Raw genomic sequence first — 115,343 nt, 5'->3', positions numbered from 1 at the left:
GCAAGGCGGCCCGTCGCGGACACAGGCCCCGGCGGGGGTCGCCTCAGGCCGGCAGGCCGTGCAGCCAGTCGATCAGGAGTCGGTTGACCTCGTCGGGGCGTTCCTGCTGGACCCAGTGGCCGCAGCCTTCGATGATGTGGGAGCCGGAGAGGGCCGGGAGGGTCACCGGGAAGGCCTTGATGGCGTCGGCCATCCAGTGGGTGGGGGCGTCGCGGTCGCCGCCGATGAAGAGGGCGGGCCGGGTGATCGGGGCGCCCTGCCAGGCGGCGAGGTCCGCCCAGTCCCGGTCGACGTTGCGGTAGCGGTTGAGGGCGCCGGTCAGTCCGGACCGCTCGAACTCGCCGGTGTAGTAGTCGAGGTCGGCCTCGGTGAGCCAGGACGGCAGCGTGGTGTCGGCCGGGAAGCGGTCGGAGAGTTTGCCGCCCCTGGGGACGGTCATCCGGGTGAGGCCGTTGCCGTCCTGGTCGTCGGCGGCGGGCTTCGCCTCGCCCGAGAGGCCGGCGTAGACGCCGGCCAGCCAGCCGCGGACGTCCGGTTCGATCTCCGCCTCGGCGCGGCCCGGCTGCTGGAAATAGCTGATGTAGAACTCCTCGTCGCCGCCGAGCCGCGCGAACGCCTCGGTGGGGCGGGTGGCGCCGTGGGGCGCGTACGGCACGCTCAGCAGGGCGACGGCGGTGAAGAGGTCGGGCCGGAGCAGCGCGCTGTGGGCGGCGATGGGCGCGCCCCAGTCGTGGCCCGCGATGATCGCGGTCTCCGCCCCCAGGGCGCGCAGCACGGCGACGTTGTCGGCCACATGGGCGAGCATGCGGTAGGCCGACACCTCGCTCGGCTTGGACGAACGCCCGTAGCCGCGCACGTCGATGGCGACCGCCCGATAGCCGGCGGCGGCCAGCGCGGCCAGTTGGTGGCGCCAGGAGTACCAGGACTCGGGGAAGCCGTGGACCAGGAGGACCACCGGGCCGGTGCCCTGCTCGACGAAGTGGATGCGGCCTTCGGGAATCTCGGCGAAGCGGTGGACCGGGCCGGCGGGGTGGTCGGCCGGTTCCGTGGTCTGCGGCATGCGTACTCCTAGGGGGCGGTCTCCTCCGCAGCACCGTCCCCGCCGGGTTCGGCCCCCGCGGTGAGCAGCCCTGCGGGGTTCGGCCCCGCAGGGTGCAGCAGTCCTGCAGCGGTCACCCTACAAACGCACCGTCTTCCGGGGCTGTTCCTTCGCCCCCGTCAGCAGGCCGTGCAGGCTGGCGAATTCGTCGACGCATTTGGCGGTGCCGTTGACGACGCAGTCCAGGGGCTGGTCGGCGACGCGTACGGGCACGCCCATCTCCTGGTGCAGCCGCCGGTCCAGGCCGCGCAGCAGGGCGCCGCCGCCGGTGAGGGCGATCCCGCGCTCGATGATGTCGCCGGAGAGCTCCGGCGGGCAGGCGTCGAGGGTCTGGTGGACGGCGCGGACGATCGCGTCGACCGGTTCGGCCAGCGCCCGGCGGATCTCCTCCTCGCCGATCTCCTGGAGGCGGGGCAGGCCGCTGATGTGGTCGCGGCCGCGGACCGTGTAGGAGGAGCGGCGGTCCGGCTCGCCGTCCTCGTCGACGTCGACGGGGGTCCACACCGCTGACCCGATGGCGATCTTGATGTCCTCGGCGGTGCGCTCACCAATGGCCAGGGAGTGCTTCTTCTTGACGTAGGCGGTGATGGCGGCGTCCAGGGCGTCACCGGCGACCCGTAGGGACTGGGCGGTGACCAGGCCGCCCATGGAGACCACGGCGACCTCGGTGGTGCCGCCGCCGATGTCCACCACCATGCAGCCGACCGGCTCGTCCACCGGGAGGCCGGCGCCGATCGCGGCGGCCATCGGCTCCTCTATCAGGTGCACCTCGCGGGCCCCGGCGCCGCGGGCGGAGTCGATGACCGCGCGCCGTTCGACGCCCGTGATGCCGGAGGGGACGCAGATGACCACCCGGGGGCGGGAGAAGCGGCGGCTGGGCAGGGCCTTCTTCATCAGGGCGCGCAGCATCTGCTCGGCGGCCTCGAAGTCGGCGATGACGCCCTCCTTCAGGGGGCGCATCGCGGTGATGCCGGAGGGCGTGCGGCCGATGGTCCGCTTGGCGTCCTCGCCCACGGCGATGACCTCGCCGGAGGCGTTGACGGCGACCACTGACGGCTCGTTCAGCACCACGCCCTTGCCGCGCGCGTACACCAGGGTGTTGGCGGTGCCGAGGTCGATGCCTATGTCGTACGTACCGGACGAAGTGCTGGACGCCATGGGGAGTGGGGTTGCTCTCTCGCGACGGGGACGGAACTGATGGGGACGGGGGGCGGCGGGCCGCAGATGACCCCATTGGTTACCAATGGGGTTCATTGCGGGCAATTAATAAGACTACTGGGAGCGTGGGATGGTTCCCCGTGCCCCCTCCTCGCGTGCTTCCGGGTCGCCGGACAGCGCCTCGGCCAGCTCGTCGAGGGCGTCGACCAGCAGTCCGGCGGCGCGCGGTGCGACGCCCTCGCTGCCCGTTTCTGCGTCCCATCTCTCCCATACGGTGCGCAGGGCGCTCCAGTTCAGCGGGCCGCGTTCCCGTACGGCCCCCGTGGCGCGCTCCAGGTCGGGGCGCAGTGCGGCGGCGAACGCGGCGGCGCCGGCGGAGGGTTCGGCGTCCTTGGCGGGCAGATGGGCCTCCAGGATCATGGTGACCCGGCCCATGGTGGCGAGCGCGGCGCCCGCCGCCTTCGCCGCGCCCGGCGACAGCCCGCGGTGGCGCACCGGCTCCTTCTCGGCGCGGTCCTCGCTCTTCTCCCAGGCGACACGGGCGGCCCGGGCGTCCAGCAGGGCCTCGCGGACCTGCCGCGGCCGGCGGGCGGCGGGCCGGGCGCAGGCCTCCCATACGGCGAGCGCGTAGCGGCCGTTGGCCTCCAGCCAGTCGGCGAGCCGGTCGCGCAGCCGGGGCGTCTCCCAGGCGGGGAACAGCGCGTAGGAGAGCATCGCCAGCAGCCCGCCGAAGAGGGTGAGCACGACGCGTTCCTGGACGGTCTGCTCCCAGCCGGCGCCGGCGATGCCGAGCAGGAAGACCACGTAGGCGGTCACGCAGGCCGAGGTCACCGAGAAGCCGGTGCGCATCAGCAGGTACATCAGCCAGACGCAGACCACGGCGAGCGCGGCGCTGACGTATGCGCCGGGGTGCACCAGGGCCATCACGGTGCCCGCGACGGCAACGCCGACGAGGGTGCCGCAGAAACGGGCCACGCCCCGGGAGTAGGTCTGCGCGAAGTCCGGACGCATCACCATGACGGAGGCCAGCGGCGCCCAGTAGCCGTGGCCGAACGGCAGCGCGGTGCCCAGCAGATAGCCGGCGGCGGCGACCGCGGCCACCCGCAGGGCGTGCCGGAAGATGTGCGAGGACCAGCGGGCCTCGCGGTGCAGGGAGCGCAGCGCGACCGGTACGAGCCGGGGGACGCTGGGGCGCAGCAGGTGGCTGCCTTGTTCCCGCCCGCCCTGCCCTCGTTCCGCCTCGGTGGTGGGGCGGGTGGCGCGTACCGGCTCGTCGGTGAGCTCGACGGCGTCGGCGAGCAGGGAGATCAGGCGGTACGCGGAACGCCGGGCGGGGCCGTGCAGCATCGGGCCGGTCGCCGGGACCTCCAGGGTGGCCATCGCCTCCGGCGGCAGCCGTACGGGCCGGGCGTGCCGTACGGCGTGGGCGACGGCGTCCAGGACGGTGGCCGCGGCGGCCAGCAGGTCGCGGGCGCGGTCGCGTTCGGGGCCCTCCAGGGGTGCGCCGACGACCGGGTCGGCCAGGGAGGCGAGGACCGGCCGGACGCGTTCGGCGAGGCCGCGCGGGCCGTGCAGCTGGACGGGGCGGCGGCGGGCCTGACGGGCGGTCACGGTGGCGGCGAGCCGGGCGTCCATCAGGGGCGCCGGGTCGAAGGCCGCGACCGGGTCGTGCCGCAGCCGGCGGGCGTAGTCGGCCTCGGCGGCCAGCGCGTCGGCGAGCGCGTCGCGCTGGGTGCCCCAGGGGCGGACCGGGAAGACGACGATCAGGGTGGCCTGGACGAGCCCGCCGAAGAAGATCAGGGCGGCGTGTTCCAGGGCGCCGAGGACGGAGGTCGGCAGGGTGACGGTGACCAGCATGATCGCCACGGTCTGGGTGCCGGCCAGCCCGGAGATCGGGCCGATCGCCCAGGCCATCCCGGCCATCAGGGTCCAGCCGGCGAGCAACAGGACGAACGCGGCGATATGGGCGGCGGCCAGATAGCCGAGGAAGGTGGAGACCGCCAGCGCGCCGGCGACGGCGAGCGCGAGCACCGGGCGCGGCCGCATGCTGCGCTGGAAGGTGACGATGCCGGAGGAGAACGCGCCGAAGGCGGAGGAGACCGCGAGGGTGGGGTTGCCGCGCCACAGGCACAGGCCGATGACGAGGGCGACACCGGCCGTGCCGCGGACCGCGATCAGCGGGGTGAGCTTGGTCCGCTCGATGGTCAGCCCGGAGCGGGCGGCGTCCTTCAGGGCACGCGACCAGGTCATAACGAGAGGATACGGGTCAGGTCGGGGCGTAACGGGGCGGCGGGCGGGCCGGCGTCCCGCGACGACCCGGCGGGTCCGCCCCCGCGCGCGGACCCGTCCCGAGCGCCCCACCCACCGGGAAAATCCTGGTAAACCGCCCTTCCGTCGGGCGTAAAACATCCCAGGTCAGGAAGGGGAAGGCCAGATTCCGGGCAGGGGTGCGAGCAACCCGACACCCACCGGGGGAAACCCGGGCGCGCCCCCGCGCCCTCTTGCTGGTCGGCCGGGACGCATCCCGGCAGGTTCGCCAAGGAGAAGGCCCGTGCGCAAAGCCCTGTTCCGTCCGGTGGTCGCGTTGATCGCCCTGACCGTCCTCGTCACCACCGCCGGCTGCGGCACCAGCTCCTCCCCACCCTCCCACGTGCGCTTCGGCGGCGGCCCCAAGACGGGCGCCGCGCTGCACACCTCGCCCCACGGGAAGCGCTCCCTGGTGCAGTGGCCCAGCAAGCCGATCACCTTCCAGGAGGAGAGCCGGGTCGGCGGCGCCGGCGGCAACACCCCGATCGGCGTGACCACCCTGCACGGCCCGAAGTCCGGCTTCACCGGCAAGGTGTGGGTCTGGGCGCCGCCGGAGTACTACGAGAAGCGCAATGCCGACAAGGGCTTCCCGGTGATGGAGGCGCTGCCCGGCTCGTACGGCTACCCCGTCAACTACTGGATCGGCTCCGACCTCAAGCTGGAGGAGAACCTCGCCCGCTGGTCGAAGAACGGCACCAGCCTGCCCTTCATCGTCGTCATGCCGGTCCTCAACCCCAACGACAAGCAGTACTACGACGGCAGCGACATACCCGGCCAGCCGAAGATCGGCACCTGGCTCAGCAAGGACGTGCCCGACCTCGTGCGGCAGAACTTCCGCACCCTCAGGACCCGTGACGCCTGGGCCATCATGGGCTCCTCCTCGGGCGGCTTCGCGGCCCTGAAGAACGTCCTGCAGAACCCGGGCACCTTCAAGGTGGCCATCCCCAACGGGCCGGACATCGTGCCCGATTCCCCGCTGTGGAACGGCCACGCCAGGGAGGAGCGGGAGAACAACCCCGAGGAGCTGGCCCGCCGCCTGACGGCACGCGGCGGACCGGAGGTCTACCTGGCCTTCCAGGACGGCTCGAAGGAGTACACCGTGCTGCCGAAGGTCCGGAAGTTCATCGCCCAGTACGGGCACGGCCCGGTGCGCACCCGGCTCCAGATAGTGCCGAACGGCACGCACAGCGCGGCCACCTACGTGCGGGGCCTGGGCGAGGGCACCATGCGCTGGGTCAGCGCGCACATGCAGGGGCCGACCGCCTGACCCGGCGGCCGGCCCCGGGACGCCGGCCGCGGGCGTGGTACCGGTCCGCGGGCCGGCGCCGGCCCGCGGACCGCGCCCCTACGACACCACGTCCTTGCGCGCGAACCCCCGGAACGCCAGCGCCACCAGCACCAGCGCGTACGCCACGGACACCGACGCGCCCTGCACCATCCCGGACCACTCCACCGTCGGCTGGAGGGCGTCCGCCCAGGCGTACTGCCAGTGGGCGGGCAGCACGTCCCGCCAGCCACCGAGGGCGGTGACCTGGTCCAGGACGTTGCCGACGATGGTCAGTCCGACGGCGCCGCCGACCGCGCCCAGCGGCGCGTCGGTGACCGTCGACAGCCAGAACGCCAGCGCCGCGGTGACCAGCTGGCTGACGAAGACATAGCCGACCACGACCGCCAGCCGCCCCACCGCGTCGCCCGCGGACAGCGCCCCGCCGGTGGGCAGTTGCAGCGGCCCCCAGCCGTACGCGGCGGTGCCCACGCCCAGCGCGACCAGCGGCAGCAGCACCATCGCGGCGGCGCTGAACAGCAGCGCCACGGTCAGCTTGGCCAGCAGCAGCCGGGCCCGCGGCACCGGCGCGGCCAGCAGGTAGCGCAGCGACGACCAGGACGCCTCCGAAGCGACCGTGTCACCGCAGAACAGCGCCACCGGCACCACCAGCAGGAACCCGGCGGACACGAACAGCACGGTCGCGGCGAAGTTCCCGCCGGAGGCGGTGGCGGCGGCCATCAGCGAGACCCGGCCGCCGCCGCTGCGGGTGGCCGGGTCGCCGCCGATCGCGAACGCCGCGACCAGCACGAACGGCAGCAGCACCAGCACCGCGGCGACGACGAGGGTGCGCCGGCGCAGCAGCTGCCGCCGGGCCTCCACGCGCAGCGGCAGGGTGCGGCGCGGCCGGTAGCCCGCCGCCCGCCCGTCCCCGGGCGGCGTCCCGGCCCGGTCGCCGTCGCGGTGCCGCTCCCGGTCGCGGTCGTGGCGCCCTCGGCGTCGGCGGTCATCGTCGGTCCCCTCCGGTCAGCGGTCATCGTGCGTCGCCTCCGATCAGGGTGAGGAAGGCGTCCTCCAGCCGGTGGTACGGGGCCACGCGGTCCACCGGGATGTCCAGCCGGACGAGTTCGGCCACCAGCCGCGGCGTGCCGGCGGCGTCCGCCAGCCGCACCAGCAGCCCGCCGTCGGCGCGGACCGCCGACGTCACGCCCGGCAGCGCGGCCACCTTCTCCACGACGGCGTCGGTGACCTCCCCGGCGACCCCGACCAGCAGGGTGTCGCCGGAGCCGGTGATCTCGGCGACCGGCCCGGCCTGCACCAGCCGCCCGCGGTCCATGACGACCAGATGCGTACAGCTCTGCTCGACCTCGGACAGCAGATGGCTGGAGACGATGACGGTGCGCCCGGCCGCGGCGTAACGGACCATCACCTCCCGCATCTCGCGGATCTGCGGCGGGTCCAGCCCGTTGGTCGGCTCGTCGAGGATCAGCAGGTCGGGCAGGCCGAGCATGGCCTGGGCGATCGCCAGCCGCTGCCGCATGCCCTGCGAGTACGTGCGGACGGCCCGCTGCAGGGCCTCCCCCAGGCCGGCGATCGCCAGCGCCTCGTCCAGGTGCGCGTCCCCGGCGGGCCGGCCGGTCGCCTGCCAGTACAGCTCCAGATTGGCCCGGCCGGACAGATGCGGCAGGAACCCGGCGCCCTCGACGAACGCGCCGACCCGCGACAGCACCGGCGCGCCCGGCCGCACCGCCTGCCCGAAGATCCTGATCTCGCCCTCGTCCGGCGCGATCAGGCCCATGAGCATCCGCAGCGTCGTCGTCTTCCCGGCACCGTTGGGCCCCAGCAGTCCCAGCACCTGTCCCCGCTCCACCCGGAACGACAACTCGCGTACGGCGTACCGGTCCTCGGACCCCGCGTACCGCTTGCTCAGGCCGCGGATCTCCAGCGGCACCCCGGCGAGCGCCGGCTCGGGCGGCGGCGCCGCGGTCCGGCGGCGGGCGGTGAAGAGCAGCAGGCCGGCCAGCACGGCGGCCGCGGCGGGCAGCGCCCAGGTCCAGGCCGGCAGCGGCGCGGCCGCGCTGCGCACCTGTGGCACGGTCGGCACGTCCAGCACCCCGCCGCCCTTCAGCGAGACGGTGTACGCGGTGGGTTCGGCCGGTGAGGCGTAGCCGAGGTCGGTGGCCGCCAGGACCAGCCGCAGCCGGTGCCCGGCCGCGAACTCGTGGTCCGCGGCGGGCAGTTGCAGCCGCACCGTGCGGCCGGCGCGGGCGTCCGCGATGCGGTACGGGGCGACGAGCTGCGCGGGCAGCACCTGGCGGCGGCCGTCCGGGGCGACGTCGTAGAGCTTGGCGAAGAGCACCGCGTCCCGGGAGCCGGACCGTACGTGCACGGTCACCTCGGGGCGGCCGGTCAGCCGGACCGCCGAGGACAGCGGCGCCGATTCGAACCGGGCGTACTGACCGGGGAAGTCCAGCGACAGCCCGCCGGAACCGAGCGAGGAGAGATCACCGAGCGCCCCGACGCCGGGCACCGCGGAGATCGCCGGCGGCCCGGAGCCCGCCGGATTGCTGAAGGTCTGGGTCCGGCCGGTGAGCCGGATCCGCCGCGGGTCGTGCGCGAGCCCGGCGTACCGGTCCGCGCTCGCCCCGCGCAGCCGCACCGCGCCGTCGGTGGAGTCCACTCCCCCGGTCCGGCTGATCCGGAACCCGGGCCCGGTGTCGGCGCCCTTGTCGCCCTTCAGATAGCGGTCGAACCATGCCGCCGTACGGCCTGTCAGGCGGGCGGTCTCCCGGTCGCCGCCGTCGTGGCCGCCGGCGATCCAGTCGACCGCGACCGGCGCCCCGTTGTGGCGGATCGCCCGCTGCGCGGCGTCGGCCTGGTCCAGGGTGAACAGCGAATCGGTCTGGCCCTGCATGATCAGCGTCGGCACCTTGATGCGGTCACCGACGGCGGACGGACTGCGGGCCGCCAGCAGCCGGCGGGCCTCCGCATCCGGTTTGCCCGAGACCGCGGTCCGCTCGTACATCCGGCACAGCGCCGGCTCGAACCGCCCGCAGCCGCCGGACGAGGCGGGCGGGGTGCGCGGCGCGCCGGTCGGGGCGCCGGACTGGCCGGTGGTGAAGAAGATCCCGGCCCACAGCTTCTTGAACACGTCGTGCGGGAAGAGCGCGTCGGCGAGGTTCCAGTACGTGATCTGCGGGGCGATCGCGTCCACCCGCCGGTCGTACCCGGCGGCCAGCAGCGAGGCCGCCCCGCCGTACGAGGCGCCGGCCACGCCCACCCGGGGGTCGCCGGGCCGGTCGAGCCGCACCTCGGGCCGCCGGGCCAGCCAGTCGATCAGCCGGCGGACGTCGGCGACCTCGCCGTCCGGGTCGTTCAGCCCGATCTTCCCGGTGGACTTCCCGAATCCGCGCGCGGACCAGGTCAGTACGGCGTAACCGTCCCTGGCCAGCCGCTCGGCCTCGGGACGGACATCGGCCTTGCTGCCGCCGAAGCCGTGGCCGAGCAGCACCGCGGGCCGCCGGCCGGACGCCGGGCCCGACGTGAAGAAGGAGGTGTCGATCCGCACCTCCTTCGCGCCGCCGGGACGTTCCGGCAGGGACAGCAGCCGGTCCTCGCGGTGCACGGCGGGCGCCGCGTCCGAGGAGGCGGCCGCCCAGGTGCCGCCTCCTATCAGTACGGCCAGCGCGCCGACGGCGGCGTAGCGGCGCCGCCCGCGCAGCGCCGCACGCGACCGTGCCCGCCGCCCGAAACCTCGCAGATCCATACCGCGATCCTAGGTACGGGGCGGTGCGGGCGGCCGGTACCCCGGGGTGAACCCGGGGGTCTCCAAGGGGAGTACGGTTCGCCCCCGGCTACCGCGGATGCGGTACGCGGGGCCGCGAATTTCCGACGGGTGCGGCCGCGGCGGGCTGCCGTCAGCGCGTGGGTTCCGTCCACCGGTACCGGGCCAGCTCGCCGTCGCCGCCGCAGTGCTCCAGCCCGGCCTTCTCCAGGACCCGGACGGACGCCGGGTTCGTCAGCTCGACGTTGGCGTACACCGTGTCCACGCCGGGCGCGGTGTGCGCGAACGCGGCGAGGGCGCGGACCGCTTCGGGGGCGTAGCCGCGTCCCCGGCGGGACGGCACCACGCCGTAGCCGAATTCCACCGCGCCGTCGGCCGGCGGCCAGAACAGTCCGATCGCGCCGACCACCAGGCCGCTGTCCCGCTCCAGGATCTGCCGCTGCCCGAACGCGCCGCGGGCGTCCGCGTTGCCGTCGATGAAACCGGCGATGACCCGGTCGCCCTCGTCGGGGAAGTCCGCCGCCCAGTGCGGCTGCCGGGTGCCGGCGAGCACCGCGGCGAGATCGGCCGCGGGCCAGGACCGCAGCACCAGCCGCTCGGTGACGATGGCATTGCCGGCGCCGCTGTCCTGGTCGTCCAACCTGTCGTTCGTCGTGTCGTTCGTCGTGTCGTGGGTCATAGAAGACGGACAGTGGCACCCGCACCGCCCGTTGGCCAGCGAATTACCCCGGCGGACGACGCATCAGTACGGGGCGGGGCCGAAACCGCCCGGCGGCTGCGGCGGGTTGCCCGGGGGCGGCAGCGGCGGGCCGCCGACCGGAGGGCCGGGCGGCACCGGAGGGCCGGGCGGCACCGGCGGCTGCCAGCCGGGCATCGGCGGCTGCGGCGGGCCGGCCGGCGGGACGTAGCCGGGCACCCCGAACTGCGGTGCCGGGGCCGGCGGATGCCAGCCGGGGGCCACCGGCTCGCCGCGCGCCATCAGCGCCAGCAGGGCGGCCGAACCCAACAGGTCCAGCAGCAGCTGCACATCGCCCAGCACGCTGAGGCCCGGCATCGACTCGTTCAGCGTGAACAGCGACCCGTTGGCGGCCAGCCCGATCAGCGTCAGCACGGCACCCGGCAGCGACACCACCGACAGCCCGATCGCCAGCCCGCGGGCCGCACCGCCCCGCATGAGGCTGTTGAGCGCGGCCAGCGCGGTCAGGATCAGGAACACCAGCCCCGACCAGCCCGGCGCCAGGCTCAGCAGCGACGGCAGCGCGCCCCGGCCGAGGTAGAGCATCTCGAAGGACCCGGTGCCGTTCTGCACCAGCATGTAGACGTGCCAGATGACCAGGCACAGCGCCATCGCACCGAGCACCAGCCCGGCCACCACACCGGCCTGCCCGGCGGGCCGCATCGGCGGCTCACTGGGCTTCGGGCGGGGCCAGGCCCGCATTCCGGCGAGCAGCACCACCCCGGCGACGATGGTCAGCAGGAACAGCAGACCGCTGCTGATGAACACCCCGTCGAAGGTCGAGGTGCCGGTCTCCGCGTGCTGGAACCACTTGTCGTCACTGGTGTGGTTGCCGACGCTGACGATCGCCTGCAGCGTCGTGGCGAAGGTCAGCGTCGTCGCCACCGCCAGCAGCCCGCCGGCCACCCGCTGTCCGGCGAACGCCGTGATCACCGCCGCCAACTGCAGCAGCGCCAGCCCCAGATGGAACGGCCCGGTGACCTGATTCAGGCCGGTGGGACGCTGGAAGGTCCAGTACCCCCACATCCCGTCGATGCCGAACTCGCCCAGATCGACGGCCAGCCAGTACGCCGTGAACAGGAAGAAGAGCAGGCAGAATGCCCCGCCCGTGATGCGGGCGCCCTTGGTGAGCGCCATGGATGACTGCATTCGTCCCCCGTTGTTCCCGGTGCCCCGCCAACCCGGCGCGCCGCTCGTCCGATCGGTGTGCGAGGGAGCACGTTAGCAAGGGCCCCGAACGCACCGGACCCCCCGCCGGGAACGGGCCGGCAGGGGGTCGGGGCATGCGGTTTTTGTCAGTGGTTGCTGGGGAAGCCCAGGTTGATGCCGCCGTCCGACGGGTCGGGCCAGCGGGTCGTGACGACCTTGCCGCGGGTGTAGAAGTGCACGCCGTCGTTGCCGTAGATGTGGTGGTCGCCGAAGAGCGAGTCCTTCCAGCCACCGAACGAGTGGTAGCCCACCGGCACCGGGATCGGCACGTTCACGCCGACCATGCCGGCCTCCACCTCCAGCTGGAAGCGGCGGGCCGCGCCGCCGTCCCGCGTGAAGATCGCGGTGCCGTTGCCCCACGGCGAGTTGTTCATCAGCGCGATCGCCTCGTCGTACGTCTCCACCCGCACGACCGACAGCACCGGGCCGAAGATCTCGTCACGGTAGGCGTCCATCTCCGGCGTGACGTTGTCCAGCAGCGAGACGCCGATCCAGTGGCCGTCCTCGTAGCCCTCGACGGTGTAGCCCGTGCCGTCGATGACCACGTCCGCGCCCTGTGCCGCGGCACCCGAGACGTAGGAGGCGACCTTGTCGCGGTGGACCTTGGTGATCAGCGGGCCCATCTCGGACGCCGGGTCGTCGCCGGGGCCGATGCGCAGCTTGTCGGCCCGCTCCTTGATCTTGCCGATCAGCGGGTCGGCGGTGTCGCCCACCGCGACGACGACGGAGATCGCCATGCAGCGCTCACCGGCCGAGCCGTACGCGGCGTTGATCGCCGAGTCCGCGGCCAGGTCCAGGTCGGCGTCCGGCAGCACCAGCATGTGGTTCTTCGCGCCGCCCAGCGCCTGCACCCGCTTGCCGTTCGCCGTACCGGTGGTGTGGATGTACCGGGCGATCGGCGTGGAACCGACGAACGAGACCGCGGCGATGTCCGGGTGCGCGAGGATGGCGTCCACCGCCACCTTGTCGCCGTTGACGACGTTCAGCACACCGTCCGGCAGACCCGCCTCGGCCGCCAGTTCCGCCAGCTTGAACGCCGCGCTCGGCACCTTCTCGCTCGGCTTCAGCACGAACGTGTTCCCGCAGGCGATCGCGATCGGGAACATCCACATCGGGACCATCGCCGGGAAGTTGAACGGCGTGATACCCGCGACCACACCCAGCGACTGGCGGATCGCCGCCACGTCCACCCGGGTGGACACCTGCGTGGACAGCTCGCCCTTCAGCTTCTCCGGAATGCCGCAGGCCAGCTCGATGATCTCCAGACCGCGGGCGACCTCACCGAGCGCGTCCGAATGCACCTTGCCGTGCTCGGCCGTGATCAGCCGGGCCAGCTCCTCACGGTGCGCGTCGACCAGCTCGCGGTACTTGAACAGCACCGACGTGCGCTTCGCCAGGGAGCTGGTGCCCCACGTCGCGAACGCCTCCTTCGCGGCGCGCACCGCCGCGTCCACCTCTCCGGCCGAGGCGAAGGCGACCTGCTTCTCCTGGGCGCCGGTGGCCGGGTTGTAGACCGGACCGAAGTTGCCGGAGACGCCCTCGACGGGCTTACCGCCGATCCAGTGGCTGAGGGTCTTCATGCGAGGGGCCTTTCTGGGGTGACGACTTCGCTGTGACGACTTCGCTGTGACGATGGGGAACGTGGGTCAGAGGTGGCGGCGGCGCCCGGCGGCCTGCCGGTCGTACGCCGCACGCGCGGCGACCGCCGCCGGACGCGTCGCGGTCTCGGCAACAGGAACATCCCACCAGGCCTGCGCCTCCGGCGCGCCCGGCACAGTGTCAGCCGTTTCGGTCTCGACATAGACACATGTGGGGCGGTTCGCGCCACGCGCCTCGGCCAGCGCCGCCCGCAGCTCACCGACCGACGCGGCCCGGATCACCCGCATCCCGAGCGAGGCGGCGTTCGCGGCCAGATCCACCGGCAGCGGCGCCCCCGTGTACGTACCGTCGCCGGCCCGGAAGCGGTACGCCGTCCCGAACCGCTCACCGCCGGTCGCCTCGGACAGCCCGCCGATCGAGGCGTACCCGTGGTTCTGGATCAGCACGATGGTGAAGTTGATGCCCTCCTGCACCGCGGTGACGATCTCGGTGGGATTCATCAGATACGTACCGTCGCCGACCAGCGCCCACACCGGACGGTCCGGCGCGGCCAGCCGCACCCCGATCGCCGCCGGGATCTCGTAGCCCATGCAGGAGTACCCGTACTCCAGGTGGTACTGCCGGCGGGACCGGGCCCGCCACAGCTTGTGCAGATCACCGGGGAGCGACCCGGCCGCGTTGATCACGATGTCGGAGTCGTCCACCAGCGCGTCCAGCGCCCCCAGCACCTGCGTCTGGGACGGCCGCGCCGACGCGTCCGCGGCACCGTACGCCGCGTCCACCCGCCGCTCCCACTCCTCCTTCGCCGCCCCGTACGCCGCCTCGTACTCCTTCTCCACCCGGTGCCCGGCCAGCGCGCCCGTCAGCGCCGCGAGGCCCGCCCGGGCATCGGCGACCAGCGACAGCGCGCCGAGCTTGTGCGCGTCGAAGGCGGCGATGTTGAGGTTGACGAACCGCACGCCCGGCTCCGCGAAGAGCGTCGCCGACGCGGTGGTGAAGTCCGTGTAGCGGGTGCCCACGCCGATCACCAGGTCCGCCTCGCGGGCCAGCGCGTTGGCCGTCGCCGTACCGGTGTGCCCGATCCCGCCCACGTCACAGGGGTGGTCATGGCGCAGCGAGCCCTTCCCGGCCTGGGTCGACGCCACCGGGATCCCCGTCGCGTCGGCGAACTCCCGCAGCGCCTCCTCCGCCTCCGAGTGGTGCACCCCGCCACCGGCGATCACCAACGGCCGGCGGGCACCGCGGACCGCCCACACCGCCTCCGCCAGCGCGGCGGCGTCCGGGGCCGGCCGGGGCACCCGCCACACCCGGTCGGCGAAGAACTCCTCCGGCCAGTCGTACGCCTCCGCCTGCACGTCCTGCGGCAGCGCCAGCGTGACCGCCCCGGTGTCCACCGGATCGGCCAGCACCCGCATCGCCTGCATCGCCGCCGGGATCAGCGCCTCCGGCCGGGTCACCCGGTCGAAATAGCGCGACACCGGACGCAGCGCGTCATTGACCGACACATCTCCGGCGTGCGGCACCTCCAGCTGCTGCAGCACCGGCTCGGCGGGCCGGGTGGCGAAGGTGTCACCCGGCAGCAGCAGCACCGGCAGACGGTTGACGGTGGCCAGCGCCGCGCCCGTGACCAGGTTGGTCGCGCCCGGACCGATGGACGTGGTGACGGCGTGCGCGGACAGCCGGTCGCACTGCCGGGCGTAACCGACCGCGGCATGCACCATCGCCTGCTCGTTGCGGCCCTGCAGATACGGCAGTGCCGTACCGGACTCCAGCAGCGCCTGGCCGATACCGGCGACGTTGCCGTGGCCGAAGATGCCCCAGCAGGCACCGATCAGCCGCTGCCGCCGGCCGTCCCGCTCGGTGTACTGGTGGGCGAGGAACTCGACCAGGGCCTGCGCGACGGTCAGGCGGCGGGTCGTCGGGGCGGCGTTCATCAGACGTCTCCTACGGGCGCGTCGTAGAGCGGAAGGCGGGGGTCGACGGGCTGGTCGGGCCAGGTGTCACGGATCCAGCCGTGCTCGGGGTGGTCGCAGATCAGCCACTCCCGCTCCTCCCCCGGGCCGGCCATGACGTTGAGGTAGTACATGGCATGGCCGGGCGTCGCGATCGACGGCCCGTGCCAGCCGTCCGGGATGAGCACCGCGTCGCCGCCCCGCACCTCGGCGAGCACGTCCGTGCCGCGGCCGTGCCCGGACGGGCTGACGCGCTGGTAACCGACGCCCTCCGTCCCGTGCGCGGACGCGATCTCGAAGTAGTAGATCTCCTCCAGCTCGGACTCCACGCCCGGGCGGCACTCGTCGTGCTTGTGCGGCGGGTAGGACGACCAGTTGCCGCCCGGGGTGAGCACCTCCACCGCGATCAGCCGGTCGCACTCGAACGTGCCGGCCGCGGCGAAGTTGTTCACCTGCCGCGAGCAGTTCCCGCGGCCGCGCAGCTCCACCGGCACCTCGGAGGCGGCGCCGTAGCGGCCGGCAGCGTCAGCTCACACCGGGCGCCGGTCAGCGCGAACCGGCCACCGGCCTCGCTGGCGATGCCCACGTGCGCGTCCCGCGGCACGTACGCGAAGTCCGTGACCCCGCTGAACACGTCGTCCCGGCCGAGCAGTTCGAACTCCGCACCGCTGTCCACCACGACCGTGCACCCGCCGGACAACGGCAGCACGATCCACTCGCTGTCCCCGGTGTCGAACGCGTGCTGCCCCCCGGGCGCCAGCTCCAGGACCCGCAACGAGGAATACCCCCAGCCGGCCCGCTCCGGGTCGATGTCCACGGCGTACGGACCGCGCGCGGCTCCGCCGGCTCTGAGGTGGAGATCGGCCGGCGGGCGGGGCGCGGCCCGGGAGGGGCGCCGGGCCCGGTGAGGAACCCCGTCTCGGGGTGGGGCCTGCCCTCGGGACCGGTCCCGGCCTCGGGATGGGGCCTGCCCTTCGGGGGGAATTCAGCACTCATGTCTCAAGTCTCCTGCGGTTATCGCGGCGTTTACAGCAGGCCGACGGCGGTGTCCACGGCGGCCGCGACATCGCCGTCGGCCGGATAGAGCAGCGACCGCCCGACGACCAGGCCCTGCACCGTCGGCAGCCGCAGCGCCTTGGCCCACTTCTCGTACGCGGCCTCCTGCTCCCGGACGGTCGAGCCGACGTCGCCGCCGAGCAGCACCGCGGGCAGCGTGGTGGTCTCGCAGACCCGCGCCATCGCCTCCGGGTCGTCGGTGACCGGCAGCTTCAGCCAGGTGTACGCGGAGGTGCCGCCGAGGCCGGAGGCGATGGCGACGGAGCGGATGACCGCCTCCGGGCTGAGGTCGTTGCGGACCCGGCCGTCTATTCGGGACGACAGGAACGGCTCGACGAAGACGGGCAGTTCCCGCTCGGCCATCGCGTCGATGGCGCGGGCGGTGGTCTCCATCGTGGTCAGCGACCCGGGATCGTCGTAGTCGATGCGGAGCAGCAGCTTCCCGGCGTCGAACCGGAGCCGGGCCAGGTCCTGCGGCCGGTGCCCGGTGAACCGGTCGTCCATCTCGAACGACGCGCCGGCGATCCCGCCGCGGTTCATCGAACCCATCACCACCTTGCCCTCCAGGGCACCGAGCAGCAGCAGGTCCTCCAGGATGTCGGCGGTGGCCAGCACCCCGTCCACCCCCGGCCGCGACAGCGCGAGCACCAGGCGTTCGAGCAGGTCCAGGCGGTTGGCCATGGCGAGCCGCCGGTCACCCACGGCGAGCGCACCGCGGGCCGGGTGGTCGGCGGCCACGATCATCAGCCGCCCGCTGTCGCCGATGAGCGGCCGGCGGGTACGCCGGGCGGCGGCCTCCGCCACCGCTCCGGGCTGCCGCGCCCGCAACGTCGCGAGATCACTGATCCGAGGGGACAAGGGTCAACTCACCTTCTGGGGGCGGGGCGGGGAGGAGCGGGGAGGGGACGGACGGCGGGCGGCGTAGCGGGGCGGGGAGAACGGGCGGGGAGTCACCGCCGGTTCACCGGGCGGCGAGGAACTCCTCGACCTCCTCCCGGGTGGGCATCGCGGAGGAGCAGGCGAGCCGGGAGGCGACGATCGCCCCGGCCGCGTTCGCGTACCGCGTCATCCGCTCCAGCTCCCAGCCGGAGAGCAGGCCGTGGCACAGCGCCCCGCCGAACGCGTCCCCGGCGCCGAGCCCGTTGACGACCTCGACGGGGGTGGGCGGCACCTCGGCGACCCGGCCGTCCCGGTGCACGGCCAGCACCCCCTTGGGCCCTGTTTGACGACGGCCAGCTCGACGCCCATGTCCAGCAGCGCCTGCGCACACGCCTTGGGGTCGCGCAGCCCGGTGGCCACCTCGGCCTCGTCCACGTTCCCGACCGCTACGGTGGCGTGCCGCAGGGCGGCCTCGTAATACGGCCGGGCGGTGGCCCGCGCCGCGGCGCCGGTCGCCCCGCCGTCCCCGGAGGCGCCCCCCTCGCCGCCCCAGAACATCGGCCGCCAGTCGAGGTCGAAGACGGTCGGTCCGGACTTGGCGCGGGCCTCCAGCGCGGCCAGGGTGGCACTGCGGCTCGGCTCCTCGCACAGCCCCGTACCGGTGACCCAGAAGATCCGCGCGGCCGCGATCGCCTCCCGGTCGAGCTCCTCCGGGTGGATGTCGAGGTCGGGGGCCTTGGGACGCCGGTAGAAATACAGCGGGAAGTCGTCCGGCGGGAAGATCTCGCAGAAGGTCACCGGCGTCGGGTGGGCCGCGACCGGCGTCACCCACCGGTCGTCCACCCCGAACCCCCGCAGCGCCTGATGCAGGAAGTCCCCGAACGGGTCCGCGCCGGTCCGGCTGATGACCGCGCTGCGCCGCCCGAGCCGGGCGGCCGCCACCGCGACGTTCGCGGCCGAGCCCCCCAGGAACTTCCCGAACGTCTCCACCTGCGCCAACGACACACCGGTCTGCAGGGGATACAGGTCCACCCCGATCCGGCCCATCGTGATCAGGTCGTACGACTCGGTCATACACGCCCCTTCGGCTCAGCGCGCCACATCCTGCTTCTCACGCGAAAGGATTCGCTTCGCTCAGCGGGTCTGCGCTCAGCGGGACCGGGGTTCCGTCCTCCCGTCCGAGGAAAGGTCTAACGGTGACCCTCAGACCCTGTCAACAGTTTGTCCTTACATTCTGACGTCAAAGCGAAACCCCGACCCGGCCGGCCACCCCCACCCGGCAGCCTCACCCGACCCACAAGTCCTTACGTCCTTATGTCAGGACGAAGTCTTGACACTCCCCGGGGCGGCAGAGAGGCTGTGCCCCACAACCCCACCCCGCGCCTTCCCGGTCACCGCCGACCGGCGAGAGGAGAGCCGCAGCATGCCCGCACGCCATGCCGCCCCGCCCGTCCTGGACCGTCTCCGCGTCGGTTCGGCCCCCGACTCGTGGGGAGTCTGGTTCCCCGACGACGACCAGCAAGTGCCCTGGCAGCGCTTCCTCGACGAGGTCGCCCGGGCCGGCTACGAGTGGATCGAACTCGGCCCGTACGGCTACCTGCCCACCGACCCCGCCGTGCTCCACGACGAGATCGCCCGCCGCGACCTCAAGGTCTCGGCCGGCACGATCTTCACTTCGCTGCACCACGGCCCGTCCGTATGGGACAAGACCTGGGCCCACGTCTCCGAGGTCGCCACCCTCACCCAGGCCATGGGCGCCCGGCACCTCGTCGTCATCCCGTCCTTCTGGCGGGACGACAAGACCGCCGAGGAGCTCGAACCCCGCGAGCTGACCGTCGAGCAGTGGAAGCACCTCACGACGGGCATGGAGCGCCTGGGCAAGCGGGTGCGCGACGAGTTCGGGCTCGACATCGTCGTCCACCCGCACGCCGACACCCACATCGACACCGAGGAGCACGTCGAGCGCTTCCTCCACGTCACCGACTCCGACCTGGTCAACCTGTGCCTGGACACCGGCCACTACGCCTACTGCGGCGGCGACAGCGTCAAGCTGATCCGCACCTACGGCGAACGGATCGGGTACCTGCACCTCAAGCAGGTCGACCCGGACATCCTCAGCGACGTCGTCGCCAAGGGCACGCCGTTCGGCCCGGCCGTCCAGCAGGGCGTGATGTGCGAACCGCCGCTCGGCGTGCCCGCGCTGCCGCCCGTCCTGGAAGCCGCGCAGGAGCTGGACGTCGACCTCTTCGCCATCGTCGAGCAGGACATGTACCCCTGCCCGCCCGACCGCCCGTTCCCCATCGCCGAACGCACCCGCCGCTTCCTGCGCTCCTGCGGCGCCTGAGCCAGGGTGTGAGGAGTGCGGGACGACATGGAGGACGGCATGGAGCACGGCAGCGGCATGGAGGACGGTATGAGTGAGCGCGGTGGCGCGGGTTCCCGCGGGACGCTCGGGGTGGCGGTCATCGGTACCGGGCGGATGGGGGCGGACCATGTGCGGCGGATCGACGAGGTGATCAGCGGGGCCCGGGTGGCGGCGGTGGCGGACATCGACGCGGCGCGGGTGAAGCATCTGGCGGACGGCATCGAGGGCTGCACCCCCTACACCGATCCCGCCGCCGCCATGGACGACCCGGCCGTCGAGGCGGTGCTGATCGCCTCACCCGGTCCCGCGCACGAGGCGGCGCTGCTGGAGGCGTTCGCGCGCGATCTGCCCGTGCTGTGCGAGAAGCCGCTGACGCCGGACGCCGCGTCCGCGCTGCGCGTGCTGGAGGCCGAGCAGGCGCTGGGCCACCGCCGCGTGCAGGTGGGCTTCATGCGCCGTTACGACGTGGATTACCGAAGCCTCAAGTCCCTTCTCTCACAAGGGACTTACGGTCGCCCGTTGATGTTGCACAACCGGCACCGGAACGCGGACACCCCGCCCGGCTTCACCAACGCGATGATGATCAACGACTCGGTGGTGCACGAGATCGACGTGACGCGCTGGCTGCTGGACGACGAGATCACCGCCGTCCGCGTGCTGCGCCCCGCCCCCACCGGGAACGCGCCCGAGGGGCTCAGCGACCCGCAGCTGGTCCTCTTCGAGACCGCCGGCGGCCAGGTCGTGGACACCGAGATCTTCGTCAACTGCGGTTTCGGCTACCAGGTCAGCTGCGAGGCGGTCTGCGAGGGCGGCACCGCCCGGATCGGTGACGACCGCGGCGTCTTCAGCAACACCGCCGGCCGTTGGGGCGGCGCCATTCCGCCCGGTTTCGTGGAGCGCTTCGAGGACGCGTACGACCGTCAGGTGCAGCTCTGGGTGAACGCGACCCGCCGCGGCGAGGTCGAGGGCCCCAGTTGCTGGGACGGCTATGCCGCGGCCGCGGTGTGCGAGGCCGGTGTGCGTGCCCAGGCCACCGGTGAGCGCGTCACGGTGGAGCTGGTCGAGCGCCCGGCGATGTATCGCTGAGCCGGCGGCCGCAGCCGTACCCGTACCCGCCGCGCCCGCCCCCGTGGGCCCGTACCCGCCGTACCCCTACCCGCATCCGGAGCTGTACCGAAAGGCCCTCGTTCCTATGTTTGTCGCGCGTGTCGTGCCCGTTCCGCATCAGCTCACAGCACCCGCTCAGGGGACGGATGCGGTCCCCGTCGCCGGTGCCGTGGCACGGCCGGGCCGCACGGCGCGGCGGGGCTGACGATGGGCGCTGCGACCAGCCAGGTGGCGTCCGCCGGTCAGCGTCCTGCCGCGCGGGACCGGAACGCCAAGCGCTTCATCGTCGGCATCGCTGCCATCGCCGCCCTCGGTGGCGCCCTGTTCGGCTACGACACCGGGGTGATCTCCGGCGCGCTGCCCTTCATGGAGAGCCACTTCGGCCTGACGTCGCTGGGTGAGGGCGTCATCACCAGTGCCCTGCTGATCGGCGCCGCGTTCGGTTCGCTGATCGGCGGGCGGATGTCCGACGCGCTGGGCCGGCGCGATGCGCTGCTGTGGGCCGGTGCCGTGTTCATCGGGGGTGCGGTGGCCGTCGCGCTCTCCCCCACCGTGCCGTTCATGACGATGGCGCGGTTCGTGCTCGGGCTGGCCGTCGGCAGCGCCTCCGTGATCACCCCGCTGTATCTGTCCGAGATCGCGCCCCCGCACATCCGGGGCCGGCTGGTCTCCTTCAACTCCCTCATGATCGTCAGCGGGCAGTTGCTCGCGTATCTCCTCAACGCGGTCCTGGCGCAGTGGGCGGCCTGGCGCTGGATGCTGGGGCTCGCCGCGCTGCCCGCGGTGGCGCTGTTCGCCGGGCTGTTCTTCCTGCCCGACACCCCGCGCTGGTACATCAGCAAGGGGCGGCGGGCGGACGCGGCGCGGGTGCTCGGCCGTACGCTGCCGGCCGACGACGTGCCCGCCGAGCTGGCCCGGATCGACCACGCCCGCAGCCTGGAGGCGGACGCCCGGCGCGGCGCCTGGCGGGAGCTGCGTACGCCGTGGGTGCGGCGGCTGCTGCTGGTCGGCATCGGGCTGGCGGCGGTGCAGCAGATCACCGGCGTCAACGCGGTGGTGTACTTCGCGCCCAAGATCCTCGCGTCGACCGGTCTGGGCACCGGCGCCGCCATCACGGCCACGATCGCCGTCGGGGCGGTCTCTGTCGTGGCCACGGCGATCGGGATGTCACTGATCGACCGGGTCGGCCGGCGTCCCCTGCTGCTCTGCGGGCTGGCGGGGATGACGGTGGCGCTCGCGCTGCTGGGGGCGGCCTTCCACCTCCCGCACTCGCCGGCCGTCAGCGTGCTGGTGCTGGGCCTGATGGTGCTGTACATGGCGTTCATGCAGGCCACGCTGAACACCGGGGTGTGGTTGCTGCTCGCCGAGATGTTCCCGCTCAGGGTGCGCGGACTGGCCATGGGCGCCGCGGTGTTCGCGATGTGGATGGTCAACTTCGCGGTGGCGCTGGTCTTCCCGGTGCTGCTGGACGCGGTCGGCGCGAGCAGTACGTTCTGGTTCTTCGCGGCGATGTGCGTGCTGTCCTGGGTCTTCTGCCGGCGTTACGCACCGGAGACGAAGGGGCTGGCCCTGGAGGACCTGGAGCACGAGCTGCGCAGGGCGGCGGGCGAGCAGGCATAGGCCTCTGCGGGGGGGGCACGGGTCCCGTGCGGGCCACGGTCCCCGTGGGGACCGGTATCTGCCTCCCGTCACAGGCGTACGGCGTGCGTCACGGCTGTCACAGTTCCCCGGGCCTTCGGTCACAACCGCTCGACAGCCCCTCGCCGATGGTCACCGAGCGTCGTTGTCCGGGCACAGGCTCAGTGATCACCAGGCCGTGCGCGGCTCCGGCCGGCTCACCCCGGGCCGGCCCCGCGTGCGGCGCTCAGGAGGTGGCAGAGATGACCGACCGCAGGCTCTGGTCGTACAAGGAGATCGCGGCACACATCCAGGTGCAGCCGGACACCGTGCGCTCGTACCGCAAGCACGGGCTGCTGCCCGAACCGGATCTGGTGGAGGGCGGGAAACCGTACTGGTTCGCGGACACGGTCAGAACGTGGGTGGCGCAGCGGCCGGGCCGGCGCGGACGGTAGCGACGCCACCCGAAGCGGTACGGGTGTGACGCCCGGCCGCGTGGCTACGATCGAGGTATGGCCCAGACACCCCAGGCCGCCTCCGTGCCGGACCGGGCCGCCGCCGCGCCCGCGCGGGTCGCGGTGATCGGGGCCGGTGCGATCGGCGGGTACGTCGCCGCCCTCGCCCGGTGGGCGGGTCTGGACGTCACGCTGTGCGTCCGCAGTCCGTTGCGGGACCTCGCCGTCGAGAGCGGCGGCGAGGTCCGTGCCGCCGCGGTGCGGATCGTCACCGATCCGGCGCGGGTGGCACCGGTCGACTGGGTGCTGCTGACCACCAAGGCGCAGGACACCGCGAGTGCCGAGGGCTGGCTGCGGCGGCTGTGCGGCCCCGGGACCGTCGTCGCGGTGCTGCAGAACGGCATCGACCAGGAGGCGCGGGTGGTGCCGCTCGTTCCTCCGGGGACCGCGGTCCTGCCGACCGTGGTCTACATCTCCGCCGAGCGCATCGCGCCCGGCCGGGTCCGGCACCACGTCGCGAGTGAACTGCACGTTCCCGAGGGCCCGTTGGCGGACCGGTTCGCCGCGCTGCTGGCCGGTTCGGGGCTGCGGGTGCATCCGGTGCCGGACTTCACCACGGCCGTCTGGCGCAAGCTGTTCACGAACCTCGCGGCGAACCCCCTCACGGCGCTGCTCCAGCAGCGGATCGGCGTCTTCGCGGATCCGGAGATGGCGGCGCTCAGCCGCGATCTGCTGCGGGAGGCGGCGGCAGTGGCCCGCGCGGAGGGGGCGGACATCGGTGACGCGGACATCGCGCGGACGCTGGAGCTGTACGCGCACGCGCCTCCGGACGGTGGTTCGTCGATGCTGTACGACCGGCTCGCGGGCCGCCCGCTGGAGCACGAGTACCTCACCGGCGCGGTGGTGCGGGCGGCTGAACGGCACGGCATCGCGACGCCGTTGAACCGGATGCTGCTGGTGCTGCTGCGGGCGGTGGACCGTGACCTGCGGGCGGGGCGGCAGGAGTAGCCGGAGGGCGGCGGGCGTGGGCGGATACCCGCGGGCGTGGCGCGCCAGGGGCGGCCGGGTGCCTATGCGGCTCCGGCCGGCGGCGCCGTGGACCCTCTGATCTCCAGTTCCGGGGCGACGAGTTGGTGGCCGGCGGGCAGGTCCGCACCGGTCGGCGGGTGCGGGCCGGCCGGGGCGTCCCTGCCCGCCATGCGGTCGAGGAGGCAGCGGGCGGCCCGCCGGCCGACGTCGTGGCTGGCGTTGTTGACCGAGGTCAGCCAGAGGTGGCGGATGCGGGCGAGGTAGGTGTTGTCGTAGCCGACGAGGGAGAGGTCGACGGGCACGGTCAGCCCGAGTTCCTGGGCCGCGGAGAGCGCACCGACGCAGGAGATGTCGTTGAACGCGAAGACGGCGGTGGGGCGTTCGGTGCGGCGCGCGGGGTTGAGGAGCCGTACGGCGGCGCGGTAGCCGCCCTCCTCCGTGCCGTCGGCGCTCTCCACCACGGCGGCGGTGTGCAGGCCGTGGGCGCGTACGGCGGCCTCGAATCCGCGGCGGCGCAGGGTGCCGACCACGCCGCGGCCGGCGATGTGGGCGATCCGCCGGTGGCCGAGCGAGATCAGGTGCTCGGTGGCGAGCCGGGCGCCGCGTTCGTCGTCGTTGGCGACGATGTCGACGTGCGGGAGCCGGGGTTCGTGGTTGCCCGCGATGACGGTGGGCAGCCGCTCGGCGACCTCGGCGAGGCCGTCGGTGTCCGGGAGGGTGCCGACGACGACGAGGCCGTCGACCCGCAGTTCCTGGAAGGTGCGGGCGACGTCCTGGCCGGTGCGCCGGTCGAGCCGGCCGTCGGCCATCAGCATGCGCAGGCCGTGGGCGTGGAGGACGGAGTTCAGGCCGTCGAGGAGGTCGACGAACCAGGGGTTGCGCAGGTCGTTCAGGAGCACGCCGACGGTGTGCGTGCGGCGTGCGACGAGGCTGCGGGCGGCGGCGTTGGGTCGGTAGCCGAGCTCGTCGATGGCGTCCTGGACGGCCCGCCGCTTGGCGTCGCTGACCCGCGGTGAGCCCTGCAGGACGAGCGAGACCAGGGATTTGGAGACGCCGGCGCGTTCGGCGACGCCGCGGATCGTCGGGGGCCGGCCGGCGGCCGCCCGCAGGTCGTCACCGCGCTCATTGGACCGTTCCATGCATCGGGATCCTGCCATCGCCGCAGGTGACCGTCAACGTCCGGACCGTCGGCCACCCTTCATCCTCCCTGAGGACGGCCCTCCGGCCTGCGCGGAGGGTTGACATGCGGACATCCGGACCTGCAGGGTGCGCGGGACGACCACCGTTGGACCGTTCCAACACGCGTTCCGACCACGGCCGTCACCGCCACCTCCTGGAAGGACCGAGAAGTGAAGATCGGCCTCATCGGCACCGGGCGCATCGGCGCGTTCCACGCCCAGACCCTTCAGCAGGTTCCCGGCGTCACCGACCTGGTGGTCGCCGATGCCGACCCGGCGCGGGCCGCGTCGCTGGCGAAGACGCTGGGCGTGCGCGCGGCCGCAGACATCCCGGAGCTGTACGCGGGCGGCCTGGACGGGGTGGTGATCACCGCCGCGACCAGTGCGCACGCCGCCCTGATCCACCAGGCACTGGACGCCGGTGTGCCGGTCTTCTGCGAGAAGCCGGTCGCCCTGGACGTGGCGGGCACGATCGGCGTCGTGGAGCGGGCCCGGCCGGGCTCGGTACCGGTCCAGATCGGCTTCCAGCGGCGCTTCGACGCGGGCTACCGGGCCGCCCGTGAGGCGCTGCGCTCGGGCGAGCTGGGCTGGCTGCACACGCTGCGCGCCTGCACCAGTGACCAGAGCCCGCCGCCGGCCGGGTACATCCCCACCTCGGGCGGGCTGTTCCGGGACTGCTCCATCCATGACTTCGACGTGCTGCGCTGGCTCACCGGCCGCGAGGTGGTCTCGGTCTACGCGCAGGGCGCCAACCGCGGTGCGTCCTTCTTCGCCGACGGCGACGACGTCGACACCTGCGCCGCGTTGCTGCGGTTCGACGACGACACCCTGGCGACGGTCACCGCGACCCGCTACAACGGCGCCGGGCACGACGTCCGCCTGGAGGTGTGCGGCTCGCGGGGCACCCGGATCGTCGGGCTCGACGACCGTGCGCCGCTGCCGTCCGCGGAGCCGCGGCTGTCGTGGCGGCGGGCGGCCGCCCCGTACGCGACGTTCATGGAGCGCTTCCACGAGGCGTACGTGACCGAGCTGGGGGTCTTCGCCGAGGTGGCCGCGGGCCGGGCGGCGAACCCGTGCCCGCCCGGGGACGCGCTGGAGGCGCTGTACGTGGCCGAGGCGTGCGAGCGGTCCCGGCGGTCCGGTGCGCCGGTGGCGCTCGCCGACGTCCGCGCTACGGCGGGTCCGGCAGCTCCGAGCGGTCGGGCGGACGCGGGCACGGCGGGCCGGGAGCGGTAGCCGCGCGGCGGGCCGCCCGGCGGCGGGAGGCCCACTGGAGGGCGGTGGCGACGGCGGCGACCGCACAGGAGACGCCCAGGCCGATGGCGGCGGCGTACAGGGGGCGGCCGGCGGTGGCGCTGCCGAGGTAGCCGAGGCCGACCGAGTACGCCGCCCAGGTCGCCTCGGCGATGCCGGCGCCGAGGAGGTACTTGGGCAGCGGGTAGCGGAGCACGCCGGAGGCCAGCGCGCCGGCGACCCGGCCGCTGGGGAGGAACCGTACGGCGATCACGAACGGGACGCCGTAGCGCTCGATGCGCAGGGAGGTCCAGTCGAGGAGTGCGCGGCGACGCGGGTTGCGGCGCATCCAGTCCCGTACGGGCGCGCCGAAGCGGCGGGCGGCGAGGAACATCAGCAGGTCCCCGGTCAGCGCGCTGCCCGCCACGGTGAGCAGGACGAGGGGGAGGAAGAGCGCGCCCCGGGAGGCGAGGACGCCGGCGGAGACGAGCAGGGCGGAGTTGGGGACGAACGGCGGCAGGGTGGTGAGCGCCAGCAGGGCGTAGAAGGCGAGTACGGCCATGCGCCGCCTCCTCGGATCGGCTCCGAGTCCGTATCCCAAGGCTGACGCGCGGCGGGGCACCCGGCAACGCGACGGGCGTGCACCTACCGGAAACCGGCGTGCCCTCGCTTGGACCTATACCCCCCAGGGGTATAGGGTGACCAAGGTCGGTCGAAGCTCGGACAGAAGCTCGGCATCTGCATCACGAGGAGAACCCATGACTGAGAACAGCTCCTGCTGCGCCCCGGAAGGTTCCTGCCACTCCGGCGCCACCGATGTCCAGGCCGGCGAGGTCACCACGACGTACCAGGTCACCGGCATGACCTGTGGCCACTGCGAGGGGGCGGTGTCGTCGGAGATCTCGGAGATCCCGGGCGTGAGCGGGGTGCAGGCGGTCGCGGCCACCGGGCTGGTGACGGTCACCTCGAAGGCGCCGCTGGACGAGGAGGCGGTGCGGGCGGCCGTCGACGAGGCGGGTTACGAGCTGGTGGGCCGGGCGGCCTGATTCCGGTTCGCCGGTCCGTGCGCGCGGGTGCGGGTCGCCACCCTCAGGGGGCGTGGCCCGCGCCGGCGCGCGTAACCATTCAAACCTTCACATAATCCCTACAGTTGACACAACGTCCACACTCCGGGACACATCACCCATACCCCAGGGCCCCGATCTCCAGATCGAGGGCCTTGACCGCATTCGCCCCCATATGGCAAGAGACCCAGATCACACTCATCGGAACGTAACCATTGAGGGGGGTCGTGAGTCTAACCGGGCAGTGCAGGCACCCCGGCGGGGCTTGCACTGCACCAGCCGTGTCGGTCTTGGGGGACCGTGCCACGGCTACGCGTGGCCGGGGCGACGTGCCCGGGGAGCTTTGAGCGGCCCTCCCGATGTGCGCGTCCCGGCGGAGCGCGGTGCAACCCGGAACGCCCGGACGGATCCCGTGGGGGGAATCCAACCGGGACAAGGGAAGCGCCCCGCACTCTGGACCCGTGGGGGGATCCGGAGGCGGGGCGCTTCCTGCTTTTTCGTGGCTCGGTTCGCCTCCGGGGCGCAAAAGCCCGTGTCGAGAAGTCGACGGTGCTCGACTTCTCGACACAGGCGCGCTCCTTCGGCTCACTCGCCGGGCGAGCTGCCCGGCGGAGTGAGCACAGGGCGTCAGCGCTGCTCGACCGGGACGAAGTCGCGCTCGACGATGCCGGTGTAGATCTGGCGCGGGCGGCCGATGCGGGAGCCCGGCTCCTTGATCATCTCGTGCCACTGGGCGATCCAGCCGGGGAGCCGGCCGAGCGCGAAGAGCACCGTGAACATCTCGGTCGGGAAGCCCATGGCCCGGTAGATCAGACCGGTGTAGAAGTCGACGTTGGGGTAGAGCTTGCGCGAGACGAAGTAGTCGTCGGAGAGCGCGTGCTCCTCCAGCTTGAGGGCGATGTCCAGCAGCTCGTCCGACTTGCCGAGCGCGGAGAGGACGTCGTGCGCCGCCGCCTTGATGATCTTCGCCCGGGGGTCGAAGTTCTTGTAGACGCGGTGCCCGAAGCCCATGAGCTTCACGCCGTCTTCCTTGTTCTTCACCTTGCGGATGAAGGCGTCGACGTCGCCGCCGTCGCGCTGGATGCGCTCCAGCATCTCCAGCACGGACTGGTTGGCGCCGCCGTGCAGGGGGCCCCACAGGGCGTTGATACCGGCGGAGATCGAGGCGAAGAGGTTCGCCTGCGAGGAGCCGACCAGGCGGACCGTGGAGGTCGAGCAGTTCTGCTCGTGGTCGGCGTGCAGGATCAGCAGCTTGTCCAGGGCACTGACGACGACCGGGTCGAGCTCGTAGTCGGCGGCGGGCACCGAGAAGGTCATCCGCAGGAAGTTCTCGACGTAGCCGAGGTCGTTGCTCGGGTAGACGACCGGGTGGCCGACCGACTTCTTGTAGGCGTACGCCGCGATCGTCGGGAGCTTGGCCAGCAGCCGGATCGTGGAGATGTGGCGCTGCTGCTCGTCGAACGGGTTGTGGCTGTCCTGGTAGAAGGTCGACAGCGCGCTGACCACCGAGGACAGCATGGCCATCGGGTGGGCGTCCCGGGGGAAGCCGTCGTAGAAGCGCTTGACGTCCTCGTGGAGCAGGGTGTGGTAGGTGATGTCCTGCTTGAAGGCCGACAATTCGTCGACGGTGGGCAGCTCACCGTTGATGAGGAGGTACGCGGTCTCGACGAACGTGCTGCGCTCCGCGAGCTGCTCGATCGGATACCCGCGGTAACGAAGAATTCCCTGCTCACCATCGAGATAGGTGATCGCGGATTTGTATGCCGCGGTGTTGCCGTAACCGGAATCCAGGGTCACCAGACCGGTCTGGGCGCGCAGCTTCGAGATATCGAAGCCCTTGTCGCCGACAGTGCTGTCGACGACCGGGTAGCTGTATTCGCCGTCCCCGTAACGCAGTACTACAGAGTTGTCGCTCACGTCATCCCTCACCGACGTTGTGCCTCTTCTTCGAGGTGCCCTGACTGCCTATACCTTCCCCCATTTGGACCTTGGATGTGCACTCGGGGTCGGCCATAGGGCCCCATTACGGCACTCAGTGCCGCGTCAGTGTCCCATCCTGCTCCCGTTCGCCCCGATTGGGAAAGAGGAGTGACATCACATCGCCCCGGCGAGCCGGTGAGCCAGCGCCGTACCCCGCCGACCGGCGGAAACCGTGCGTACGGCCTGCCCCAGGGCCTTCCGGGAGCCGACCAGCACCACCAAACGCTTTGCCCGGGTGACGGCGGTATACAGCAAATTGCGCTGCAGCATCATCCAGGCGCTGGTGGTGACCGGAATCACCACCGCTGGATACTCACTACCCTGCGAGCGATGGATCGTCACGGCATAGGCGTGCGCGAGTTCGTCGAGTTCGTCGAAGTCGTACGGGACCTCCTCGTCCTCGTCCGTGCGGACCGTCAGCCGCTGCTCGACCTCGTCCAGGGCGGTGACCACGCCCACCGTGCCGTTGAAGACGCCGTTACTGCCCTTTTCGTAGTTGTTCCTGACCTGGGTGACCTTGTCGCCCACCCGGAAGACCCGGCCGCCGAAACGCCGCTCGGGCAGGTCGGGGCGGGCGGGGGTGATGGCCTGCTGGAGCAGACCGTTCAGCGCGCCCGCTCCGGCCGGGCCGCGGTGCATCGGGGTCAGCACCTGGACGTCCCGGCGCGGGTCGAGACCGAACTTCGCCGGGATGCGGCGGGCCGCGACGTCCACGGCGAGCCGCCCGGCCTCCTCATTGTCCTCCTCCGCGAAGAGGAAGAAATCGGTCAGCCCGGTGGTCAGCGGCGGGACGCCGGAATTGATGCGGTGGGCGTTGGTGACCACGCCGGACTGCTGGGCCTGCCGGAAGATCCGGGTCAGCCGGACGGCCGGCACCGGGCCGGAGGGGGCCAGCAGGTCCCGCAGCACCTCGCCGGCCCCGACGGACGGCAACTGGTCGACGTCGCCCACCAGCAGCAGATGGGCGCCCGGCGGGACCGCCTTGACCAGCTTGTTGGCCAGCAGCAGGTCCAGCATGGACGCCTCGTCGACGACCACCAGATCGGCGTCCAGCGGCCGGTCCGCGTCGTAGGCGGCGTCCCCGCCGGGCTTGAGCTCAAGGAGGCGGTGGACCGTGGAGGCCTCCGCGCCGGTCAGCTCCGACAGCCGCTTGGCGGCCCGGCCCGTGGGCGCGGCCAGCACGACCGTGGCCTTCTTGGCGCGGGCCAGCTCGACGACGGAACGGACCGTGAAGGACTTGCCACAGCCCGGGCCGCCGGTGAGCACCGCGACCTTCCGCGTCAGCGCCAGCCGCACCGCCTCCTGCTGCTCGGGCGCCAGATCGGCGCCCGTACGGCGGGCCAGCCAGGCCAGCGCCTTGTCCCAGTCGACGTCCCGGAACACCGGCATCCGGTCCTCGTCGGTGCGCAGCAGCCGGGTCAGCCGCCCGGCGAGCGAGATCTCCGCGCGGTGGAACGGCACCAGATAGACGGCGGTGACCTCCGCGCCGTCCTCCCCGGCGGGCACCTTCTCGCGCACCACGCCCTCCGGCTCCGCGGCCAGCTCGCCCAGGCAGTCGATCACCAGGCCGGTGTCCACCTGGAGCAACTTGACCGCGTCGGCGATCAGTTGCTCCTCGGGCAGGAAGCAGTGCCCCTGGTCCGTGGACTGCGACAGGGCGTACTGCAGGCCCGCCTTGACCCGGTCCGGGCTGTCGTGCGGGATCCCGACGGCCTGGGCGATGCGGTCGGCGGTCAGGAAGCCGATGCCCCAGACGTCGGCGGCGAGCTTGTAGGGCTGGTTGCGGACGACGGAGATCGAGGCGTCGCCGTACTTCTTGTAGATCCGCACGGCGATGGACGTGGAGACCCCGACGCCCTGGAGGAAGACCATGACCTCCTTGATGGCCTTCTGCTCCTCCCAGGCCGCGCCGATCATCTTGGTCCGCTTGGGGCCCAGGCCCGGCACCTCGACGAGGCGCCCGGGGTCGGTCTCGATGACGTCGAGGGTGTCGGTGCCGAAGTGCTCGACGATGCGGTCGGCGATGCGCGGGCCGATGCCCTTGATCAGACCGGAGCCCAGATAGCGGCGGATGCCCTGGATGGTGGCCGGCAGGACCGTGGTGTAGTTGTCGCACAGGAACTGTTTGCCGTACTGGGGGTGCGAGCCCCAACGGCCCTCCATGCGCAGCGACTCACCCGGCTGCGCCCCCAGCAGCGCGCCCACGACGGTCAGCAGATCGCCCGCGCCCCGGCCGGTGTCGACCCGCGCGACGGTGTAGCCGTTCTCCTCGTTGGCGTACGTGATCCGCTCCAGGACCCCTTCCACCACGGCTGCGTTGACCATGCCCCGACGGTACCGCCGGGGTCCGACAACGCGGCCGGGGCCTCGCCCTCGGCGGGTGGTCCGGACGTCCTGGCCCGGTGGTGCGGCGTCGGCGGGATCACCATCGAGGGGCCCGTCCCCCCAAGGTCGGGCCCCTCGATTCCCCCTCCCACGCCGGCCCCGGATCCCCCCGGATCCCTCCCCCTCCTGGGGGCCAGCGACAGCTATGACCTCTCCGGACCGCCAACGGTTGCGCGCATCCGCAGAGTTATTTCCCCGTCACCCCTCGTACGAATTCCGTTCACCTTGCGCCGCCGGCCCGGGCTCCGGCGGGGCGGTCACGTGGCGGCGGAAACGGTCCACGATCTCGGCCAGTGCCTCGGTGCCGTCGCGGGCCCACAGCCCCGGGTTGAAGATCTCCACCTCGATCGGCCCCCGGTAGCCGGCCGCCTCGACACGCTCCCGGAACCAGCGCAGGTCCACCACGCCGTCCCCCAACTGCCCGCGGCCCAGCAGGACGCCCTCCGGGAGCGGGGTGATCCAGTCGGCCAGCTGGAAGGCGGCGATCCGGCCGGCCGCCCCGGCGCGGTCGATCTGCGCCCCGGCCGTGTCGTCCCACCACAGGTGGTAGGTGTCCACGACCACCCCGACCCGGTCCGCGGGGAAGCGCTCGGCGAGGTCCAGCGCCTGGGCGAGCGTGGAGACCACGCACCGGTCCGCCGCGTACATCGGGTGCAGCGGTTCGATCGCCAGCCGTACGCCCCGTTGCGCGGCGTACGGCGCCAACTCCCCCAGGGCGTCCGCGATCCGTTCCCGGGCGCCGGGCAGGTCGCGGCTGCCGGGCGGCAGCCCGCCCGAGACCAGCACCAGGGTGTCCGTCCCCAGGGTGGCGGCCTCGTCGACCGCCACCCGGTTGTCGTCCAGGGCCGCCGCCCGTTCACCGGGGTCGAGCGCGGTGAGGAACCCGCCCCGGCACAGGCTGCTGACCCGCAGCCCGGCCGCGCGGACGAGCCGGGCGGCCGCGGCCACGCCGTACGCCTGAACGGGCGCGCGCCACAGCCCGACGGCGGGGACACCGGCCCGTACGCAGCCGTCGGCGAGTTCGGGCAGCGACCACTGCCGGAGGGTCTCCTGATTGAGGCTCAGCCGGGAGAGTCCGGAACGGCCGATGGGAACAGTGGAGCCAGTGAGGCCGGTGAGGTCGGTGAGGTCGTCGGTCATGCGGGGGCTCCGTTCCGCTTCGCCGTGCCCGGGGCCGGGAAGGCGTCCTCCGCGCCGTGGACGGACAGCAGCCGGCGCATCCGGTGGGCGGCGAGGTCCGGGTCCGGGAACAGGCCGAGCGCGGCGGCGAGTTCGTGGGCGCGGTGCAGATGGGGCAGCGAGCGGGCCGACTGCAGGCCGCCGACCATGGTGAAGTGCGACTGGTGGCCCGCCAGCCAGGCCAGCAGGACGACACCGGTCTTGTAGTAGCGGGTGGGTTCCTGGAAGAGGTGGCGGGCCAACGCGACGGTGGGGTCCAGGAGTTCACGGAAGCCGGCCGGATCGCCGGTGTCGAGGAGCCGGACGGCCTCCGCCGCCAACGGGGCCAGCGGATCGAAGACACCGAGCAGGGCGTGGCTGAAGCCCTGGTCGTCGCCCGCGATCAGCTCGGGGTAGTGGAAGTCGTCGCCGGTGTAGCAGCGCACGCCCCGCGGCAGGCGGCGGCGCAGCGCGATCTCCCGCCGGGCGTCCAGCAGGGAGACCTTGACGCCGTCGACCTTGCCGGGGTGGGCGGCGATGAGCTCCAGGAAGGTGCCGGTGGCCGCGTCCAAGTCGGCCGATCCCCAGTAGCCCGCCAGCGCCGGGTCGAACATCGGGCCCAGCCAGTGCAGGACGACGGGTGCGGCGGCCTGCCGGAGGAGGTGACCGTAGACGTCGAGGTAGTCCTCGGGGCCGCGGGCCGCGGCGGCGAGCGCCCGGGAGGCCATCAGGACGGCCTGTGCGCCGGCCCCCTCGACGACGGCGAGCTGCTCCTCGTAGGCGGCCCGGATCCCGGCGAGCGACCCGCCGGTGAGCTGGTCGGTGCCGGCGCCGCAGACCAGCCGGCCGCCGGCCGCTCGGGCCTCGGCGCCGGAGCGCCGGATGAGTTCGGCGGCGACGGCCCAGTCCAGGCCCATGCCGCGCTGTGCGGTGTCCATCGCCTCGGCCACGCCCAGGCCGTGCGACCAGAGGTGGTGGCGGAAGGCGAGGGTGGCGTCCCAGTCGAGGGCGGCCGGTCCGTCCGGGGTGGTGTCGGCGTACGGATCGGCGACGACGTGGGCGGCGGCGAAGACGGTGCGGGACCGCGACGGGGGACGGGCTCCGGGCGCCGGGTCGACCGCGGGCCCGGAGGTGGCGCTGCCCGGCGCCGGGGCGGTCACCGGCCCAGCTCCGGGACGTCCAGGCGGCGGCCCTCCGCCGACGACCGGGCGCCCAGTTCGGCCAGTTGGACGCCGCGGGCGCCGGCCGCCAGGTCCCAGCGCCAGGGCTCGCCGCGGACGACGTGCCGCAGGAAGAGCTCCCACTGCGCCTTGAAGCCGTTGTCGAAGTCGGCGTTGTCGGGGACCTCCTGCCACTGCGCGCGGAACGGTTCGGCCGCCGGGAGGTCGGGGTTCCAGACGGGTTTGGGGGTGACGGAGCGGTGCTGCGCCCGGCAGCCGCGCAGCCCGGCGACGGCCGAGCCCTCGGTGCCGTCCACCTGGAACTCCACGAGTTCGTCGCGGTGCACCCGCACCGCCCAGGAGGAGTTGATCTGCGCGACGATGCCGCCGGCCAGCTGGAACACGGCGTAGGCGGCATCGTCGGCGGTGGCGTCGTACGGCGTGCCGGACTCGTCCCAGCGGCGCGGGAGGTGGGTGGTCAGCTGCGCCTGGACGGTGCGGACCGGGCCGAACAGCTCGTGCAGGACGTACTCCCAGTGCGGGAACATGTCGGCCGCGATGCCGCCGCCGTCCTCGGCCCGGTAGTTCCAGGAGGGGCGCTGGGCCTGCTGCCAGTCGCCCTCGAAGACCCAGTAGCCGAACTCGCCGCGTACGGACAGGATCCGGCCGAAGAAGCCGCCCTCGATGAGGCGGCGGAGTTTGCGCAGGCCGGGGAGGAAGAGCTTGTCCTGGACGACGCCGTTCCTGACGCCGGCCTCCTGGGCGAGCCGGGCGAGTTCGAGGGCGCCGGCGAGGCTGCTCGCGGTGGGCTTCTCGACGTAGACGTGCTTGCCGGCAGCAATCGCTTTCTTCACGGCCTCCTCGCGGGCGGCGGTGACCTGGGCGTCGAAGTAGATCTCGATGCTGTCGTCGGCCAGTACGGCGTCGAGGTCGCAGGACCGTTCCGTGAGGCCGTGCCGCTCGGCCAGGGCCCGCAGTCTCTGCGGGGAGCGGCCGACCAGCACCGGCTCCGGCCAGATGACCGTGCCGTCGTCCAGGGGAAGTCCACCCTGGTCGCGCAGGGCGAGGAGGGAGCGGACCAGGTGCTGGCGGTAGCCCATGCGCCCGGTCACGCCGTTCATGGCGATGCGTACGGTCCTGCGTGTCACGGCCCGGCCTCTCTCCCCCTTCGGGCGGGGGCGGATTCCTCGGTGGCGGGTGGAGCAGCGGCGTGGTGCAGCGGAACGAAGGGGACGGTAAGCGCTTTCTATCGTGGCATCGTGGGGCACGCCAGCCTGCGCGGCGGGCCACCGGCAAGGGGTGGGACGTGAACGGGCCGGACGGGAACGGGTGGGACATGACGGGGTGGGACGTGAGCGGAACCGGAACCGGAGCTGGAACGGGAACGGGAACGGGAAGCACGGCCGGGGACTTGAGGGGCGCGCGATGACGGTGACGCTGGCGGACGTGGCGGCCCGCGCGGGGGTCTCGGCGGCGACCGTCTCCCGGGTGCTGAACGGCAACTACCCGGTCGCGGCGAGCACCCGCGGCCGGGTGCTGCGGGCCGTCGAAGAGCTGGAGTACGTCGTCAACGGCCCGGCGAGCGCGCTGGCGGCGGCCAGTTCGGATCTGGTGGGCATCCTGGTGAACGACATCGCCGACCCGTTCTTCGGGATCCTCGCCGGTGCGGTCCAGGCGGAGCTGAGCGGGGCGTCCGGTCCCGGTGGCGAGAAGCTGGCCGTGGTCTGCAATACGGGTGGCTCGCCCGAGCGGGAACTGACCTATCTCACCCTCCTGCAGCGGCAGCGGGCGGCGGGCGTCGTCCTGACCGGCAGCGCCTCGGAGGACCCGGCGCACGCGCGGGCGCTGGCGGCCGGGCTGGCGCGGCTGTCCGGGGCGGGCACCCGGGTAGTGCTCTGCGGCCGCCCCGCCCAGGCGGCGGGCGCGGAACCGGAACCGGGATCGAGGGCGGAACCGGATTCAAGGGCGGAACCGGAATCGGGCGCGGAACCGGAATGCGGGGCGCCGCTCACCACCCTGGCGTTCGACAACCGGGGCGGCGCGCAGCGGCTGACCGGGCATCTGATCGCGCTCGGGCACCGCCGGATCGGCTGTGTGGCGGGACCGGCCGGCCGCACCACCACCGGGGAACGGCTGGCGGGCCACCGGGCGGCGCTGGCCGCGCACGGCATCGAGGACGCGCCGCGGCGCGTCGTGCACGGCGCCTACGACCGCGGCTCCGGGTACGACGCCGCGGTGGAACTACTGCGCCGGGACAGCGAGTTGACGGCCGTCGTGGCGGCCAACGACACCGCCGCGCTGGGGGTGTGCGCGGCGCTGCGGGACCGGGGGCTGCGGGTCCCCGAGGACGTGTCGGTCGCCGGTTTCGACGATCTGCCGTTCAGTGCGGACGCGGCGCCCGCGCTGACGACCGTGCGGCTGCCGCTGGCGGAGGCCGGGGCGCGGGCCGGCCGGCTGGTGACGGGGCGCGAGGAGCGGCCGCCGGGCGGGCGGGCGACGCTGCCGGCGGAATTGATGGTGCGCGGATCGACCTCGGTTCGTTATCCTTGACTCAGTCAATGGTGAGGTGGTCGACGATGACAACCGAAGCACCCTCCGAGCCCCGGTCCGGCAGCGGCCCGGATGGCTCAGCCGCGGCGTCCGATCCCGCCGCCGACGTCCGTGAGCTGCGCAGATTCAACCGCTTCTACACCAACCTGATCGGCGCGCTCGACTACGGCCGGCACCTCTACACCCCGTTCACCCTCACCGAGGCGCGGGTGCTCTACGAACTCGTCCACCAGGAGCGGGTGGACGCGGCGGACCTGCGCGCCTCGCTGTCCCTGGACGCCGGCTATCTCAGCCGGCTGCTCGGCAAGTTCGAGGAACGGGAGCTGATCAGCCGCGGCAGGTCCGAACAGGACCCGCGCCGCCAGCGGATCACGCTCACCGGGGGCGGCCGGGAGGCGGCGGCCCTGTTGGAGGAGCGCTCCCAGGAGGCCGCGGGCTCGCTGCTGCGGCACCTCCCGGCGGCGGACCGGGCCCGCCTGACGGACGCGATGCGGACCATCCGCGACCTGCTCGGCGACGACCCGGCGGCCACCGGCGAGGCATCTCCCGCCGCCTCCCCCGAGGTCACCCTGCGCACCGCCCGCCCCGGTGACCTCGGCTGGATGGTCGAGCGGAACGCCGCGCTCTACGCCGCCGAGTACGGCTTCGACCTGAGCTACGAGGCGCTGGTGGCCCGCATAGTCGCGGAGTACGCCGAGGGCTTCGACCCGCGGTGGGACCGCACCTGGATCGCCGAGCTGGACGGTGCGAGGGCCGGCGCGGTGATGTGCGTACGGGACGGCCGCCCGGGTGTGGCCCGGTTGCGGCTGCTGCTGGTGGAGCCGAGCGCGCGGGGCCATGGCGTCGGGCGGCAACTCGTCGACGCCTGTATCGATTTCGCGCGGGACGCCGGGTACGCGCAGATGGTGCTGTGGACGAATTCCGTCCTCGGCGCGGCCCGCCGGATCTACCAGCGGGCCGGCTTCGAGCTGGTCTCGGAGACACCGCACCACAGCTTCGGGCAGGACCTGGTCGGCCAGGACTGGCGGCTGTCGCTGCGCGGGGCGGACACGTAGGGACGCCACGTAAGAGGAGGAGCGCGGGCATGACCGGAACGGACGGCACGAAGGGCACGGGCGGCGACGGCGGTCCGGGCGGCGGCACCCCGGCCGGCGGGCCGGGCCGGGCGGCGGCGCCCCCCTTGCGACTGGCGTTCTCCACGCTCGGGGTGCCGGGCATGCCGGTCGCCGACGTGGTGCGGCTGGCCGCCGGGGCCGGCTATCAGGGAGTGGAGCTGCGGGCCCATCCGGAGGAGCCGGTGCATCCGCTGATCGGGGCGCGGGAGCGGGCCGCGGTGCGCGCGGAGTTCGCGGCGGCCGGGGTGGAGATCCTGGCCGTCGCCGGGTACGCCCGGGTCGCGGCCGAGCGGGACGCGGCGGGTGAGGAGGAGCTGGCTCAGGAACTGTCCGAGCTGGTGCTGCTCGCCGCGGATCTGGGGGCGCCCTATGTCCGGGTGTTCCCCGGCGGCGGGGAGCGGCCGGCGGACGGGGTGGACGCGGACGCCGCCCGGCGGCTGGCGGCGGTGGCGCCGCTCGCGGCCGAGCGGGGCGTCCGGGTGCTGCTGGAGACCCATGACTCGCACGGCACGGGCGCGGCCGCCGCGCGGGTGCTGGGCCTGGTGGGGCACCGCAGCGTCGGCGCGCTGTGGGACGTGCTGCACACCTGGCGCGGTGGTGAGCGGCCCGCCGACACCCGGGCGGCGCTCGCTCCGTATCTGGGGTATGTGCAGGTCAAGGACGTGGTGTCGGCGGCGGATCCCCGTCCGGTGCCGCTCGGTGCGGGCGCCCTGCCGCTGGCGTCCGCGCTGGCCGCGCTCGGGCCGGAGCCGGCGGCGGCGCACGGCCCGGTGCCCGCGCCGGAGGGCGGTTACGGCCTGGGGACCGGCGGCTGGCTGTGCTGGGAGTACGAGAAGCGCTGGTTCCCGGAGGCGCCCGAGCTGCCCGGGTTGCTGGCCGCGGGCCGGGACCATCTGCGGCAGGTGCTCGACGAGGTGGCGGCCGGTGCCATGGGCGACGTCGCTGCCGCGTTCCCCGCGGGCCCTCCCACACCCCCGGCCGGCGTGCAAGAGGAGGGCGGCACCCCCGACCGGAGTGATTGACCGACAATAGTTTTCCGGCTATCCGTGTCTCCTTGGAAGTTTCCTTCAACGAGGCCTGTACCAGGTCGAGGAAGCCCTCCGGAAGGAGCGCGGATGCACTCCAGACGTACCGTTCTGACCACCGCGGCCGGTGCCGTCGCCGCCTGCGCGGCGGGGGCCGGGCCCGCCGTGGCGGCGCCCGTCACCGGCCGCCGGCCCGCCCCGATGCCGCCGCCCGGGACCGGCTGCGCCGCCTGATCGCCCGGATGACCCCGGAGGAGAAGGTCGGCCAGCTGTTCGTGATGCGGGTCTACGGCCACTCGGCCACCGACCCCGACCCGGCCGACGTGGCCGCCAACCAGAAGGAGATCGGGGTCGCCAACGCGGCGGAGCTGATCGCGAAGTACCACGTCGGCGGCATCATCTACTTCGGCTGGGCGCACAACACCCGGGAGCCGCACCAGATCGCCGAGCTGTCCAACGGCATCCAGAAGGCCGCGGCCGCTCTGCGCGTGCCCGTACCGGTGCTGATCTCCACGGACCAGGAGCACGGCATAGTGGCCCGGGTCGGCGCGCCCGCGACGCTGTTCCCCGGCGCGATGGCGCTGGGCGCCGGCGGCTCCCGCGACGACGCCCGGACGGCGGGCCGGATCGCCGGGCAGGAGCTGGCCGCCATGGGCATCCGGCAGGACTACGCGCCGGACGCGGACGTGAACGTCAACCCGGCCAACCCGGTCATCGGCGTACGGTCCTTCGGTGCCGATCCGCAGGCGGTGGCCCGTATGGTCGGCGGGCAGGTGAGGGGCTATCAGGACGGCGGGGTGGCCGCCTGCGCCAAGCACTTCCCCGGGCACGGCGACACCGATACCGACAGCCATGTGGGACTGCCGTACATCCACCACACCGCCGAGGAGTGGGAGCGGCTGGACGCGCCGCCGTTCAAGGCCGCGATCGCCGCGGGGATCGATTCGATCATGACGGCGCACATCGTCGTGCCGGCCTTCGACACGAGCGAGGACCCGGCGACGCTGTCCCGGCCGATCCTCACCGGTCTGCTGCGCGAACGCCTCGGCTACGACGGGGTGGTGGTGACGGACTCGCTGGGCATGGAGGGCGTGCGGAAGAAGTACGGCGACGCCCGGGTGCCGGTCCTCGCGCTCAAGGCGGGCGTGGACCAGCTGCTGAACCCGCCGGACCTGTCGGTGGCGCACGGCGCCGTCCTCAAGGCGCTCCGGGACGGGGAACTGTCCGAGCACGACCTCGACGCGAAGCTGCTGCGCATCCTGCTGCTGAAGGAGCGGCGGGGGCTGTTCGACGACCCGTACACCACCCGGGGCGAAGTGGACCGGGTCGTCGGGACGCGGGGCCATCTGGCGGCCGCGGACCGGATCGCGGACCGTACGACGACGCTGCTGCGCAACGACGCCGGGGTGCTGCCGTTGTCCCGCCGGCGGGAGCGGCGGGTGCTGGTGGTGGGCGTCGACGCGGCCGCGCCGTCCGGCACCGGCGGTCCGCCCACCACGGTCCTGGCGCGGGCCCTGGACGAGCAGGGCTTCACGGCCACCGCGCTGTCCACGGGCATGTCGCCGACGTCCGCGCAGATCGACGCGGCGGTGGCGGCGCTGGGCGAGCGGGACGCGGTGGTGGTGGCCACGTACAACGTGACCGCCGACTCGCCGCAGCGGAAGCTGGTCGAGGCGCTGCTGGCCACCGGGAAGCCGGTGGTGCAGCTGGCGGTGCGCAATCCGTACGACATCGCGCAGCTGGACGGCGTCAAGGCGGCGCTGGCGAGCTATTCGTGGACGGACGTGGAGCTGCGGGCGGCGGCCCGGGTGATCGCCGGGCGGCGGGATCCGGTGGGCCGGCTGCCGGTGGCCATAATGCGCGCCGACGTCCCGGACAAGGCGCTGTTCCAGATCGGGGACGGTCTGTCGTACTGAGCCGGTGCGGGTGCGGCGCGCTCCCCGTGGTCGCGGGGAGCGCGCCGGCCCGTCGGTCGGTCAGCCGGTGAGCCGCTCCGCCCGTCAGGGGCGGAGCATCGGCATCCGGCGGTTCTCCTGCTTGTCGAGCTTCTTGTCGGGGTGGGCCAGCGGGGCGGGGGTGGTGCCCGCGGGCGCCGGGACACCGGCCCAGGCGAGGAGTTCCGCGGTGGCCTTGGTGCGGTCGGCGTCCTTCAGCTTGGCGATGTTGGAGCCGTGGTTGCCGCCCGGGACGGTGAAGACGTACGAGTCACGGGCACCCTTGCCGAGCTCGAAGTGCTCCGAACTCCACGGGTCGAACTGGCCGTTGACGAACATCATGCGCCGGGCGTGGTGGCGCACCCAGTGGTCGACGTCGGGCATCGCGCGCTTGTCGAAGCGCATCGGGATGTCCTTCGGCACGAAGGTGCGGGAATTGTTGATGCCGGGGTACTTCAGCAGGCCGGCCAGGTTCGGGTAGCCGTAGCCGGGCTCACCGAGCTGGGTGCCCGCCTGGTAGTAGTACGGCAGGTAGGGCTCCATGCCCTGGTCGGTGTAGCTGTCGAAGCCGCCGACCTTGTCCATCCACTTCCACAGCTCGTCGGTGGAGACGGTGGGCTTGGGCACCTCGGCGCAGGCGGTCTCGGCGGGCTGGTACTGCCAGAACCCGAACACCAGGTCCGTGACCATGACTTCGTAGGCCCGGTCGGCGCTGCCGGTGTTCGTGAAGGTCTGCTTCTCCTTGTCGGCCCAGTCCTGGAACCGCTTGACCATCTCGCCGCGGCGCAGCAGGGCCTCGCGTTCGATGGCGGCCAGGTCGGCGCGGCACTGAGCGGTGCCGACGTGCTGGAAGAACCGGTCGTAGGCGGAGTCCTCGTCGTTGTTCACGTCGTTGGGCGCGACGTAGGCGACGGTGCCGTTCATGTCGTGCGGGAAGAAGCGGCGGTAGTAGGTGGCGGTCATGCCGCCCTTGCTGCCGCCGGTGGCGATCCAGTTCTTGCCGTAGATGCGGTGCAGCGCCTGGAAGATGCGGTGCTGGTCGGTGGCGGCCTGCCGGATGTCGAGCTTCTTCCAGTCGGTGGGCGTGGGCCGCGACGGGGTGAAGTACCGGTATTCCAGGGAGACCTGGTTGCCGTCGATGATCTTCGTGGGTTCACTGCGGGACGGCGTGGTGTTGACGTTGTAGCCGGAGGTGAAGAACACCGTCGGGCGGTCCACGGACTTGTGCAGCACGGTCAGCCGCTGCTGGAAGGTCCCCTTGGACGGGTGCTCGTGGTCGATCGGCTGGGTGTAGTTCAGGACGAAGTACCGGTAGCCGTCTACCGGCTTCTCCTCGACGAGGCTCATGCCCGGTATCGCGAGGATCCGGTCCTTGATGTCCTTGGTCTTCGGCTCGGCGGCGGTGGCCGCTCCCGCCGTGGCGCTGCCGGCTGTGGCCGTGCCTATGAGCACGGCGAGCGACAGCAGCCATCTGGTGGCCTTGCGCATGCACCCTCCCCTTGGGATTGCAAAGGTCGGGCTGAACCTATCGGCGCACCGGGGGCACCACCAGCCCCCGGGGTCCGTCCGGGGACCGGCGGCCGGGCACGGGGCTGGGGGGCCGGGCCGGGGGCCGGGCCGCGGCGGCCGGGCGCGGCCGCCGGGGCGGGGGGCGGCGCCCGGTCAGGCCACCAGTTCCTCCTCGCCCTCGCCGGTGAAGGTGCGCCACAGCTCGGCGTAGCGGCCGTCGCGGGCGAGGAGTTGGGCGTGGCTGCCGTCCTCAGCGATCCGGCCGCGGTCGAGGACCACGACCCGGTCGGCGCGGGCGGCGGTGGTCAGGCGGTGGGCCACGACCAGGGTGGTGCGGCGGCCGACCAGGCGGTCGGTGGCCTGGTTGACGACGGCCTCGGTGGCGAGGTCGAGGGCGGCGGTGGCCTCGTCGAGCAACAGCACGTCCGGGTCGACGAGTTCGGCGCGGGCCAGCGCGAGCAGCTGGCGCTGGCCGGCGGAGAGGTTGCGGCCACGTTCGGCGACCTCGTGGAGGTAGCCGCCCTCCAGGGTGGCGATCATGGCGTGCGCGCCCACGGCGCGGGCGGCGGCCTCGACCTCGGCGTCGGTGGCGTCGGGGCGGCCGTAGGCGATGGCGTCGCGGACCGTGCCGGCGAAGAGGTAGGGCTCCTGGGGGACCACGCCGAGGCGGCGGCGGTAGCCGGTCAGGTCCAGTTCGCGCAGGTCCGTGCCGTCGATGCGGACCGCGCCCGAGGTCGGGTCGTAGAACCGCGCGACCAGCTTGACCAGGGTGGACTTGCCGGCACCGGTCTCGCCGACGAAGGCCACGGTCTGGCCCGCGGGGACGGTGAGGCTGACCCCGGCCAGCGCGGGGGTGTCGCCCGTGCCGTACCGGAAGTGGACGTCGTCGAAGGTGAGCTCGCCGCGCAGCCCGGGCACCTCGCGGGGGCGTTCGGCGGCGGGGGTGGAGGTCGGTTCGCGCAGCAGCTCCTGGATGCGGCCCAGCGAGACGGAGGCCTGCTGGTAGCCGTCGAAGACCTGGGAGAGCTGCTGGACGGGGGCGAAGAACAGGTCGATGTAGAGCAGGTAGGCGACCAGCGCGCCGGCGGACAGGGTGTTCGCACTCACCCGGTTCGCGCCGACGATCAGCACCAGCGCCGCCGCGACGGACGACAGCAGCTGCACGAACGGGAAGTAGATCGATATCAGGAACTGGCCGTGGACCCGGGCCCGGCGGTAGGCGTCGCTGCGGGCGGCGAACCGCTCGGCGCCGCTCCGCTCCCGGCGGAACGCCTGGACGATCCGGAGGCCGGCGACGCTCTCCTGGAGGTCGGCGTTGACGGTGCTGATCCGCTCGCGGGCGAGTTCGTACGCCTTGACGCTCTGCTTGCGGAAGAAGTACGTGCCGATGACCAGCGGCGGGAGGGTGGCGAAGACGACCAGGGCCAGCTGGAGGTCGATGGCCAGCAGGGCGACGAGTATGCCGAAGAACGTCAGCATCGAGACCAGGGCGGTGACCAGCCCGGTCTGCAGGAATGTCGACAAGGCGTCAATATCGGTGGTCATCCTGGTCATGATCTTGCCGGTCAGCTCGCGCTCGTAGTAGTCGAGGCCGAGGCGCTGGAGCTGCGCGAAGATCTTCAGGCGGAGGGAGTACAGCACCCGCTCGCCGGTGCGGCCGGTCATGCGGTTGCCGCCGAACTGGGCGGCCCACTGGGCGAGGACCACGATCAGGGCGAGCACCGCGGCCGTCCACACGCCGGCCAGCACCCCGCGGCGGACGCCCTCGTCGATGCCCTGCCGGATCAGGACCGGCAACAGCAGCCCGGCGACGGCGTCCACGGCGACCAGGGCCAGGGCGACGGCCAGCGGGGCGCCGAAGCCGTGCAGCAGCCGGCGCAGGCCGTAGGAGCGCTCGGGGCGGACGGCCCGGTCCTCGTCGACGTCCGGGGTGTCGGTGGCCGGCGGGAGCGCGGCGACCTGGTCGAGCAGGGTCGGGGTGGCGGGCAGACCGGCGGTCGCGGCGGCCATGCCGGGGCCGGTGGCGGCCGCCGCGCGGGGTGCCACCCCGGCGGCGCCGGCCTCGGCGTCCTGTTCGCGGCGGACCCACAGCTCGGGGGTGATGGTGTCGGCCGGCTCGGGGGTCTCCGGTTCGGCGGCCGGCGGCTCGTCGCTGCCGGGTGCGTACGCGTACTCCAGCAGCCCGCTCGCGGCGAATTCGCCGTCGAAGGCGCCGGCCAGCTCGCCCGCGGGATCCCGCTCGACGCCGCTCAGCTCCTCCGGGTCGGTCAGCAGCTCGCGGTAGAGCGGACATCGCTCCGCCAGCTCCTCCTGGGTGCCCACGTCGACCAGCCGCCCGCCGTCCAGGACGGCGACCCGGTCGGCGAGCGCCAGGGTGGAGGCGCGGTGCGCGATGAGCAGGGTGGTGCGGCCCGCCATGACGCCGCGCAGCGCCTCGTGGATCTCGTGCTCGACGCGGGCGTCGACGGCGGAGGTGGCGTCGTCGAGGACCAGCAGCCGGGGGTCGGTGAGGATCGCGCGGGCCAGGGCGATGCGCTGCCGCTGGCCGCCGGAGAGGGTCAGTCCCTGCTCGCCCACCTCGGTGTCGTAGCCGCCGGGCAGCTCGGAGATGAAGCCGTCGGCCTGCGCGGCGCGGGCCGCCGCGCGGATCTCGGCGTCGGTGGCGGCGGGGTGGCCGTAGGCGATGTTGTCGCGGATGGAGTCGGAGAACAGGAAGCTGTGCTCGGGGACCAGGCCGATGGCGGCGCGCAGCGAGGCGAGGGTGAGGTCGCGGACGTCGTGCCCGCCGACCAGGACGCGGCCGGCGGAGACGTCGTAGAAGCGGGGCAGCAGCAGCGAGACGGTGGATTTGCCGCTGCCGGACGTGCCGACCACGGCGACCGTCTCGCCGGGCTCGATGCGCAGCGAGAAGCCGTCGAGGACCGGGCGGCTGCCCTCGCCGGTGCCGTACCCGAAGGTCACGCCGTCGAACTCGACGGTGGCCGGGGCGTCGGCGGGCAGCTCGTGGGCGTCCGGCCGTTCCGTCAGTGCCGGTTCGGTGTCGATCAGCTCGTAGACCCGCTCGACGCCGGCCCGGGCCTGCTGCCCGACGGTCAGCATCATCGCGAGCATCCGGACCGGTGCGACCAGCTGCGCGAGGTAGGTGGAGAAGGCGACGAAGGTGCCGAGGGTGACCTCGCCGCGGGTGGCCATCCAGCCGCCGAGGGCCAGCATCGCGACCTGGCCGAGCGCGGGGACGGCCTGCAGGGCGGGGGTGTAGCGGGCGTTGAGGCGGACCGTGCGCAACCGGCCGGCGAACAGCCGGCGGCCGGCCTCGCGGAGCTTGCCGGTCTCCTGCTCCTCCTGCCCGAAGCCCTTGACGACCCGGACGCCGGAGACCGCGCCGTCCACGACGCCGGCGACCTCGGCCGCCTGGCCCTGGGCGTACCAGGTGGCGGGGAAGAGCCGGGCGCGGCTGCGCTTGGCGATGAACCACAGGGCGGGCGCGACGGCCAGCGCGATGACCGTGAGCAGCGGGGAGAGCACCGCCATCACGACCAGGGAGATCACGAAGAGCAGGACGTTCCCGATCATCATCGGGAGCATGAACAGCAGGCTCTGGATCAGCTGGAGGTCGCTGGTGGCGCGGCCGACGACCTGGCCGGTGCTCAGCTCGTCCTGACGGCGGCCGTCGAGCCGGGATATCGCACCGTACATACGGGTGCGCAGGTCGTGCTGGATGTCCAGGGCGAGGCGTCCGCCGTAGAAGCGGCGGAGGTAGGTGAGGACGTAGACGACCACGGCGGCGGCGATCAGCAGGCTCGCCCAGGGGGCGAGGGCCCGCCGGTGGCTGACGATGACGTCGTCGATGATCAGCTTCGGTACGAGCGGGACCAGGGCCATCACGGCCATCCCGGCCAGCGAGGCCCCGAGGGCGAGCAGCACGTCCTTCCGGTACTGCCAGCAGTCCCGGATCAGCCGCCGTGCCCAGCCGGCCCCTGCCGTCTCCGTGTCCGTCCCCGCCACCCGGTGCCTCCCACCCCTCGACGTCTACCGCAAGGCACCAACACCGTCCGGTATGAATTTCATCCCGCTGCAACAATTCGGCGGTTGCGGGCCGGATCGTGCGCCGTGCGGCGAGTGCCGTGCGCCGGCCGGTCCAGAGAGGACCGGCCGGCGCGCGGCGTGCTCACGGGGAACGGGTGACCAGGCGGCCCGGCCGGGCGGGACGACCGGGCGGGCGGGCGGCTCAGTTCAGCCGCTGCACGGTCAGCTCCGAGATGCCCGGGTGCGGCCGGGGCTTGCCGTCGGCCGCCGGCGTCCGGTCGCCGTGCACCGTGACCCGGACGTACCGGACCGGGCCGTGGCCGGCCGAGCCGGCATTCGTCCAGTGCGTGCCGTCCCGCGACACCTGGACGAGGAAGGACTTCGGGCGGGCCGAGGTCCAGTGCGGAGTGATCTTGCCGATCCGGGTGGCCCGGCCGAGGTCGACGGTGAGGGTGCCGTCCGCCGTATTGGGCACCCAGCCGGTGGTGGCGTTGCCGTCCACCGCGCCGACCGCGTACATGCCGGGCTCCTCGGAGGTGGCGGTCGCCGGGGTGCAGCGGGCGGCGTTCGTGGTGGCGGCCAGGTCGGGCCGGCGGGTCTTGAGGACGGCCGGTACGCCGCGGCTGACGATCTGCTCGCCCTGGGGCGACTCGATCCGCATCGGCGCACCCGAGGTCAGCTGCACGGTGGTCTGGTGCGCGCCGATCGCGATGTCGTAGGTCCGTCCCTGCCAGTGCAGACCGCGCAGGGTGACGCCGTCGGCGAGCTGCGGCGGCAGCAGCGGGTCGAGGTGCACCCGGTCCTCGCGCAGCCGCAGCCCGGTCAGGCCGTGGGTGAAGGTCTGCAGGAAGCCGCCCTTGCCGGTGAGGAAGTCCTGCGCGGGCCGGCCGGCGTGCGGGTCGTCGGCGCCGGCCTTGTTGCCGCGCGCCTCGGAGAACTGCGCGAACGGGCCGCGCACGAACGGCTTGATGGAGCGGAGCAGGTAGGTGTACGTGGAGCAGCCGGCCTCGCCGATGCCCGCCGCGTCGATGGCGTGCACCGAGTCGGTCATGGCCGGGCCGTCCGGGTCGGTGTGCGCGGCGTAGAAGTCCAGCGTGCGGGCCGCCCGGGCCTGCGACATCGGCCATTCCAGCGGGTACATCAGCAGCACGGTGTCGGCCTGCTTGATGGTGGTGCCCCGGTAGCCGGCGTACTGCTCGAAGACCTTCTTCTTCGCGTCGTAGGGGATGCGCAGCTTGTCGGCGAGGGTGTTCCAGGAGGCCGGGGCCTTCTCCCCGAGGACGGCGGCGATCCGGGTGGCGTGGCGCAGCGCGGTGGCGGCGCCGGCATTGGTGAAGACGCCGTCGTTGACTCCGTTGCTGTACTCGTCGGGCCCGGCGACGTTCTTGATCGAGTAGCTGCCGTCGGCGTTGCGGGTGGCCCGGGAGGCCCAGAACTGGGCGATGCCCTTAAGGACCGGCCAGCCGCGCGAGCGCAGCCAGGCGGTGTCCTTGGTGGCGAGGTAGTACTGCCAGGTGGCGAGGGAGATGTCGCCCATCAGGTGGTTCTGGGTCTTGCAGTGCGGCGGGTCCCAGCTGTGGCACTCGTTCCACAGGTCGCCCTTGCTGCCGCTGGTCCAGGCGTAGAACAGCCCGTCGTAGCCGAGCTTGCGGGCGTTCTCGCGGGCGCCCGCGCGGGTCTTGTAGCGGTAGTCGACGATCGACCGGGCGAGGTCGGGGTGGGTGGCGAGCAGCCCCGGGTACATCCAGGTCTCGGCGTCCCAGAAGATCTCACCGGCGTAGTTGTCGCTGGTCAGGCCGGTGGGGCCGATGCTGTTGCGGCTGCCGGCGCGGACGCTGGACAGCAGGCCGTACTGCGCCGAGCGGACCCAGGTCTGCAGGTCGCGCTGCCCCTTGACCTCGATGTCGCTGCGCCACAGCTGCCGCCAGGCGGCGGTGTGCCGGGCGAACAGCTCCTGCCAGCCGCGGCGGGCGGCCCGGCGGGAGGCGGCGTCGGCGGCGGCGCGCGGGTGGCGCGAGGTGAGCGCGGTGTCCACGCCGACGTACTTGGTCAGGTCGTACGAGCGGCCGCTGCGGACCGGGAAGGTCACCTGCTGGCGGTTGCTGAGGGAGGCGGTCCGGCCGGCCTGCGGAGCCGTGCCGGACGCGGTGGCCCGGACGCCGGGGCCGGGGCGCAGGGTGGAGGCCACCGCGCCCTCGGTACGGGTGCCGTCCGTGCGGAAGCCGACGTCCATGGTGCCGCCGGCGGCGTCCTTGGCGGCCGAGGGGGCGCCGGAGGCCGACATGCGGCGGGCGCCGCGGCCGTCGAGGGCGTCGGTGACGGTGGCGGCGCCGCTCCAGTGGGGCGTCATGCGCAGCCGTACGGCGCCGGTGTGCGCGTCGGTGCGGTCGGTGAGCACGTCGTAGACCAGGTCGGTGCGGCGCCCGTCGGCGGCCGTCCAGGTCAGCGAGGTGCGGACGAAGCCGCAGCGCAGCGAGAGGGACTGGCGGTAGTGCGAGATCCGGCCGGGTGCGGTGGCCGAGGAGAAGGTGTCGGGGTGGGCGCCGCCGGTGGCGACGTTCAGCGTGGTCCAGGTGGGGAGCGCGGCGATGGCCTGGCGGCCCTGGACGTCCTTGGGGCCCTTGGCGTAGAGCCCGGAGACGAAGGAGCCGTCGTAGGCGGGCGTCTTCAGGGGCCAGCCGGTCTGGCCGCCGGGGGCCGCGTAGCCGGTGCCGTTGGGCGGGACGCGCTGGCCGAGGTAGCCGTTGCCGACGAAGGCGTGGTAGCTGTCCGCCGGGTCGATCTTGTCGGAGGTGGCGGTCCAGCCGTCACCGTCGTGGCCGGTCAGGCAGGGGCCGTGCGGGCCGCCGGCCGGTTCCGGCGACGGCCTGGCCACCGGAGCGGCGGCCGAGGCGGAGACCGGTGCGAGGACCGCTACCAGGGCGGCCGCGAGGAGCGGTGCGAGGGCCTTGCGGGAGCGGTGCGCGGTGCGGCCGGGAGGCGGCCAGGCCGGGTCCCGGGACGGCAGGCGGGCGGGGTGACGTGCCGAATCTTCCATGGTTCTCCGTCATCCATGAAGAGCCCGTGCCGCGGGACGCGCCACGGGCGCCACGTGAACATCATCAGGCCCCCGCCATGGGGGAACCCTAAGCCGACTCCCCCGTTCGGGTCACGGCCCCGCGGGGGACGAATTGCCGCTCGCGTGCGCCAAAGGCCTCCGATTGGTCAAAAGGTCCCGGGTACGGCACACTTTTAGACTGACCAGTCAGACCAAATGGGGAGGGGTTGTGAACACCACCCGCAAGGGGGCGGCGGTCCACGCCACGGGCATAGGAGTGCGGGGCCCACGCGGCTGGGCATTCCGGGGCGTCGACATCACCGCCGAGCCGGGCTCGCTGATCGCCGTCGAGGGCCCCTCGGGCTCCGGGCGCACCTGCCTGCTGCTCGCCCTGACCGGCCGGATGCGGATCACCGAGGGCTCGGCCACGGTCGCCGGCTTCCCGCTGCCCAAGCGGATGGGTACGGTCCGCGGCCGTACCGCACTTGCCCACGTCCCGGGCGTCGCCGATCTGGAACCGGCCCTCACCGTCGGCGAACACCTCAAGGAGCAGGCCCTGTTGGGCCGCCGTCTCACCAACTCACCGGCCGGGCTGCTGCCCTGGGGCAAGCGCCACAAGGAGGCCGCCCGGGCCCGGATCGACGCCGCGCTGGCGACCGCCGGACTCGACCCCGACACCCTCCCCAAGGGCCTGCGGACCACCGTCCGCGACCTGGAACGGCTGGAGGCGCTGCGGCTGTCGATCGCGCTGGCGGTCATGCACGACCCGCATCTGCTCGCCGTCGACGACGTCGACCTCAAGCTGTCCCCGGCCGAACGCGCCCTGGCCTGGCAGCTGTTGCGGGACCTCGCACTGGCCGGCACCACCGTCGTGGCGGCCGGCAGCGACGCCCCGGCGGACGCACTGATCGTCCGCACCACGCCCGCGGCCACCGCACGACCCGCGGACCCCGCCCCGGCCCAGGACGGCCCGGACACCACCCCCCACACCACCGAGGAGGAAGCGGCGCATGCGTTCGCCGAAGCTGGCCGCGCTTGAGCTCAGGCGTTTCGGCCGGGGGAAGCTGCCCCGGCTCGGGCTGGTCGCCCTGATGCTGATCCCCCTGCTCTACGGGGCGCTCTACCTCTGCTCCTTCTGGGACCCCTACGCCCGCCTGGACAAGATCCCGGTGGCGCTGGTCAACGAGGACCGGGGCGCCACCGCCGGTGGCAAGAAGATCGCCGCCGGCGACGAACTGGCGAAGAACGTCAAGGACAGCAAGACCTTCGACTGGGAGGAGGTCAGCGCCGAGGACGCCGCGAAGGGCGTCGAGGACGGTACGTACTACCTCTCCCTGACCGTCCCGTCGGACTTCAGCAAGCGGATCGCCTCCAGCTCCGGCGACGACCCGCAGACCGGGGCCCTCCAGGTCCGGACGAACGACGCCAACAACTACATCGTCGGCTCGATCTCCAAGACCGTCTTCTCCGAGATCCGCGCGAAGACGTCGGCGACGTCGACCCGCGGCATGCTCGACAAGATCTTCGTGTCCTTCTCCGACCTGCACGACAAGACGGCCGAGGCCGCCGACGGCGCCGGGAAGGTCGACGACGGCGTCGGCACGGCGAAGGAGAAGACCGGCGAACTGGCCGACGGGCTGGGCAAGCTCGACGAGGGCTCGGGCGCGGTCAGCAAGGGCGCGGGCCAGGTGAGCCAGGGCGCCAGGGCGGCCGCCTCGAAGGCCCGGCAGCTCAGCCAGGGCGCGGGCCAGGTCGCGGACGGCACCCAGCAACTTGCCGACAAGGTCCAGGGCATCGCCCGCAAGGACCTCCCCTACCTGCGGGAGCACGGCAAGGAGATCGGCGAGAAGGCACGGATCGTCGCCGATCTCACCCAGGCGCTCGACGAGGACCTCGACAAGCTGCCGGGCAACTCCGCCAAGGCGGCCGCGCAGGCGCGCAAGAACGCCGACGACGCCGCGGAGCTCTACCGGGAACGCTGCGGCGGGCTCGTCTCCACCGACCCCGACTGCGCCAAGCTGAAGGGGATCGCGCAGGGCACCGCCCTCGCCGCCGACGCGGCGGAGAAGGTCAACGACACCATCGCCCGTACCGACTTCGGGCAGCTGCACGGCAAGCTGCGCGAGCTGAACCGGATCGCCGAACGGGTCGCCGACGAGGCACCGGGCATCGCCGACCGGGCCGACACCGCGATCGGTCAGATCAACCAGCTCAACGCCGGTGCCCACAAGGTCTCCCAGGGCGCGGGACAGTTCGCCGACGGCATCGGTGCCCTCTCCGACGGCGCCGGCAAGGTCGCCGACGGCGCCGGCAAGGTCCACAGCGGGCTCGGCACCGCCAAGGACGGCGCCGAGAAGCTCACCGGCGGCCTGTTCAAGCTGAAGGACGGCACCAACGAGCTGGCCGACGGGCTGCACAGCGGCGTCAGCAAGATCCCCGACTACGACAAGAAGGACCGCGACGCCCGCACCGAGGTGATGGCCGACCCGGTCGCGCTGGCCGCCAAGTCGCTGCACAAGGCGCCCAATTACGGCACCGGCCTCGCGCCGTACTTCATCCCGCTGTCCCTCTGGGTCGGCGCGATGGTCGCCTTCATGCTGCTGCAGCCGCTGGGCAAGCGCGCGCTGGCCGCGGGCGCCCCGGGCTGGCGGATCGCGCTCGGCTCCTGGCTGCCGGCCTTCGCCGTCGGCGTCGTCCAGGTGCTGGCCCTGATGGCCGTGCTCCACTGGGGACTCGGCCTCCAGATGGCCCGCTCGGCCGCCACCATCGGCTTCCTGGTGCTGGCCACGGCCGCCTTCACGGCCATCATCCAGCTGCTGAGCGCCTTCTTCGGCCCGGCCGGTCGGGTGCTGACCCTGGTCGTGCTGATGCTCCAGCTGACCTCGGCGGGCGGCACCTACCCGGTGCAGACCAGCCCCGGCTTCTTCGCCGCCCTGCACCCCTTCCTGCCGATGAGCTACGTCGTCGACGGGCTGCGCCGGCTGATCACCGGCGGCGACCTCGCCGTCGTGTGGCAGGGCAGCGTGGTCCTCGCGGCCTTCACCCTCGGCGCCCTGGCCCTCACCGCCCTCGCGGCGCGCAGCCGCCAGGTCGTACGGATGAAGGACCTGCACCCGGAGCTCAGCCTGTAGGAACAGCCCTCCGACCGACGGGTGCGGTGCCGGTTCTCCGGCACCGCACCCGCGCGTTCCGGCCGGTGCGGCCCCGCGTCAGGCCGGCAGGTGCGTCGGCGCGAACATCCGCAGCCGGGCCGGCAGGACCACGACCGAGGGGCCCGGGGCGGCGAGCGCCGCGGCCAGGTCCGCGCCGAGCCGTCCGGGGTCGGTACGGACCGCGGGGACGCCGAACGACTCGGCCAGGGCGACGAAGTCCGGGCGGCCCAGTTCGGTGCCGGTGGCCTCGCCGAAGGCGTCCGTCATGTACTCGCGCAGGATGCCGTAGCCGCCGTCGTCGACGATCAGCCAGGTCACCGGCAGGCCGTACTGGCGCGCGGTGGCCAGCTCGGCGATCGAGTACATGGCGCCGCCGTCCCCCGACACCGCCAGGACCGGTCGCCGCGGATCGGCGACGGCCACCCCCAGCGCCGCCGGGAAGCCGTACCCCAGACCGCCGGCGCCCTGCGCGGAATGCAGTGCGTTGGTGCGCCGCGGATCGAAGGCGGACCAGGCCCAGTAGGCCAGGATCGTCATGTCCCAGCAGCTGACCGACTCTTCGGGCAGCGCCTCCCGCACGGCGGCCAGCACCTGCTGCTCCAGGCCGAGGTCCTGGGCGGCGAGCCGGTCCCGGACCCGGGCGAGCACACCGGCCACCGCGGCCTCCGGCGACCCGGCCGCCCCGGGCGCGGGCGGCACGGCGGCCTCCGCGCCGGCCGTCTCCTCGACCAGCGCGGCCAGTGCCTGCCGGGCGTCCGCGTGGATGCCCAGCGCGGCGTGGTTGGACTCCAGCTTGCCGAGGTCCGCCTCGATCTGGACGACCCGGCCGCGCGGCCGGAACGTGTGGTAATTCGAGGAGAGTTCGCCCAGCCCCGACCCGACGACCAGCAGGGTGTCGGCGTCCTCCAGGAAGTCGGTGGTGTGCCGGTCCTCCAGCCAGGACCGCAGGGAGAGCGGGTGCTCCCACGGGAACGCGCCCTTGCCACCGAACGTCGTCGCCACCGGCGCCCGCAGCCGCTCGGCCAGCGCCAGCAGCTCCGCCTCGGCCCCGGCCCGTACGACCCCGCCGCCGGCCAGGATCACCGGGCGGCGGGCCGCGGTCAGCCGCCCGGCGGCCGCACGGATCAGCTCCGGCCGGGGCGCGGGCACCCGCGGGGCCACCGCGAGCCCGGTCACCGGCGGCACGTCGACCGGCGCCAGCAGCACGTCCTGCGGGATCTCCAGCCACACCGGGCCGTGCGGCGCGCTCAGCGCCGACTCCCAGGCGGCGGCCACCGCCGACGGGATCTGCGAGGCGGTGCGGACGGTGTGGACGGACTTCACCACATCGCGGAACGCGGCGCTCTGGTCGGTGAGTTCATGCAGATAGCCGTGGCGGCCGCCGCCGATCCCGGCCAGCGGGACCTGGCTGCCGATGGCCAGGACGGCGGCGGAACCGGCCGCCGCCTCCTGCAGCGCGGGCAGCGTCATCAGCGCGCCGGGCCCGGTGGAGACCAGCAGCGGCGCGACGCCGTGCGTCGCCCGGGCGTAGGCGTCGGCGGCGAAGCCCGCGTTGTTCTCCACCCGCAGCCCCACGTACCGCAGCGCGGACCGGCGCAGCGCGTCGAACACCCCGAGCGCGTGCTGGCCCGGCAGCCCGAAGACGGTCTCCGCGCCGAGCGCGGCCAGCGACTCGACGACCAGGTCGCCGCCGGTGCGCGGGGGGTCCGTCGGCGACGGGGTGGGGGCGGGTGCGGTGGTGCTCATCGGCGGGTGACTCTCCGTTTGTCTCGGGCCGGCTCGTCGTGTGTCGCGGCGTCTGCTGGGGGTGGTCGCGTCGTCCGGTCAAGCGTCGGACGGGCTGGCCTGCAGCCGTGCCCGCCACACCGCGAGTACCGCCGCGTCCGTGGGCCGGGTCGCCAGGCTGACCGCCACATAGGCCACGAGGGAGGCGAGCAGGCCGTAGTAGACCGGCTCGTTGGCGAGGATGCCGTAGCCCGCCATCAGGCCGATCACCGCGAGGCCGCCGACCGTCACCGAGGCCAGCGCGCCCTGCACCGTGCCGCGCTTCCACAGCAGACCGCCGAGGATCGGGACCAGGAGTCCGCCGACGAGCAGGTTGTAGGCCACCGTCAGGGCCTCGACGACGTCGTTCAGCGCGATGGCCGTGCCGATCACCGCCAGGCCCATGAGGAGGATGAAGGCGCGGTTGCCCTTGACCTCGTCGTGCTCCTCGCCGGCGGGCCGTACGGCTCCCGCAGCCGCGACCAGATGTCGTTGTTGGCCACGGTCGCGCAGGCGATCAGCGCGCCGGACGACGTCGACATCACCGCGGCCAGCGCGGCCGCGAGCACCAACCCCCGCACCCCGATCGGGAGTTCGTCCTTGACGATGGTCGCGAAGGCGTCGTCCGGGCTGCCCAGCTTCGGGTACAGCACCTTGGCCGCCGTACCGATCACGGCACCGGCCAGGGCGTACGCGAGGCAGTAGGTGCCGGCGACCGTGCCGCCCCACTTCGCCGTCCGGTCGCCGCGGGCCGTGAAGACGCGCTGCCAGATGTCCTGACCGATGAGCATGCCGAAGGTGTAGATCAGCACGTAGGTGAAGATCGTCTCGCCGCCGATGCCCAGCGGGTCGAAGTACGAGGTCGGGAGCTTGGCCTTCATCTCGGCGAAGCCGCCCGCCTTGACCACCGCGATGGGCAGCAGCAGGAGCAGCACCCCGATCGTCTTGACCACGAACTGCACCATGTCGGTGAGGGTGATCGACCACATGCCGCCGAGCGTCGAGTACACGACGACGATCGAGCCGCCGAGAATGATCGCGACGGTGCGGTTCAGATCGAAGAGGACGTCGAAGATCGTGGCGTACGCGATGGTCGAGGTGACGGCCAGCATGAGGGTGTACGCCCACATGACGACGCCGGAGATCACCCCGGCCCGGCCGCCGTAGCGCAGGTCCAGCATCTCGGAGACGGTGTAGACCTTCAGGCGGGCGATCCGCGCGGAGAAGAAGACCGACAGGGCGAGCAGCCCGAGGCCGATGGTGAAGACCATCCAGGCGCCGGAGAGGCCGTACTGGTAGCCGAGGCCGACGCCCCCGATGGTGGACGCGCCGCCGAGGACGATCGCGGCCATGGTGCCGGAGTACATCGCGGGCCCGAGGCGCCGCCCGGCCACCAGGAACTCGCTCTTCGACTTGGCGCGGCGCATGCCCCACCAGCCCATGGCGAGCATTCCGGCCAGATAGAGCACGATCACCGCATAGTCGACAGCCATGGGCCATCCCTTCCAGCTACGCCGAGGGGAGAGGGGGTGTGGGGAGGAGACACGGGGAGGGGAGAGAGGCGGGCGCGCACGGGGGAAGAGCGGCCCGCCTCACGGGACTCGCCCTGCGGGACTCGCCTCGAAGGCTCGTCGTCCCGCGGACTCGTCTCGGGGGTTGACCCTAGGAGGCGGCGCGGCGACGCTGAAGTGTACGTTTCCTCCACTCATCGGCCGCCCCTGTGGAGGGTCCGCACATGCCGCCTCCTGTTCCGCCTCCGTCCGCCCAGGCGCCGCAACCGCCGTCCGGCCCGCCGCCGACCACCGCGCCGTCGACGCCGCCGGTGCCGCTGGCCGGTCTCCTCGCCCGGGCGGATCTCGGGCTGCGCCAGCTCGCGGGCCGCGGGAGGGCGTCACCCTCCACTGGGTGCACACCTCCGAGATGGCCGACCCGGTGCCGTACCTCCTGGGCGGCGAGCTGCTGCTGACGGCGGGCGTGCACCTGGCGGAGGTGACCGCCGGGGCCGCGGGCGGGGACCCGGACGCGGCCCTCGCCTCGTACCTCGACGGGTACGCGGCCCGCACGGTCGCGGCCGGCGCCGCCGCACTCGGCTTCGGGATCGCGCCGGTGCACGAGGCGGTGCCGCCCGCACTGGTGGAGGCCTGTGACCGGCACGGCCTGCCGCTGGTGGAGGTGCCGGCGGGTACGCCGTTCACGGCCGTGGAGAGCGCCGTGTGGCAGGCCGTCACCGAGGCCCGCCACCGGGAGCTGACCCGGATCGGCGAGGCGCAGCGCGCGCTGGCCGCGGCCGCCGCCCGGCCGGATCCGGCGCGCGCCGTGCTGCGCGCGCTGGCCCGCCACGTCCACGGCTGGACGGTGCTGCTCGGCGCGGACGGCACGGAACACGGCTCGGCCGGGCCCCGCCCCACCGACCGGGTACGCGCCGCGGCCGGCCGGCTCGCGCAGGTCGTCGGGGGCGGTGTCGCCGGGGGCGGAAGTGCCGGGGGCGGCAGCGTCGGAGGCGGCGAGATGGCCGGGCCCGGGAGCCGGGAGGCCGGGCTCGGGGGCCGGGAGGCCGGGCTCGGGGGCGGGGCGCGGGCCGCGGCCGGTACTGGCGGCGGGGCGCGGGCCGCGGCCGGGGGGCCGTCCTCCGCCACCGACACGCTCCCGGGGACCCAGCTGTCCGCCTACGCCCTGACCGGACGCTCCGCCGGGCAGGAGGCGTATGCGCTGGTGGTCGCCGCGGACCCGGACGATCCGCCCGCACACACCATCGCGGGCGTCGCCGCGGTGCTGCTGTCGCTGATCACCGGCCCGGCCGCGGCCCGCGGTGCGGCCGACACCGGGCATTCCACCGCCCTGGCCCAGCTGCTCCTGGGCGCCCGGCCGGCCGAGGTCGGTCCGCTTCTCGGCGCGCCCCGCTGGACCGTGGTGCACGCCGAGCGCCGTGGCGAAACCGCCGCACCGGAGGCGGACGCGGCCGCGCTGGCCGCCGTACTGGGCACCGCTCTCGTGGCGCCGGAGCCGGCGTCGTCCGCGCGGCGGCTCCGGGCCCTGGTCCCGGCCGACCGGGAGATCGGCGCCCAGCCCGGCTGGACCCTCGGCGTCAGCGCGCCGGTTCCGGTCGAAGAGCTGCCCGCCGCCGACCGGCACGCCGCGACCGCACTGCGCCGCGCCCTCGCCCACCGCTCCGCCCTCGTCCGCCGCCCCTCCCCCGACCGGCCCGGACTCACCGCCCTCGTCGACCCCGACGACGCCCACCGGCACGCCCGGGACCTGCTCGCGCCGCTCGCCGCCTCCCCCGCGCTCGTCACCACGCTGCACACCTGGCTCTCGCTGCACGGCAGTTGGGACCGTACGGCGACCGCACTGGCCATCCACCGCAACACCGTCCGCCAGCGCATCGCCCGTACCGCCACGCTCCTCGACACCGACCTGGACGACACCGACGTCCGCATGGAGCTGTGGTTCGCCCTCCGCTGCCTCGACCGCGCGGGGGCCGGGCCGGACGACGGGTCAGGTGGAGGGTGGGGAGAATGAGCGATGACGTCTGCCGCCAGGCCGCCGGTGGCAGCCGTACGAGCCCGTCGGTTACGGTGTTCGATTCGGTTCGGTGACAGCGTTGTGACACTGAACTCCTTCCGGCCGCAAGCGGCCGGGTTCCATCCGCCCGCATGGTGCGGGCCCTGGCGGGTTCCTGTTTCATCGAGCACCGCCCTGGCTGGGCAGGGTCTTACGTGCTCTCCGCAGGCGTTTTACTTCTCCGCAGTTCCTGCGGCGAGGATTCTGCGCCCTTCGGCGCGAAGATTGATTTCTGCGTTCCCATCGCGGTCGTGGAGACTTCCGCATGAGCAGGTCCACGACCGGATACGCAGACCTTCTTGGCCCTTGGGTCCTTCGATGCTGCCGCATGCGGAGCACATCTGCGTACTGGGAAACCACCGGTCGACCTTGACGAACCCACGCCCGTACCGTGCGCACTTGGCTTCGAGGGTACGGGCGAACATGCCGAGCGCCTGGTCGTGGACGGACTTGCCGCGCTTGCCCTTGCGTGAGCCCATGCCCCTCACGTTCAGGTCCTCCAGGTAGCACGCTTGGCTCTCGCGCACGATCCGGGTGGTTTCCTGCTCGATGAAGTCGCGTCGCCGGTCGGCAATCCGCGCATGGACCTTGGCTACAGCGAGTTTGGCCTTGCGCCGGTTGTTCGAACCCTTCTGGCAGCGCGACAGCTTCCGCTGAGCACGCCTGAGCTTCTTCTCCTGACGGCGGAAGAACTTCGGAGAGATGATCTTCCGGCCGCGCAGCACCGCGTAGGAGGACAGGCCCAGATCAATGCCGGTGTCCGTCTCCTCCATGTCCAGCTCGGACAGTGGCTCGTCCTCGATCTCCACCACGAACGACGCAAAGTACCTTCCGGCCGCATCCTTGACGACCGTCACCGAAGACGGAGTGCAGGGCAGCGGCCGGGACCAGCGCACCCGCACATCGCCGAGCTTGGCGACAAACAGCCGGCCGTTGCCCCGCAGCCTGAAGCCGTTGCGGGTGAACCGGATCGACTGCCTCCCCGATTTCTTCTTCATCCTCGGCGGGGCACTCTTCGGCCCTTGCCGCACCCCACGCTTGGAGGCGAAGAAGTTCCGGTAAGCGGCATGCAGATCCTGCAAGGACTGCACCAGCGCCACCGAAGGAGCTTCCCGTAGCCATTCCCGCTCGGGAGTTTTCTTCCCAGTGGTGATGACCATCTTCTGCAAGGTGGCATCTGAGATGAACGGCTCGCCGTTCCTCCACGCCCGCCTGCGCTCCCGCAAGCCGTCGTTGTAGACGACACGGGCGCAGCCGAAGAAGCGGGCCAGATCCCGCTGCTGCCGGGCGGTCGGGTAGATGCGCTCGTTGTACCGCAGCTTGATGGCTCACCTCCCCGCTGTGGTCGGAAACGATCTCCGTGAACATTAGCCCGGCTGGTTGGCCAATTGTCAGCTCAGGGGCCCGCTTCGTCCGCGAACCGTTCCGGCTATCCCGACCCTGCAGGGCCGGGTAGCGCCGAGAAACGATTTGCTCAACTCCTTGAATACATAAGGGAGTCCAGGACTAAACTTTGCGCCACGTTGTCCTGCAACCTGTCGATGAGCGTGGGGAACGGGGGGCACAGATGGCCGGAGAGGGACTACAGGCGGACATCCCGTCGCTGAAGTCAGGGGGACGGGACTTCACCAACGTCGGACAGCGCTACCAGTCCGCCGTGGAGAAGCTCAAGAACACGCTGACCGGCCTGGAGGGCCAGGACACCCCGCCGTGGGGCGACGACGACATCGGCGAGAAGTTCGGCGTCGTCTACGAGGGCCTGCGCGACGGCATGTACGAGTCGATGGGCCACCTGGCCGCCAAGCTCCAGGAAATCGGCGGCGCGCTGAACACCATGGCCGACAACCACCAGGCCGACGAGGACTTCAACGATTCGCTGATGAAGCAGCACGTCGCCAACGCCGAGGCGCAGAGCCAGCTGATCAGCAACTTCAAGGCACCGCAGACCTAGCGCCGCAGGCCGGGGGCTCTCCGCGGGGGTGTCTCTCCAGGGGGTGCCTCTGAGGCCCGACCGACCGCCGGGCCACCCGCTGCCTTCGCCGCCTTCGCTCCTCCCGCTCGTTCCGCTCGTTCCACCCACTCGTTGCACGCGCCGTCACCGCTTGACCGCTTCCACGTACGGGGGATTGCCGCCATGTCGCTCATGCTGCCGGACTGGCTGGAGTGGGTCCTTGAGATGCTCGGCTTCGACTGGCCGACGGGCGACGAGGACAAGATGAACGAGTCCGCCAGCGCCTGGCGGGAGTTCGCCAACGCCGTCGAGCAGTTGCAGTCCGAGGGCGTCACGGCCGCCGGTAACGTCCTCTCGGCGAACTCCGGCGACAGCATCGACGGCTTCAGCAAGACCTGGGAGAAGTTCTCCGGCAACGGCTCGGGCTACCTCGACGACGCGCGCACGGCGGCCGAGTTGATCGCCTTCGCGATGGACGCGGGGTCGGTGGTGATCGTCGGGATGAAAGTCGCGGTGATCGCCCAATTGGCGATCCTGGCGGCAGAGATCATCGCGGCACAAGCGGCGGCACCGTTCACGCTCGGCCTGTCGGAGATCGGTGCGGCGGGCGCCACACAAGCGACCAGATTGATCGTCCGGCGCATCCTCAAGGAAGCGCGGGAGGCGCTGGTCGAGGCGATCATGGAGACGATCAAGGAGCCCGCCGTCTCCGCGCTGGAGGCCATGATCTCCGACGCCATCGCCCAGGGCATGAACATGAACTTCGGGGCCCAGCAGGGCTTCGACGTCGGCCGCAGCCTCAAGACGGGCGCCGACGCGGGAATCGACGCGGCCAAGAACTCCGGCCAGACCTTCACGGAGTCGCTGCGCGACGGAGCCGGCGCCCGTGCGGGCCACCATGCCCGCGGCGGCCTGGACCACGCCGCCGGGCGCGGCGGGGACCACGAGAGCGGCGGCGGCGAACACGGCAGCGGAGACGGCGGAAGCAGCGGAGACGGCGGGAGCAGCGGGAGCAGCGGGAGCAGCGGCAGCGGATCGGGGTCGTCCAACGAGTCGGCGGGCTCCGGACACGGGTCTGAGTCCGGGTCCGGAGGCGGAACGGGCTCGAGTACGGGTTCAGGGACGGGGAGCGGCTCGGGTTCAGACTCGGGAGGCGGCTCCGGTGACTCCAACTCTGCTGGAAACGGCGGGAATTCGGGCCCCTCGCACAGCGACACGGGCCGCGGATCCGGCTCGGGGTCGGGGTCCGGCTCGGGGTCGGGGTCGGGACCGAACTCCGGGTCGGGGCCGAACTCCGGGTCGGGATCAGAATCCGGGGCGGGGGCGGGATCAGACTCAGGATCAGGATCAGGATCAGGGTCGGGATCGGGATCGGACGCCGGGTCCAGGCCCGCGCCGGATTCCGGGCCCGGTTCGGGCAACAGCCCGTCCACCAGCCCTGACAGCTCCGCACGACCGGACGGCGACCACCCGGCCCCCCGGGCCCAACCGCTGCCGCCACCGGACCAGCGCACCGCCTTCGACGAGGGCTACACGGGCGGCAACGACCACAACCCGTACGGGAGTTCCCCCACACCGACACCGGACAGCAGCCCCGCACCGGGCGCCGGACACACGCCCGACGCGGGCTCGGTGGGCACCCACCCGTCGCCCGACTCCGGCCCGGCCCCGGGCCCCGGGCACACCCCGGACGCGGGCCCCACGCCCGGCCCCGGACACAGCCCCGACTCCGGTTCCGTAGGCACGCACCCGACGCCCGACTCCGGTGCGGTGGGCACCCACCCGACGCCCGACACCGCCCCGGACGCGGCCCGGCCGCACCCCGGCCCGGATCCGGCCGGTCCGCAACCCACCCCGGGCCCGTCCCCCCACCCGGACGCGGCACCGCCCCACGACGCGGGCCAGCACCGCACTCCACACCAACGCCGGACGCGGGACCGGCACCGCACGCCACGCCGACACCCGACGCGGGACCGTCGTCACCCCACTCCACACCGAGCCCCGACTCCGGACCGTCGTCGCCGCACTCCGCACCCACGCCCGACTCCGGCACGTCGTCCCACCCGGGCCCGACCCCCACTCCGGCACCGACACCGGACCACGCCCCCGGGGCAGCCGGCCGCCGCCTCCCACGACGCCCCCACCTCCGCACCCCAGCCCAGCCCCGCCCCCCACTACGGCGACGGCGGCGGCACCCCTTCGCACGACGGGGACGGCAGCAACTCCGGTGCGGGCGGCGGACGTCCGGGCACCCCGCACGTGAGCGTGCCCTCGCAGGGCGGGGCGGTGCCGCATACGGCGTCCGCCGGACCGTCGCCCGCCGGTCACCGGGACCCGGCCTCCGGCGACCCCCTGCCGCACGGCCGTGACGACGACACCACCGTCACCACCCAGTCCGCCGACACCCTGACCGCCCCGCCGCCCACCCCGGCGGCCGACCCCGGCGGTCACTCGCCCACCCCGCCCCAGCAGTCACCGCAGGGCGGCCCGCAGTCGCCGGGGCCGGTGGTCGGCATGCCCACCGCCATGCCCCCGCAGGCCGGGCCGACGACACCGAACGCGGCTCCGAACGCGGCCCCGCACACCGCCACCCCGAGCGGGCCGCCACCCCGACGTCGAACACCGCACCCCCGCGCGGCACCAACCCGCCCGCGGGGAGCCCCGGAACACCCCGCCCAACCGCCGCCCCGACGGCACTCAGCCGGTCCACGACATCACCCAGCAGCGCCGTCCGGACCGCCCCGCCCACGACCCCCGGCTCGACGGGCCGCGCCGCCCGGACGACCCGCGTACGCCCTCCGGCGGGCGCCCCGACCCGCGTCAGCAGCGCCCGGCCCCGGACCGGCCGCGCCCCGACTCGACCCGCCCGGACACCACCCGGCCCGACACCACACGCCCGGACACCACCCGGCCGGACCCGACCCGCCCGGACCCCCGGCGCCCCGAACCGCAGCCGCCCCGTACCGACCCGCCCCCGAACGGCCACGGCACCCCGAACGACCGCACCGGCCCACAGCCCCGAACAGCCACAACGAGCCGGGCAACGGACCGGGTAACGGACCGGGCAATCAGCCTGGCAACGAGCCAGCGACCAACCACCCCGACACCGAGCACCGCGACACCGACCACCGCGACACCAACCACCGCGACACCCCCGGCAACACCCCGCACGACCAGAACACCCACCCCGACACCCACACCGACACCGACGCCCCCACCGACCACGGCACCCCCACCGACCCGGCCGACCACGACCACCCCCGGCACGAGCCCCCCAACGATCCCCCCGCCGCCTCCGACACCCGTAACCGCGAGCGTCCCGGCGGGCTGGACGGCCCCACCGACGAGCACCAGCAGCACGTCGAGAACGCCATCCCCAAGGACGACGACGGCCGGCCCCAGCCCCACCCCGACCCCAACGACGGCCACTGGGTCGACACCATCAACCACCCCGGCCCCGACGCCCCCGGCCGCAACAACAACTGCGTCGACGCCGCCCTCGCCACCGCCGATACCTACGCCGGCAACCCCACCGCCGCCGCCCACCGCACCCCCGACACCCACCCCGACGGCACCCTCTCCGACCGCGGCGAAGCCAACGGCCGCGACCGCATCGAGAACACCCTCGGCGCCCCCTTCCACGACTACGGAAACGGCCCCGACGCCTTCCACCGCCTCGAAAACGACCTCCGCGACAACGGCCACGGCTCCCAGGCCGTCATCGTCACCCAGGACAACAACGGCCGCGCCCACGCCTGGAACGTCGTCAACCACAACGGCAAGATCACCTACGTCGACGCCCAGACCGGCCGCACCAGCGACCGGCCCCTCCACGACGGCAGCAACGGCGTCCACGCCATCCCCCTCGGCGCCGACCGCCGCCCCACCACCCCCACACCCACACCCACCCCGTCCGACCACCACACCACCGATCCCCGCACCGACACCCCCCGCCGCCCCGCCGCCGAGCCCGGCGCCGCCGGCGAAAAGCACCCCCATCCCGACGACGCGGACGGGGACGACGGGGGCCACGACGCCAAGAAGCCCAAGCTCGACCACGACGAGGGCACGACGAGGGACACGGCGAGGGGCACGACCAGGAGCACGACGGCCAGCACCACGACGACAGCAACCGGGACGCCCCCGACCGTACGCACCAGGGCTTGCTGCCCGAGGACTCCCAGGGCTCGCTGCGGGAGACCCACCACGTCGAGCAGGTCAGTCTCGACCGGCTCTACAACGACCTCGAACACTGGGGCGGGAACGGGCAGCTGCGCGACCTGCTGCAGCAGTGCGGCCCGCCCGGAAACCCGAACGGCATCACCCGGGAGACCCTGGAGAACACCCTCCGCCACCCGCCGTTCGCGGAGATGCCCCGCCCGCAGCAGATGGCCGCCGTGGCCGCCATCACCCGGCTGTCGCTCAAGTTCCACCGCGAGCTGGAGGTCGGCTCGCTCCACCCGGACGTCGACAACCCCAACCACCCGTCGAACCGCCCGCTGGACCACGACCCCAGCACCGAAGAGGGCAAGGAGAAGCAGGACCGGCAGAAGGAGGCCAGGGACAAACTGGCCACCAACATGGACGCCAAGGGCCATCAGTCCGCGGGAAGTTACTACCACCAGCAGCAGCCGGTGCCGGACCGGAACGACGTCCGCAAGGAGCTCAAGGACACGTTCAAGGAAGACGGGCGGAAATACACCGCGAACGTCTTCAAGGAACTGACCGGCGACAACAAGGGCGACTGGTCGAACCGGAACTACGCGGTGGTGGAGGTGCACGACCCGGAGACCGGGCAGACCCACTACCTCTCCGACAGTTCACTGCCGATGGGCACCGAGTGGTCGGCCGGCGTGCACTCCGAACCGCACGTCCTGGACTACCTGAACGAGGTCAACCGGCAGCGGGAGGCCGACGGCAAGCCCCCGCTCCAGCCCCAGGGCCTGTACACCGAACGGGAACCGTGCGGCCCCGCCTCGGGCAACAACTGCTCCGCCTACCTGGGCCACAACCTCCCCAAGGACGTGCCCATCTACTACGGGACCGGGTTCCGCCGGGGCCGGGTGGAGGACGAGGCCGAGATGCGTGCGGAAGGCCGGCAGGACGAGATCCGGCAGATCAAGGACGACGCCCGGGTCGCGTTCACGGCCGAGGGCGAGGCGTACGTCAATCGTCTGAAGGGACTGTGGCTGGGCTTCGCCGGAAAGGGCCTGCTGTCCTGAGCTAGGGTTTCGAGCACCGCACCGGTGGGAGTGATTTCGCGTGACACACCAGCTCGGCGACCGAGAGCGGTCAGCGATCCGGGACTGGCTGGCGCTGCCCGTGGAGCGGCGCGCACGACTCGTGATCGGCGGCGACGACGGCGCGGGGAAGTCCGCGCTGCTGCGCGAGAGCGCCGCACGGGTCCCCGGTGCCGCGCTGGTCGACTGCACCGGCCTGACGGCGGACGAGGTCGCGCTGCGGGTGTGCGCCGCCCTCGGCGTGGCGCTCGGACCCGACGAACTCCTGCGCGGCCGCCCCGGGTTGCGCGACGCACTGCGCGGCGACCACACCGTGTTCCTGGTGAACTCCCAGTGGGCGGGCCCCACACTGACCTCCGCGGAACCCCGACGGATCGCCCGGGCGCTGTCCCTCCTCCTGCTCCGGGCACCCGAGGCCCGGATCCGGCTGGCCCTGGAGTGGGACGGCGACCGGATGGGCGAACCGCCCGCGCGCGACGTGGTGGTGACCCCCGCGGCAGGCCCGGAGGCCCGCGGCGCGTCCGCACCGGCCGGCGCGGACGGCCGGCATCCGCTGGGTGTCCTCGCCGCCGCCGAGACCACCGACGTCCCGGTGGAGGTGTACCGGCTGCTGCACGAGGCGCTGGGTGCGCCGTCCGGGCCCGCCGACGCCCGCGCACTGGCCACCGCCTTCCCCGACGAGATCGAGGTACGGGAGACGGGGCGGGACGCGCGGGGTGCGGAGGAACCGGACGCCGGGCTGCTGGCGTTCCGTTCGCCGTCCCTCGCCCGTATGTGGCGCGCGGCCTGCCCGGTGTCCGCGGCGGAACAGCGGCGCATCGTGGCCGCGCTGCTGGCGGCCGTGACGGATTCCGGCCCGGCCGGGCCGTGGACCGAGAAGGGTCCGGTCGGCCGGTACGCGGCCCGCGCGCTGCCGGCCCACGCGACCCTGGCCGGCACGGTGGGCGAACTGCTCGCCGACGGGCGGGTGTTGGCCCAGGTGCGGCCCGGGGCCGCCTGGGACGCCCTCGCCGTGGCGTATCCGTCCGGTGTGCCGTACGGCGGGGTGCTCGCCGACGTCCGGTCGCTGGAGGCGCAGGGCGCCTGGTCGCTGAGCCAGGGCGAGTGGGCGGCCTGGCTGCACCACGCGGCGCTCTGCGCGGGCGTACGGACCTGGCCCGGCAGCTGAGCGGGTCCGGGGTCGGGATGCCGTTCGAGACGGTGTGGACGCGGTGGCGGGGCAACGGGCGGTTCGGCCCGGTCCCCGGCGAGGTGGGGCGGATCGACGAGCTGGCGCTGGTCCGGTCCGGGGACGGGCTGTCGCTGCTGGCCGCCCGGGACGCGACCACGGACCGTGCCACGGACCCGGCCCACGCGTACGTCCGGCAGGAATTCGACTCGGCCACCGGTGCGCCGCACGGTGCGCCCGCCGTCGTCCCGGAGCCGCTCTACGAGTCCGGCTGGGTCTACGACGACCGGTGCCGGAGGGGGTGTCCGGGGCGTTCGCCGAGCGGCTGGACGGGGCGTGGGAGATCGAGCCGGAGCCGTCCGCGCCGCTGCCGCGCTGCCCGTTGTCCGTCGGGCAGGGCATCGGGCTCGACAACCTGTGGGTGCTGGCCGGTGCGGGCGGGCTGTTCGCGGTCGTCTGCGGGGCGGACGGGGAGGACGACGGCACGGCCTGGCACGCGGCGCCGCTGCTGGAGCCGCACGCCCGGCTGGCCGCCCCGGAACCGCCCGCCGAGGCGCTGGCCGCGGCGGGCGGCGGCTCCGGCGCCCGGGCCTGGCTGGAGGAGGCGTTCGGCGCCGGTGCCTGCCGACGGCGCGCGGCCGGCGACCTGCCCGACGGCATCACCCACGCCGGCACCCGGGACTTCCTCGTCGAGGTGGGGCTGCCGAGCCTGGAAGGACTGCTGCAGCTGCAGACCCACGGCGGCCTGAAGCCGCTGCCGGAGGACGGCACCGACGGGCAGCCGTCCGGGGTCCGCTACGAGCTCGGCCACTGGATGTACGCCCCGCTGGCGCTGGACGGCGCGACCGGGCAGGTGCTCCGGCTGCCCCGGGACACGGCTCCCGAACCGGCCGCGGGCTCCCTCGCGCAGTTCTTCGCCATGGTCCGGCTCTTCGACGCGTACCGCCGCGGGTTCCATCCCTCACGCGCGGACCGGCGCGACGCCCAGCAGGTGCTCGCCGCCTGGTGCCGGCGGATCGACCCGACGGTGGACGAGAGCGACACCTGGGACGCGGTGCTGGGCGGCCACCCCTTCGAGGACGGCACGTGGGAACTCGTCACGAAGGACGGCCGGCCACCTCTGTGACCGGCCGTCCCCTGCGCCTGTGCGGCCCGGGCTCAGCCCTGCCGCGCGGCGGCGATCTGCCGCGACATGATCGTGGTCAGCTCGTACGCGGTGTGCGAGGCGGCCACGGCCGTGATCTCGGCGTGGTCGTAGGCCGGCGCCACCTCGACGACGTCGGCGGAGACCAGGTTGCAGGAGGAGAGCCCGCGCAGGATCTCCAGCAGCTCGCGCGAGGTCATGCCGCCGGCCTCGGGGGTGCCGGTGCCGGGGGCGTGCGCCGGGTCCAGGCAGTCGATGTCGATCGAGATGTACAGCGGCCGGTCCCCGATGCGCTGCCGCAGCTGGTCGGCGACCTCGTCGGCACCGCGCCGGTAGATGTCCGAGGACGTGACGATGCCGAAGCCCATCTTCTCGTCGTCGGTGAGGTCCTTCTTGCCGTACAGCGGCCCGCGCGTGCCCACGTGGGAGAGCGCCGAGGTGTCGAGGATGCCCTCCTCCACGGCCCGGCGGAACGGCGTGCCGTGGGTGTACTCGGCGCCGAAGTAGGTGTCCCAGGTGTCGAGGTGCGCGTCGAAGTGCAGCAGCGCGACCGGCCCGTGCTTCTTGGCGACGGAACGCAGCAGCGGCAGCGCGATGGTGTGGTCACCGCCGAGCGTCATCATCCGCGCGCCGGTGCCGAGCAGGTCGTCCGCCGCGGCCTCGATCGTCTCGACGGCCTCGTTGATGTTGAACGGGTTCGCGGCGATGTCGCCCGCGTCCGCGACCTGCGCCAGCGCGAACGGGGAGGCGTCCTGCGCCGGGTTGTACGGGCGCAGCAGCCGCGACGCCTCACGGATCGCGTTGCCGCCGAAGCGGGCACCGGGGCGGTAGGAGACGCCGGTGTCGAAGGGGACGCCGACGACGGCCACGTCGGCCCGGCCGCCGACCTCGTCCAGGCGGGGCAGGCGGGCGTAGGTGGCCGGCCCGGCGTACCGGGGGATGCGGGAGGAGTCGACGGGGCCGACGGGCTCGTGGGAAGCGCTGGCTGCGGTGGTCATGACCCGAGACTAGGGACGGCGAGGCCGCTGGCCCATGGACATTTCCGCGACGGAACCCGATGACCGTTCGACATTTCGTCCAGCCTGGCTGGCTCCGGTCGGACTCCGGTCCGGCTCCGGGCCGACTCCGGTCCGGCTCCAGCCCGGCTGCGGTCTGGCCCCTGCCCGGCTCCGGTCCGTGATCGCTTCCGTCCGCTTCCGTCCGGGGTACGGAACTCCCCCGCCCCGGAACATACGTCCGGGCACAATGGCGCTATGCCGATAGCCTCCGCAGCCGCCGTTCCGTCACGCGCCGAACTCGTCGACCATCTCGTCCGCACCCGGATCGCCGGTGAGGTCGCCACCCCCCGGGAGAACAACCTCTCCCACTACCGCAAGCTCGCCAACGGTGACCGCTACTTCTGGTTCGGCCTGGAATTCGGCGACCGGTGGGCGGACGAGCAGGACGTACTGGCCGTGATGGCGGAGCGCTGCGGGGTGAGCGACGACCCGCACCACCGGCAGGGCCAGGACACCATCGACCCGGAGCTGACCGTGGACGCGCTGGAGCGGGCGGCGGCGCTGCTGCGCAAGGCGGCGGCCGGCGAGCAGCGGGTGCTGTTCGCGACCGGTCACCCGGGCGGCCTGCTCGACGTGCACCGCGCCACCGCCGCGGCACTCCGCGCCGCCGGCTGCGAGATCGTCGTCATCCCGGACGGGCTGCAGGCCGACGAGGGCATGGTCTTCCAGTTCGCCGACGTGGCGATGCTGGAGCGCGGGGCGACGCTGTGGCACACCCACTCCCCCGAGCCGATGGCCGCGATCCTCGACGGCCTGGAGCGGGCCGGCCGCCCGCTGCCGGACCTGGTGGTGGCCGACCACGGCTGGGCCGGCTGCGCGGGCCAACGCGGTCTGGACGCGATCGGCTTCGCCGACTCCAACGACCCGGCCCTCTTCCTCGCCGAGGCCGAAGGCACCCTCCAGGTCACCATCCCCCTCGACGACCACGTCCGCAGCCCCCGCTACTACGACCCGCTGACGGCATACCTGCTGGACGCGGCGGGGCTGGCCTGAAGCCTGCCGCGGACAGGCTCTCCAGCGGGAAGGTCCTCTTCGGCTGCCTGCTCCCCTTCGGCACTCATGGGGCTGCGGGCGTCGCGCGCTGGTCGGTCCCGCAGTAGCGGCACTTGGCGGCACCCGTCGGAATGTCGTCGGCGAGACAGGCCGGGCAGGTGGTGGCCGGTGTGGGGTCCCCGAAGACGGTGACCCCACGGCGCGCCTGGACGGCCTTGTACGGGACGACGATCAAGAAGTAGACGGCAGCCATGAAGATGACGAAGTAGATCACGGCGGAAATGAACGCACCGAGATTCACATAGGTCGACGTGTTCCCGGGATCACCGAGCTGCCAGCCGAGCCCGACCGACCCACCTCCCTGCGCACGGGCGATGATCGGGTCGATGACGTTGTCGGTGAACGCCTTGATCAGCGTGCTGAGCGCCAACGCGATGATCAGCCCCACGGCCACGACGACGATGTCACCGCGCATCAGGAAGTTCTTGAAGCCCTTGAGCATGGACGCTCCTCGACTGCTTGCAGGACGGACCAACGCGTCTCCGACCCAGAACAGCTGACCTTGCCCGGCCCCGCAATCGGAACCTGCTCCATGCGGGCTAACCGGCCGGCACCGCCCTGAACCGTCCTCCGACCGACCGACCTACCCCTCCCGCGCCGCCGAGGTCAGGGACATGTCCGCGTAGCGCTCGCCCGCCACCTGCCCGGCGATCGGCTCCAGGAGGGCCAACTGCTCGGCGGTCAGGGTGATCCGGGTGGCCCGGCGTTCTCCAGCAGGCGGCTGCGCTTACGGGTCCCGGGGATCGGCACGACCGTCAGGCCGTGCACCTCGGCCCGGTGCTGCAACCAAGCCAGCGCGATCTGCGCCGTGGTGGCGCCGTGTTCGGCCGCGATCTCGTGCAGGGGCTCCAGCAGGGCGGCGTTCGCCTTGGCGTTGTCCCCGGTGTAGCGCGGCATCAACTGCCGGAAGTCGCTGCCGGAGAGCTCCTTGCCCGCGTCGGTGAAGGCACCGGTCAGGAAGCCCCGCCCGAGCGGCGAGTACGGCACGAAGGCGACCCCGAGCTCGGCGGCCGCGCCCACCGCGCTGCGCTCCACGTCCCGGCTGAAGACCGACCACTCCGTCTGCAGGGCCGTGATCGGATGCACGGCGTGCGCCTCGCGCAGCTCGGCACCGGTGACCTCGCTCAGGCCGAGGTACTTGACCTTCCCCTCCGCCACCAGTTCGCCCATGGCACCGACGGACTCGGCCAGCGGAACGGCGGGGTCGCGCCGGTGCATGTAGTAGAGGTCGATGACCTCGACGTTCAAGCGGCGCAGACTCGCCTCGACGGCCTTCTTGATATAGCCGGGATCGTTACGGATGGCCCGGTACTTCGGGTCGTCCGCGCGGTACTCGATGCCGAACTTCGTGGCCAGGGTGATCTCGTCGCGGTGCGCGGCGACGAACGGTGCGAGGAACTCCTCGTTGGCGCCGACGCCGTACATGTCGGCGGTGTCGATGAGGGTGACGCCCGCCTCGACGGTGGCCTCCAGGGTGTCGCGGGCGGCCGCGTCGTCCGTCTGCCCGTAGGCGGCGCTGATGCCCATGGCGCCGAAGCCCTGGACGCCGACGAGGGGGCCGCCGTTGCCCAGCTCGACCTTACGGATCTGTTCGATGGCATTGCTCGTGATGGCGTTGCTCATGATGGCGCTCAGGCCCTTTCCGACGCCTGGGGGCGCCCGCATAGAAGTCGATCTTGGCGTCGAGTACGGCAACGGTGTCCTGTAGCTCCGCCATCCGCGCGAGGACCTCGCGCCGGGTCCGTTCGAGGATCTGCCGCCGCTCGTCGAAGGTCTCCTCGCCCCGCTGCACCAGCTGCGCGAAGTGCACCATGTCCGCGACCGGCATCCCGGTCAGCCGCAGCCTGCGCACGAAGGCGAGCCAGTCCAGGTCCCGGTTGCCGAAGCGGCGCTGGCCGTTGTGCGACCGCTCCACGTCCGGCAGCAGCCCGATCTCCTCGTACCACCGCAGGGTGGGCGCACTGAGCCCGGTGTACGCCGCGACCTCACTGATCGTGTAACGGTCCTGGCCGTCGGGCCGCGGATGCTCCGTCCCCGCGGCCACACAAACGTCCACGGGCGGGGAGGTCACGGGCGTGCTGTCGATCACCGTCATGCCGGCAACGTTAGGACCTTCAAGTGCACTTGAAGCAAGCGCTTCGCGCCGCGAGGTCGGCACTGGGCTCCAGACCGGCCACTACCGGCCACAAGCCCCACAAACATGACGATCACGCTCCCGCGAGAGAGCTGTCAGCAGTCGTCCAACGCGACGAAACGGCTCGCCCACGTCCGGAACTGCTCGTCGCACTCCTTCTGTTCGGCCCAGAGCGCGTCGAGGTCTTCCGGCGGCCCCAGCCCGAAGTTCCGGTCCAGCCAGACGAGGAATTCCTGATGGCCATCGCTGTGTTCCTCGACCTCGTCCGGGTCGAGGAACTCACTGTCGATGGCGAGGAGCTGGAACAGTTCCGGCAGGTTTCGCGCGACGACGTAGAGGTCTCCTTCGTCGCCCACCAGGACGACGGGCAGGGCGGCGAGGTCGGTTCGGTCGTCGCACCGCCACAGGGCGTAGTGCGAGCCGGAGCCGGTGGCATGCGCGAAGGGGATGAACCGGTCCAGAAACTCCGGATGCGCCGACCAGGTGTGGAGGCCGACTTCCTTGCCGTACTCGTGGAGTTCGAATCCCTCCGAGTACTGGCCCGGGCCGATCCGGTCGGCGAACTCCTTGAGCAAGTTCAGTTCCGGGACGGGCGAGTAGGCGTCACTCATCTGTCCTCCATCTGTCCGTGTGGCCGGGCGAGGCCGCGGACGCCTCACCTCTGGCCGGGTGATGCTACCTACGCGGGGTGACAAAGGCCTCGGCTCGAAAACCACGCCGCGCGCCAACTCCACGAACGCGCCCGCCTCGTGGCTCCGCCCTCGCTCCTGACCCAGCGCGAGGGCCCCGCCGCGACGGAGGAAATCAGCTGGCACTCATTCCGCGGTCAGGCCATTCACATGTCTGCTCGTACACGGCGTTGATCTTTCGCGACGCCTTGAGGAACGCATAGTCGATGTTCCCGTCGCCTGACCGCGTCCGGCGATTTCCTTTGTCCACGATCAGCTGGCGCGTCATCTCAGAAGCGTCCTCGCCGAACGAATAGACCACGACGTCGGCATCCTCAACGCTCTTTTTGAAGTAGACCAGTGCAGCCACCGCGTTGCATCCGCCTTTCACTGTCGCCGTCGCCCGTAACGATGGTCCCGATGGCCGCGGTCAACCGGGGAAACGCCCTCGCTTCCGCCGACAGCAAAAGCACCCTCGCTACTGGTGCATCAGCGACCACATCTAGGGCCCCTCGGCCTGGCCCCGCCCGGAGTCAGCGCACGGCCCTGATCATCGCGGTCAGGACCGGTGCGTCCGTTGGGGGCTGGGTGCGGCCGATGTCCTCGTACCCCCAGCGCTGGTAGAGCCGGTGCACCTTGCCGTCCCCGGCGAGGGGATTGACCATGAGACTGACGTACGACTCACTGCGCTCGGCGAGGAGGGCGTCATGGATACGCCGAGCTGTTCCCGTACCGCGCCAGGGAATGCGAACGCCGATTTCCTTGAGAGCTACGACGCTTTTGTCGGTGTACTCGGACGAAGGGGCGGGCGAGATGCGCTTCCACCAACGGTCGTCGGAATCCACTGTGTTGGCGTACACGTAGCCGATGGGCTCGCCCTCTTCATAGGCCAGGACCGCCCCCAGCCTGGCTCCTCGGAATGACGGTCGAGGCGCTCGGCGAAAGTCGCGACCGCGTAGTTCGGCAGGTGCAGGAGGTCTGCACGGACATCGGTATAGACGTCCAGGAGATGCCGCCTGGCGGGTTCTAGCAAGTGGAATGTGCGGAGCTCGATGGTGGACGTCATACCGGTTCCTTCCACATGGTGTCTGCGTGCTGATTCCACATCCGGGCGGTGGAGCTGTTCGGCGCCGCGGTGTTGATCCTGGAGTTGAAGGTGTGCAGCATTCCGGCGACGCGAGGGTGATGAGCGGCGGCATCGGCAGGGACCGACATCGCAGTGGAGGCCGCCGCTTCCACATCGCCTTGGCCGAGTTGAGCACAAGCCAGGCGAGTGGTGGCGATGGCCTTCGACCGTCGCATGTGGGGCCGGAGAGCGGCCAAGCACCGATGCGCGTGCGCCTCGGCTGTCTCGTAGTCGCCGAGTGCGAGATATCCGGTGAGCGCGAGGGAATTCAGTTCCGCTTGGTCGTAGAACGAAGTCATCCACACGGGACGATCGGCGGCAGGGTCAGCGCGATTCATCGCGTCCTGCGCCTGGTCGAAGCTGCGTCGAGCAGCCTTGAGATTCCGGGCAATACCGTGAATGGCGGCCTGCCTGGCAAGCCCCAAGGATGCGAACAGCGGATCGCGACGCGTGATGGACAGACTCCGAGCGACGTCATTTGCGGCGATGGCTTCTTCGGGACGGCCCATGTGCCGGTACAACGTCCCGGCGTGTGACCAAATGCGGAATTTGATGGCCGGGTCGGCTGCCAATTCGGCGAGTGCCTGCGCTTCCCGCATGTGGACCATCGCGCCGTCGTAACGGCGCCCGTCGATCGCCGCCCACATCGCCGAGGACCGGAATGCCGCCGCGCATCCGTATACGTAGGCACGTACCCGCTGACTGGCACTCCCTGTGCTCTGCAGAGCCAGAGCCTCGCCGGCAAGCGCGGTGGCTTTCCGCTCGATGCCGAGCCGGCCGCCATGACGGTGGTCACTTGCGATGATCTCAGTGAAGCGTTGTTGGAGTCGGAGGACGTCGCTCGTTCCCACGCGGTACTTGGTGGCTGCGGCGGATGTGGCGGAGGCGGCAGCCAAGGCCGTTCCGGCGGCGAGGAAGCGACGGCGTTCCACGGGTCCTCCGGTGGTGGGGCGGGGCGGACGACGGGGCCCGGCCCCGCGGTACGAACCCTAAAGCGGTGGCGGGAAGGCCGGTGACCTTTTCCAGCGCGGCGCGGGTCGCGGACTTCGGCCACCGTACGCGGCCCGCTTTCCAGTCCCGGATCGATGCGCCATCCAGTCCTCCGAATCTGCCGGTGAGGTCGCCCACTGCCGAATTCACCGCCTCCGCGAGCGAATTGGAGCTGTGCCCGTGCTCCTTCATCCACGCCTCAAGCGTCGTGTTCCGCGAGGAGTTCATGCACGCACGGTAACTCCACGCTCACTGCGACGTCAGCTAAAGGAGTGGCCAAATCGCCCTAGGGGACGGGCGAAAGAAGGCCCTGATCTCCCTCAGAACATTGCTCGGGTGCCGCGTTAGCTGGTCATGCCAGCAGCGATCTGGAGGACTGACCACGATGCCGACTGCATCAAACGCTCGACGCACTCTCGCCGATGCCGCTCCGCACCCCCACTCGGCACCCACCGCCGTACGGACCGACGCGAGATCTCTTCCGCCAGAAGCCCGCGCATTTCGCCACCGGCACGGCGACCCCGTTGGCTGGGACTCCGGTGAATGGGCCGCCTACCTCGGTCTCGGAGGTGCGTCATGACCATGGGGTGGGACGCCGTCCCGGCCGCGAATACCTGGACGGTCGACGAGATCACCGGTAGCGCCTGCCCTGCTGCCACTTCGGCTACAGCCTGGCACGGGAGAAGACCGCCGGCCCGGACGATCTGCACGTGTGCCGGCCGTGCGCCGCCCGGATCGGCGTCTGCCCGGAAGCGGGGGTTGCCCTGTGAATGCCAAGCAGCTACCAGGAGTTGGCGATGAGGTCGAGTACGCCCCGGGGCGGCTGGCTGTCGTCACCGATATCCGCCAGGGCGTCTGTTACCTGCGGAGGCCCGGAATCAAGGAGTGGCCGGTGAACGATCCGTCCTCCTTGGCCGTGCGACGGACCCGAGTTGAGCGGATTGCGGCCGGGGATTTCTTGTGAAGGCGGGGCCGGCTTCCCCGGCGCGCTGCTCCCACGAGGCGGATGAGGCCCACAGCTCAACCAGCCAGCTGCGGCAGCGTTGAACCGCGCGGCGGGGGTGGGTGGCGGGGGTGGGTGGCGGGGGTGGGTGGCGGGGGTGGGTGGCGGGGGTGGGTGGCGGGGGTGGGTGGCGGGGGTGGGTGGCGGGGGTGGGTGGCGGGGGTGGGTGGCGGGGGTGGGTGGCGGGGGTGGGTGGCGGGGGTGGGTGGCGGGGGTGGGTGGCGGGGGTGGGTGGCGGGGGTGCCATGCCCTAAGCGGCCGATGGCACCCCTAGGGCCGTACAACCACCTCAGGACGCCACCGTCGCCGTCGCTCACCGGCCCGGCGCCCGCCCCCGCCCAGCCCCGGGGTCCAGCCCCCCGCCCAGCCCGCGGCGCTACCCCCGCGGTACCCGCACGACCCCCTCCTGGATCACCGAGACGGCGAGTTGGCCGTGCTGGGTCCAGATGCGGGCCTGGCCGAGGCCGCGGCCGCCCGACGCGGAGGGGGATTCCTGGTCGTAGAGGAGCCATTCGTCGGCGCGGAAGGGGCGGTGGAACCACATGGCGTGGTCCAGTGAGGCGCCGACGACGTCGCCGACGGCCCAGCCGCCGCGGCCGTGGGCGAGCAGGACCGAGTCCAGCAGCGTCATGTCGGAGACGTAGGTGGCCAGGCAGACGTGCAGCAGGGGCTCGTCGGCGACCTTGCCGTTGGCCTTGAACCAGACCTGGGAGCGCGGGGCGCGCGGGTGGCCGACGGTGCCCCAGGGCGGGGTGTCGGCGTACCGCAGGTCGACCGCGGCGCGGGCCTCGACCAGCCGTTCGGCGATGTCCGCCGGGAGGTGGCGGGGCAGCATCTCGGCGGCCGTCGGCAGGGATTCCGGGTCGGGCGCGGCCGGCATGTCCGTCTGGTGGTCCAGCCCCTCCTCGTACTCCTGGAAGGAGGCGGAGAGGTGGAAGATCGGCTGGCCGTGCTGGACGGCGACGACCCGGCGGGTGGTGAAGGACCGCCCGTCGCGGATCCGGTCGACGGTGTAGACGATGGGCGCGCCGGGGTCGCCGGGGCGCAGGAAGTACGCGTGCAGGGAGTGCGGCGGCCGGTTCTCGGGGACCGTGCGGCCGGCCGCGACAGTGCCTGGGCGGCGACCTGCCCGCCGAAGACCCGGGGCACCAGGGCCGCCCGGCTCTGGCCGCGGAAGATGTCCTGCTCGATCCGCTCCAGGTCGAGCAGATCGAGCAGGGACCGGAGTGCTTCGTTCACGTGCGTGGGCCCCAACGTCCTTACAGGCCCATGGACTTGGCGATGATGGACTTCATGACCTCGCTGGTGCCGCCGTAGATGCGGTTGACGCGGTTGTCGGCGTACAGGCGGGCGATCGGGTACTCGTTCATGAAGCCGTAGCCGCCGTGCAGCTGGAGGCAGCGGTCGATGACGCGGTGGGCGACCTCGGTGCAGAAGAGCTTGGCGGAGGCGGCCTCGGCGGGGGTCAGTTCGCCGGCGTCGAGGGCCTCCAGGCGCGGTCGGGCGACGGCCTCGGCGGCGTCCACCTCGGCCTGGCAGGCGGCCAGTTCGAACTTGGTGTTCTGGAAGGACGCGACGGTCTTGCCGAAGACGGTGCGCTCCTGGACGTACTGCTGCGCGAACCGGACGGCGGCCTTGGCCTGCGCGTACGCGCCGAAGGCGATGCCCCAGCGCTCGGAGGGGAGGTTCTGGCCGAGGTAGTAGAAGCCCTTGTTCTCCTCGCCGAGCAGGTCCTCGACGGGGACCTTGACGTCGACGAAGGCCAGCTCGGCGGTGTCGGAGGTGCGCAGGCCGAGCTTGTCGAGCTTGCGGCCGATGGAGTAGCCCTCGGACGTGGTGTCCACGGCGAAGAGGGAGATGCCGTGGCGGCGGTCCTCGGCGGTGGGCGCGTCGGTGCGGGCGCAGACGATGACGCGGTCGGCGTGCACGCCGCCGGTGATGAAGGTCTTGGAGCCGTTGAGGACGTAGTGCGTGCCGTCCTCGCTGAGCTTGGCGGTGGTCTTCATGCCGGCGAGGTCGGAGCCGGTGCCCGGCTCGGTCATCGCCAGCGCCCACATCTCCTCGCCGGTGACGAACTTCGGCAGGAAGCGCTTCTTCTGCTCGTCGGTGGCGAGCATCTGGATGTACGGCAGGCCGAGGAGGACGTGCACTCCGGAGCCGCCGAAGGTGACGCCGGCGCGGGCGGTCTCCTCGTACATCACGGCCTCGAACTTGTGCGAGTCGATGCCGGCGCCGCCGTACTCCTCGGGGACGCGGATGCCGAAGACGCCCAGCTCGGCGAGCTTGTAGTAGAACTCGCGCGGGACCTGGCCGGCCGCGAACCACTCGTCGTGGACCGGTACGACCTCGCCCTCGATGAAGGCGCGTATGGTCTCGCGGAACGCCTCGTGGTCCTCGTTGAACACCGTACGGCGCATGGTTACGTCGCCTCCTCCAGGTCACCGGCCAAACGCATGGCTAAGCGCTTGCTCAGCGAAAAGCTACCGGCCGGTCACCTGGACTGTCCAGACCTCAACGACAAGGTGTGCGGCAGCGCACTATGCGCCCGCGGCCACCGGTCCCCCCGCCGCCGGCGCCTCCGCCGGCCCGGCCACCGCCCCGAAGGCCCCCAGCGCCAGCCGGTGCAGCAGTTCCGCCATCTCCGTGCGGCCCGGGAGGGAGCCGGGCCGGCCCAGGTGGGGGGTGGAGTTCAGCAGGCCGAAGACGGCGTGCACGGCGGCCCGGGCCTGGGACTCCGAGGGGCCCGGGTGGACCCGGCGGACGACCTCCACCCACAGCTCGACGTACTGCCGCTGCAGCTGGCGCACCCGCTTGCGGTCGGCCTCGCGCAGCCGGTCCAGCTCGCGGTCGTGCACGGTGATCAGCGGGCGGTCGTCCAGCGCGAAGTCGATGTGGCCGTCGATCAGGGCGTGCAGCACCGCCCGGGGGTCCTCGCCGCCCTCCGCGACCCGCATCCGCCCGCCCGCGAGGAGCCGCTCGCTGATCCCCACCAGCAGCTCGGCGAGCATCGCGTCCTTGCCGGCGAAGTGGCGGTAGAGCCCGGGCCGGAGATGCCCACGGCCGCCCCTATCTCGTCCACACCGACGCCGTGGAACCCGCGCTCGGCGAAGAGCCGGGCGGCCTCCTTCAGGATCTGCTCGCGGCGGCTGGTCGGGGCGGGGGCCTGCGCATTACTCATGCCGTCGATTGTAGACAGCCGGGTTAGTGGTCGTTAACCTGAAGGAAACGACGTTAACGCCCATTAACCCGGATGCCCGGCGGCCGCGCACCGCGGCGGCCGGGCGGACGACCGAGCAAGGGGGCTCGTAGTGATGGAGCAGGCACCGGTGCTGGGAGGCGACGGGGCGTCCCTCGGCCGGAGTCCGAGGGACGATCCGGCCTCCGACTCCTGGCGGGCCAACGAGGCCGCGCACCGCGAGCTCGCCGCCGAACTGCGCGAACGGCTCGCGGCGGCCCGCCTCGGCGGCGGCGAGAAGGCCCGGGCGCGGCACACCGCCCGCGGCAAGCTGCTGCCCCGCGACCGGGTCGACGCCCTGCTGGACGCCGGCTCGCCGTTCCTGGAGCTGGCGCCGCTGGCCGCGGAGGGGATGTACGACGGGGCCGCGCCGGCCGCCGGGGTGATCGCCGGCATCGGGCGGGTCTCCGGCCGCGAGGTGGTGATCGTCGCCAACGACGCCACGGTCAAGGGCGGCACGTACTACCCGATGACGGTCAAGAAGCACCTGCGCGCCCAGGAGGTGGCCCTCGACAACCACCTGCCGTGCGTCTACCTGGTCGACTCCGGCGGCGCCTTCCTGCCGATGCAGGACGAGGTGTTCCCCGACCGCGAGCACTTCGGGCGGATCTTCTACAACCAGGCGCGGATGTCCGGCGCCGGGATCCCGCAGATCGCGGCCGTCCTCGGATCGTGCACGGCCGGCGGCGCGTACGTCCCCGCCATGAGCGACGAGGCCGTGATCGTCCGCAACCAGGGCACGATCTTCCTGGGCGGCCCGCCGCTGGTGAAGGCCGCCACCGGCGAGGTCGTCACCGCCGAGGAACTGGGCGGCGGCGAGGTCCACTCCCGCACCTCCGGCGTCACCGACCACCTCGCCGAGGACGACGCGCACGCGCTGCGCATCGTCCGCACCATCGTCTCGACGCTCGGCGAGCGGCCCTCGCTGCCCTGGACCGTGCGGCCCGTCGAGGAGCCCGCGGTCGACCCGGCCGGGCTGTACGGCGCGGTGCCGGTGGACTCCCGGACGCCCTACGACGTGCGCGAGGTGATCGCGCGGATCGTGGACGGCTCCCGGTTCGCCGAGTTCAAGGCCGAGTACGGCACGACGCTGGTCACCGGCTTCGCCCACCTGCACGGCCACCCGGTCGGCATCGTCGCCAACAACGGCATCCTGTTCTCCGAATCCGCCCAGAAGGGCGCCCACTTCATCGAGCTGTGCGACCAGCGCGGCATCCCCCTGGTGTTCCTCCAGAACATCTCCGGCTTCATGGTCGGCCGGGACTACGAAGCGGGCGGCATCGCCAAACACGGCGCGAAGATGGTCACGGCCGTGGCCTGCACCCGGGTCCCCAAGCTCACGGTCGTCATCGGCGGCTCGTACGGCGCCGGCAACTACTCCATGTGCGGCCGGGCCTACTCCCCCCGCTTCCTGTGGATGTGGCCCAACGCCAAGATCTCCGTGATGGGCGGCGAGCAGGCCGCCTCGGTCCTCGCCACGGTCAAGCGCGACCAGATGGAGGCCCGCGGCGAGGAGTGGAGCGCCGAGGAGGAGGACGCCTTCAAGGCCCCCGTCCGCGCGCAGTACGAGACCCAGGGCAACGCCTACTACGCCACCGCCCGGCTGTGGGACGACGGCGTCATCGACCCGCTCGAAACCCGGCAGGTCCTCGGCCTCGCCCTGACCGCCTGCGCCAACGCCCCCCTGGGCGAGCCGCAGTTCGGCGTCTTCCGGATGTGAGAGGAATGCCCACGACCATGTTCGACAGCGTCCTGATCGCCAACCGCGGCGAGATCGCGGTCCGCGTCATCCGCACGCTCCGCACGCTCGGCATCCGCTCCATCGCCGTCTTCAGCGACGCGGACGCCGGAGCCCGGCACGTCCGCGAGGCCGACACGGCCGTACGGATCGGCCCGGCCCCGGCCGCCGAGAGCTATCTGTCCGTCGAGCGGCTGCTGGACGCGGCCGCCCGCACCGGCGCCCAGGCGGTCCACCCCGGCTACGGCTTCCTCGCCGAGAACGCCGCCTTCGCCCGGGCCTGCGCCGAGGCGGGCCTGGTCTTCCTCGGCCCGCCGGCCGACGCCATCGAGCTGATGGGCGACAAGATCCGCGCCAAGGAGACGGTCCGCACGGCCGGCGTCCCGGTCGTCCCGGCTCCTCCGGCAGCGGCCTGGACGACGCCCAACTCGCCGCCGCCGCACGGGAGATCGGCATGCCCGTCCTGCTCAAGCCGTCCGCGGGCGGCGGCGGCAAGGGCATGCGGCTGGTGCGCGAGGAGGCACTGCTGGCCGAGGAGATCGCCGCCGCCCGGCGCGAGGCCCGCTCCTCCTTCGGCGACGACACCCTCCTCGTCGAGCGCTGGATCGACCGGCCCCGGCACATCGAGATCCAGGTCCTGGCGGACGGCCACGGCACCGTCCTCCACCTCGGCGAGCGCGAGTGCTCCCTCCAGCGGCGCCACCAGAAGATCATCGAAGAGGCCCCTCGGTCCTGCTCGACGAGGCGACCCGCGCCGCGATGGGCGAGGCGGCCGTGCAGGCGGCCCGCTCCTGCGGCTACCGCGGCGCCGGCACCGTCGAGTTCATCGTCCCGGGCAAGGACCCCTCGGCCTACTACTTCATGGAGATGAACACCCGCCTCCAGGTGGAACATCCGGTCACCGAGCTCGTCACCGGCCTGGACCTGGTGGAGTGGCAGCTGCGGATCGCCGCCGGCGAGCACCTCCCCTACGCCCAGGACGACATCACGCTCACCGGGCACGCGGTCGAGGCCCGGCTCTGCGCCGAGGACCCGTCCCGCGACTTCCTGCCGACCGGCGGCACGGTCCTCTCGCTGCACGAGGTGCAGGGCGACGGAACCCGCACCGACTCCGGCCTCACCGAGGGCGGCGAGGTCGGCAGCCGGTACGACCCGATGCTCGCCAAGGTCATCGCGTACGGCCCGGACCGGGCGAGCGCGCTGCGCCGGCTGCGGGCCGCGCTGGCCGACACCGTCACCCTCGGCGTGACGACCAACGCCGGCTTCCTGCGGCGGCTGCTGGCCCACCCCGACGTGGTCGCCGGCGAGCTGGACACCGGGCTGGTGGAGCGGGAGGCGGCCGGCCTGATCGAGGCGGGCGTCCCGGACGAGGTGTACGCGGCGGCCGCGGCGGTGCGGCAGGCCGCCCTCGCACCGGCGGTGGACGAGGCCGGCTGGCGCGACCCGTTCGCCGCCCCCAGCGGCTTCCGGCTCGGCGGCGAGCCCGCGCCGGTGCGCCACTGGCTGCGGGTGCCGGGCCACGACCCGGTGGCCCGCGAGGTCCGGCCCGGCGGCCCGGAGGACACCGCCGAGGTCGCACCGGACCGCGTCCGGATCACCGTCGACGGCATCGTGCACACCTTCCACCGCAGCGGCGACTGGCTCGGCAGGGACGGCGACGCCTGGCAGGTCGCCGATCACGACCCGGTGGCGGCCGCGCTGCGCGGGGCCGCCGGGGCGCACGGCGCGGACACCCTGGCCGCCCCGATGCCGGGCACCGTCACGGTCGTCAAGGTCGCGGTCGGCGACGAGGTCACCGCGGGCCAGGGCCTGCTGGTGGTGGAGGCGATGAAGATGGAACACGTGATCTCCGCCCCGCACGCCGGGACGGTGACCGAACTGGACGTGACGGTCGGCTCGACGGTCGCCATGGACCAGGTGCTGGCCGTGATCGCGCCCATGGACGGCGCAGACGGCGCCGTCGGCGCCGACGGGGAGGTGGCGTCATGACCGTCGCCGGACTGCCGATGGAGGTCGCCGCGGAGGGCCTGCCCGCCCGCGTGCGCATCCATGAGGTCGGCGCGCGCGACGGCCTGCAGAACGAGCAGGCCGTCGTGCCCACGGAGATCAAGGCCGAGTTCGTCCACCGGCTCGTCGACGGGGACTGCCGGTCGTGGAGGCGACCAGCTTCGTGCACCCCAAGTGGGTGCCCCAACTCGCCGACGCCGAGCGGCTGTTCCCGCTGCTGGGCGACCTCGACCCGCACCGGCTGCCCGTCCTGGTGCCCAACGACCGCGGCCTGGACCGGGCGCTGGCACTGGGCGCGCGCCGGATCGCGGTGATCGGCAGCGCCACCGAATCGTTCGCCAAGGCCAACCTCAACCGCACGGTCGACGAGGCACTGCTGATGTTCGCCCCGGTCGTCGCCCGCGCCAAGGAGGCCGGGGTGCACGTCCGCGGCTATCTGTCGATGTGCTTCGGCGACCCCTGGGAGGGCCGGTGCCGGTCGCGCAGACGGTCCGGGTGTGCCGGGCGCTGGTCGACATGGGCTGCGACGAGCTGAGCCTGGGCGACACCATCGGCGTGGCCACCCCCGGCCACGTCCAGCACCTCCTCGCCGCCCTCAACGAGGCGGGCGTGCCCACCTCGAAGCTGGGCGTGCACTTCCACGACACCTACGGGCAGGCCCTCGCCAACACCCTCGCCGCGCTGCAGCACGGCGTCACCACCGTCGACGCGTCGGCGGGCGGCCTCGCGGCTGCCCGTACGCCAAGAGCGCCACCGGCAACCTCGCCACCGAGGACCTCGTGTGGATGCTGCACGGCCTCGGCATCGAGACCGGTGTCGATCTCGACCGGCTCACCGCCACGAGCGTGTGGATGGACGGTGTCCTGGGCCGCCCGAGCCCCTCGCGCACCCTGCGTGCCCTCTCCCACAAGGAGTGACCATGTCCCTGGACCACCGTCTGCCCGAAGAGCTGGAGGAACTCCGGCGTACGGTCGAGGCGTTCGCGCATGACGTCGTCGCCCCGAAGATCGGCGAGTACTACGAGCAGCATGCGTTCCCGTACGAGATCGTGCAGGAGATGGGCCGGATGGGCCTGTTCGGCCTGCCGTTCCCCGAGGAGTACGGCGGGATGGGCGGCGACTACCTCGCCCTCGGCATCGCCCTGGAGGAGCTCGCCCGGGTCGACTCCTCGGTGGCGATCACCCTGGAGGCGGGCGTCTCGCTGGGCGCCATGCCGCTGTACCGCTTCGGCACGGAGGAGCAGAAGCGCGAGTGGCTGCCCAAGCTGTGCAGCGGCGAGATGCTCGGCGCGTTCGGCCTGACCGAGCCGGACGGCGGCTCGGACGCCGGCGCGACCCGCACGACCGCGGTGCGGGACGGCGACGAGTGGGTGATCAACGGCAGCAAGTGCTTCATCACCAACTCCGGTACGGACATCACCGGCCTGGTGACGGTCACCGCGGTCACCGGCCGCAAGGCCGACGGCTCCCCGGAGATCTCCTCGATCATCGTGCCGTCCGGCACCCCCGGCTTCACGGTCGCCGCCCCGTACTCCAAGGTCGGCTGGAACGCCTCGGACACCCGCGAGCTGTCGTTCGCGGACGTCCGGGTGCCGGTCGGCAACCTGCTCGGTGCGGAGGGCCGCGGCTACGCCCAGTTCCTGCGGATCCTCGACGAGGGCCGGATCGCCATCGCGGCGCTGGCCACCGGCCTGGCGCAGGGCTGTGTGGACGAGTCGGTGACGTACGCGAAGGAACGTCACGCCTTCGGGAAGCCGATCGGCGCCAACCAGGCGATCCAGTTCAAGCTCGCCGACATGGAGATGCGGGCGCACACCGCCCGGCTGGCGTGGCGGGACGCCGCCTCCCGGCTGGTGCACGGCGAACCGTTCAAGAAGGAGGCGGCGCTCGCGAAGCTGTACTCCTCCGAGATCGCGGTGGACAACGCGCGCGAGGCCACCCAGATCCACGGCGGGTACGGCTTCATGAACGAGTACCCGGTGGCCCGGATGTGGCGGGACGCCAAGATCCTGGAGATCGGCGAGGGCACCAGCGAGGTGCAGCGGATGCTGATCGCACGGGAGCTGGGGTTCTAGGACCGTCGCGGGGACTTCGGGCCTTCGGGGCCTTCAAGGCCTTCGGAGCCCTTAGGGTGCGGCCGAACAGATCCCGTAGGGGGTACGAGCGCCCCCTGTGGGGCCACAACGTGGTGGGCTCCGGTGGAATTCCGGGGCTCACCACGTCGTGGCACGTGTGGCGGGCGCCGTGGCACGCGCCGTGAACGCTGTGACGCGTGCCGCGGGCGCCTCACGTCGTGCGGCGCACCGTTACGCCGTGGCGCGCACCGGGCGGAGGCGAAGCGCGCATGCCGTCACGCCGTCACGCCGTCGGCCAGGGGACTTCCGGTGAGCGGTAGTAATGGATGCCCAGCGCGTCCCAGCGGGGACCCTGGGCGGCCAGCCGCTCGCGGTAGGAGGCCCAGTCGTGGGTGTCCGCGGGGACCAGCCGAGCTCCGCGATGCCGGGCAGCCGCGGGAAGGCCATGTACTCGATGTGCGCGGACGTCGAGAGGGTCTCGGACCACAGCGGCGCCTCGACGCCCCGGATCGCCTCGCCGGGCGCGCCCTGGAGGTAGCTGCCCGGGTCCCAGTCGTACGCCCGCCGGACGCCCACGTAGCCGGCCCAGGACAGGCCCAGCGGGGTGTCCTTGTCGTACTTCATGTCGAGGTAGGCGCGGTCGGCGGGCGAGAGGATCAGCCCGGTGCCGTTCCGGGCCGCGTCGGCGACCTGCTGGCGCTCCGCCGCGCCGGTGGCGTCGTAGCCCCAGTACTGGGCGAGGGCGCCCTTCGCCGGGTGCGCGCCGGTCAGCTGGTGCCAGCCGATCACGGTCTTGCCGTACTTGGCGACCACCGGCTGCACCTTGTCCATGAAGGTGACGTAGTCCGCGTGGCTGGTGGAGTGCGCCTCGTCGCCGCCGATGTGGAGGTACGGGCCCGGGGTGAGCCGGGCGAGCTCGCGGACCACGTCGTCGACGAAGTCGTAGGTCACCTTCTTCGGGACGCACAGCGAGCTGAAGCCGACGTGGGTGCCGGTGTAGAGGGGCGGCGCGACGCCGTTGCAGTTGAGGTCGGCGTACGAGGCCAGCGCGGCGTTGGTGTGGCCCGGCATGTCGATCTCGGGGACGACGGTGAGGTAGCGGTCGGCGGCGTAGCGGACGATCTCGCGGTAGTCGTCCTGGCTGTAGTAGCCGCCCTTGCCGCCGCCCACCTGGGTGGAGCCGCCGTAGGTCGCCAGCCGCGGCCAGGAGCGGATGGCGATCCGCCAGCCCTGGTCGTCGGACAGGTGCAGATGCAGCTTGTTGATCTTGTACATCGCCAGCTGGTCGACGTAGCGCTTCACCTGGTCGACGGTGAAGAAGTGCCGGGACACGTCGAGCATCGCGCCGCGGTAGCCGTAGCGCGGGGTGTCGGTGACGGTGCCGCCGGCGATCCTCCAGGGCCCGGCCTGCTCGCGGTGTTCGCCGGCGGCCGGGGGCAGCAGCTGGCGGAGGGTCTGGATGCCGTGGAAGAGGCCGGCGGGCCGGCGGGCGCCGATCGTCACGCCGTGGCCGTCGGCGCGCAGCCGGTAGCCCTCGGCGCCCAGCTCCGCGGTGCCCCGGCCGCCGAGCCGCAGCACGATGCCGTCGCCGTCCTTGGTGGTGACCGGCAGGGCGTAGCCGGTGGAGGGGCGCAGCAGGCCCGCCAGATAGCCGGCGATCCGCCGCACGTCGCCGGAGCCGCCGGGCACGCGGATGCGGGTGCCGGCGCCGATCGTGTACGGGGTGCCGCCCTCGTGCACGGACGCCGGGGCGGGTACGACCCGGTCGAGGGGGACGGTGGGGGCGGCGGCCCGTGCGGCGGGGGCGGGGCGGCGGCGGTTCCCAGCGCCGCGGCCACGGCCAGCAGCGGACCCAGCAGTCTGCGTCGTCTCATCGACGGTCCCTTCGGCGAGCGTCGGGCATGTCATGGCATGGAGCGACCGAGCGGTGACCATGCGTACCGCGAGCCTGGAACGGGGTCAAGGTGTAGACCACTTTCCCGCACCCAAATCGGGGACGTGCCCGATATCGGGCAGATTTCTTGCGAATCTTGGCGGCGCCCCGCAGTATCGACGGGTGCTCGAACGCCGGAACCGCGCTGATGCGCCACATGACGACCTGGTGGAACACCTGGTGCGCAGCACACCGCTGCAGCGCGGTGAGGCCGCCCGGGTGGTGCTGGACGTGCTGGCGTACTTCGACGAGACGACGGAGGAGTTCGTCCGCCGGCGCCATCGGGAGCTGCAGTCCCACGGGCTGCGCAACGAGGAGATCTTCGAACGGATCCGCCACGAGATGCCGCACCGCGCCGTGGCCCCGCCCGATCTCTCCGCCCGCCAGCTGCGCCGCCTCGTCTACGGCTGAGGGTCCACGGCCGGCCGGTCCACGGCGGGCCGGATCCACGGCGGAGGCGCCCGGCAGGCACCGGGCACACCACAACCGACACACGTCTTTCTCGGAGGGTCACTGTATGTGCGGGATCGTCGGCTATATCGGCAAACGCGATGTTGCTCCCCTGCTCCTGGAGGGCCTGGCCCGTCTGGAGTACCGCGGCTACGACTCGGCCGGCATCGCCCTCCACGCGAGCGGCACCGGCAAGTCCGCGGGCCTGAAGACCGCCAAGGCCAAGGGCCGGGTCCGGGAGCTGGAGGCCCGGCTGCCGAAGCGGTTCGCCGGCACCACGGGCATCGCGCACACCCGCTGGGCCACCCACGGCGCGCCCACCGACGACAACGCCCACCCGCACCTGGACACCGAGGGCAAGGTCGCCGTCGTCCACAACGGCATCATCGACAACGCCGCCGAGCTGCGCGCCCGGCTGACCGCCGACGGCATCGTCTTCGCCTCCGAGACCGACACCGAGGTCCTCGCGCACCTCATCGGCCGCTCCCAGGCCGAGACGCTGGAGGAGAAGGTCCGCGAGGCACTGCGGCACATCGAGGGCACCTACGGCATCGCCGTGCTGCACTCCGACTTCACCGACCGGATCGTGGTCGCCCGCAACGGCTCCCCGGTCGTGCTCGGCATCGGCGAGCACGAGATGTTCGTCTCGTCCGACGTCGCCGCGCTGGTCTCGCACACCCGCCAGGTCGTCACCCTCGACGACGGCGAGATGGCCACCCTCAAGGCCGACGACTACCGCACGTACACCACCGAGGGCTCGCGCACGACCGCGACGCCGGAGACCGTCGAGTACGCGGCCGAGTCGTACGACCTGGGCGGCCACGACACCTACATGCACAAGGAGATCTACGAGCAGGCGGACGCGGTGGACCGCGCGCTGCGCGGCCGGATCGACGACCGGTTCTCCACCGTGCACCTCGGCGGCCTCAACCTCGACGCCCGCGAGGCCCGCACCATCCGCCGGGTCAAGATCCTCGGCTGCGGCACCTCGTACCACGCCGGCCAGATCGGCGCGCAGATGATCGAGGAGCTGGCCCGCATCCCCTCGGACGCCGAGCCGGCCTCCGAGTTCCGCTACCGCGACCCGGTCGTGGACCCCGACACCCTCTACGTCGCGGTCTCCCAGTCCGGTGAGACCTACGACGTGCTGGCCGCCGTCCAGGAGCTCAAGCGCAAGGGCGCCCGGGTCCTGGGCCTGGTGAACGTCGTCGGCTCGGCGATCGCCCGGGAGACCGACGGCGGCATCTACGTCCACGCCGGCCCCGAGGTCTGCGTCGTCTCCACCAAGTGCTTCACCAACATGGTGGTCTCCTTCGCACTGCTCGCCCTGCACCTCGGCCGCATCCGCGACCTGTCCGTCGCGGACGGCAAGCGGATCATCGAGGGCCTGCGCAAGCTGCCCGGCCAGATCGACGAGATCCTCAAGGGCGAGGACGAGATCAAGAAGCTGGCGGCGCGCTACGCGGACGCCAAGTCGATGATGTTCATCGGCCGGGTCCGCGGCTACCCGGTGGCCCGTGAGGCGTCCCTGAAGCTCAAGGAGGTCTCCTACATCCACGCCGAGGCGTACCCGGCCTCCGAGCTCAAGCACGGCCCGCTGGCGCTCATCGAGCCCGCCATGCCGACCGTCGCCATCGTCCCGGACGACGACCTGCTGGAGAAGAACCGCGCCGCCCTGGAGGAGATCAAGGCGCGCAGCGGCCGCATCCTGGCCGTCGCGCACCAGGACCAGGAGAAGGCCGACGACACCGTCATCGTGCCGAAGAACGAGCCCGAGCTGGACCCGATCCTGCTGGGCATCCCGCTCCAACTGCTCGCCTACCACACGGCGTTGTCCCTCGGCCGGGACATCGACAAGCCCCGGAACCTGGCCAAGTCCGTGACGGTGGAGTAGTCACCTACCGGCGACCGCGTCGCGCGCGTGCCACCATTACGCGCGCGACGCCGCCGCCTCCCCTGTGCCGGCGTCGCCCAAAACGCCGGCGGGATGCCACCGCCTGGGAACCGTCACCTCCCGGCCGGCAGCACGCAGTTGCCGTGCGCGCGGCCGCCGGGCCCGTGGTGCGGCGCGCCCACGTGACCGTTTTCTACCCTTCTTTGGCGCACAATCCACCTCTTCCGCTGCACGAGAGAGGGGGAACCGCCGACCCGGCCCGTTCCTGACGCCTCCTCAACTGCACGCGGGAGGCGGGGAGAAGAAGCGATCCGTCAGGGGATCACGATGACCGGGCGCTGCGCCCGGCGGGCCAGCCGTCCCGCGACCGAGCCGAAGATCCGGCCGACGATGCCGTGCGTCGAGCCGACCACGATCGCGTCGGCCTCGTACTCCCGGCCGACCTCCTCCAGCTCGTGGCAGATGTCCCCGCCGCGCTCGACCAGGATCCAGGGCACCTCGGAGAGGTGGTCCGCGCAGGCCAGCTCCAGCCCGAGCACCTCGGTGCGGTGGTCGGGTACGTCGACGAAGACCGGGGGCTCGCAGCCCGCCCAGACCGTCGTCGGGAGCCGGTTGGCGACGTGGACGATGATCAAACCGGCGCCGTGGCGCCGCGCGAGACCGATTGCATACGCCAACGCCCGTTCGCTCGACATGGAGCCGTCGAAGCCGACCACGACGCCGTGCCGGAATGCCGGATCGCAGGAGTGGCGCGTCTTTTCCGCCGCTTCCAGGTCCGCCATCGGATCGGCGACCTGCTTGCGGTCCGCGGGTTCGGGGATTTCGTGACCGGCCATGGGGTGTCTCGGCGAGGACGTCCTCTTGCGGAGGGGCGAACGGGGAACGGCGATTGACTTGATCCGGCAGTTGACTGAGCTGGCTCGATCGAGGACCGGGAGCCATAGTTCAAAGAGGAACGATACGACTGGGAATCATCTTCCCAACCCGATACCCCAAGAGTACGGCGCCACTCCCCCGCTGCCCAGAGCCCGCCGCGGGCACCGGGCGCCCGGACGAGGTGGACCGGGGGCCTCGAACGTTCCCCGGAGCATGCCGGAGCGTGGCGCGGATGGCAATGCCCCGTCCTGCCCCCGTACGTACCCCTCGCGGTGACCCAAGATCGTCGGCGGCGTTGTAGTAGCAGCCCGCCCGAGGGGAGCACGAGGTGCCGTTGCCGCCCGACAGATCACCCGACCCAGTGAGCGATGTCGTGCGCTGGGGAGCGTTCAGCTGCGCCCTGGTCCCCTTCGTACTGATCATCAGCGGCGCCTCGTGGGCCGGCGCGGCCGGCACCTCCGCCGGTCTGGCCCTGGTGACCGGCGCCTGCCGCGCGCTGTTGCGGCGGTCCGAACGGTCCGCGGCCGGACTCCGCGGGCGAGCCGCCGGACGACAACGGGACAGAAGCGGACGTTCCGGGGCGCGGGCGCGCAGGGGCGGGCGGCACGGCGAACGGCGTACGCCGGTCGACTGAGGCGCCTACAAGTCCGCGCACGACCGTTTTCAGCCAACTTCCGGCCGGCGCCCACACCTTGCTCCCCGCACCCCCCAACCCTGGTGTGAGCAGGGAGGAAAGGACCGCTGGGCATGGTTGTGTCCTACTGCGAACGGGCAGAGCCGAGACGCGTACTTCCCTTGCAGGGCCGACGAGTGGAACGCTTCGTGATCGAATGCTTCGCGCCAAGTTGCCATATCGACATACCAGCGGGTGGTGAACTTGGCACTCCATCCTCACGGAACACAGTAGATTCGATCTTGGTAGTGACGGCGGGGGAGCTGTGCAGGACCGAGAGGGCGAGACGACCGAGGGGGGCTTAAGTGCCATGAGCCAGGACTCCGCTGCCGTACCAGATGCCGCACGCAAGCTCGCCGCCCGACGGCGCCGCGAAATAGTCGCGGTGCTTCTCTTCAGCGGCGGCCCTATTTTCGAGAGCTCCATTCCGCTCTCGGTCTTCGGCATCGACCGACAGGACGCCGGGGTTCCGAGGTACCGGCTACTTGTGTGCGCGGGCGAAGATGCACCTTTGCGCACGACCGGGGGGCTGGAGCTGTCCGCCCCCTACGGGCTGGAGGCGATCTCCCGTGCCGGGACGGTCGTCGTACCGGCCTGGCGTTCCATCACCCAGGCCCCGCCGCCCGCCGCGCTCGACGCGCTGCGCCGGGCGCACGAAGAGGGGGCCAGGATCGTCGGGCTGTGCACGGGGGCGTTCGTCCTCGCCGCGGCCGGACTGCTCGACGGCCGGCCGGCCACGACCCACTGGATGTACGCGCCGACGCTCGCCAAGCGTTATCCGTCCGTCCACGTGGACCCGCGGGAGCTGTTCGTCGACGACGGCGACGTGCTGACGTCCGCGGGCACCGCCGCCGGCATCGACCTGTGCCTGCACATCGTGCGCACCGACCACGGCGCGGACGCCGCGAACGCGCTGGCCCGCCGGCTGGTGGTGCCGCCCCGGCGCACCGCCTCCGACCTCGGTCACCAGCGCTACCTGGACAGGTCATTACCTGAGGAGATCGGCGCCGACCCGCTCGCCGAGGTCGTCGCCTGGGCGCTGGAGCACCTCCACGAGCAGTTCGACGTGGAGACGCTCGCCGCGCGCGCGTACATGAGCCGGCGCACCTTCGACCGGCGGTTCCGTTCCCTCACCGGGAGCGCGCCGCTGCAGTGGCTGATCACCCAGCGGGTGCTGCAGGCCCAGCGGCTGCTGGAGACCTCCGATTATTCGGTGGACGAGGTCGCCGGCCGCTGCGGGTTCCGGTCGCCGGTCGCGCTGCGCGGCCACTTCCGGCGCCAGCTGGGGGCCTCGCCGGCCGCCTACCGCGCGGCCTACCGCGCACGCCGGCCGCAGAACGGTGCGCCCGAGCCCGCGCTCAGACCCGAGCGGGCCGAGCGCGCCGAGCGGCCGGAGCGCGAGCGGGCGGCGCTGGGGGCGGGCGCGGGGTTCTCCGCGTCCGCGCTGGCCGGTCACGGCCTGGCGGAGGCGGCCGAGGCGGCCAAACCGCAGTCGGACGCGTACGCCCCCAGGGTGCCGGAGGCCGCGGTCGGCCGGGCTGCGGGCCGCCCCGTGCTCCCCGGACAGCGCGAGCGCCCCGTAGGGTGAGATGTATGAACGATCGCATGGTGTGGATCGACTGCGAGATGACCGGTCTCTCGCTGGCGAACGACGCGCTCATCGAGGTGGCCGCACTGGTCACCGACTCGGAGCTGAATGTGCTGGGCGACGGGGTGGATGTGGTGATCCGCCCCCCGGCCGAGGCGCTGCGCACCATGCCGGAGGTGGTGCGCCAGATGCACACCGCCTCCGGGTTGCTGGCGGAGCTGGACGGCGGGACGACGCTGGAGGCGGCCGAGGCCCAGGTGCTGGCGTACATCAAGCAGCACGTGCCGGAGCCGGGGAAGGCGCCGCTGTGCGGCAATTCCGTCGGCACCGACCGTGGCTTCCTGCTGCGTGACATGCCGGCGCTGGAGAGCCATCTCCATTACCGGATCGTCGATGTGTCGTCCGTGAAGGAGCTGGCCCGGCGCTGGTTCCCGCGGGCCTACTTCAACAGTCCGGACAAGAACGGCAACCACCGGGCGCTGGCGGACATCCGTGAATCCATCGCGGAGCTGCGCTACTACCGGGAGGCGGTCTTCGTGCCGCAGCCCGGCCCCGACTCGGAGACCGCGAAGACCATCGCCGCCAAGCACGTGGTGCCGGCCGAGCCGGCGCCGGAGTCCACGCCGCCGGTCTCGCCGCAGTCCGCGCCGTCGTCGTGATCCACCCCGGGCCGTCTTCCGGGTCGCCGCCGCAGCCGCGGTGACGACCCGGAAGACACGCCCACGCTCCCCCGCCCGGAAACCTGGGCGCGAGCACCCCTCCGGACCCTGTACACTTTTTCTCAGCCGGTGGGGAAAAAGAACCACACAGCACCGGTCATGGTGGGTATAGCTCAGCTGGTAGAGCACCTGGTTGTGGTCCAGGATGTCGCGGGTTCAAGTCCCGTTACTCACCCCACTGAAAGGCCCCCGACCTCTGGTCGGGGGCCTTCGTGTTGTCCGGGCGCCGGCGGCGGCCGTTCAGTAGCCGACGGTGAAGCGCTCGCCGATGTGCCGGGGCCGCTCGATCTCGTCGACGACGGCGACCGCGTAGTCCTCGGCGGAGATCCGGCTCTCGCCGGCGGCGTCGGTGATCAGGTCGTCGGTGGCGGTGCGGTAGGTGCCGGTGCGCTCGCCGGGCGCGATGGTGGCGGCCGGGCTGAGGTTGGTCCAGCGCACGTCGGAGACCGAGCGGTAGAGGTCCAGCGCGTCGCCGTGCGCGTGCATGATCTGGAGCAGGAACTCCGGCAGGCCCTCGGCGTCCCAGACCTGCTTGCCGTCGGGCGTACGGAGCGAGCCGGCGCCGCCGACCGCGATCAGCCGGGGCGCCGCCGCGCCGAGGGTGCGCAGCCCGGCGACGAGGGACTCGGCGGCGGGCTTGATCGTGGCGAGGTGGCCCGGCCCGTCGCCGCCGCCGACCGCGCTGACCACGACGTCCGTGCCCTCGGCGACCGCGGCGACGGAGGCCGGGTCGAGGACGTCCCCGGTGGTCACGGTGAGGGCCGGGTGGCTCGTGGTGAGCTTCGCCGGATCGCGGACGACCGCGGTGACCTGGTGACCGCGCCGCAGCGCCTCGTCGAGGATGCGGCCGCCGATCGTGCCGGTGGCGCCGTAGAGAGCGATCGTGGACATGGTGGGTCTCCCAGCTGTGCGGTGTGACCGGGGTGGGCCGGTCGTACGGGGTGGCCGGTGGGTCCGGGTGCGGACTTCCGTTTTCGGTCAGCGGTCTCGCTGACGTCTCCTACGCTAGGGCCACCAGCGGGGGTTTTCGGGGTAGCGGAGGGACCGGGCATGGTCAGAAAGCGACAGGGGGGCGAGGAGCCGGTGCCGGAGATCCGGGAGGTGGCGTTCTCCGCGCCGGCCGGGCGGCCGTCGGGCGTGGAGGTGCTGACCCTCGCCGAGCTGCGGGAGCGGGCGGACGCCTGCCAGCTGTCCACCCCGCACCGGCCCGGCTTCCACCACCTGCTGCTGCTCGACCGCGGCCGGCTGGTGCACAGCGTCGACTTCCGCGAGCACGCGCTGGCCCCGGGCGACCTGCTGTGGTCGCGCCCCGGGCAGGTGCAGCACTTCGGCGATCTCACGGGCGCGGAGGGGCGGCTGGTGCTCTTCGAGGCGGGCTTCCTGGACCCGGCGACCGCGGCCGCGGCCCGGATCGAGGACTGGTACGGGCCGCCCGTACGGCATCCGCGGGGCGCGGCGGCGCGCCGGGTGGCCGAGGCGATGGGCCAGCTGCACCAGGAGTTCGGGGCGCTGGGCGGGCTGCCGCTGGAGGTCCATCTGGAGGTGCTGCGGCATCTGCTGGCCGTACTGGTGCTGCGGGCCGCGCACCCGGACGGGGCGGCCGGGGACGCGGGGAGCCGCCCGGCGGGCGAGACGTATCTGCGGTTCCGGGACGCGGTGGAGCGGGGCTTCACCCGCAGCCGCCGGGTCGGCGACTACGCCCGTGCGCTGGGGTACGCGCCGCGCACCCTGTCCCGGGCCACCGAGGCCACCGCCGGGGTCGGGGCGAAGGAGTTCATCGACCGCCGGGTGGTGCTGGAGGCCAAGCGGCTGCTGGCGCACGGTGACCAGTCCGCGGCCCGGATCGCGGACCGGCTGGGCTTCGCCGACGCCACGAACTTCAGCAAGTTCTTCCAGCGCCGGACGGGCCGCACCCCGATCGCCTTCCGGGAGGCGGTACGGGGCGGGGCGCAGCGGGTGGGGGGAGGCCCACTGCGCCCCGCGTGAGGGGCGTCTCCTCCGTCAGCCCGGCGGGATTCAGGAGACGCCCCCGTGGGGCGGTGGTCCGTCTCGGTTGGGGGCCGGACCGCCGGTGGGGGTCAGCCGGTGTACGCGCCGAAGGCCTTGGTGAAGTCCAGCGGGCGCTGTTCGATGGAACTGCAGGTCGGCTGGGCGGAGTTCGACGCGCCGCCGGCGCAGGCCTGGTCGCGGGTCGCGGACCACATCGACAGCCAGCCCAGGTGCTTGCTCTTGGCGAACGTCACCAGCTGGGTGGCGTCGTCGGTCTTGAAGACCTCGCTCTGGACGTCGTTGACACCGATCATCGGGGTCACCGCGACGGTCCTCCAGGCGGCCGCGTCGCTCAGGCCGAGGGCCTTCTTGAGCTGGCCGTGGGTGGCGGTGGCGGCCTGGGTGGCATAGGTGCCCATGTCGCCGTTGTAGGAGGAGCCGTAGTCCATCGCCATGATGTTGACGGCGGAGATCTTCACGCCGTTCTTCTTGGCGTCGGCGACCAGGTTCACGCCGTCCTGGGTCAGGCCCTCGGGCATGACCGGCAGGGTGAAGGAGACGTCGAGGCCCGGGTGGCTCTTCTGGAGGCGTGCGACGGCCTGGGCGCGGCGGGTGTTGGCGGCGGTGTCGGGCAGCGCGCCGCCCTCGATGTCGAAGTCGACCCGGGTGAGCTTGAACTGGTCGATGACCTTGCCGTACGCGGCGGCCAGCTGGTCCGCCGAGGTACAGGCGACGCCGAGCTCGGAGCCGTTGGCGCCGCCGAAGGAGACCCGGACGTCGCCGCCGGCCTTGCGCAGCGCGGGTATCTGCTTGGCCACCGGGTCGCTGCCGAGGTCCACCACGCCGCCCCACTTCGGCGTACACCCGCCGCCGGAGGTGATGAAGGCCAGGTTGAAGTTCTTCACGCCGGTCTTCTGCGCGGTGCCGGCCAGGTCGTAGGCGGGGAAGAGGGAGGTGTCGACGTACGGGGCGAAGCCGGCCGCGGCCTTGGTACGGGGGGCGCGCGGTGCCTTGTCGGCGAGCGCGGAGCCGGCGACGGCGAACGCGCCGCCGGCCGCGACCGCCGCGGCCGCGCCGGTGAGGATCAGCTTGCTGGTGCGGCTCTTGCGCCGGCGGTGTGCGGAGGAACTCATCGGGTCCTGCCTGTCGTCACGTGGGGGGTGGCTGGTGCACCGGGGGAAGTCGGTGTGCCCCGCACGCTAGCGACAGCGAAACGGACAAATGCCGGGATCCGTACGGACGTTGGCGGAATTATGGCGGCCTTAAGGAAGCGGAAGGCGGTGGTTAAGACCCCCGGCCTATGCCCGGTGACGGGCGCTCAGGAGCCGGTGCGGGCGGCCCGCCGGCCGCGGGTGCGCAGCGTGCGGCGCAGCCGGTGGCCGCGGCGGGTGCCGCGCGGGCCGCGCCGGCCGTCCAGGGCGAGCCAGACGCGTACCTCGGTGCCGCCGAGGACGGAGCGGCCGATGCGGACGTCACCGCCGGTGGCTTCGGCCAGCCGGCGCACGATGTCCAGCCCGAGGCCGGTGGAGCCCTCACCGCCTCCGCCGTGGCCGCGGCGCAGTGCCGCCTCGGGGTCGGCGATGCCCGGGCCGGCGTCCGAGACCAGCACGATCACCGCGTCCTCGGCGTTGTGGACGTCGACGGCGAAGGCGGTGCCCTCGGGGGTGTGCCGGAAGACATTGCCGAGCATCGCGTCGAGGGCGGCGGCGAGTTCGGGGCGGGCGACCGGCACGCGGACCGGGCGGTCGGCGCCGGCGACCCGGGCGGTGCGGCCCTGGTCCTCGGCGAGCGCGGACCAGAAGGCCATCCGCTCGCGGATCACCTCGGCGGCGTCGCAGCCGGCCGCGGCCGCCGCCTGCTGGGTGTGGGCCTTCTGTTCGCGGGCGGTGCGGATGATCTGGTCGACCTCGCGCTCCAGTTGGGCGACGGCGGAGCGGGTCTGTTCGGCGGCCGGGGTGTCGCCGAGGGAGGCGGCGTTGAGCCGGAGGACGGTGAGCGGGGTGCGCAGCCGGTGCGAGAGGTCGGCGGCCAGTTCCCGTTCGTTGGCGAGCAGTTGGACGACCTGGTCGGCCATGGAGTTGAAGGCGGTGGCGGCGGCCCGCAGTTCCTTGGGGCCGTCCTCCTGGACGCGGACGCCGAGCTGGCCGTGGCCGAGGTCGTGGGCGGCGCCGGCGAGCCGTTCGGCGGGGCGCACCATCCGGGTGCCGAGCCGGTCGGCGACCGCGACCGAGCCGATGACCAGCGCCAGGCCGACGCCGGCCAGCACGACCCAGGAGGTGGTGACGCCGTTGGTGAGCGCGTCGTCCGGGACGAACACCTCGACGACGGCGATGCCGGAGGCCACCGCGGTCGGCTGGAGCAGTGAAGTGCCGCCGGGGACCGGGGAGATGGAGGCCCGGCCGAGTTTCACGGCGGCGGCCACGTCCGCGGGGGCGGCGCGCCGGGTGCCTATTTCGGCGGGCTTGCCGTTCTTGCCGCTCGCCGGGACATGGACGCCGATGCGGCCGCCGGGGCCGGTCTCGGCGCTGGCCACGGCCCGTTCCAGCTGGGTGCGGTCGGTGGTGATGGCGAGCACCGGGCCGATCGTGGCGGCCTGCCGTTCGGCGTTGGAGTACGCGCGGTCGCTGGCCATCTCCTTGACGACGAGTCCGAGGGGCACGGCGAAGGCCACCACGACCATCGTGGTGACCGCCAGCGCCACCTTGACCAGGGCCCACCTCACAGCGCACGGCCCTTCATCGCGGTGGCTCCAGCTTCACACCGACACCCCGCAGGGTGTGCAGATAGCGGGGCTTCGCCGCGGTTTCGCCCAATTTGCGGCGGAGCCAGGAGAGATGGACGTCGATGGTCTGGTCGTCGCCGTAGGACTGCTGCCAGACCTCGGCGAGCAGTTCCTTGCGGGGGACGACGACGCCGGGCCGCCCGGCGAGGAACGCCAGCAGGTCGAACTCCCGGCGGGTGAGGTCCAACGGAGCGCCGTCGAGCTCGGCCTGACGGCGCAGCGGGTCGATGGACAGCCCGCCGACCCGGATCACTCGTGAGGGGGGTTCCGCGCCGGCCGCACCGGCCCGGGAGCGGCGCAGCACGGCCGCCATCCGCGCCGAGAGGTGCTCGACCGAGAACGGCTTGGTGAGGTAGTCGTCGGCGCCGTCGTTCAACAGCCGCACGATGTCGGCCTCGTCGTCCCGGGCTGTGGCGATGATCACCGGGACGTCGGTGATGCCGCGCAGCATCTTCAGCGCCTCGCCGCCGTCCAGGTCGGGCAGCCCCAGGTCGAGGATGACCACGTCGAACCCGACGTGCGCCACCTCGCGCAGCGCCTCCAGGGCGGTCCCGACGCTGCGTACCGTATGGGCCGCCTCGGTCAGATGCCGGATGAGGGCCGAGCGTACGAACTGGTCGTCCTCGACCACGAGCACACGTGCCATGGGCGGCACCGTACGCCATCGGAGGGAGGTTCCTTTACCGGAGGTTGACGCCGGAGCGGTACCTCCCACCCACTCCCGCGGGCTGCGACGGGGGTGTCCGGTGGTGCAGTATGAGCCGGATGCAACGAGGACTGGTTCACGCGGCGGCCTGGACGCTGGCGACCGGCGCCGCGGTCACGCTGTCGTGGTTCGGCGTGCACACCGTGCTGTCCGGCACCGCCTACGACGCGCCGCGCGCGCTGCCCCTTTCCGACCAGGTGTCCTCGGGGGCGCAGGCCGACGGCGACGGGACCCCCCGTGCCTCCTCCACCCACCGCCCCAAACCGTCCGCCCCGGCCCCGCACCGGCCGTCCACCACCGGCCCGTCGCCCACGCCCTCGCACACCGGCGGCACCCGCTCGCAGCGCCCGCCCACCACGGCGCCGGGCGGCCCGTACGGAGCCTCCGACGGCCGGGTCAAGAGCTACGCCACCTCGGGCGGCCGGGTGGTCTTCGATCTGGGCGGCTCCGCGGCCGAGTTGGTGTCGGCGACGCCGAACTCGGGCTGGGAGATGCAGGTGTGGAAGCAGCAGGGGTGGATCCGGGTGGACTTCACGGGCGGCGGCGGGCACGCCTCGGTGATCTGCACCTGGAACGGCCATCCGCCGACGGTGGAGACCAGCAACAACGCGACGTGAGCCGCCCCGGCGGGCGCCGCCCGCACCCGCCCCTCAGGTGAAGGTGCCGGCCGGCGGGGCCGGGGACGCGACGGCCGTGGCGTCGGTGACCGGGGCCGCGCCGCCGGTGAAGTCGGCCAGCGCCCTGCCGTGTTCGACCCGGCCGGTCTGCGGGTCGGTGGCCGCGCGGCGGGTCAGCTCGGCGACCGGGAGGGCGGTGCCGGCGGCCAGCAGGACGGCGTTGCCGAAGCGCTTGCCGCGCAGCACCGCGGGGTCGGCGATCAGGCAGAGCTCGGGGAAGACCGTGTGGACGGTGGCTATCTGGCCGCGCAGGAAGGAGAGCGGCGGGCCGTCGGCGAGGTTGGCCGCGTAGTGGCCGCCGGGGCGCAGCGCGCGCCGGACGTCCGCGACGAACTCGGTGCTGGTCAGGTGCGCCGGCGTGCGGGCCCCGCGGAAGACGTCGGCGATGACCAGGTCGGCCCAGCCGTCCGGGACCTTGGCCAGGCCCGCGCGGGCGTCGCCGCCGCGTATGCGTATCCGCCAGGTGCGGTCCCACGGCAGCTGCCGGCGGACGAATTCCACCAGCGGGGTGTCGATCTCCACGGCCTGCTGGGAGGAGCGCGGCCGGGTCGCGGCGACGTAGCGGGCGAGGGTCAGTGCGCCGCCGCCCAGGTGGACGACGCGCAGCGGCTGCCCGGGCGGTCCGGCGAGGTCGGCGATGTGGCCGAGCCGCCGCTGGTACGAGAAGTCCAGGCGCCGGGGGTCGTCGAGGTCCACGTGGGACTGCGGGGCGCCGTCGAGGAGCAGGGTCCAGCCGCGCGGCCGGTCCCGGTCGGGCCGCAGCTCGGCGAGCCCGCCGTCCACCGTCTCGGTGACGGACTCCACGCCGCCGCGCCCGCGCCTGCTCTTCGCCATGCGGTCAAGTATCGCCGGTGCCCCCGAGGACGCCGACGCAGGTCGGGCGGGCGGACGGTGGAGAGGTGGAGTGGCGGACCACCCCGGACCGAAGTCAGGGGAGATCCGCCGACTGCACCACGAACCGGGCCGGTCCGAGGTCCGTACGGACCGGCGGTCGGGTCACCTGTTGATGCAGACGTTCCCGAATGCCGGGTTCAACAGCGCGGCGATGTTGAGGCTGTTGCCGCAGATGTTGATCGGGATGTTGATCGGCACCTGGACGTTGTTACCGCTCAGGATGCCCGGGGAGCCCGCGGCGAAGCCATATGCGTTGGCACCGCTGTGGTGGCCGTAGAAGCCACGGTGGTCGTAACGCTCGATGTGACGACCGTGGTGGTGTCCGTGGTGGCGGCCGTGACGGCTGTTGTGGCCGTTGTGGCCGTCCCCGCTGGCGGATGCGATCCCTGCGCCGCTGAGTACGAGTGCGCAGCTGGCCGTGGCCATTGCGGCGGTCTTGATAAACCGCTTCATCCCATTCTCCTTTCAGTTCGCGAATGGGGCACCGGTCACAACGAACGAAATACGTCAAAGACGCAGGCGTCCACCCCTACAGGAGGTGGTTAACCCTATTGGCATAAAGATCGCTCCGCCATTTCAGTGCCGCATTCCGCCGTTCGGGATCGCCGTCCCGGATGCGCGCGTGCCTGCCGCGGTTTCCAACATGATTTCTGTCAGAGTGCTCTCCTGTTTGACTGATAGAAGTCGGAGAGGAAGACATGCGGAAGTCGATGGACCGCACCGGGCGCGGCCTCGGGTGCGCGCCGGCGGCCTTGGCGCTGCCGGCCGCCCTGTCTCCCACGGCGGCCGCGCCGGCCTTCGCATTCGACCTCCGGCCCGCCCTGCGGTCCGGCGGCGACCGGCTCGCTTTCCGCTTCTCCGCGCACCGGCCGGGATATCTGCTCGGCGCGCTCTTCGTGCAGACCGATACCCGGCGCTGAGCGGCGCGCTGCGGGAATTCCACGGCGAATTCCGCCGGAAAAGAGTTCTGTCGGCCCGGTGATCAGGGGAGCGGTGCGTGGCGGCGCAAGAGCTGAGGTCCCGTGAACGGCCAACGGTGCTCCACGTTTCCCAGCCCGTCGACGGCGGGGTGGCCCGGGTCGTCGCCGACCTGGTGCGCGCCCAGGTCGCCGCGGGCCTGCGGACCGTGGTGGCCGCGCCGCCGGACGGCGCACTGCTGCGGGACGCCGCGGCGGCGGGCGCCGAGGTGGCCCCCTGGCCCGCGCGCCGCGCCCCGGGCCCGGCGCTGCCCGGCGAGACCGGGCGGCTGGCCCGGCTGATCCGGCGGCTGTCCCCGGACCTTGTGCACGCGCACAGCACCAAGGCCGGGCTGGCCGCCCGGCTGGCCGTCCGGGGCCGGATCCCGACGGTCCACCAGCCGCACGCCTGGTCCTTCGAGGCGGTCGGCGGGACGGCGGCGCGGCTGGCGGTCGGCTGGGAGCGGTACGCCGCGCGCTGGACACACCGGGTGCTGTGCGTGAGCGAGGCGGAGCGGCGGCGGGGCGAAGCGGCCGGCGTGCCCGGCCGGTGGGCGGTGGTCCGCAACGGCGTGGACCTGCACCGCTGCTCCCCCGCGTACGACGACGCCGCGGCCCGCCGCGCGCTGCGCCGCTCGCTGCCCGCGCTCGCCGGACTCGCGCCGGACGCCCCACTGGTGGTGTGCGTGGGGCGGCTGTGCCCGCAGAAGGACCAGCGGACGCTGCTGCGGGCCTGGCCGGCGGTGCGCACCGCGGTCCCGGACGCCGTGCTGGTGCTGGTCGGTGACGGCCCGGACCGTGCGCGGCTGAAGGCCGGGGCGCCGCCCGGCGTGCGGTTCGCGGGCGCCGCCGCGGACACCGTGCCCTGGTACCGGGTGGCCGATCTGGCCGTCCTGCCGTCGCGCTGGGAGGGCATGGCGCTGGCCCCGCTGGAGGCGATGGCCTGCGGCCGGCCCGTCGTGGTCACCGACGTCGGCGGCGCCCGGGAGGCCCTGCCGCCGGGCGCCGCGCCGCACTGCCTGGTGCCGGCCGGCGACCCGGCCGCGCTCGCGCAGGCGCTCCGCGGGCTGCTGACCCGGCCTCGGCTGCGCACCGAACTGGGCGCCCGGGCCCTGGCGCACACCCGGGCGGCCGGTGACGTACGGCGCACCGCGGCCGCGGTCGCGGCGCTGTACCGCGAACTGCTCGGGGCAGCCGGCCCGGAGCGCGGGGAGCGGAGCGGACGATGACGACCGAGAGCGCGGACGCGCACCCCGCCGCCCGGGTCCGGCCGCCGGCGGCGGCCCGCCCGGCGGCGCCCGTGGTCCACCCGCCGCGCGGCCCCCAGTGGCAGCCGCTGCCCCCGCCCCGGGCCGGCCGCGGCCGGCGGCGGCGGGTGGTCCCGCTGGTGGCGGTCGACGTGCTCGCCGTCGTCGGCGCGGCACCGCTCGCCCTGGGCCCCGGCATCCGGCCGGCCGTGCTCGGCGCCCTCGTGGCGGCGCTGCTGCTGCTCCACATCCAGGCCGGGCTCTACCGCCCGGGCCCGGCCCCCAGCGTCCTTCAGGATCTGCCCGCGCTGCTGGGCCGGGCCCTGGTGTGCTGGTGCGCGGCGGCCGCGCTGCTCGCCGCCGTCGCACCCGGGCGGGCGCTGCCGCTCACCGCGCTCGGCTGCACGGTGGCCGCGCACTCCCTCCTGGTGTGCGGCGGCCGGTCCATGGTCCACCGGGCGCGCCGCAACCTGGCCCGCCGCCGGCCGCGCGCCACGCTGGTCGTCGGCCCCGATCCGGCCGCCCGGCAGCTGGCCGCCGCGCTGCTGGCCCACCCCGAGTACGGCATGCGCCCGGTCGGCCTGGTCCCGCCGGCCCCGGTGGTGCCCGGCCCGGCCGAGGTGCCCACGGGCGGCGCGGCCCGTCGGCTGCCCCGGCTGACGTCCTTCCAGGACATCACCCGGTCCGTCATCGGCAACACCGTCCGCGACGCGGTGTTCACCGTGCCGCCGTACGGCGATCCGCACACCGCCGCGCTGCTGCGCCGCTTCGTCGACCAGGGCTCGGCGATCTGGCTGGCCGGCGCCGCGGCGGGCCGCGAGGGCCGGCCGCCACAGCCGGGCACCGACCACCTGTGGGGGTTCGCCTGCCGTCCGCTGGACACCACCCCGCCGCGGACCGGCGGCCGGCGGAAGCGGGCCCTGGACCTGGCCCTCGCCGGGCCGGCGCTGCTGGCCGCGGCCCCGCTGCTGCTGGGCTGTGCGCTGGCGGTACGGCTCGCCGACGGTCCCGGCGTGCTCTTCCGGCAGGAGCGGATCGGCCGCGGCGGACGCCCCTTCACCCTGCTGAAGTTCCGCACCCTGCGCCCGGACGACGACCACGACCCCGCCACCTGCTGGACCGTGCCGGACGACGGCCGGACGAGCCGGGTCGGCCGGCTGCTGCGGCGCACCGCGCTGGACGAGCTGCCGCAGCTGTGGAACGTGCTGCGCGGCGACATGAGCCTGGTCGGCCCGCGCCCGGAACGCCCGTTCTTCGTGGAGCGGTTCAGCCGGCAGTACCCCGAGTACGCGGCCCGGCACCGGATGCCGGCCGGGCTGACCGGGCTCGCGCAGGTGCACGGGCTGCGCGGGGACACCTCCATCGAGGACCGGGCCCGCTTCGACAACCTCTACATCGACAGCTGGTCGCTGGGGCAGGACCTGCGGATCCTGCTGCGCACCGCCGGCGCGCTGCTGCGGCGGGAGCGCGGATGAGCGCGGGCGCGGCGGCGTCCGTCCCGGCCGGGCCGTGGTGCGCCGCGGCCCGGGTCCGGGCGCCGGCCCGGCACGGCGCGCCGCTGCTCCCCGCGCTGGCGACGGTCGTGCTGCTGTGCGCGCCCGCCGACACCGCCGCGGTCACCGCGGCCGGCACGGTCACCCCGGCCGACGCCGCCTCCGCGGTCCTGGTGGTCGTGTGCGGCCTGCGGCTGCTGCGGCACCGGCCCCGGCCGCTCGGCCGGACCGCGGCGCTGGTCCTGGCGCGCCGGTCGTCGCGCTCGCGCTGGCCACCGTCACCTCCGCCGACCCGGCCGCGAGTCTGCCCGGTCTCGTCCGCCATCTGCAGATCTTCGTCCTGGTACCGGCGGCGCTGCTGCTGACGCTGCGGGACGCCCGGGACTTCCGGGTGCTGGCCGGTGCCCTGGTGCTGCTCGCCCTGGTGCAGGGCGCGATCGGCGTGCACCAGTACCTGACCGCGACCGGTGCCTCTTATATGGGGCGCGAGGTGCGGGCGGTCGGCACCTTCGGGCCGCTGGACGTCATGGGGATGGCCACGGCCGTCGGCTACGGCCTGACGGCGGCGCTCGCCCTCGGCCTGGCGCCCGGCCCGCGGGCCCCGCGCTGGCAGCGGCCGGCCGCCCTGACCTGCGCCGCGGTGCTGACCGTGCCGCTCGCGCTGTCGTTCAGCCGGGGCGCCTGGATCGCCACGGCGGTGGCCGGCGCGGCCGTCCTGCTGGCGGCCGGCGCCCGGGTCGCCGTACCGGTGCTGGCCGTACTGGCGCTGGCCGTACTGGCCGCCGCTGCCGTGGTGCTGGCCGGCGGGACCGGAACGGGTTCCGGTCTGCTCGGCGAACGGGTCGCCAGCATCGTCGCGGTCCCCGACGCCCCGGACCGCTCGGTCACCGACCGCTACGCGCTCTGGGCCGCCGCGGCCGGCATCTGGCGCGACCAGCCGCTGACCGGCGCCGGGCTCAAGGAATTCCCCGCCGAACGGGACGGCCACGCCTCGCTCGGCCTGTCGTCCGGCGGCGACTCCGCGGGCGCCGGGGTCGCCTTCCGGCGCGAGCCGCTGCTCTCCCCGCACAACATGTACCTGCTGGCGCTCTCCGAGCAGGGGCTGATCGGGGCGACCGCGCTGGTGGGCGGCTGGGCGGTGCTGCTGGTGGGCGGGGTGCGGCGGCTGCGCGCGGCCCGCCGCGGGCGGCGCGCCACGGACTGCGGGCTCGCCGCGACGGGACTGCTGGTCTGGCAGGCCGTCGACTTCCTCTCCGCCGACATCGGCGGGCCGTCGACGGTGCTGACCGCGGTGGCGCTCGGGCTGGTCGGCTGGTGGGCGCTGGCGCCCGGCCGGTGGCCGGTGCCGGGCGGCGGGACGGCGGCGCGGTGACCGGGGCCCCCGCCGCCGTGCGCCGGGGCGGCGCGCCGGCCGCGCCCGGTGCCGCCGCCCCGCTCGGCCGCTCCCTGGCCCGGGCCGCCGCGCTCACCGCCGGGCTGACCGCCGCCGGTGCGCTGGGCGGTCTGCTGCGCGACCAGACCCTGGCCCGGCTGTTCGGCGCCGGCGGCGCCACCGACGCGTTCCTGGTCGCCTGGACGGTGCCCGAGACGGCGGCCACGCTGCTGATCGAGGACGGCATGGCGCTGCTGCTGGTGCCCGCGTTCAGCCGGGCGCTGGCGGCGCGGGCCGCGGCCCCCGGATCGCGGGACGCCGACGCCGACCCGGTACGGGCCCTGCTCAGCGCCACCCTCCCCCGGCTGTGCGCCGCGCTGGCCGGCGGCTCCGCGCTGCTCGCGGCCGGCGCCCCGCTGCTCGTCCGGCTGCTGGCGCCGGGGCTCGCCGACCCGGCCGCGGCGGTCGACTGCACCCGGCTGACCGCGCTGACCGTCCTCACCTTCGGCGTCGCCGGCTACCTCAGCGCGGCGCTGCGCGCCCACCGCAGCTTCGCCGCGCCCGCCGCGATCTACGTGGCGTACAACCTCACGATCATCGGCACGATGCTGGCGTTGCACGCCCGCTGGGGGGTGCGGGCCGCCGCGGCCGGGGTCGCGCTCGGCGGCGCGCTGATAGTGGCCGTCCAACTCCCGTCTTCCGTACGGGCGTTGCCGCGGCCACGGCTCCGCCGGGCGGTCCCGGGCGGGACGGCCGGGCTGCCGGTGGCCGGGCTGCTGGCGCCGGTCGTCTGCTTCGCCGTCGGCCGGCAGGCACAGGTCCTCGTCGAGCGGTTCCTCGCCTCCGGTCTGCCGGCCGGCGCCATCTCGCACCTCAACTACGCGCAGAAGGTCGCCCAGATGCCGATGGTGCTGTCGCTGATGCTCTGCACCGTCACCTTCCCGGTGGTGGCCCGGGCGGTCGCCGACGGGGAGGCCGCGCGGGCCGGCCGCCGGGCCGTCCGGGACCTGACGCTGGCGGGGCTGGTGGTGCTGCTGGGCGCCGCGTACGTGGCCGCCTGCGCCCCGCAGATCACCGGCGTCCTCTTCGAGCGCGGGGCGTTCACCGCCGCCGACACCGCCGCCACCGCGGCCGTGATGCGGGTGTACGCGCTCGGGCTGCTCGGCCACACCCTGGCCGGGGCGCTGATCCGGCCGTTCTTCGCGGCCGGGCGGCCCACCTGGTACCCGGCCGGCGCGATGGCCGCCGGGCTGCTGGTCACCGCCGGGGCCGGGCTGCCCGCGGCCCGTTGCTGGGGCGCGCCCGGCCTCGCGGCCGCCAACGCCGCGGGCATCACCACCACCGCCGTCCTGCTGCTGCACGGACTCGGCACCCGGGTCGTCGCCGCCCCGGTGCGCCGGATCGCCACCGGGCTGGGCCGGCTGGCCGTCGCCGCCGCCGCGGCGGTCGCGGTGGGCGGCCCGCTCGCCGCGCTGCCCGCCGACCCGCTGCTCGGCGCGGCGGCCGGCGCGCTGCTGGTGCCGGCCGTGTTCGCCGGCACCGCCCTCGCCGTTCGGGCCCCCGAGGTCCGGCACCTGCTCGTCGTCGTCAAAGGAAAGCTCGCCCATGCCCGTTGAACCGCCGCCGCAGCGCGCCCTCGCCCCGCCGTCCCCCGGCCGCACCGCCGTCCGCCTCCGCAACGGCCGCGGCGCCCCGCCCTGGATCCTGCTGTACCACTCGGTCACCGGCACCGCCGGCCGCGCGGACGACCCCTACCGGATCACCGTCTCCCCCGGCCTGCTGGACCGTCAGCTGCGCTGGCTGCGCGACCGCGGGCTGCGCGGGGTGGCGGTCGGCGAGCTGCTGCGCGCCCGGGCCGCCGGGCACGGCGCCGGCCTGGTCGGGCTGACCTTCGACGACGGCTACGCCGACTTCCTCACCGGCGCGCTGCCGCTGCTGCGCCGGCACGACTGCACCGCCACGGTGTTCGTACTGCCCGGCCGGGCCGGCGGACTCAACTCCTGGGACCCCAGGGGCCCGCGCAAACCGCTGCTGACCGAGGACGGCATCCGCGCGGTCGCCGCCGCCGGGATGGAGATCGGCTCGCACGGGCTGCTGCACCAGGACCTCACCACCGCCGACCCGGTCACCCGGGAGCGGGAGACCGCGGTCAGCCGGGCCCGGCTCGCCGAGCTCACCGGCCGCGCCCCGGACGGCTTCTGCTACCCGTACGGCGGGGTCGACGCCCGGGCCGTCGCGGCGGTGCGCGCGGCCGGCTACGCCTACGCCTGCGCCCTCGACCCCGGCCCGCTCACCGGCCGGCACGCCCTGCCCCGGGTGCACATCGGCGCCGCCGACACCCCCTGGCGGCTCTCCCTCAAACGGGCCCTGCACCCGCTGCGCCGCCGCGCCCTGCCCCCCGACGACACCCCCTTCGCCGGACCCGCGACGCCGTCCGGGCCCGGCACCCCGCAATCCCCGGCCGCTACCGCCACTCCTGGAGGCACCCGGTGAAAGTCCTGCACGTCATCACCGGCCTCGACGTGGGCGGCGCCGAGCAGCAGCTGCGGCTGATGCTGCGCCGGCTGCCCGCCACGTGCGAGGTCGTCACCCTGACCGATCCCGGCCCGGTCGCCGCGGGCATCGAGGCCGACGGCACCCCCGTCACCCACCTCGGCATGACCGGCAACCGCGATCTGACCGCCCTGCCCCGGCTGGCCCGGCTGATCCGCGCCGGCGGTCACGACGTCGTCCACACCCATCTCTACCGGGCCTGCGTCTACGGCCGGATCGCCGCCCGGCTGGCCGGCGTCCGGGCGGTGGTCGCCACCGAGCACTCCCTCGGCGACGCGGTCATCGAGGGCCGCCGGCTCACCCGCGGCGTGCGCGGGCTGTACCGGGCCACCGAACGGCTGGGCTCGGCGACCGTCGCGGTGTCGGACACCGTCGCGGCCCGGCTGCGCCGCTGGGGCGTGCCCGGCGAGCGCATCCACGTCGTCCCCAACGGCATCGAGGCGCACCGATTCGCCTTCGACCCGGCCGCCCGGGCGCTGGTCCGCACCCGCCTCGGGCTGCCGGTGGACGCCTTCGTGGTCGGCGGGGTGGGCCGGCTGGTGCCCGGCAAGCGGTTCGACGTCCTGGTCCGCGCGGTGACCCAGCTCCCCGGCGTGCACCTGCTGCTGGCCGGCGAGGGGCCCGAGCGGGACATGCTGCGGCGGATGGCCGAGCAGTTCGGCTCGGGCGACCGGATCCACCTCCTCGGCGCGCGGGACGGGGCGTTCGGCGCGCTGGCCGCGGGCCGGGCCGACGCCTGGGCCCGCACCGGCGGCACCGACCCCGTACCGCCCGGCGCGGGCCGGACATCCCCGGCCTGCTCTCCGCCATCGACGTGTTCGTCTCCCCGTCCCCCGAGGAGGCGTTCGGCCTGGCCGTCCTGGAGGCGCTGGCGTCCGGGCTGCACGTCCTGTACGGCAGCTGCCCGGCGGTCGACGAACTGCCCGAGGACCAGGCCCCCGGCGCCCGCCGCTTCAGCCCCGGCGTCCACGAACTGGCCACGTCACTACGGGAGTTGCGGCGGCAGGGCCGGGCCGGCTGCCGGTCCCGCCGGTGGTGCGCCGCTACGACATCGCCCGCAGCGCCGAGGCCCTGATGGACGTCTACGAGGAGGCCCTGGCCACCGCCGCGGCCCGGTGGCGCGCCGCCGCCCCGGCACCGGCGCCCGCCCCGTCCACGCTCACCAACCGGTAGGCGGCGCCGTGCACGGGACCGTGAACCATGCCCCCACCGAACGGCCGCGGGGCGCGCTGCGCCGGCTGCGGGACCGGTTCGGCCCGCTGCCCCGCTGGTGGCCGGTGCCGCTGTGCGCCCTGCTCGGCGCGGCCGGCGGGGCGGTGTACCAGGCGGTCGAGCCGCCGCGGTACGCCGCGACCGGCTATGTCGTCGTGGTGCCCGGCAAGGCCACCGACCCGGCCGCCGCGCTCGGCTTCGCCCAGGCGTACGGGCGGATCGCCACCAGCGGCGCGGTGCTGGCCGACGCGCACCGGGACTCCGGCCTGCCGCTCGGCACACTGCGCGGCGGCATCCGGGCGGCGACCTCACCGGACGCCCCGATGATCGAGATCACCGGCACCGCGCGCACCCCGGCCGCCTCCGCCGGCCTCGCCAACGCGGTGAGCCGCTCGCTGGCCCGTACCGGCAACCGCACCGCCGCCCGCACCGGCGCCCACCTGCTGGTCTTCGCCCGCGCCTCGGCCCCGGACGACCCGGTCTCGCCGTCCGCACCGCTGGCCACCGCGGTGGGCGGCGCGGCGGGCGGCCTGCTGGGCGGGCTGGTGCTGCTGGTCCGGCCGCGCGACCGGCGCCCCGCGGTACGGGCCGGCGGATCGGTCCCGGCCCCGGCCCACGCCGCGATCGAGGCGGGCGCCGTACCGGCCGCCGAGGACGCGGTGCGATGACCACGACGGTCTGCCGCGACCCGGCCGCGTTCGCCGCGCTGGCCGCCGACTGGCGGGCGCTGCACGGCCGTTGCCGGGCGGCCACCCCGTTCCAGAGCCACTCCTGGCTGCACTCGTGGTGGCTTTCGTACGGGACGCCGGGGCGGCTGCGGATCGTGCTGGTGCGCCGCGGCGGGCGGCTGGTGGCGGCGGCGCCGCTGATGCTGACCTACCGTCCGCTGCCCGTGCTGGTGCCGCTCGGCGGCGCCATCTCGGACTTCTCCGACGTCCTGCTGGACGACTCCTGCCCCGGGCCGGCGGCCGCGGAACTCGCCGCCGGGGTGCACCGGGCGGCCCGCGGCGCGCTGGTGGACCTGCGCGAGGTGCGGCCCGGGGCCGCCGCCGAGCGCCTGTACGCGGCCTGGCCGGGCCCGCGCCGCCGGCTCGCCGACTCGGTCACCCTGGAGCTGCCCGGGATGCCGATGGACGACCTGGTGGGCCGGCTGGCCGGGCCCCGGGCCCGCCGGGTCCGCGCCAAGCTCCGCAGGCTCGACGCGCTGGGCATCGAGGAACGCACCGTCCCGGCCGGGGACGTGCCCTCCTCGGTGCGCACCATGCTGCGGCTGCACGGCCTGCAGTGGCAGGGCCGGGGCGTGACGCCGGAGCACCTGCGGCCCCGGTTCGCCGCCCATCTGGCGCGCGCCACCCGGGAGATGGTCGGCAGCGGCGACGCCGTGCTGACCGAGTACCGGGTGGACGGCCGGGTGATGGCCGCCGACATCCTCTTGATGTCCGCCGACCTGGCCGGCGGCTACCTCTACGGCGCCGACCCCGAACTCCGCGACCGGAAGGTCGACATCACCACGATGCTGATGCGCCACGACGCGCGCCACGTGGTGGACACCGGCCGCGGCGCGCTGAGCCTGCTGCGCGGCACCGAACCGTACAAGCTGCACTGGCGGCCGGTGCCGGTGACCAACCAGCGGCTGCTGCTGGCCCGGCGCGCGCAGGCACCCGCGCTCGGGCTGTACGCCGCGCGGATCACCTGCCGGGCGCTGGCCGCCGGCCTGGCCCGCGACCGGATGACCTCGCTGCGCGGCCTGCGGACCCGGCTCGGCGCCGTACCCGCGAGAGGCACCGGCCGGCCATGACCTCCCCGGACCACCGCTTATCCGACAGGCCGCGCCGGAACGGGCGGCGGCGTCCCGGTGGGCCCGGCCGCGTCCGGCACGCCGTACAGCACCTGCCGGTACGCCTGTGCGGCGCGCGGGTTGGCCCGGCACTGCCACACGCCGTGCGGGCAATAGTCGGTGATCGTCTGGTAGAGCGGCGGGTGCCGCGCCATCCAGTCCAGCATGCGGGTCACGAAGCCGGGGTTGTCACCGTTGCGGAACAGGCCCCATTCCGGGTACGAGATCGGCTTCCGGTGCGCGGCCGCGAAGTCCACCTGGGCCTTGAGCCCGTACGGTTCGCGGACCATCGCGTCGAAGGTCTCCCCGGCCGGCTGGTCGTAGGAGTCCATGCCGAGGACGTCCACGACGTCGTCGCCCGGGTAACAGAGGGTCCAGCCGATCGCGTCCCGCCCCCGGCTCGGCGCGAAGTCGAACCGGAACCGCTGCCCCGGCACCGACCGCATCACGGCGACGATCCGCCGCCAGTACGCCTTCCACGCCACGGGGTCGGGCGCGCAGCGGTGGGTGTAGGTGATGCCGTTCATCTCCCAGCCGAGGGTGAGCACGGTGTCCGGCAGGCCCGCACCGACCAGGCGCCGGGCGAGGGTGCGGAAGTGCCCGTCGAAGCCGCCCGCCGCGGCGGTGCCGAGCAGCCGGCGCACCTCGGCGTCCGGCAGCCGCGCCTCGGCGGGCGCCATCATCGGCACGTTCAGGACGAACAGCCGGCCGGGCGCCCCGTGCCGCCAGACCGTCCACGGCCACAGGAACGCCGGGTCGCCCTCGATGTCCGACCAGTTGTTGCCGGGCAGGTAGGTGTGGCCCACCCGGACGTCGGTGCCGCCGAGCCACTGCCGGAGCGCCGTCATCCGCCGCACCCCGCGGGCGTCGGACCCGAGGAACGCCCCCAGCGGTACCGGGGGCGGCGGTCCGGTCGCGGACACCCCCGGGCGGCGACCAGCAGGCACGCCAGCAGCGCGCCGGCCGCGGTGGCTGCCGCCCTCCGCCGGTTGCGCTGGGACATGGTGCCTCCGGTGGCTCCTCCGCGGACGCCCGCGGTCCGGTGCGCTGACACATGACGGCCGTTCAGGACGCGTCCCGGGACGGCACCAAGGAGATAGCCCGGACGCCGCGCCGGAACGCATTCCGGTAGCCCATTGGCGCCCCCCGGTCCCCCACCCGGTCCAGCGAAGGTCAACCGACGACCGACGACGGACGAGCAGCAATCAGCAACCTGCAACCGGAAGACAGCAACCAGAAAGAGCAGGAAGACACCCATGTACGACCTCGTGGTGGTGGGCGCCGGCCCCTACGGACTCTCGATCGCCGCACACGCGGCGGCGGCCGGACTGCGGCTGCGGGTCCTGGGCCGGCCGATGGCCTCGTGGCGCGACCACATGCCCGCCGGCACGCTCCTCACATCCGAGCCCTGGGCCTCCAGCCTCTCCTCCCCCACCGGCGGCCACACCCTGGCCGGCTACTGCGCCGCCCACGATCTGACCGCCGAGCACGGCGTCCCGCTGCCCCTCGACACCTTCACCGCGTACGGCAGGTGGTTCGCCGAACGGGCCGTACCGCAGATCGACGAGACCATCGTCACCGCGGTCCGCCCGGACGGCGACGACGGCTTCCTGGTGGCGACGGACACCGGCGAGCTGATCGCGGCCCGCACCGTCGTCCTCGCCGTCGGCCTGCCGCCGTTCGCCCACCGCCCCTGGCCGCTGCTCGACCTCCCCGCCGAACTCGCCTCGCACAGCAGCGACCACCACGACCTGTCCCGCTTCACCGGCCGGCACGTCACCGTCATCGGCTCCGGCCAGAGCGCCCTGGAGACCGCGACCCTGCTCGCCGAACAGGGCGCCCGCACCCACGTCGTCGCCCGCGCCGACCGGCTGCGCTGGAACACCCCGCCGCAGCCCCTCGACCGCGGCCGGCTGCGCGCCGCGCGCGACCCGCACAGCGCCCTCGGCACCGGCTGGCCGAACTGGGCGTGGTCCCAACTCCCCTGGGCGGTACGCAGATTGCCGTCGCCGACCCGGGTACGGCTCGCCGAGAACGCGCTGGGCCCGGCCGGCGCCTGGTGGCTGCGCGAACGCTTCGAATCCGCCGTACCACTCCTGCTCCACCACCGGCTCCGGGCCGCGGTCCCGCACGGCGACGGCGTGCGGCTCCATCTCACCCATACGGAGGGGAGTACCGAAACCCTCGACACCCACCATGTGGTGGCCGCCACCGGCTTCACCCCTGACGTGGGACGGCTGCGGCTGCTCCACCCCCGGGTGCGCACGACCCTGCGGACGGTCGGCGGCAGCCGCGCCCCCGAACTCGGCCCCGGGTTCGAGTCCTCCTGGCCCGGCCTGTTCTTCGCCGGCCTGCTGACCGCGCCGTCCTTCGGCCCGTCGATGCGCTTCGTCCACGGTGCGGCCTTCACCGCGGCACGGGTGGTCCGCGGCGTGCGGCGCAGGCTCGGCGACCGGCAGCGGACCGCCACCATCCCCCGCCCGGCCGGGGCCCCCACCCCGGCCCCCGCGGGCGGCCCGGCCCCGGACGCCCCGGCCCCGGACGCCCCGGCCGACGAGCCCGCCGTCTAGCCGGCCCCGCCGCCCGGCAGACGGGAACGGCACGCCGGCATGGCAGACCGACATGACACACATGGCACACCGCAGGGGCCGCCCGGCAATCGGGCGGCCCCTGCACGTCGTTCATCCGTAACCGCGGGTCCGTCGCCGTGAGTCGGCCACTGCGGGTACGCCACTGTGGATCCGCCGCTGCGGGCCCGTCGCTCCCCCACGGTCCGCCACGATCCCCCGCGGGAGTCACTGACAGCGGTCGACCGCCGCGATCGTCCGCGCCGCCTCCCCGAGCGCCGCCCGCAGCACGACCGGGTCCGTGGCGGCCGCCCCCGCGCCCTCCGGCGGCACCAGCCAGCCGGTCCCGGTCACCGGCGGCTCGGCCGGCACGCCGTCACCGCCCACGGCGCCCGGCAGGACCCCCCGCCCGTAGGTCTGGGTGCAGGCGCTGCCCGGCACGTCCCAGCCGGCGGCCGTGCCCGGCGGTACGAGGAAGCCGAGGGTGTCGCAGGCCCCGTCGTGCAGCACCGGCCCCACCCCGTCCCGCAGCCGCAGGATGTCCACGGCCTCCAGCCCCTGCCGGGCCGGCACCGTCACGAGGTCGCAGGGCTGCACCGGAACGGCGGCCGTCCCGCCCGGCACGACCTGCCTCCGCGGGCCGCCGGCCTGGCCCGCGGAACCGTTGCCGCCCCTGCTCACGCCGGTCTCCCACACGGAAAACCCCTCCTCCTGCACCTGCAGTCCCTTTACACCGAATTCAACGGTCGGGCGTGTCAACAGCTACGGCGGCGTAACGCTGCAAAGGATGGCAGTTCATGGCAGATCACGCGTGAGATATCCGATTTGTAGCCAAACTGTGCGTATCGGTGTCGTCACAGCCGGTACGGTCGTCCCGCCGCACCGCCAGACGCGGCATCGCCACACAGATGGCACGGAGAGGGCACGGAGAGGGTCCGCCATGGCGTCGCCAGCAGCACGATCAGCGTCGTCCCGTACCGTACCCGCCCGCCCGAACACCGCCTTCCGACAGCTGCGCGGCCGGCTGTCCCCGGGCGAGTTCGCGGCGGCGGTCCGACGGTCCGCCCGTGAGATCGGTGAGCAGGTCTCGTGCGACGCCCGCTATGTGGGCCGCGTCGAGTCCGGGGAGATCCGGTGTCCGAACTACGCCTACGAGCGGGTGTTCCGGCACATGTTCCCCGGGCTGACGCTGCCCGACATGGGCTTCGCGCCGCGCGAGGCGGTACGCGGACGGGGGGCGCGTACGGCGGCGGTCAGCGCCGCGCCCCTGGCAACCGACCCCGACCACCGCGATACCCGTATCCAGATCTGCGAGGAGAGCGACGTGCTGCGTCGCGCGTTCATCACCGGCGGCCCGGCGGCAGCCCTGGGCTTCGCCGCCCTGCACCCCATCGAGGCCGCTGCCGCATCCGACCGGGTGCCCCCGCCGCGCCCACCGGCCGGCGGCCGCGCCGGTGCCGCCGAGGCCACCGCTGTCGAACAGGCCGTCCGGCACATCCGGTTGCTGGACGACCGGCACGGCGCGGAGGGCATCTACCACCGCGCCACCCAGCCGCTGCGCGCCGCCTACGACCTGCTGGAGGCCGACGTCCGGCACCGTTCGGTCTCCGACCGGCTGCACACCGGCGCCGGTGAACTCGCCATCTCCGTCGGCTGGTTGGCCCACGACTCCGGCCGCTTCGACGACGCCCGCTCCCACTACGCCGAGGCGCTGGCCACCGCCCGGGTCTGCGGCGACGCCGCCCTGGAGGCGCACGCGTTCTGCAACACCGCCTTCCTCGCCCGCGACGCCGCCCGCCCGCGCGAGGCGGTGCGCGCGGCACAGGCCGGGCAGCAGGCCGCCAAGCACCTCGCCTCGCCGCGGCTGCTGTCCCTGCTGGCGCTGCGCGAGGCGGGCGGCTGGGCGGGGCTGGCGGACCGTTCCGGCTGCGAACAGGCCCTGGCCCGCGCCGAGCGGCTCTTCGCCGCCGGGCCGCGGGACGGCGACCCCGAGTGGATGACGTTCTACGGCGAGGCCGAACTGGCGGGCCTCACGGCGCAGTGCTGGTCGGCCCTGGGCGACGCCGGACGCGCCGCCGAGCACGCGCACCGCGCGGTGGCCCTCCAGGACCCGCACTTCACCCGCAACATCGCGCTGTTCACCGCGGAACTGGCCGCCGACCTCGCCGCCGACGGCGCCCCCGAAGAGGCCGCCGCGGCCGGCCTCCGCGTCCTGGCCCTCCTCGAACAGGTCCGCTCCGCCCGCATCCGCACCCTGCTCGCCACCACCGCCCACACCCTCCGCCCCCACCACACCCTTCCCCCGGTCGCCGACTTCCTGTCACGGCAGGCGGCAGCGGGTGCGGGGGATGGTGCGGGTGCGGGGCATGGTGAGGCGGCGTCGGAGGTGGTCGGGGTGGGGGGCTAGGTGCCGCTACGGGCACGGGTCCGACGGACGGGTGGACGCGCGGACGGGTGGACGCGCGGACGGGTGGACGCGCGGACGGGTGGACGCGCGGACGGGTGGACGCGCGGTCGTGCGGACCCGTGGTCGGGCGGACCCGTGGTCGTGCGGACCCGCGGTCGGGCGGACCCGCGGTCGGGCGGACCCGCGGTCGGGCGGACCCGCGGTCGGGCGGACTCCCCGTCGTGCGGACTCCCCGTCGTGCGGACTGGCCGTCGTGCGGACTGGCCGTCGTGCAGGTCTGCGGGCGTGTGGTCGTGACGTCGGGTGGAGCCGCGGTCATGACGTCGGGTGGAGCCGCGGTCGTGCAGTCATGCCGACCGGCCGTCGTGCGGGCCTGCGGGCGCGCGGGCCTCCCGTCGGGCGGACCGGCCGTCGAGTCGGAGGGGGCGGGTCAGCCCAGGTGGCCCGTGTCGTTCCAGCGCTCGATCGCCGGCTCCCCGTAG

General features: G+C 73.4%; 77 protein-coding genes, 1 tRNA gene and 14 pseudogenes (1 of these 92 cut by a window edge). 45 read left to right on the top strand and 47 right to left on the bottom strand.

The window, feature by feature from the left end; genetic code table 11:
• Window positions 1-43: 43 nt before the first annotated feature.
• The 3 genes from OJ254_RS14685 to OJ254_RS14675 all read right to left on the bottom strand — a co-directional run bounded on the left by OJ254_RS14685 (window position 44) and on the right by OJ254_RS14675 (window position 4,507).
• Window positions 44-1,060, bottom strand: coding sequence for an alpha/beta fold hydrolase (locus tag OJ254_RS14685; protein WP_265362693.1), 1,017 nt, complete (start codon window positions 1,058-1,060; stop codon window positions 44-46).
• 117 nt (window positions 1,061-1,177) lie between these two features.
• Window positions 1,178-2,257, bottom strand: a complete 1,080-nt coding sequence (gene mreB, locus OJ254_RS14680) for a rod shape-determining protein (protein ID WP_261951360.1) — start codon at window positions 2,255-2,257, stop codon at window positions 1,178-1,180.
• A 114-nt stretch (window positions 2,258-2,371) separates the two neighbouring features.
• Entirely contained in the window at window positions 2,372-4,507 is a 2,136-nt protein-coding gene (locus tag OJ254_RS14675; RefSeq protein ID WP_265362692.1) for an FUSC family protein, read from the bottom strand.
• Between the two features lie 301 nt (window positions 4,508-4,808).
• Between OJ254_RS14675 and OJ254_RS14670 the strand changes: the two genes are divergently transcribed.
• Window positions 4,809-5,831, top strand: coding sequence for an alpha/beta hydrolase (locus tag OJ254_RS14670; RefSeq protein ID WP_265362691.1), 1,023 nt, complete (start codon window positions 4,809-4,811; stop codon window positions 5,829-5,831).
• Window positions 5,832-5,909: 78 nt separating this feature from the next.
• Here the strand turns inward: OJ254_RS14670 and OJ254_RS14665 are convergent, their stop codons facing one another.
• The 9 genes and pseudogenes from OJ254_RS14665 to iolC form a co-directional block, all read right to left on the bottom strand.
• Window positions 5,910-6,722 carry an ABC transporter permease gene (locus tag OJ254_RS14665; protein ID WP_265365157.1) on the bottom strand — a complete coding sequence of 271 codons (813 nt, stop codon included), beginning with the start codon at window positions 6,720-6,722 and terminating at the stop codon, window positions 5,910-5,912.
• Window positions 6,723-6,861: 139 nt separating this feature from the next.
• On the bottom strand, window positions 6,862-9,594 hold the full coding sequence (locus tag OJ254_RS14660; protein WP_265362690.1) for an alpha/beta fold hydrolase: 2,733 nt from the start codon (window positions 9,592-9,594) through the stop codon (window positions 6,862-6,864).
• A gap of 151 nt (window positions 9,595-9,745) precedes the next feature.
• Window positions 9,746-10,291, bottom strand: a complete 546-nt coding sequence (locus OJ254_RS14655; protein WP_341483613.1) for a GNAT family N-acetyltransferase — start codon at window positions 10,289-10,291, stop codon at window positions 9,746-9,748.
• Window positions 10,292-10,354: 63 nt separating this feature from the next.
• On the bottom strand, window positions 10,355-11,485 hold the full coding sequence (locus tag OJ254_RS14650; protein ID WP_265362689.1) for a hypothetical protein: 1,131 nt from the start codon (window positions 11,483-11,485) through the stop codon (window positions 10,355-10,357).
• 158 nt (window positions 11,486-11,643) lie between these two features.
• A complete protein-coding gene (locus tag OJ254_RS14645; RefSeq protein WP_265362688.1) occupies window positions 11,644-13,137 on the bottom strand; it encodes a CoA-acylating methylmalonate-semialdehyde dehydrogenase in 1,494 nt (497 codons plus the stop codon).
• Between the two features lie 66 nt (window positions 13,138-13,203).
• A complete protein-coding gene (gene iolD / locus OJ254_RS14640; protein ID WP_265362687.1) occupies window positions 13,204-15,090 on the bottom strand; it encodes a 3D-(3,5/4)-trihydroxycyclohexane-1,2-dione acylhydrolase (decyclizing) in 1,887 nt (628 codons plus the stop codon).
• Window positions 15,090-15,925 (bottom strand): annotated as a pseudogene (iolB, locus tag OJ254_RS14635) (5-deoxy-glucuronate isomerase). The gene iolD and the pseudogene iolB overlap by 1 nt, the downstream one beginning before the upstream one ends.
• Before the next feature lie 209 nt (window positions 15,926-16,134).
• The gene (locus tag OJ254_RS14630; RefSeq protein WP_265362686.1) at window positions 16,135-17,022 is read right to left on the bottom strand and encodes a Cgl0159 family (beta/alpha)8-fold protein; all 888 of its coding nucleotides are present in this window, start codon (window positions 17,020-17,022) and stop codon (window positions 16,135-16,137) included.
• A 103-nt stretch (window positions 17,023-17,125) separates the two neighbouring features.
• Window positions 17,126-18,117, bottom strand: a pseudogene (iolC, locus tag OJ254_RS14625) (5-dehydro-2-deoxygluconokinase).
• A 349-nt stretch (window positions 18,118-18,466) separates the two neighbouring features.
• On the opposite strand from iolC, the gene OJ254_RS14620 reads away from it, so the two are divergent.
• The 5 genes from OJ254_RS14620 to OJ254_RS14600 all read left to right on the top strand — a co-directional run bounded on the left by OJ254_RS14620 (window position 18,467) and on the right by OJ254_RS14600 (window position 23,595).
• A complete protein-coding gene (locus OJ254_RS14620; protein ID WP_265362685.1) occupies window positions 18,467-19,387 on the top strand; it encodes a sugar phosphate isomerase/epimerase family protein in 921 nt (306 codons plus the stop codon).
• Between the two features lie 69 nt (window positions 19,388-19,456).
• Window positions 19,457-20,494: a Gfo/Idh/MocA family protein gene (locus OJ254_RS14615; RefSeq protein WP_265365155.1), complete on the top strand. Its 1,038-nt coding sequence runs from the start codon at window positions 19,457-19,459 to the stop codon at window positions 20,492-20,494.
• Between the two features lie 228 nt (window positions 20,495-20,722).
• Complete coding sequence (locus tag OJ254_RS14610) at window positions 20,723-22,135, top strand: sugar porter family MFS transporter (RefSeq protein WP_265362684.1); 1,413 nt, start codon at window positions 20,723-20,725, stop codon at window positions 22,133-22,135.
• 260 nt (window positions 22,136-22,395) lie between these two features.
• Entirely contained in the window at window positions 22,396-22,587 is a 192-nt protein-coding gene (locus tag OJ254_RS14605) for a helix-turn-helix transcriptional regulator (protein WP_030804605.1), read from the top strand.
• 57 nt (window positions 22,588-22,644) lie between these two features.
• A complete protein-coding gene (locus OJ254_RS14600) occupies window positions 22,645-23,595 on the top strand; it encodes a 2-dehydropantoate 2-reductase (RefSeq protein ID WP_265362683.1) in 951 nt (316 codons plus the stop codon).
• Between the two features lie 62 nt (window positions 23,596-23,657).
• On the opposite strand, the gene OJ254_RS14595 is transcribed toward OJ254_RS14600, so the two are convergent.
• Window positions 23,658-24,755, bottom strand: a complete 1,098-nt coding sequence (locus OJ254_RS14595) for a LacI family DNA-binding transcriptional regulator (RefSeq protein WP_265362682.1) — start codon at window positions 24,753-24,755, stop codon at window positions 23,658-23,660.
• Window positions 24,756-24,965: 210 nt separating this feature from the next.
• Here OJ254_RS14595 and OJ254_RS14590 point away from each other — a divergent pair, with 210 nt between their 5' ends.
• Window positions 24,966-26,030 carry a Gfo/Idh/MocA family protein gene (locus OJ254_RS14590; RefSeq protein WP_265362681.1) on the top strand — a complete coding sequence of 355 codons (1,065 nt, stop codon included), beginning with the start codon at window positions 24,966-24,968 and terminating at the stop codon, window positions 26,028-26,030.
• On the opposite strand, the gene OJ254_RS14585 is transcribed toward OJ254_RS14590, so the two are convergent.
• Window positions 25,966-26,589 (bottom strand): DedA family protein, encoded by a 624-nt coding sequence (locus OJ254_RS14585; protein WP_265362680.1) that lies wholly within the window; start codon window positions 26,587-26,589, stop codon window positions 25,966-25,968. The genes OJ254_RS14590 and OJ254_RS14585 overlap by 65 nt on opposite strands.
• 196 nt (window positions 26,590-26,785) lie before the next feature.
• Between OJ254_RS14585 and OJ254_RS14580 the strand changes: the two genes are divergently transcribed.
• Window positions 26,786-27,073 (top strand): heavy-metal-associated domain-containing protein, encoded by a 288-nt coding sequence (locus tag OJ254_RS14580; RefSeq protein ID WP_265362679.1) that lies wholly within the window; start codon window positions 26,786-26,788, stop codon window positions 27,071-27,073.
• A 645-nt stretch (window positions 27,074-27,718) separates the two neighbouring features.
• Here OJ254_RS14580 and OJ254_RS14575 read toward each other — a convergent pair.
• From OJ254_RS14575 to OJ254_RS14555, 5 genes are all read right to left on the bottom strand, one after another.
• Entirely contained in the window at window positions 27,719-29,008 is a 1,290-nt protein-coding gene (locus OJ254_RS14575; protein ID WP_265362678.1) for a citrate synthase, read from the bottom strand.
• Between the two features lie 177 nt (window positions 29,009-29,185).
• Window positions 29,186-31,396: an SF1B family DNA helicase RecD2 gene (recD2, locus tag OJ254_RS14570; protein ID WP_265362677.1), complete on the bottom strand. Its 2,211-nt coding sequence runs from the start codon at window positions 31,394-31,396 to the stop codon at window positions 29,186-29,188.
• A 258-nt stretch (window positions 31,397-31,654) separates the two neighbouring features.
• A complete protein-coding gene (locus tag OJ254_RS14565; protein WP_265362676.1) occupies window positions 31,655-32,596 on the bottom strand; it encodes a sugar phosphate isomerase/epimerase family protein in 942 nt (313 codons plus the stop codon).
• Window positions 32,593-33,774, bottom strand: a complete 1,182-nt coding sequence (locus OJ254_RS14560) for a dihydrodipicolinate synthase family protein (protein WP_265362675.1) — start codon at window positions 33,772-33,774, stop codon at window positions 32,593-32,595. Before OJ254_RS14560 ends, OJ254_RS14565 begins: the two co-directional genes overlap by 4 nt.
• Complete coding sequence (locus OJ254_RS14555) at window positions 33,771-34,922, bottom strand: Gfo/Idh/MocA family protein (RefSeq protein WP_265362674.1); 1,152 nt, start codon at window positions 34,920-34,922, stop codon at window positions 33,771-33,773. Before OJ254_RS14555 ends, OJ254_RS14560 begins: the two co-directional genes overlap by 4 nt.
• A gap of 277 nt (window positions 34,923-35,199) precedes the next feature.
• On the opposite strand from OJ254_RS14555, the gene OJ254_RS14550 reads away from it, so the two are divergent.
• The 4 genes and pseudogenes from OJ254_RS14550 (at window position 35,200) to OJ254_RS14535 (ending at window position 40,380) form a co-directional block, all read left to right on the top strand.
• A complete protein-coding gene (locus OJ254_RS14550; RefSeq protein WP_265362673.1) occupies window positions 35,200-36,324 on the top strand; it encodes a LacI family DNA-binding transcriptional regulator in 1,125 nt (374 codons plus the stop codon).
• A gap of 26 nt (window positions 36,325-36,350) precedes the next feature.
• Window positions 36,351-37,379, top strand: a complete 1,029-nt coding sequence (locus tag OJ254_RS14545; protein WP_265362672.1) for a bifunctional helix-turn-helix transcriptional regulator/GNAT family N-acetyltransferase — start codon at window positions 36,351-36,353, stop codon at window positions 37,377-37,379.
• Between the two features lie 125 nt (window positions 37,380-37,504).
• A complete protein-coding gene (locus OJ254_RS14540) occupies window positions 37,505-38,461 on the top strand; it encodes a sugar phosphate isomerase/epimerase family protein (RefSeq protein WP_423836017.1) in 957 nt (318 codons plus the stop codon).
• Between the two features lie 93 nt (window positions 38,462-38,554).
• Window positions 38,555-40,380 (top strand): annotated as a pseudogene (locus OJ254_RS14535) (glycoside hydrolase family 3 protein).
• 84 nt (window positions 40,381-40,464) lie between these two features.
• Here the strand turns inward: OJ254_RS14535 and OJ254_RS14530 are convergent.
• From OJ254_RS14530 to OJ254_RS14520, 3 genes are all read right to left on the bottom strand, one after another.
• Window positions 40,465-41,886 (bottom strand): S28 family serine protease, encoded by a 1,422-nt coding sequence (locus OJ254_RS14530; RefSeq protein ID WP_265362671.1) that lies wholly within the window; start codon window positions 41,884-41,886, stop codon window positions 40,465-40,467.
• Between the two features lie 174 nt (window positions 41,887-42,060).
• Complete coding sequence (locus OJ254_RS14525; protein ID WP_265362670.1) at window positions 42,061-45,912, bottom strand: ABC transporter ATP-binding protein; 3,852 nt, start codon at window positions 45,910-45,912, stop codon at window positions 42,061-42,063.
• A gap of 223 nt (window positions 45,913-46,135) precedes the next feature.
• Window positions 46,136-48,970, bottom strand: a complete 2,835-nt coding sequence (locus OJ254_RS14520; protein ID WP_265362669.1) for a discoidin domain-containing protein — start codon at window positions 48,968-48,970, stop codon at window positions 46,136-46,138.
• Window positions 48,971-49,199: 229 nt separating this feature from the next.
• Here OJ254_RS14520 and OJ254_RS14515 point away from each other — a divergent pair, with 229 nt between their 5' ends.
• Together OJ254_RS14515 and OJ254_RS14510 are read left to right on the top strand one after the other, a co-directional pair.
• A complete protein-coding gene (locus OJ254_RS14515) occupies window positions 49,200-50,009 on the top strand; it encodes an ATP-binding cassette domain-containing protein (RefSeq protein ID WP_265362668.1) in 810 nt (269 codons plus the stop codon).
• Window positions 49,981-52,101, top strand: coding sequence for a YhgE/Pip domain-containing protein (locus tag OJ254_RS14510; RefSeq protein WP_265362667.1), 2,121 nt, complete (start codon window positions 49,981-49,983; stop codon window positions 52,099-52,101). The genes OJ254_RS14515 and OJ254_RS14510 overlap by 29 nt, the downstream gene beginning before the upstream one ends.
• Before the next feature lie 78 nt (window positions 52,102-52,179).
• On the opposite strand, the gene OJ254_RS14505 is transcribed toward OJ254_RS14510, so the two are convergent.
• Window positions 52,180-53,868 (bottom strand): thiamine pyrophosphate-binding protein, encoded by a 1,689-nt coding sequence (locus OJ254_RS14505; protein WP_265362666.1) that lies wholly within the window; start codon window positions 53,866-53,868, stop codon window positions 52,180-52,182.
• A 78-nt stretch (window positions 53,869-53,946) separates the two neighbouring features.
• Window positions 53,947-55,379: pseudogene (locus tag OJ254_RS14500) on the bottom strand (sodium:solute symporter family protein).
• A gap of 412 nt (window positions 55,380-55,791) precedes the next feature.
• On the opposite strand from OJ254_RS14500, the gene OJ254_RS14495 reads away from it, so the two are divergent.
• Complete coding sequence (locus OJ254_RS14495) at window positions 55,792-57,405, top strand: helix-turn-helix domain-containing protein (protein WP_423835894.1); 1,614 nt, start codon at window positions 55,792-55,794, stop codon at window positions 57,403-57,405.
• A gap of 215 nt (window positions 57,406-57,620) precedes the next feature.
• Here the strand turns inward: OJ254_RS14495 and OJ254_RS14490 are convergent, their stop codons facing one another.
• Window positions 57,621-58,718, bottom strand: coding sequence for an RNA-guided endonuclease InsQ/TnpB family protein (locus tag OJ254_RS14490; protein ID WP_423836016.1), 1,098 nt, complete (start codon window positions 58,716-58,718; stop codon window positions 57,621-57,623).
• 296 nt (window positions 58,719-59,014) lie between these two features.
• Between OJ254_RS14490 and OJ254_RS14485 the strand changes: the two genes are divergently transcribed.
• From OJ254_RS14485 to OJ254_RS14460, 5 genes and pseudogenes are all read left to right on the top strand, one after another.
• Window positions 59,015-59,398 (top strand): WXG100 family type VII secretion target, encoded by a 384-nt coding sequence (locus OJ254_RS14485; protein WP_261951326.1) that lies wholly within the window; start codon window positions 59,015-59,017, stop codon window positions 59,396-59,398.
• A gap of 183 nt (window positions 59,399-59,581) precedes the next feature.
• Window positions 59,582-63,148, top strand: a pseudogene (locus tag OJ254_RS31600) (WXG100-like domain-containing protein); the annotation flags it as partial.
• 413 nt (window positions 63,149-63,561) lie between these two features.
• On the top strand, window positions 63,562-64,620 hold the full coding sequence (locus OJ254_RS14470) for a nucleic acid/nucleotide deaminase domain-containing protein (protein ID WP_265362663.1): 1,059 nt from the start codon (window positions 63,562-63,564) through the stop codon (window positions 64,618-64,620).
• Window positions 64,621-64,660: 40 nt separating this feature from the next.
• Window positions 64,661-65,806 (top strand): hypothetical protein, encoded by a 1,146-nt coding sequence (locus tag OJ254_RS14465; RefSeq protein ID WP_265362662.1) that lies wholly within the window; start codon window positions 64,661-64,663, stop codon window positions 65,804-65,806.
• Window positions 65,807-66,107: 301 nt separating this feature from the next.
• Window positions 66,108-66,932 carry an SUKH-4 family immunity protein gene (locus tag OJ254_RS14460; RefSeq protein WP_265362661.1) on the top strand — a complete coding sequence of 275 codons (825 nt, stop codon included), beginning with the start codon at window positions 66,108-66,110 and terminating at the stop codon, window positions 66,930-66,932.
• A 32-nt stretch (window positions 66,933-66,964) separates the two neighbouring features.
• Here OJ254_RS14460 and speB read toward each other — a convergent pair whose 3' ends face one another.
• Window positions 66,965-67,948 (bottom strand): agmatinase, encoded by a 984-nt coding sequence (speB, locus tag OJ254_RS14455; protein WP_265362660.1) that lies wholly within the window; start codon window positions 67,946-67,948, stop codon window positions 66,965-66,967.
• 255 nt (window positions 67,949-68,203) lie between these two features.
• Here speB and OJ254_RS14450 point away from each other — a divergent pair, with 255 nt between their 5' ends.
• Window positions 68,204-69,001: a phosphatase gene (locus OJ254_RS14450; RefSeq protein ID WP_265362659.1), complete on the top strand. Its 798-nt coding sequence runs from the start codon at window positions 68,204-68,206 to the stop codon at window positions 68,999-69,001.
• A 64-nt stretch (window positions 69,002-69,065) separates the two neighbouring features.
• On the opposite strand, the gene OJ254_RS14445 is transcribed toward OJ254_RS14450, so the two are convergent.
• From OJ254_RS14445 to OJ254_RS14400, 10 genes and pseudogenes are all read right to left on the bottom strand, one after another.
• Complete coding sequence (locus tag OJ254_RS14445) at window positions 69,066-69,503, bottom strand: large conductance mechanosensitive channel protein MscL (RefSeq protein WP_265362658.1); 438 nt, start codon at window positions 69,501-69,503, stop codon at window positions 69,066-69,068.
• A gap of 141 nt (window positions 69,504-69,644) precedes the next feature.
• A pseudogene (locus OJ254_RS14440) lies at window positions 69,645-70,684 on the bottom strand (aldo/keto reductase).
• Window positions 70,641-71,156 carry a MerR family transcriptional regulator gene (locus OJ254_RS14435; protein WP_265362657.1) on the bottom strand — a complete coding sequence of 172 codons (516 nt, stop codon included), beginning with the start codon at window positions 71,154-71,156 and terminating at the stop codon, window positions 70,641-70,643. The pseudogene OJ254_RS14440 and the gene OJ254_RS14435 overlap by 44 nt, the downstream one beginning before the upstream one ends.
• Before the next feature lie 134 nt (window positions 71,157-71,290).
• On the bottom strand, window positions 71,291-71,806 hold the full coding sequence (locus tag OJ254_RS14430; protein ID WP_265362656.1) for a hypothetical protein: 516 nt from the start codon (window positions 71,804-71,806) through the stop codon (window positions 71,291-71,293).
• A gap of 193 nt (window positions 71,807-71,999) precedes the next feature.
• On the bottom strand, window positions 72,000-72,233 hold the full coding sequence (locus OJ254_RS14425; protein WP_265362655.1) for a hypothetical protein: 234 nt from the start codon (window positions 72,231-72,233) through the stop codon (window positions 72,000-72,002).
• A 163-nt stretch (window positions 72,234-72,396) separates the two neighbouring features.
• Window positions 72,397-72,929, bottom strand: a pseudogene (locus tag OJ254_RS14420) (GNAT family N-acetyltransferase).
• Entirely contained in the window at window positions 72,926-73,885 is a 960-nt protein-coding gene (locus OJ254_RS14415) for an NsdA family TPR-like regulatory protein (RefSeq protein WP_481005558.1), read from the bottom strand. Before OJ254_RS14415 ends, OJ254_RS14420 begins: the two are co-directional and overlap by 4 nt.
• A gap of 1,473 nt (window positions 73,886-75,358) precedes the next feature.
• Window positions 75,359-76,221, bottom strand: a pseudogene (locus OJ254_RS14410) (acyl-CoA thioesterase).
• A gap of 20 nt (window positions 76,222-76,241) precedes the next feature.
• Complete coding sequence (locus OJ254_RS14405; protein WP_265362653.1) at window positions 76,242-77,399, bottom strand: acyl-CoA dehydrogenase family protein; 1,158 nt, start codon at window positions 77,397-77,399, stop codon at window positions 76,242-76,244.
• 120 nt (window positions 77,400-77,519) lie between these two features.
• Window positions 77,520-78,160, bottom strand: a pseudogene (locus OJ254_RS14400) (SACE_7040 family transcriptional regulator).
• A gap of 133 nt (window positions 78,161-78,293) precedes the next feature.
• On the opposite strand from OJ254_RS14400, the gene OJ254_RS14395 reads away from it, so the two are divergent.
• From OJ254_RS14395 to OJ254_RS14380, 4 genes and pseudogenes are all read left to right on the top strand, one after another.
• Window positions 78,294-79,937 carry a carboxyl transferase domain-containing protein gene (locus tag OJ254_RS14395; RefSeq protein WP_265362652.1) on the top strand — a complete coding sequence of 548 codons (1,644 nt, stop codon included), beginning with the start codon at window positions 78,294-78,296 and terminating at the stop codon, window positions 79,935-79,937.
• A gap of 17 nt (window positions 79,938-79,954) precedes the next feature.
• Window positions 79,955-81,944, top strand: a pseudogene (locus OJ254_RS14390) (acetyl/propionyl/methylcrotonyl-CoA carboxylase subunit alpha).
• Window positions 81,941-82,879 (top strand): annotated as a pseudogene (locus OJ254_RS14385) (hydroxymethylglutaryl-CoA lyase). Before OJ254_RS14390 ends, OJ254_RS14385 begins: the two co-directional pseudogenes overlap by 4 nt.
• Window positions 82,880-82,881: 2 nt before the next feature.
• Window positions 82,882-84,036, top strand: a complete 1,155-nt coding sequence (locus tag OJ254_RS14380; protein ID WP_265362651.1) for an acyl-CoA dehydrogenase family protein — start codon at window positions 82,882-82,884, stop codon at window positions 84,034-84,036.
• A 283-nt stretch (window positions 84,037-84,319) separates the two neighbouring features.
• Here OJ254_RS14380 and OJ254_RS14375 read toward each other — a convergent pair.
• A pseudogene (locus tag OJ254_RS14375) lies at window positions 84,320-85,910 on the bottom strand (beta-N-acetylhexosaminidase).
• Window positions 85,911-86,092: 182 nt separating this feature from the next.
• Between OJ254_RS14375 and OJ254_RS14370 the strand changes: the two are divergent.
• Both OJ254_RS14370 and glmS read left to right on the top strand, forming a co-directional pair.
• On the top strand, window positions 86,093-86,380 hold the full coding sequence (locus OJ254_RS14370) for a hypothetical protein (RefSeq protein ID WP_265362650.1): 288 nt from the start codon (window positions 86,093-86,095) through the stop codon (window positions 86,378-86,380).
• A 106-nt stretch (window positions 86,381-86,486) separates the two neighbouring features.
• Complete coding sequence (glmS, locus tag OJ254_RS14365) at window positions 86,487-88,313, top strand: glutamine--fructose-6-phosphate transaminase (isomerizing) (RefSeq protein ID WP_265362649.1); 1,827 nt, start codon at window positions 86,487-86,489, stop codon at window positions 88,311-88,313.
• 314 nt (window positions 88,314-88,627) lie between these two features.
• Here glmS and OJ254_RS14360 read toward each other — a convergent pair whose 3' ends face one another.
• Window positions 88,628-89,149 (bottom strand): universal stress protein, encoded by a 522-nt coding sequence (locus OJ254_RS14360; RefSeq protein ID WP_265362648.1) that lies wholly within the window; start codon window positions 89,147-89,149, stop codon window positions 88,628-88,630.
• 401 nt (window positions 89,150-89,550) lie between these two features.
• Between OJ254_RS14360 and OJ254_RS14355 the strand changes: the two genes are divergently transcribed.
• The 4 genes from OJ254_RS14355 to OJ254_RS14340 all read left to right on the top strand — a co-directional run bounded on the left by OJ254_RS14355 (window position 89,551) and on the right by OJ254_RS14340 (window position 92,347).
• Complete coding sequence (locus OJ254_RS14355) at window positions 89,551-89,823, top strand: hypothetical protein (protein WP_265362646.1); 273 nt, start codon at window positions 89,551-89,553, stop codon at window positions 89,821-89,823.
• A gap of 349 nt (window positions 89,824-90,172) precedes the next feature.
• Window positions 90,173-91,450 (top strand): helix-turn-helix domain-containing protein, encoded by a 1,278-nt coding sequence (locus tag OJ254_RS14350; protein WP_265362645.1) that lies wholly within the window; start codon window positions 90,173-90,175, stop codon window positions 91,448-91,450.
• Window positions 91,451-91,455: 5 nt separating this feature from the next.
• The gene (orn, locus tag OJ254_RS14345; protein ID WP_265362644.1) at window positions 91,456-92,109 is read left to right on the top strand and encodes an oligoribonuclease; all 654 of its coding nucleotides are present in this window, start codon (window positions 91,456-91,458) and stop codon (window positions 92,107-92,109) included.
• Window positions 92,110-92,271: 162 nt separating this feature from the next.
• Window positions 92,272-92,347 (top strand) — tRNA-His (locus OJ254_RS14340).
• 62 nt (window positions 92,348-92,409) lie between these two features.
• Here the strand turns inward: OJ254_RS14340 and OJ254_RS14335 are convergent.
• Window positions 92,410-93,060 (bottom strand): NAD(P)-dependent oxidoreductase, encoded by a 651-nt coding sequence (locus OJ254_RS14335; protein WP_265362643.1) that lies wholly within the window; start codon window positions 93,058-93,060, stop codon window positions 92,410-92,412.
• A gap of 159 nt (window positions 93,061-93,219) precedes the next feature.
• On the opposite strand from OJ254_RS14335, the gene OJ254_RS14330 reads away from it, so the two are divergent.
• Window positions 93,220-94,155: a helix-turn-helix domain-containing protein gene (locus OJ254_RS14330; protein WP_265362642.1), complete on the top strand. Its 936-nt coding sequence runs from the start codon at window positions 93,220-93,222 to the stop codon at window positions 94,153-94,155.
• Between the two features lie 92 nt (window positions 94,156-94,247).
• Here OJ254_RS14330 and OJ254_RS14325 read toward each other — a convergent pair.
• The 3 genes and pseudogenes from OJ254_RS14325 to OJ254_RS14315 form a co-directional block, all read right to left on the bottom strand.
• Window positions 94,248-95,150, bottom strand: a pseudogene (locus tag OJ254_RS14325) (chitinase); the annotation flags it as partial.
• A 326-nt stretch (window positions 95,151-95,476) separates the two neighbouring features.
• Window positions 95,477-96,880 (bottom strand): sensor histidine kinase, encoded by a 1,404-nt coding sequence (locus OJ254_RS14320; protein ID WP_265362641.1) that lies wholly within the window; start codon window positions 96,878-96,880, stop codon window positions 95,477-95,479.
• A 13-nt stretch (window positions 96,881-96,893) separates the two neighbouring features.
• Window positions 96,894-97,586 carry a response regulator transcription factor gene (locus OJ254_RS14315; protein WP_261951297.1) on the bottom strand — a complete coding sequence of 231 codons (693 nt, stop codon included), beginning with the start codon at window positions 97,584-97,586 and terminating at the stop codon, window positions 96,894-96,896.
• A gap of 110 nt (window positions 97,587-97,696) precedes the next feature.
• Between OJ254_RS14315 and OJ254_RS14310 the strand changes: the two genes are divergently transcribed.
• On the top strand, window positions 97,697-98,263 hold the full coding sequence (locus OJ254_RS14310; protein ID WP_265362640.1) for a hypothetical protein: 567 nt from the start codon (window positions 97,697-97,699) through the stop codon (window positions 98,261-98,263).
• Between the two features lie 33 nt (window positions 98,264-98,296).
• Here the strand turns inward: OJ254_RS14310 and OJ254_RS14305 are convergent, their stop codons facing one another.
• Window positions 98,297-99,157, bottom strand: a complete 861-nt coding sequence (locus tag OJ254_RS14305) for a spermidine synthase (RefSeq protein WP_265362639.1) — start codon at window positions 99,155-99,157, stop codon at window positions 98,297-98,299.
• A gap of 162 nt (window positions 99,158-99,319) precedes the next feature.
• Window positions 99,320-99,670, bottom strand: coding sequence for a chaplin (locus tag OJ254_RS14300; RefSeq protein ID WP_265362638.1), 351 nt, complete (start codon window positions 99,668-99,670; stop codon window positions 99,320-99,322).
• 245 nt (window positions 99,671-99,915) lie between these two features.
• Between OJ254_RS14300 and OJ254_RS14295 the strand changes: the two genes are divergently transcribed.
• The 10 genes and pseudogenes from OJ254_RS14295 (at window position 99,916) to OJ254_RS14255 (ending at window position 109,848) form a co-directional block, all read left to right on the top strand.
• Window positions 99,916-100,137 (top strand): hypothetical protein, encoded by a 222-nt coding sequence (locus OJ254_RS14295; RefSeq protein WP_265362637.1) that lies wholly within the window; start codon window positions 99,916-99,918, stop codon window positions 100,135-100,137.
• A 116-nt stretch (window positions 100,138-100,253) separates the two neighbouring features.
• A complete protein-coding gene (locus OJ254_RS14290) occupies window positions 100,254-101,402 on the top strand; it encodes a glycosyltransferase family 4 protein (RefSeq protein ID WP_265362636.1) in 1,149 nt (382 codons plus the stop codon).
• Window positions 101,399-102,895, top strand: coding sequence for a sugar transferase (locus OJ254_RS14285; protein WP_265362635.1), 1,497 nt, complete (start codon window positions 101,399-101,401; stop codon window positions 102,893-102,895). Before OJ254_RS14290 ends, OJ254_RS14285 begins: the two co-directional genes overlap by 4 nt.
• Entirely contained in the window at window positions 102,892-103,278 is a 387-nt protein-coding gene (locus OJ254_RS31595) for a hypothetical protein (protein ID WP_423835893.1), read from the top strand. Before OJ254_RS14285 ends, OJ254_RS31595 begins: the two co-directional genes overlap by 4 nt.
• A 26-nt stretch (window positions 103,279-103,304) precedes the next feature.
• Window positions 103,305-104,285, top strand: a complete 981-nt coding sequence (locus OJ254_RS14280; protein ID WP_423835892.1) for an O-antigen ligase family protein — start codon at window positions 103,305-103,307, stop codon at window positions 104,283-104,285.
• A complete protein-coding gene (locus tag OJ254_RS14275; RefSeq protein ID WP_423836015.1) occupies window positions 104,225-105,901 on the top strand; it encodes a lipid II flippase MurJ in 1,677 nt (558 codons plus the stop codon). The genes OJ254_RS14280 and OJ254_RS14275 overlap by 61 nt, the downstream gene beginning before the upstream one ends.
• A complete protein-coding gene (locus OJ254_RS14270; protein ID WP_265362633.1) occupies window positions 105,891-106,778 on the top strand; it encodes a polysaccharide deacetylase family protein in 888 nt (295 codons plus the stop codon). The genes OJ254_RS14275 and OJ254_RS14270 overlap by 11 nt, the downstream gene beginning before the upstream one ends.
• A pseudogene (locus tag OJ254_RS14265) lies at window positions 106,775-108,011 on the top strand (glycosyltransferase). Before OJ254_RS14270 ends, OJ254_RS14265 begins: the two are co-directional and overlap by 4 nt.
• Before the next feature lie 20 nt (window positions 108,012-108,031).
• Entirely contained in the window at window positions 108,032-108,718 is a 687-nt protein-coding gene (locus OJ254_RS14260; protein WP_265362632.1) for a YveK family protein, read from the top strand.
• Window positions 108,715-109,848, top strand: coding sequence for a GNAT family N-acetyltransferase (locus OJ254_RS14255; RefSeq protein WP_265362631.1), 1,134 nt, complete (start codon window positions 108,715-108,717; stop codon window positions 109,846-109,848). Before OJ254_RS14260 ends, OJ254_RS14255 begins: the two co-directional genes overlap by 4 nt.
• A 17-nt stretch (window positions 109,849-109,865) precedes the next feature.
• Here OJ254_RS14255 and OJ254_RS14250 read toward each other — a convergent pair whose 3' ends face one another.
• Window positions 109,866-110,735 carry a glycoside hydrolase family 26 protein gene (locus OJ254_RS14250; protein WP_423835891.1) on the bottom strand — a complete coding sequence of 290 codons (870 nt, stop codon included), beginning with the start codon at window positions 110,733-110,735 and terminating at the stop codon, window positions 109,866-109,868.
• Window positions 110,736-111,143: 408 nt separating this feature from the next.
• On the opposite strand from OJ254_RS14250, the gene OJ254_RS14245 reads away from it, so the two are divergent.
• Complete coding sequence (locus OJ254_RS14245; RefSeq protein ID WP_265362630.1) at window positions 111,144-112,457, top strand: NAD(P)-binding domain-containing protein; 1,314 nt, start codon at window positions 111,144-111,146, stop codon at window positions 112,455-112,457.
• Between the two features lie 225 nt (window positions 112,458-112,682).
• On the opposite strand, the gene OJ254_RS14240 is transcribed toward OJ254_RS14245, so the two are convergent.
• Complete coding sequence (locus tag OJ254_RS14240; protein ID WP_265362629.1) at window positions 112,683-113,150, bottom strand: hypothetical protein; 468 nt, start codon at window positions 113,148-113,150, stop codon at window positions 112,683-112,685.
• A 244-nt stretch (window positions 113,151-113,394) separates the two neighbouring features.
• On the opposite strand from OJ254_RS14240, the gene OJ254_RS14235 reads away from it, so the two are divergent.
• Window positions 113,395-114,861: an NsdA family TPR-like regulatory protein gene (locus OJ254_RS14235; protein ID WP_265362628.1), complete on the top strand. Its 1,467-nt coding sequence runs from the start codon at window positions 113,395-113,397 to the stop codon at window positions 114,859-114,861.
• Window positions 114,862-115,291: 430 nt separating this feature from the next.
• On the opposite strand, the gene OJ254_RS14230 is transcribed toward OJ254_RS14235, so the two are convergent.
• Window positions 115,292-115,343, bottom strand: partial view of a histidine phosphatase family protein gene (locus OJ254_RS14230; protein ID WP_265362627.1) — the 3' portion only. The gene runs 542 nt beyond the window's last position; 52 of the gene's 594 nt are visible here — the last part of the coding sequence; its start codon lies beyond the right edge, outside the window; the stop codon is at window positions 115,292-115,294.

This window comes from Streptomyces endophytica, assembly GCF_026153355.1.
Classification (GTDB): Bacteria; Actinomycetota; Actinomycetes; order Streptomycetales; family Streptomycetaceae; genus Streptomyces; species Streptomyces endophytica.
The sequence above is the reverse complement of the archived record's forward strand: the minus strand, read 5'-3'. Positions and strand labels throughout refer to the sequence as shown.

Bases quoted from the DNA above. Each gene is read 5' to 3' on its own strand.
- OJ254_RS14550 (WP_265362673.1), top strand. From the start codon at position 35,200: ATGACGGTGACGCTGGCGGACGTGGCGGCCCGCGCGGGGGTCTCGGCG.
- OJ254_RS14350 (WP_265362645.1), top strand. From the start codon at position 90,173: ATGAGCCAGGACTCCGCTGCCGTACCAGATGCCGCACGCAAGCTCGCC.
- orn (WP_265362644.1), top strand. From the start codon at position 91,456: ATGAACGATCGCATGGTGTGGATCGACTGCGAGATGACCGGTCTCTCG.
- OJ254_RS14605 (WP_030804605.1), top strand. From the start codon at position 22,396: ATGACCGACCGCAGGCTCTGGTCGTACAAGGAGATCGCGGCACACATC.
- OJ254_RS14250 (WP_423835891.1), bottom strand. From the start codon at position 110,735: ATGACGGCGCTCCGGCAGTGGCTCGGCGGCACCGACGTCCGGGTGGGC.
- OJ254_RS14360 (WP_265362648.1), bottom strand. From the start codon at position 89,149: ATGGCCGGTCACGAAATCCCCGAACCCGCGGACCGCAAGCAGGTCGCC.
- OJ254_RS14545 (WP_265362672.1), top strand. From the start codon at position 36,351: ATGACAACCGAAGCACCCTCCGAGCCCCGGTCCGGCAGCGGCCCGGAT.
- OJ254_RS14585 (WP_265362680.1), bottom strand. From the start codon at position 26,589: ATGGCCGTACTCGCCTTCTACGCCCTGCTGGCGCTCACCACCCTGCCG.
- OJ254_RS14335 (WP_265362643.1), bottom strand. From the start codon at position 93,060: ATGTCCACGATCGCTCTCTACGGCGCCACCGGCACGATCGGCGGCCGC.
- OJ254_RS14600 (WP_265362683.1), top strand. From the start codon at position 22,645: ATGGCCCAGACACCCCAGGCCGCCTCCGTGCCGGACCGGGCCGCCGCC.
- OJ254_RS14405 (WP_265362653.1), bottom strand. From the start codon at position 77,399: ATGCGCCGTACGGTGTTCAACGAGGACCACGAGGCGTTCCGCGAGACC.
- OJ254_RS14305 (WP_265362639.1), bottom strand. From the start codon at position 99,157: ATGGCGAAGAGCAGGCGCGGGCGCGGCGGCGTGGAGTCCGTCACCGAG.
- OJ254_RS14300 (WP_265362638.1), bottom strand. From the start codon at position 99,670: ATGAAGCGGTTTATCAAGACCGCCGCAATGGCCACGGCCAGCTGCGCA.
- OJ254_RS14485 (WP_261951326.1), top strand. From the start codon at position 59,015: ATGGCCGGAGAGGGACTACAGGCGGACATCCCGTCGCTGAAGTCAGGG.
- OJ254_RS14235 (WP_265362628.1), top strand. From the start codon at position 113,395: ATGGCGTCGCCAGCAGCACGATCAGCGTCGTCCCGTACCGTACCCGCC.
- OJ254_RS14610 (WP_265362684.1), top strand. From the start codon at position 20,723: ATGGGCGCTGCGACCAGCCAGGTGGCGTCCGCCGGTCAGCGTCCTGCC.
- OJ254_RS14315 (WP_261951297.1), bottom strand. From the start codon at position 97,586: ATGGCACGTGTGCTCGTGGTCGAGGACGACCAGTTCGTACGCTCGGCC.
- OJ254_RS14675 (WP_265362692.1), bottom strand. From the start codon at position 4,507: ATGACCTGGTCGCGTGCCCTGAAGGACGCCGCCCGCTCCGGGCTGACC.
- OJ254_RS14615 (WP_265365155.1), top strand. From the start codon at position 19,457: ATGAGTGAGCGCGGTGGCGCGGGTTCCCGCGGGACGCTCGGGGTGGCG.
- OJ254_RS14430 (WP_265362656.1), bottom strand. From the start codon at position 71,806: ATGAGTGACGCCTACTCGCCCGTCCCGGAACTGAACTTGCTCAAGGAG.
- OJ254_RS14285 (WP_265362635.1), top strand. From the start codon at position 101,399: ATGACGACCGAGAGCGCGGACGCGCACCCCGCCGCCCGGGTCCGGCCG.
- OJ254_RS14650 (WP_265362689.1), bottom strand. From the start codon at position 11,485: ATGGCGCTCACCAAGGGCGCCCGCATCACGGGCGGGGCATTCTGCCTG.
- OJ254_RS14505 (WP_265362666.1), bottom strand. From the start codon at position 53,868: ATGAGCACCACCGCACCCGCCCCCACCCCGTCGCCGACGGACCCCCCG.
- OJ254_RS14520 (WP_265362669.1), bottom strand. From the start codon at position 48,970: ATGGAAGATTCGGCACGTCACCCCGCCCGCCTGCCGTCCCGGGACCCG.
- OJ254_RS14330 (WP_265362642.1), top strand. From the start codon at position 93,220: ATGGTCAGAAAGCGACAGGGGGGCGAGGAGCCGGTGCCGGAGATCCGG.
- OJ254_RS14295 (WP_265362637.1), top strand. From the start codon at position 99,916: ATGCGGAAGTCGATGGACCGCACCGGGCGCGGCCTCGGGTGCGCGCCG.
- recD2 (WP_265362677.1), bottom strand. From the start codon at position 31,396: ATGGTCAACGCAGCCGTGGTGGAAGGGGTCCTGGAGCGGATCACGTAC.
- OJ254_RS14565 (WP_265362676.1), bottom strand. From the start codon at position 32,596: ATGACCGACGACCTCACCGACCTCACCGGCCTCACTGGCTCCACTGTT.
- OJ254_RS14645 (WP_265362688.1), bottom strand. From the start codon at position 13,137: ATGAAGACCCTCAGCCACTGGATCGGCGGTAAGCCCGTCGAGGGCGTC.
- OJ254_RS14435 (WP_265362657.1), bottom strand. From the start codon at position 71,156: ATGACGGTGATCGACAGCACGCCCGTGACCTCCCCGCCCGTGGACGTT.
- OJ254_RS14450 (WP_265362659.1), top strand. From the start codon at position 68,204: ATGCCGATAGCCTCCGCAGCCGCCGTTCCGTCACGCGCCGAACTCGTC.
- OJ254_RS14270 (WP_265362633.1), top strand. From the start codon at position 105,891: ATGCCCGTTGAACCGCCGCCGCAGCGCGCCCTCGCCCCGCCGTCCCCC.
- OJ254_RS14660 (WP_265362690.1), bottom strand. From the start codon at position 9,594: ATGGATCTGCGAGGTTTCGGGCGGCGGGCACGGTCGCGTGCGGCGCTG.
- OJ254_RS14530 (WP_265362671.1), bottom strand. From the start codon at position 41,886: ATGCGCAAGGCCACCAGATGGCTGCTGTCGCTCGCCGTGCTCATAGGC.
- OJ254_RS14580 (WP_265362679.1), top strand. From the start codon at position 26,786: ATGACTGAGAACAGCTCCTGCTGCGCCCCGGAAGGTTCCTGCCACTCC.
- speB (WP_265362660.1), bottom strand. From the start codon at position 67,948: ATGACCACCGCAGCCAGCGCTTCCCACGAGCCCGTCGGCCCCGTCGAC.
- OJ254_RS14620 (WP_265362685.1), top strand. From the start codon at position 18,467: ATGCCCGCACGCCATGCCGCCCCGCCCGTCCTGGACCGTCTCCGCGTC.
- OJ254_RS14510 (WP_265362667.1), top strand. From the start codon at position 49,981: ATGCGTTCGCCGAAGCTGGCCGCGCTTGAGCTCAGGCGTTTCGGCCGG.
- OJ254_RS14445 (WP_265362658.1), bottom strand. From the start codon at position 69,503: ATGCTCAAGGGCTTCAAGAACTTCCTGATGCGCGGTGACATCGTCGTC.
- iolD (WP_265362687.1), bottom strand. From the start codon at position 15,090: ATGAACGCCGCCCCGACGACCCGCCGCCTGACCGTCGCGCAGGCCCTG.
- OJ254_RS14655 (WP_341483613.1), bottom strand. From the start codon at position 10,291: ATGACCCACGACACGACGAACGACACGACGAACGACAGGTTGGACGAC.
- OJ254_RS31595 (WP_423835893.1), top strand. From the start codon at position 102,892: ATGAGCGCGGGCGCGGCGGCGTCCGTCCCGGCCGGGCCGTGGTGCGCC.
- OJ254_RS14380 (WP_265362651.1), top strand. From the start codon at position 82,882: ATGTCCCTGGACCACCGTCTGCCCGAAGAGCTGGAGGAACTCCGGCGT.
- OJ254_RS14395 (WP_265362652.1), top strand. From the start codon at position 78,294: ATGGAGCAGGCACCGGTGCTGGGAGGCGACGGGGCGTCCCTCGGCCGG.
- glmS (WP_265362649.1), top strand. From the start codon at position 86,487: ATGTGCGGGATCGTCGGCTATATCGGCAAACGCGATGTTGCTCCCCTG.
- OJ254_RS14245 (WP_265362630.1), top strand. From the start codon at position 111,144: ATGTACGACCTCGTGGTGGTGGGCGCCGGCCCCTACGGACTCTCGATC.
- OJ254_RS14595 (WP_265362682.1), bottom strand. From the start codon at position 24,755: ATGGAACGGTCCAATGAGCGCGGTGACGACCTGCGGGCGGCCGCCGGC.
- OJ254_RS14310 (WP_265362640.1), top strand. From the start codon at position 97,697: ATGAGCCGGATGCAACGAGGACTGGTTCACGCGGCGGCCTGGACGCTG.
- mreB (WP_261951360.1), bottom strand. From the start codon at position 2,257: ATGGCGTCCAGCACTTCGTCCGGTACGTACGACATAGGCATCGACCTC.
- OJ254_RS14685 (WP_265362693.1), bottom strand. From the start codon at position 1,060: ATGCCGCAGACCACGGAACCGGCCGACCACCCCGCCGGCCCGGTCCAC.
- OJ254_RS14255 (WP_265362631.1), top strand. From the start codon at position 108,715: ATGACCACGACGGTCTGCCGCGACCCGGCCGCGTTCGCCGCGCTGGCC.